At 43.1% G+C, this 115,343-nt stretch carries 97 protein-coding genes, 1 tRNA gene and 5 pseudogenes; 51 read left to right on the forward strand and 52 right to left on the reverse strand.

All coding sequences use genetic code 11. The annotated features are described in order from the left end of the window. Window positions 1-70 precede the first annotated feature (70 nt). Window positions 71-1,057 carry an ATP-grasp domain-containing protein gene (locus tag F6K64_RS22040; protein WP_287266307.1) on the reverse strand — a complete coding sequence of 329 codons (987 nt, stop codon included), beginning with the start codon at window positions 1,055-1,057 and terminating at the stop codon, window positions 71-73. Window positions 1,058-1,291: 234 nt separating this feature from the next. On the opposite strand from F6K64_RS22040, the pseudogene F6K64_RS39020 reads away from it, so the two are divergent. Beyond that, window positions 1,292-1,426 (forward strand): annotated as a pseudogene (locus tag F6K64_RS39020) (cyclase family protein); the annotation flags it as partial. Window positions 1,427-1,886: 460 nt separating this feature from the next. Here the strand turns inward: F6K64_RS39020 and F6K64_RS22045 are convergent. Further along, a complete protein-coding gene (locus tag F6K64_RS22045; protein WP_502708058.1) occupies window positions 1,887-3,305 on the reverse strand; it encodes an RNA-guided endonuclease InsQ/TnpB family protein in 1,419 nt (472 codons plus the stop codon). A 335-nt stretch (window positions 3,306-3,640) separates the two neighbouring features. Then, on the reverse strand, window positions 3,641-7,411 hold the full coding sequence (locus F6K64_RS22050) for a hydantoinase B/oxoprolinase family protein (protein WP_287266310.1): 3,771 nt from the start codon (window positions 7,409-7,411) through the stop codon (window positions 3,641-3,643). Between the two features lie 41 nt (window positions 7,412-7,452). On the opposite strand from F6K64_RS22050, the gene F6K64_RS22055 reads away from it, so the two are divergent. Beyond that, window positions 7,453-7,629 carry a hypothetical protein gene (locus F6K64_RS22055; RefSeq protein WP_287266311.1) on the forward strand — a complete coding sequence of 59 codons (177 nt, stop codon included), beginning with the start codon at window positions 7,453-7,455 and terminating at the stop codon, window positions 7,627-7,629. A gap of 170 nt (window positions 7,630-7,799) precedes the next feature. Here F6K64_RS22055 and F6K64_RS22060 read toward each other — a convergent pair whose 3' ends face one another. Then, window positions 7,800-8,390: a hypothetical protein gene (locus F6K64_RS22060; protein ID WP_287266312.1), complete on the reverse strand. Its 591-nt coding sequence runs from the start codon at window positions 8,388-8,390 to the stop codon at window positions 7,800-7,802. A 668-nt stretch (window positions 8,391-9,058) separates the two neighbouring features. On the opposite strand from F6K64_RS22060, the gene F6K64_RS22065 reads away from it, so the two are divergent. From F6K64_RS22065 to F6K64_RS22075, 3 genes are all read left to right on the forward strand, one after another. Beyond that, window positions 9,059-9,649, forward strand: coding sequence for a hypothetical protein (locus F6K64_RS22065; RefSeq protein WP_287266314.1), 591 nt, complete (start codon window positions 9,059-9,061; stop codon window positions 9,647-9,649). Window positions 9,650-9,860: 211 nt separating this feature from the next. Beyond that, window positions 9,861-10,490 carry a Vps62-related protein gene (locus F6K64_RS22070; RefSeq protein WP_287266315.1) on the forward strand — a complete coding sequence of 210 codons (630 nt, stop codon included), beginning with the start codon at window positions 9,861-9,863 and terminating at the stop codon, window positions 10,488-10,490. A gap of 665 nt (window positions 10,491-11,155) precedes the next feature. Further along, the gene (locus F6K64_RS22075) at window positions 11,156-11,488 is read left to right on the forward strand and encodes a DUF433 domain-containing protein (RefSeq protein WP_008183096.1); all 333 of its coding nucleotides are present in this window, start codon (window positions 11,156-11,158) and stop codon (window positions 11,486-11,488) included. A 436-nt stretch (window positions 11,489-11,924) separates the two neighbouring features. Here F6K64_RS22075 and F6K64_RS22080 read toward each other — a convergent pair whose 3' ends face one another. Then, complete coding sequence (locus F6K64_RS22080) at window positions 11,925-12,185, reverse strand: hypothetical protein (protein WP_229414449.1); 261 nt, start codon at window positions 12,183-12,185, stop codon at window positions 11,925-11,927. Between the two features lie 25 nt (window positions 12,186-12,210). On the opposite strand from F6K64_RS22080, the gene F6K64_RS22085 reads away from it, so the two are divergent. Beyond that, window positions 12,211-14,568, forward strand: coding sequence for an alpha/beta fold hydrolase (locus F6K64_RS22085; protein ID WP_287266317.1), 2,358 nt, complete (start codon window positions 12,211-12,213; stop codon window positions 14,566-14,568). Between the two features lie 24 nt (window positions 14,569-14,592). Here F6K64_RS22085 and F6K64_RS22090 read toward each other — a convergent pair whose 3' ends face one another. Further along, a complete protein-coding gene (locus tag F6K64_RS22090; RefSeq protein WP_287266320.1) occupies window positions 14,593-15,459 on the reverse strand; it encodes an SAM-dependent methyltransferase in 867 nt (288 codons plus the stop codon). A gap of 29 nt (window positions 15,460-15,488) precedes the next feature. Continuing rightward, on the reverse strand, window positions 15,489-16,220 hold the full coding sequence (locus F6K64_RS22095) for a pentapeptide repeat-containing protein (RefSeq protein ID WP_287266322.1): 732 nt from the start codon (window positions 16,218-16,220) through the stop codon (window positions 15,489-15,491). A 346-nt stretch (window positions 16,221-16,566) separates the two neighbouring features. Here F6K64_RS22095 and F6K64_RS22100 point away from each other — a divergent pair, with 346 nt between their 5' ends. The 4 genes from F6K64_RS22100 to F6K64_RS22115 all read left to right on the forward strand — a co-directional run bounded on the left by F6K64_RS22100 (window position 16,567) and on the right by F6K64_RS22115 (window position 19,641). Continuing rightward, entirely contained in the window at window positions 16,567-17,163 is a 597-nt protein-coding gene (locus F6K64_RS22100; protein ID WP_287266324.1) for a thermonuclease family protein, read from the forward strand. A gap of 456 nt (window positions 17,164-17,619) precedes the next feature. Beyond that, window positions 17,620-18,267: a peptide-methionine (S)-S-oxide reductase MsrA gene (gene msrA / locus F6K64_RS22105; protein ID WP_008183085.1), complete on the forward strand. Its 648-nt coding sequence runs from the start codon at window positions 17,620-17,622 to the stop codon at window positions 18,265-18,267. A gap of 463 nt (window positions 18,268-18,730) precedes the next feature. Further along, window positions 18,731-19,393, forward strand: a complete 663-nt coding sequence (locus tag F6K64_RS22110) for a potassium channel family protein (RefSeq protein WP_008183083.1) — start codon at window positions 18,731-18,733, stop codon at window positions 19,391-19,393. 83 nt (window positions 19,394-19,476) lie between these two features. Further along, window positions 19,477-19,641, forward strand: a complete 165-nt coding sequence (locus F6K64_RS22115) for a hypothetical protein (protein WP_154659762.1) — start codon at window positions 19,477-19,479, stop codon at window positions 19,639-19,641. Between the two features lie 32 nt (window positions 19,642-19,673). Here F6K64_RS22115 and F6K64_RS22120 read toward each other — a convergent pair whose 3' ends face one another. Beyond that, window positions 19,674-20,165: an acyl-CoA thioesterase gene (locus F6K64_RS22120; protein WP_008183079.1), complete on the reverse strand. Its 492-nt coding sequence runs from the start codon at window positions 20,163-20,165 to the stop codon at window positions 19,674-19,676. Between the two features lie 14 nt (window positions 20,166-20,179). Between F6K64_RS22120 and F6K64_RS22125 the strand changes: the two genes are divergently transcribed. The 5 genes from F6K64_RS22125 (at window position 20,180) to F6K64_RS22140 (ending at window position 22,383) form a co-directional block, all read left to right on the forward strand. Next, window positions 20,180-20,353 carry a hypothetical protein gene (locus F6K64_RS22125; RefSeq protein WP_154659761.1) on the forward strand — a complete coding sequence of 58 codons (174 nt, stop codon included), beginning with the start codon at window positions 20,180-20,182 and terminating at the stop codon, window positions 20,351-20,353. Next, window positions 20,328-20,546, forward strand: coding sequence for a hypothetical protein (locus tag F6K64_RS39025; protein WP_502708059.1), 219 nt, complete (start codon window positions 20,328-20,330; stop codon window positions 20,544-20,546). Before F6K64_RS22125 ends, F6K64_RS39025 begins: the two co-directional genes overlap by 26 nt. After that, entirely contained in the window at window positions 20,531-20,701 is a 171-nt protein-coding gene (locus F6K64_RS22130) for a hypothetical protein (protein ID WP_154659760.1), read from the forward strand. The genes F6K64_RS39025 and F6K64_RS22130 overlap by 16 nt, the downstream gene beginning before the upstream one ends. A gap of 199 nt (window positions 20,702-20,900) precedes the next feature. Further along, window positions 20,901-21,353: a hypothetical protein gene (locus tag F6K64_RS22135; RefSeq protein ID WP_008183077.1), complete on the forward strand. Its 453-nt coding sequence runs from the start codon at window positions 20,901-20,903 to the stop codon at window positions 21,351-21,353. A 562-nt stretch (window positions 21,354-21,915) separates the two neighbouring features. Continuing rightward, the gene (locus tag F6K64_RS22140) at window positions 21,916-22,383 is read left to right on the forward strand and encodes an FxLYD domain-containing protein (RefSeq protein WP_008183073.1); all 468 of its coding nucleotides are present in this window, start codon (window positions 21,916-21,918) and stop codon (window positions 22,381-22,383) included. Window positions 22,384-22,982: 599 nt separating this feature from the next. On the opposite strand, the gene F6K64_RS22145 is transcribed toward F6K64_RS22140, so the two are convergent. Both F6K64_RS22145 and F6K64_RS22150 read right to left on the reverse strand, forming a co-directional pair. Further along, the gene (locus F6K64_RS22145) at window positions 22,983-24,302 is read right to left on the reverse strand and encodes a hypothetical protein (RefSeq protein ID WP_008183071.1); all 1,320 of its coding nucleotides are present in this window, start codon (window positions 24,300-24,302) and stop codon (window positions 22,983-22,985) included. Window positions 24,303-25,756: 1,454 nt separating this feature from the next. Next, window positions 25,757-27,082, reverse strand: coding sequence for a hypothetical protein (locus F6K64_RS22150; RefSeq protein WP_008183068.1), 1,326 nt, complete (start codon window positions 27,080-27,082; stop codon window positions 25,757-25,759). A gap of 1,322 nt (window positions 27,083-28,404) precedes the next feature. On the opposite strand from F6K64_RS22150, the gene F6K64_RS22155 reads away from it, so the two are divergent. Beyond that, entirely contained in the window at window positions 28,405-28,710 is a 306-nt protein-coding gene (locus tag F6K64_RS22155) for a hypothetical protein (RefSeq protein WP_131826939.1), read from the forward strand. On the opposite strand, the gene F6K64_RS22160 is transcribed toward F6K64_RS22155, so the two are convergent. After that, complete coding sequence (locus F6K64_RS22160) at window positions 28,707-30,341, reverse strand: alpha-D-glucose phosphate-specific phosphoglucomutase (RefSeq protein WP_008183066.1); 1,635 nt, start codon at window positions 30,339-30,341, stop codon at window positions 28,707-28,709. The two genes, F6K64_RS22155 and F6K64_RS22160, sit on opposite strands and share 4 nt — an antisense overlap. 304 nt (window positions 30,342-30,645) lie before the next feature. Then, on the reverse strand, window positions 30,646-31,827 hold the full coding sequence (locus tag F6K64_RS22165; RefSeq protein WP_008183065.1) for an RNA-guided endonuclease InsQ/TnpB family protein: 1,182 nt from the start codon (window positions 31,825-31,827) through the stop codon (window positions 30,646-30,648). Window positions 31,828-31,904: 77 nt separating this feature from the next. On the opposite strand from F6K64_RS22165, the gene F6K64_RS39030 reads away from it, so the two are divergent. Beyond that, on the forward strand, window positions 31,905-32,048 hold the full coding sequence (locus tag F6K64_RS39030; RefSeq protein WP_008183062.1) for a plasmid mobilization protein: 144 nt from the start codon (window positions 31,905-31,907) through the stop codon (window positions 32,046-32,048). A 246-nt stretch (window positions 32,049-32,294) separates the two neighbouring features. On the opposite strand, the gene lysS is transcribed toward F6K64_RS39030, so the two are convergent. Beyond that, entirely contained in the window at window positions 32,295-34,013 is a 1,719-nt protein-coding gene (lysS, locus tag F6K64_RS22170; protein WP_008183060.1) for a lysine--tRNA ligase, read from the reverse strand. Between the two features lie 509 nt (window positions 34,014-34,522). On the opposite strand from lysS, the gene F6K64_RS22175 reads away from it, so the two are divergent. The 6 genes from F6K64_RS22175 to atpC all read left to right on the forward strand — a co-directional run bounded on the left by F6K64_RS22175 (window position 34,523) and on the right by atpC (window position 40,338). Further along, window positions 34,523-35,845: a four-carbon acid sugar kinase family protein gene (locus F6K64_RS22175; RefSeq protein ID WP_008183058.1), complete on the forward strand. Its 1,323-nt coding sequence runs from the start codon at window positions 34,523-34,525 to the stop codon at window positions 35,843-35,845. 189 nt (window positions 35,846-36,034) lie between these two features. Then, window positions 36,035-36,829: a septum site-determining protein MinC gene (gene minC, locus F6K64_RS22180; RefSeq protein ID WP_044492862.1), complete on the forward strand. Its 795-nt coding sequence runs from the start codon at window positions 36,035-36,037 to the stop codon at window positions 36,827-36,829. Continuing rightward, on the forward strand, window positions 36,826-37,620 hold the full coding sequence (gene minD / locus F6K64_RS22185) for a septum site-determining protein MinD (RefSeq protein WP_008183054.1): 795 nt from the start codon (window positions 36,826-36,828) through the stop codon (window positions 37,618-37,620). Before minC ends, minD begins: the two co-directional genes overlap by 4 nt. Before the next feature lie 91 nt (window positions 37,621-37,711). Continuing rightward, the gene (gene minE, locus F6K64_RS22190; protein ID WP_008183051.1) at window positions 37,712-38,029 is read left to right on the forward strand and encodes a cell division topological specificity factor MinE; all 318 of its coding nucleotides are present in this window, start codon (window positions 37,712-37,714) and stop codon (window positions 38,027-38,029) included. A gap of 319 nt (window positions 38,030-38,348) precedes the next feature. Further along, entirely contained in the window at window positions 38,349-39,797 is a 1,449-nt protein-coding gene (gene atpD, locus F6K64_RS22195) for a F0F1 ATP synthase subunit beta (RefSeq protein ID WP_008183049.1), read from the forward strand. Between the two features lie 130 nt (window positions 39,798-39,927). Further along, window positions 39,928-40,338: an ATP synthase F1 subunit epsilon gene (gene atpC, locus F6K64_RS22200; RefSeq protein ID WP_008183048.1), complete on the forward strand. Its 411-nt coding sequence runs from the start codon at window positions 39,928-39,930 to the stop codon at window positions 40,336-40,338. Window positions 40,339-40,618: 280 nt separating this feature from the next. On the opposite strand, the gene F6K64_RS22205 is transcribed toward atpC, so the two are convergent. Beyond that, complete coding sequence (locus F6K64_RS22205) at window positions 40,619-40,918, reverse strand: 30S ribosomal protein PSRP-3 (RefSeq protein WP_008183046.1); 300 nt, start codon at window positions 40,916-40,918, stop codon at window positions 40,619-40,621. Window positions 40,919-41,092: 174 nt separating this feature from the next. Between F6K64_RS22205 and F6K64_RS22210 the strand changes: the two genes are divergently transcribed. Continuing rightward, window positions 41,093-41,935 (forward strand): TIGR01548 family HAD-type hydrolase, encoded by an 843-nt coding sequence (locus F6K64_RS22210; protein ID WP_008183045.1) that lies wholly within the window; start codon window positions 41,093-41,095, stop codon window positions 41,933-41,935. Window positions 41,936-42,119: 184 nt separating this feature from the next. On the opposite strand, the gene F6K64_RS22215 is transcribed toward F6K64_RS22210, so the two are convergent. Genes F6K64_RS22215 through F6K64_RS22225 form a run of 3 tightly spaced genes read right to left on the reverse strand, consistent with a single transcriptional unit; the run spans window position 42,120 to window position 45,178 of the window. Beyond that, window positions 42,120-42,947, reverse strand: coding sequence for a carbohydrate ABC transporter permease (locus F6K64_RS22215; RefSeq protein ID WP_008183042.1), 828 nt, complete (start codon window positions 42,945-42,947; stop codon window positions 42,120-42,122). 14 nt (window positions 42,948-42,961) lie between these two features. Beyond that, a complete protein-coding gene (locus F6K64_RS22220; protein ID WP_008183040.1) occupies window positions 42,962-43,918 on the reverse strand; it encodes a carbohydrate ABC transporter permease in 957 nt (318 codons plus the stop codon). Window positions 43,919-43,921: 3 nt separating this feature from the next. Beyond that, window positions 43,922-45,178, reverse strand: coding sequence for an ABC transporter substrate-binding protein (locus F6K64_RS22225; RefSeq protein WP_008183038.1), 1,257 nt, complete (start codon window positions 45,176-45,178; stop codon window positions 43,922-43,924). 1,580 nt (window positions 45,179-46,758) lie between these two features. On the opposite strand from F6K64_RS22225, the gene F6K64_RS22230 reads away from it, so the two are divergent. Further along, window positions 46,759-48,213: an MFS transporter gene (locus tag F6K64_RS22230; protein ID WP_044492840.1), complete on the forward strand. Its 1,455-nt coding sequence runs from the start codon at window positions 46,759-46,761 to the stop codon at window positions 48,211-48,213. 138 nt (window positions 48,214-48,351) lie between these two features. Here F6K64_RS22230 and F6K64_RS22235 read toward each other — a convergent pair whose 3' ends face one another. Together F6K64_RS22235 and ruvB are read right to left on the reverse strand one after the other, a co-directional pair. Then, the gene (locus F6K64_RS22235; RefSeq protein ID WP_008183034.1) at window positions 48,352-49,173 is read right to left on the reverse strand and encodes a tetratricopeptide repeat protein; all 822 of its coding nucleotides are present in this window, start codon (window positions 49,171-49,173) and stop codon (window positions 48,352-48,354) included. Window positions 49,174-49,250: 77 nt separating this feature from the next. Beyond that, window positions 49,251-50,342 (reverse strand): Holliday junction branch migration DNA helicase RuvB, encoded by a 1,092-nt coding sequence (gene ruvB, locus F6K64_RS22240; RefSeq protein ID WP_008183032.1) that lies wholly within the window; start codon window positions 50,340-50,342, stop codon window positions 49,251-49,253. Between the two features lie 41 nt (window positions 50,343-50,383). On the opposite strand from ruvB, the gene hisF reads away from it, so the two are divergent. The 3 genes from hisF to F6K64_RS22255 all read left to right on the forward strand — a co-directional run bounded on the left by hisF (window position 50,384) and on the right by F6K64_RS22255 (window position 51,643). After that, entirely contained in the window at window positions 50,384-51,154 is a 771-nt protein-coding gene (hisF, locus tag F6K64_RS22245; RefSeq protein ID WP_008183030.1) for an imidazole glycerol phosphate synthase subunit HisF, read from the forward strand. A gap of 126 nt (window positions 51,155-51,280) precedes the next feature. Continuing rightward, window positions 51,281-51,493 carry a hypothetical protein gene (locus tag F6K64_RS22250; RefSeq protein ID WP_008183028.1) on the forward strand — a complete coding sequence of 71 codons (213 nt, stop codon included), beginning with the start codon at window positions 51,281-51,283 and terminating at the stop codon, window positions 51,491-51,493. A gap of 77 nt (window positions 51,494-51,570) precedes the next feature. Next, window positions 51,571-51,643: transfer RNA gene (locus F6K64_RS22255), tRNA-Ala, on the forward strand. Between the two features lie 140 nt (window positions 51,644-51,783). Here the strand turns inward: F6K64_RS22255 and F6K64_RS22260 are convergent. The 6 genes from F6K64_RS22260 to F6K64_RS22285 all read right to left on the reverse strand — a co-directional run bounded on the left by F6K64_RS22260 (window position 51,784) and on the right by F6K64_RS22285 (window position 56,576). Next, on the reverse strand, window positions 51,784-51,978 hold the full coding sequence (locus F6K64_RS22260) for a hypothetical protein (protein ID WP_008183027.1): 195 nt from the start codon (window positions 51,976-51,978) through the stop codon (window positions 51,784-51,786). A gap of 458 nt (window positions 51,979-52,436) precedes the next feature. Beyond that, window positions 52,437-52,724 (reverse strand): hypothetical protein, encoded by a 288-nt coding sequence (locus tag F6K64_RS22265; RefSeq protein WP_075873702.1) that lies wholly within the window; start codon window positions 52,722-52,724, stop codon window positions 52,437-52,439. Window positions 52,725-52,893: 169 nt separating this feature from the next. Continuing rightward, the gene (locus F6K64_RS22270) at window positions 52,894-53,694 is read right to left on the reverse strand and encodes an MOSC domain-containing protein (protein WP_008183023.1); all 801 of its coding nucleotides are present in this window, start codon (window positions 53,692-53,694) and stop codon (window positions 52,894-52,896) included. A gap of 647 nt (window positions 53,695-54,341) precedes the next feature. After that, window positions 54,342-54,722, reverse strand: coding sequence for a hypothetical protein (locus F6K64_RS22275; protein ID WP_008183020.1), 381 nt, complete (start codon window positions 54,720-54,722; stop codon window positions 54,342-54,344). Window positions 54,723-54,753: 31 nt separating this feature from the next. Then, complete coding sequence (locus F6K64_RS22280) at window positions 54,754-55,521, reverse strand: hypothetical protein (RefSeq protein WP_008183019.1); 768 nt, start codon at window positions 55,519-55,521, stop codon at window positions 54,754-54,756. Window positions 55,522-55,724: 203 nt separating this feature from the next. Continuing rightward, window positions 55,725-56,576 (reverse strand): DUF4058 family protein, encoded by an 852-nt coding sequence (locus tag F6K64_RS22285; protein ID WP_287262801.1) that lies wholly within the window; start codon window positions 56,574-56,576, stop codon window positions 55,725-55,727. A 399-nt stretch (window positions 56,577-56,975) separates the two neighbouring features. Here F6K64_RS22285 and F6K64_RS22290 point away from each other — a divergent pair, with 399 nt between their 5' ends. Next, window positions 56,976-58,388: an amidase gene (locus F6K64_RS22290; protein ID WP_008183013.1), complete on the forward strand. Its 1,413-nt coding sequence runs from the start codon at window positions 56,976-56,978 to the stop codon at window positions 58,386-58,388. Between the two features lie 331 nt (window positions 58,389-58,719). Here F6K64_RS22290 and ilvC read toward each other — a convergent pair whose 3' ends face one another. Beyond that, the gene (gene ilvC / locus F6K64_RS22295) at window positions 58,720-59,715 is read right to left on the reverse strand and encodes a ketol-acid reductoisomerase (RefSeq protein ID WP_287262800.1); all 996 of its coding nucleotides are present in this window, start codon (window positions 59,713-59,715) and stop codon (window positions 58,720-58,722) included. After that, on the reverse strand, window positions 59,684-59,824 hold the full coding sequence (locus F6K64_RS22300) for a hypothetical protein (protein WP_287262799.1): 141 nt from the start codon (window positions 59,822-59,824) through the stop codon (window positions 59,684-59,686). The genes ilvC and F6K64_RS22300 overlap by 32 nt, the downstream gene beginning before the upstream one ends. 477 nt (window positions 59,825-60,301) lie before the next feature. Between F6K64_RS22300 and F6K64_RS22305 the strand changes: the two genes are divergently transcribed. Together F6K64_RS22305 and F6K64_RS22310 are read left to right on the forward strand one after the other, a co-directional pair. Next, complete coding sequence (locus F6K64_RS22305; RefSeq protein WP_287262798.1) at window positions 60,302-60,595, forward strand: 2Fe-2S iron-sulfur cluster-binding protein; 294 nt, start codon at window positions 60,302-60,304, stop codon at window positions 60,593-60,595. 41 nt (window positions 60,596-60,636) lie between these two features. Next, window positions 60,637-60,936: a ferredoxin gene (locus F6K64_RS22310; protein WP_008188179.1), complete on the forward strand. Its 300-nt coding sequence runs from the start codon at window positions 60,637-60,639 to the stop codon at window positions 60,934-60,936. A gap of 457 nt (window positions 60,937-61,393) precedes the next feature. On the opposite strand, the gene F6K64_RS22315 is transcribed toward F6K64_RS22310, so the two are convergent. Further along, complete coding sequence (locus tag F6K64_RS22315; RefSeq protein ID WP_131827322.1) at window positions 61,394-62,980, reverse strand: SpoIID/LytB domain-containing protein; 1,587 nt, start codon at window positions 62,978-62,980, stop codon at window positions 61,394-61,396. Window positions 62,981-64,567: 1,587 nt separating this feature from the next. Between F6K64_RS22315 and F6K64_RS22320 the strand changes: the two genes are divergently transcribed. Then, a complete protein-coding gene (locus F6K64_RS22320; RefSeq protein ID WP_008188182.1) occupies window positions 64,568-64,942 on the forward strand; it encodes a tRNA-binding protein in 375 nt (124 codons plus the stop codon). Window positions 64,943-65,342: 400 nt separating this feature from the next. Here the strand turns inward: F6K64_RS22320 and F6K64_RS22325 are convergent, their stop codons facing one another. Beyond that, window positions 65,343-66,191 carry a zinc ribbon domain-containing protein gene (locus tag F6K64_RS22325; RefSeq protein ID WP_287266327.1) on the reverse strand — a complete coding sequence of 283 codons (849 nt, stop codon included), beginning with the start codon at window positions 66,189-66,191 and terminating at the stop codon, window positions 65,343-65,345. 117 nt (window positions 66,192-66,308) lie between these two features. Here F6K64_RS22325 and tnpC point away from each other — a divergent pair. Next, window positions 66,309-67,814 (forward strand): annotated as a pseudogene (gene tnpC, locus F6K64_RS22330) (IS66 family transposase). Window positions 67,815-68,733: 919 nt separating this feature from the next. Here tnpC and F6K64_RS22340 read toward each other — a convergent pair. Next, window positions 68,734-68,976 carry a hypothetical protein gene (locus F6K64_RS22340; RefSeq protein ID WP_008188185.1) on the reverse strand — a complete coding sequence of 81 codons (243 nt, stop codon included), beginning with the start codon at window positions 68,974-68,976 and terminating at the stop codon, window positions 68,734-68,736. A 578-nt stretch (window positions 68,977-69,554) separates the two neighbouring features. Between F6K64_RS22340 and F6K64_RS22345 the strand changes: the two genes are divergently transcribed. The 8 genes from F6K64_RS22345 to F6K64_RS22380 all read left to right on the forward strand — a co-directional run bounded on the left by F6K64_RS22345 (window position 69,555) and on the right by F6K64_RS22380 (window position 78,233). Continuing rightward, window positions 69,555-69,680: a hypothetical protein gene (locus tag F6K64_RS22345; RefSeq protein WP_287266328.1), complete on the forward strand. Its 126-nt coding sequence runs from the start codon at window positions 69,555-69,557 to the stop codon at window positions 69,678-69,680. Window positions 69,681-69,802: 122 nt separating this feature from the next. Further along, on the forward strand, window positions 69,803-70,729 hold the full coding sequence (gene argF, locus F6K64_RS22350) for an ornithine carbamoyltransferase (protein ID WP_008188186.1): 927 nt from the start codon (window positions 69,803-69,805) through the stop codon (window positions 70,727-70,729). Window positions 70,730-71,069: 340 nt separating this feature from the next. Next, the gene (ectB, locus tag F6K64_RS22355) at window positions 71,070-72,398 is read left to right on the forward strand and encodes a diaminobutyrate--2-oxoglutarate transaminase (protein ID WP_008188187.1); all 1,329 of its coding nucleotides are present in this window, start codon (window positions 71,070-71,072) and stop codon (window positions 72,396-72,398) included. A 261-nt stretch (window positions 72,399-72,659) separates the two neighbouring features. Continuing rightward, on the forward strand, window positions 72,660-73,919 hold the full coding sequence (gene argG / locus F6K64_RS22360; RefSeq protein WP_287249771.1) for an argininosuccinate synthase: 1,260 nt from the start codon (window positions 72,660-72,662) through the stop codon (window positions 73,917-73,919). A 55-nt stretch (window positions 73,920-73,974) separates the two neighbouring features. Further along, entirely contained in the window at window positions 73,975-75,021 is a 1,047-nt protein-coding gene (locus F6K64_RS22365; protein WP_287266330.1) for an FAD-dependent oxidoreductase, read from the forward strand. A gap of 58 nt (window positions 75,022-75,079) precedes the next feature. After that, a complete protein-coding gene (locus F6K64_RS22370) occupies window positions 75,080-75,496 on the forward strand; it encodes a cupin domain-containing protein (protein ID WP_287249777.1) in 417 nt (138 codons plus the stop codon). Then, window positions 75,493-76,977, forward strand: coding sequence for a class I tRNA ligase family protein (locus tag F6K64_RS22375; protein ID WP_287249779.1), 1,485 nt, complete (start codon window positions 75,493-75,495; stop codon window positions 76,975-76,977). The genes F6K64_RS22370 and F6K64_RS22375 overlap by 4 nt, the downstream gene beginning before the upstream one ends. Continuing rightward, window positions 76,929-78,233: a SidA/IucD/PvdA family monooxygenase gene (locus F6K64_RS22380; RefSeq protein WP_008178307.1), complete on the forward strand. Its 1,305-nt coding sequence runs from the start codon at window positions 76,929-76,931 to the stop codon at window positions 78,231-78,233. The genes F6K64_RS22375 and F6K64_RS22380 overlap by 49 nt, the downstream gene beginning before the upstream one ends. 477 nt (window positions 78,234-78,710) lie before the next feature. On the opposite strand, the gene F6K64_RS22385 is transcribed toward F6K64_RS22380, so the two are convergent. Further along, window positions 78,711-79,517 (reverse strand): cyclase family protein, encoded by an 807-nt coding sequence (locus F6K64_RS22385; RefSeq protein ID WP_081431845.1) that lies wholly within the window; start codon window positions 79,515-79,517, stop codon window positions 78,711-78,713. A 358-nt stretch (window positions 79,518-79,875) separates the two neighbouring features. Here F6K64_RS22385 and F6K64_RS22390 point away from each other — a divergent pair, with 358 nt between their 5' ends. Then, window positions 79,876-80,970 (forward strand): SIS domain-containing protein, encoded by a 1,095-nt coding sequence (locus F6K64_RS22390; protein ID WP_008178302.1) that lies wholly within the window; start codon window positions 79,876-79,878, stop codon window positions 80,968-80,970. Window positions 80,971-81,290: 320 nt separating this feature from the next. Here the strand turns inward: F6K64_RS22390 and F6K64_RS22395 are convergent, their stop codons facing one another. The 8 genes and pseudogenes from F6K64_RS22395 to F6K64_RS22430 form a co-directional block, all read right to left on the reverse strand. Then, window positions 81,291-81,932, reverse strand: coding sequence for a LysE/ArgO family amino acid transporter (locus tag F6K64_RS22395; protein WP_008178299.1), 642 nt, complete (start codon window positions 81,930-81,932; stop codon window positions 81,291-81,293). Window positions 81,933-82,116: 184 nt separating this feature from the next. Next, window positions 82,117-83,227: pseudogene (locus tag F6K64_RS39035) on the reverse strand (ISAs1 family transposase); the annotation flags it as partial. 6 nt (window positions 83,228-83,233) lie between these two features. Further along, the gene (locus F6K64_RS22405; RefSeq protein ID WP_131826941.1) at window positions 83,234-83,428 is read right to left on the reverse strand and encodes a hypothetical protein; all 195 of its coding nucleotides are present in this window, start codon (window positions 83,426-83,428) and stop codon (window positions 83,234-83,236) included. Next, a pseudogene (locus tag F6K64_RS39040) lies at window positions 83,370-83,801 on the reverse strand (hypothetical protein); the annotation flags it as partial. The pseudogene F6K64_RS39040 and the gene F6K64_RS22405, both read right to left, overlap by 59 nt. A gap of 155 nt (window positions 83,802-83,956) precedes the next feature. Next, entirely contained in the window at window positions 83,957-87,235 is a 3,279-nt protein-coding gene (locus F6K64_RS22415) for a hybrid sensor histidine kinase/response regulator (RefSeq protein WP_287266333.1), read from the reverse strand. A 470-nt stretch (window positions 87,236-87,705) separates the two neighbouring features. Beyond that, a complete protein-coding gene (locus F6K64_RS22420) occupies window positions 87,706-88,461 on the reverse strand; it encodes a DUF1995 family protein (protein WP_008178282.1) in 756 nt (251 codons plus the stop codon). 134 nt (window positions 88,462-88,595) lie between these two features. After that, entirely contained in the window at window positions 88,596-89,759 is a 1,164-nt protein-coding gene (locus F6K64_RS22425; RefSeq protein ID WP_008178280.1) for a cysteine desulfurase family protein, read from the reverse strand. A gap of 104 nt (window positions 89,760-89,863) precedes the next feature. After that, window positions 89,864-90,244 (reverse strand): DUF7682 family zinc-binding protein, encoded by a 381-nt coding sequence (locus F6K64_RS22430; RefSeq protein ID WP_008178278.1) that lies wholly within the window; start codon window positions 90,242-90,244, stop codon window positions 89,864-89,866. A 252-nt stretch (window positions 90,245-90,496) separates the two neighbouring features. Here F6K64_RS22430 and F6K64_RS22435 point away from each other — a divergent pair, with 252 nt between their 5' ends. Continuing rightward, the gene (locus F6K64_RS22435; RefSeq protein WP_353737201.1) at window positions 90,497-91,912 is read left to right on the forward strand and encodes a phospholipase D-like domain-containing protein; all 1,416 of its coding nucleotides are present in this window, start codon (window positions 90,497-90,499) and stop codon (window positions 91,910-91,912) included. 444 nt (window positions 91,913-92,356) lie between these two features. After that, window positions 92,357-93,508, forward strand: a complete 1,152-nt coding sequence (locus tag F6K64_RS22440) for an aspartate carbamoyltransferase catalytic subunit (protein ID WP_287266334.1) — start codon at window positions 92,357-92,359, stop codon at window positions 93,506-93,508. Between the two features lie 20 nt (window positions 93,509-93,528). On the opposite strand, the gene F6K64_RS22445 is transcribed toward F6K64_RS22440, so the two are convergent. The 6 genes from F6K64_RS22445 to psbP all read right to left on the reverse strand — a co-directional run bounded on the left by F6K64_RS22445 (window position 93,529) and on the right by psbP (window position 99,869). Then, entirely contained in the window at window positions 93,529-94,419 is an 891-nt protein-coding gene (locus F6K64_RS22445) for a DUF8581 family protein (RefSeq protein ID WP_287266336.1), read from the reverse strand. Between the two features lie 90 nt (window positions 94,420-94,509). Next, window positions 94,510-94,752, reverse strand: a complete 243-nt coding sequence (locus tag F6K64_RS22450; protein WP_287266338.1) for a hypothetical protein — start codon at window positions 94,750-94,752, stop codon at window positions 94,510-94,512. 103 nt (window positions 94,753-94,855) lie between these two features. Continuing rightward, window positions 94,856-96,952, reverse strand: a complete 2,097-nt coding sequence (locus tag F6K64_RS22455) for a hypothetical protein (protein WP_287266339.1) — start codon at window positions 96,950-96,952, stop codon at window positions 94,856-94,858. Window positions 96,953-97,663: 711 nt separating this feature from the next. Then, window positions 97,664-98,098 (reverse strand): hypothetical protein, encoded by a 435-nt coding sequence (locus F6K64_RS22460; protein WP_287266341.1) that lies wholly within the window; start codon window positions 98,096-98,098, stop codon window positions 97,664-97,666. 402 nt (window positions 98,099-98,500) lie between these two features. After that, window positions 98,501-99,094 carry a Maf family protein gene (locus tag F6K64_RS22465; RefSeq protein WP_287253366.1) on the reverse strand — a complete coding sequence of 198 codons (594 nt, stop codon included), beginning with the start codon at window positions 99,092-99,094 and terminating at the stop codon, window positions 98,501-98,503. 232 nt (window positions 99,095-99,326) lie between these two features. Beyond that, window positions 99,327-99,869, reverse strand: a complete 543-nt coding sequence (gene psbP, locus F6K64_RS22470; RefSeq protein ID WP_044491972.1) for a photosystem II reaction center PsbP — start codon at window positions 99,867-99,869, stop codon at window positions 99,327-99,329. A gap of 204 nt (window positions 99,870-100,073) precedes the next feature. On the opposite strand from psbP, the gene F6K64_RS22475 reads away from it, so the two are divergent. Continuing rightward, on the forward strand, window positions 100,074-101,114 hold the full coding sequence (locus F6K64_RS22475) for a tetratricopeptide repeat protein (protein WP_287253363.1): 1,041 nt from the start codon (window positions 100,074-100,076) through the stop codon (window positions 101,112-101,114). Between the two features lie 57 nt (window positions 101,115-101,171). Here F6K64_RS22475 and psb34 read toward each other — a convergent pair whose 3' ends face one another. The 3 genes from psb34 to F6K64_RS22490 form a co-directional block, all read right to left on the reverse strand. Then, the gene (psb34, locus tag F6K64_RS22480; protein WP_008178251.1) at window positions 101,172-101,351 is read right to left on the reverse strand and encodes a photosystem II assembly protein Psb34; all 180 of its coding nucleotides are present in this window, start codon (window positions 101,349-101,351) and stop codon (window positions 101,172-101,174) included. Between the two features lie 162 nt (window positions 101,352-101,513). Next, entirely contained in the window at window positions 101,514-103,529 is a 2,016-nt protein-coding gene (gene thiO / locus F6K64_RS39045; RefSeq protein ID WP_287266342.1) for a glycine oxidase ThiO, read from the reverse strand. Window positions 103,530-103,855: 326 nt separating this feature from the next. Beyond that, window positions 103,856-104,350, reverse strand: a complete 495-nt coding sequence (locus F6K64_RS22490; protein ID WP_075873601.1) for a RodZ family helix-turn-helix domain-containing protein — start codon at window positions 104,348-104,350, stop codon at window positions 103,856-103,858. Window positions 104,351-105,477: 1,127 nt separating this feature from the next. Between F6K64_RS22490 and F6K64_RS22495 the strand changes: the two genes are divergently transcribed. After that, complete coding sequence (locus F6K64_RS22495; RefSeq protein ID WP_287266344.1) at window positions 105,478-106,347, forward strand: EamA family transporter; 870 nt, start codon at window positions 105,478-105,480, stop codon at window positions 106,345-106,347. A 1,000-nt stretch (window positions 106,348-107,347) separates the two neighbouring features. Further along, window positions 107,348-107,602: a hypothetical protein gene (locus F6K64_RS22500; protein ID WP_287266346.1), complete on the forward strand. Its 255-nt coding sequence runs from the start codon at window positions 107,348-107,350 to the stop codon at window positions 107,600-107,602. Between the two features lie 314 nt (window positions 107,603-107,916). Here F6K64_RS22500 and F6K64_RS22505 read toward each other — a convergent pair whose 3' ends face one another. Next, window positions 107,917-108,246 carry a helix-turn-helix domain-containing protein gene (locus F6K64_RS22505; protein WP_008182726.1) on the reverse strand — a complete coding sequence of 110 codons (330 nt, stop codon included), beginning with the start codon at window positions 108,244-108,246 and terminating at the stop codon, window positions 107,917-107,919. Between the two features lie 19 nt (window positions 108,247-108,265). Then, a pseudogene (locus tag F6K64_RS39050) lies at window positions 108,266-108,622 on the reverse strand (type II toxin-antitoxin system RelE/ParE family toxin). A 199-nt stretch (window positions 108,623-108,821) separates the two neighbouring features. Here F6K64_RS39050 and F6K64_RS22520 point away from each other — a divergent pair. From F6K64_RS22520 to F6K64_RS22530, 3 genes are all read left to right on the forward strand, one after another. Further along, window positions 108,822-109,025: a hypothetical protein gene (locus F6K64_RS22520; RefSeq protein WP_287266348.1), complete on the forward strand. Its 204-nt coding sequence runs from the start codon at window positions 108,822-108,824 to the stop codon at window positions 109,023-109,025. Window positions 109,026-109,185: 160 nt separating this feature from the next. Continuing rightward, a complete protein-coding gene (locus F6K64_RS22525) occupies window positions 109,186-109,596 on the forward strand; it encodes an element excision factor XisH family protein (RefSeq protein ID WP_287266350.1) in 411 nt (136 codons plus the stop codon). Next, window positions 109,587-109,943 (forward strand): XisI protein, encoded by a 357-nt coding sequence (locus tag F6K64_RS22530; protein WP_008182715.1) that lies wholly within the window; start codon window positions 109,587-109,589, stop codon window positions 109,941-109,943. Before F6K64_RS22525 ends, F6K64_RS22530 begins: the two co-directional genes overlap by 10 nt. 560 nt (window positions 109,944-110,503) lie before the next feature. Here the strand turns inward: F6K64_RS22530 and F6K64_RS22535 are convergent. Continuing rightward, window positions 110,504-113,335: a WD40 repeat domain-containing protein gene (locus F6K64_RS22535; RefSeq protein ID WP_287266351.1), complete on the reverse strand. Its 2,832-nt coding sequence runs from the start codon at window positions 113,333-113,335 to the stop codon at window positions 110,504-110,506. A 141-nt stretch (window positions 113,336-113,476) separates the two neighbouring features. Further along, window positions 113,477-114,853, reverse strand: a complete 1,377-nt coding sequence (locus F6K64_RS22540; RefSeq protein ID WP_287266354.1) for an AAA family ATPase — start codon at window positions 114,851-114,853, stop codon at window positions 113,477-113,479. Between F6K64_RS22540 and F6K64_RS22545 the strand changes: the two genes are divergently transcribed. Beyond that, a complete protein-coding gene (locus F6K64_RS22545; RefSeq protein ID WP_154659751.1) occupies window positions 114,837-114,974 on the forward strand; it encodes a hypothetical protein in 138 nt (45 codons plus the stop codon). The genes F6K64_RS22540 and F6K64_RS22545 overlap by 17 nt on opposite strands. The last annotated feature ends 369 nt before the right edge of the window (window positions 114,975-115,343 follow it).

A 115,343-nucleotide genomic window follows, 5' to 3' on the forward strand; every position in this document is an offset into this window, starting at 1 on the left:
TTAGTGCTAAATTAACATCAATAGCTTCTTAAGCTTATTATAGCGTTAATTCAACGTAAAATTGACTTGGTCAATTTGATCGCTGAAAAGCAGTGCCTGAGAAAGTTTCAAGTTTTTGGAGAGGTCTTTTTCCTTTAATAATCTCATTCCAATCTGGTTTTTTTTGTAAGTAATAGTATAGGTAAGGATTAAATCCATAGGCAAAGAAAGACATATCTGGGGTAGTACACCAACCCCCAAACCGCATCGGATTGACTTCGATCGGTAATAAATTACCTTGATTGTCTCGTCTAAGCTCAATATGTACTGGAAAATTTTTTACTCCAGCAAATTTACCAATTTTATCTAAAAAATCGGTAAATTCTTCAAGATTACTTTCGATGATTGCTTTTGAAGAAATATAAAGCCGATCACTAACATCAGCATCTGAGGAAAATATGTGTTTAAGGATATTTAGAATAACCGGCTCACCAGTTGAATTATAATAGGCATCAACAGCGAATTCTTCACCAGTAATATATTGTTCAATTATAAATGAACTAGTGTCCAATACCTCCTTAGGGTATAAATCTTTCATTGGAGCAGTGTCTGCAATTATTGAATCAATGGTTTTAAACCACTGCTCCTGACTTGAAATCTGATAAACTCCCATGCTAAAAAAACCAACCTTTGGCTTGATGATACATGGGAGTGGAATTTCCTTAACCTGAATCTTTTTTAAATCGTCGGTGCGAACCTCTTTGAAGTAGAAGTTTGGATCTATTGTTTGGATTAGTTCTCGAAATTTAACCTTATTTTTAAATAACTGTATTTTTCGAGGAAGATTGCTAAAAGCTAAATATTTCGATATCCAACCAATCGCATTTTCAGATGTGGTATATATGATCGGATTATCTAACTCTCGAACCATTTCAATGGCTCGCTCTTCACTAATTAGGTTTGTCCCACTATAAAGCCCTAACTTCTTGGCTATATCTGTACCTACTACAGGGATACCATTGTCTTTGACAGTTCTTTTTAAAAATTCAGAGACATATGGCTTGTCTACAAAAAACATTTTATTCTCTCCGTAGTTAAATCTCAAGTGCATAACTGGAGGTTTCACCGGCACGCCCTTGCCCAAAATTTGAGGATGGCGAGAGGTTTCTCGGACCGTCTGCTCCAAACAGCTGTTAGACAACTGGCTAACATCGGAAGGATATCACGACTTTGCTAATTTCTTGCTCAACTTGATTACTGGACTTCAGGGTAATGGCATTTTCCAGCAACGCTCCAGAATTATACTATAAGTCAAGACAAGTATCAGATCGAGTTGCTGACTAACTTGAATCAGGTGCCGGAGTATGGTGCGATCGCAATAGTAACCTTTCCTAAGCCCCTTAAAGGTTCTGGTTTTCCAGCAAGGGTGTTCGCAATTATTCCCTAGTGCTGGAATTTACTGCTGGAATTTTAGTTAGCGAACGGCTATGGCGCGGCTATGCCGAACCCCTTTGGCTGCGCATACGCATCGCATTTATCGATTCATGATTATCTCTAGCAGCAATAAATCACAAATCAATCGAATTGCTATATAGGGCTTAGTGCTATATATATTTAGGAACCTTGGGCAGATTAACTGTCTTGATCGAGCACAGTCAAATAATTCTAATGGAAGAGGTTATCTACCGAGAGGCAGATCTAATCTAAGAACAGTAGCTCAATTTCTCAATTTAGAGGACACAAAGATGAAAGGGATTTTCGGTGCTCTACTGCCAGGACTGATCACAACCGGTTTTGTAGGCGCAACACTACTACCCGCTGCACCGGCAGCTGCTGGTGATTTATTAAGAGATATCGGTATTGGTGCCGCTGCTGGTGCGGTAGTTGGAGAATTAACTGACAACGGCTCATTGATTGGTAATAGTGCCAATGGCGCTGCCGCTGGCGCTGCTGTCAATACTACTAAGCGCAATAGAACTAGAGCTCGGCTTGACTACTCCCCCGCATAAATGACGGGGGATTCTAATAAGGATGTTTCGCCTCGGGGATGAATCCGCATCACGAAACACTGTTTTCTTATTAACTGACCACAGGAATACCCTGTGGGGACGAGTCAAAACGCCCCTACCCAGTTCGTCTAGGTTAATACCTAGCGTTCTGCTTACTTTGCGTATTATATTGGCAGCACCATTACAATCCGCATTGACATACCAATTCATTGCTGTTCGGTATAAACCGCGTTTCGTTCTTCTCCCTGATGGCTTCCAATCCTTGGGTTTTTCACCATATTTAGGCAGATAGTCACCATCTAAGAACGATGCTTTACTGGTATAGCTTTCCTCTGTTTCTATGAACTCGATTCCATACTGTTGACAAAGCCCGGCTATTCTCTCTTTCAGTCTAGCTGTAGGTATTGGCACAAATTCTGAGTTAGTCTTTTTACCTAGACCTATCTCATTCTTGCCTCCTTTATTCCAACCAAAAATAACTCGACCAATTTTATTTTTTAAGCAATGATTGATAACTATTCTTGCGGCTTTGTTAATTCCATCACGCATTTGACGGTTACGTTTTTCAGTTATCGCCCCTAGGTGCTTAGACCAAAATCCTTGTGGTTTGCCTTGTTTAATTGTTGATATCTGTTTGTTATACCAACGATTCATTGATTTGATCTGCTTACCATCAATAATAAAGCTCGTTCCTACATTAGAAACACAGGTTAGCCAATTATCCAATCCTGGGTCAATCCCAAGTACATTATCTGGTTCTACAATTGGTGTTTCTATTTCTTTTTTATAAACCAACTCAACATAGAAACATCTATTCTTTGGCAGTATTCTTAATTCTCTGATGTCATCAAATTCAATATTGCTAGGAAGAGGCAACCTAAAACTATCAAGCCCAAACCAGCACTTTACTTGTCTGCCCAATGGTATTCTTATGTTTCCATCTATTAATCTTAAAGCTTGCTTGGGATAACTGACCAATGCCAAACCTCCCTTTTTTCTATACTTGGGCAGTCTCGGTCTATGCTCAATCTTCCCTTTTCGGTATGCTTTAATCAATTCTTTGTAGGATTTAAAAGACTCGTAGACCGAACGAAGTATTTGTTGTGCTGCTTGGGAGTGAATTGCCTTATAGTGACGATTGAGCTTGTATTCTTTTTCTAGCTCAAACTTGCTGATGTAGCGATTGGCTTTAAAGTAGATTTGACGAGCAAAGTAGATTCCCATATTTGTCAATCTATGGGATTGTATGCATAAAAAGTTGAGAATTGCCGACAATTCTCGATCTGGATTTAATAAAACCTGCTGACAGCCGTACACTTGAATCACCTCCCTTGCATTTCCCATTTTACCATAAACAGGACACATAAATGTGTCTGCTGTGACGGCTCGCTCGGTTTCATCCCCTGCTTAAAAGACAGGGGCTTTCACCATCGCTTTTCGGTAACAGTGCCGGGAGTCTAGTTCAAGATGTCGGGTTTGGCGCTGCTGCTAGTGTTGTCACTGGCGTGATCATTGACAATGGCTCGGTGGTAGATAATGCGGTTAAAGGTGCTGCTACTGGTCTGACCATTAACCTCCTAGACCGTTAAGACTTTTAACCCAAAGGAAAAACCAATGGGATGGGCAGAGCCGATCCCATTCGCCCCCACCAATTAGGATGCGCTATCACCACTATCGAAACCAAATCCCCCACCTCCAGGGGTCTCAATTACAAACACATCACCTGTATTCATTTCCACTACCCCAGTACTACCCAACTCCTCAACCGTTCCATCCTTCCGTTCCACATAATTTTTTCCCAAAGCACCCGCTTCACCACCATTTAACCCAAAAGGCTTCACCACTCGACGTCCAGATAGAATGCCTGCGGTCATAGGTTCTAGGAAACGAATCTGGCGAATTACGCCATTACCCCCACAATGAACGCCCTTACCGCCACTATCAGGGCGAATCCCAAACCTTTCCAAAAGTACTGGAAATCGCCATTCCAACACTTCTGGGTCAGTTAAGCGAGAATTGGTCATGTGAGTATGTACCGCATCTGTTCCATCAAAATCAACCCCTGCCCCAGAGCCTCCACAAATAGTTTCATAGTATTGATAGCGCTCATTGCCAAAGGTAAAATTATTCATAGTACCCTGAGAAGCCGCCATCACTCCTAAAGCACCATAGAGGGCATCGGTTATTGCTTGGGATGTTTCCACATTCCCCGCTACCACTGCTGCTGGATAACGGGGATTGAGCATAGAACCTTCCGGAATAATCACCTCCAAAGGCTTCAGACAACCAGCATTCAGGGGAATATCATCATCCACTAGGGTGCGGAAAACGTATAGCACTGCTGCTTTGCATACCGCTGACGGTGCATTAAAATTACTATCTAACTGAGCAGACGTACCCGTAAAATCAATTTTGGCACTACGGTTGTCCCGGTCAATAGTAATCGTGACCTGAATCTTAGCACCCCCATCTAACTGATAGCTGAAACTGCCATCTGTCAGCACATCAATCACTCGGCGCACCGACTCCTCAGCATTATCTTGGACATAACCCATATAGGCTTGCACTGTCTCTAATCCATAGTGGGCTACCATCTGCCGTAACTCTTGGACACCCTTTTCATTGGCAGCAATCTGTGCCTGTAAATCAGCTATATTCTGAGTCAGATTCCGGACTGGGTATTGACCCCCTAACAGAAGTTGGGTTATTTCATTTTCTCGGAATTTACCATTCTCAACCAGCAGGAAATTATCAATTAATACCCCTTCTTCCTTCACGCTCGTACTATTAGGAGGCATGGAACCGGGAGTGATACCACCGATGTCAGCATGGTGTCCTCGGGAAGCGACAAAGAATAGAGGGGAGAGGGGAGAAGGTTCCTTTAGCCCTAGGGAAGAGTTGAGGAAAACTGGGGTAACAAGGGTGACATCTGGGAGATGAGTGCCACCGTTATAGGGATTGTTGAGAATATAGACATCTCCAGGTTTGAGAGTATCACCATGGGCATCAATCAAGCTGCGGACACTTTCACTCATTGACCCCAAATGCACTGGAATATGGGGCGCATTGGCCACCAATTGCCCTTGTTGGTCGAAAATCGCACAGGAAAAGTCTAGCCGTTCCTTGATATTGACTGAATAACTGGTATTTTGGAGAGTTGTCCCCATTTGCTCTGCTATGGAACGGAATAGATTGTTAAAGATTTCCAGCATGACAGGGTCAGGATGGGGTGAAGCTTCGACGGTATTTGCTTGCAGGTTATCTATAGTGCTATTTGTCAACATTTCCAGGTTATCTTCCTGCTCCCCCAAACCAGATTTAACTAAAATCAAATGATTCCGTTCAGTCACCTCTGCTTTCCAACCAGGCTCAATCACATTGGTTCCGGTTGCCTCAATAATTAATGCCGGACCAAACACCGAATCCCCTGGCTGCCAATCCTCTCGCCTAAACACAGGGGTATCCCACCACCGATTAGCCGTATACATCTGCACTGTGGCAACGGGAGCACACATTTCCCCACTCTGACGAGACCGTATGGGTTCTGTTGGGATAGCCATCCGCTGAACTAACTCTACCGACACCGCTTCGACCATCAACTTTTTCCCTGGCACGATAAATCCATAGCGCTGTTGATGCAATCCCTCAAACTCTTCCGTGATCTGATCAATCCCACCAAACCCAACAACCAAGGCTGAATCGGTGCCTTCATAGCGCAAATGGACTCGCCGAATGACTTCAACCTCATTACTATTCCGATCCTGGGTATGGTTGTGGTTCAACTCTTCTATTCCCTGAGCCACCAACTTGGCCAAAATTCCCTCTAACTCCAACCCCTCTACTAACTCAGCTTCAACTGACTGTTCTTTCAATACCCTGATATCGGCTAAACCCATGCCATAAGCGGACAATACTCCAGCAAAGGGATGAATGAACACTCGCTTGATCCCTAAGGCTTCGGCAATTAAACACCCATGCTGGCCACCAGCACCCCCAAAGCAACATAGGGTATACTCGGAAACGTCATAGCCCCGTTGTAGAGAAATCTGTTTAATGGCATTGGCCATCTTCTCGACTGCGATCGCTAAAAATCCTGCTGCTACTTCCTCTGGTTTGCGGTTATCCCCAATCTCTTCTACCAATCCTTCAAACCTCTGGCTGACCACCTCAGCATCCAACGGCAAGTTACCATCCGCTCCAAACACCTTGGGAAAAAATCCTGGCTGCAACTTCCCTACCATCACATTGCAATCGGTCACCGTCAACGGACCCCCCTTACCGTAGGAAGCAGGACCTGGATTTGCCCCAGCCGACTCTGGTCCTACCCGATAACGGGCACCATCAAACTGGACAATGGAGCCACCACCGGCAGCTACTGTATTAATTGCCATCATTGGCGTGCGCAGCCGCACCCCAGCAATCTTAGTTTCAAAGGTACGCTCATATTCCCCGTTGTAATGGGCCACATCTGTAGAGGTGCCACCCATATCAAAGGTAATGATCTTTTCAAAACCAGCAATTCGACTAGTCTGTACTGCTCCGACAATACCCCCAGCAGGTCCTGATAAAATACTATCCTTCCCTTGAAACTGTTGCGCGTCCGCCAGTCCTCCGTTTGACTGCATGAACATCAATAGTCCAGAAGTTTTTCCCTGTAAGCCTTCAGACCGGGTAGCTTCAAGGTTATTTTCCAAAGCTTCATTGGTCAAGCCGCCAAGCTGCAACTGTTGTTCTACCTGATCTACATAGCGACGCAGAATCGGTGATAAATAAGCATCAACCACTGTGGTATCCCCCCGACTGACTAATTTCATCAAAGGGGTGACTTGATGAGATACTGATATTTGGGTAAAACCAATCTCTAATGCGATAGTGGCTATCTCTTGTTCATGAGTGGGATAGCGATAGCCGTGCATCAAGACAATGGCGCAGCTACGAATACCTTCATCATAAGCAGCTTGCAAGGATTGGCGGGTTTCAAGCAGATTGATGGGGATTAGCTCTTCACCCAGGGCACTGTACCGTTCTTCTATCTCAATCACCCGTTCATAGAGCATTTCAGGGAGCACAATTTCACGGGCAAAGATATTGGGGCGATTTTGATAACCAATGCGCAAGGCATCTTGGAAGCCCTTGGTAATCACTAGGACAGTGCGATCGCCTTTCCGTTCCAATAAGGCATTGGTGGCTACTGTGGTTCCCATCTTGATCGCTTCAATGGCATCACTTGGTATCGGCCTATCAACAGGAATCTCTAAAATCTCTCGAATTCCCTGTACTCCAGCATCTTGGTACCGTTCAGGATTTTCCGAAAGCAGCTTATGAATTATCAACTGGCCATCCGGGCGTTTTGCCACAATATCCGTAAAGGTACCACCTCGATCAATCCAGAATTGCCAGCGTCCAGTGGAAGTAGTAGTCATATTTGCCCGATTTTTAATAAAACATTAAACAGATGGGGAAGATGGCGGAGAATTTCCCAATAGTTTCCTGTCTCCATCAGCAACGTCCCAGCAAACTATATTTTCCCTTAAGACAGAGTAACTTAGGATTCCATGGCCACCAAGTCGAGGTCTCACCCGATCGGGGAGTGGTCATTCAATCGGAGCCAGGAATTATTTCTGAGATTGAGCAAACATAGCCCAAGTTGACTCTACAAGTTGACTCCAATTTAGACTAAAATTAGCGGCGTTGCTGAATCAACGAATGAATAGAAGTAGGGTGGGCATCCTGCCCGCCCGAAAAAATAAGGAATGGGCATCTAGCCCATTCCACAAAACTCTTAAAATTATTCCATTATTAAGCAACGCCCTAAAATAAGCCATTCAGAGCAGACGATATTTCATTTGATAATTCTTGTGCTGATTTAATTAGACGAAAACGATTTTCCGGATGTTGATATCCTTGTTTTTTAATATTTGCGTATGTATTCATTATACTTCCTTTGGCATTATTGATATCCCTTTCAGCCATATTAAATAACGTCGCATTCCACTCTGCATCTCCAATTTTAGGTAGTAGCAGGTAGAGAGTCCAATCATTGGGGGGTGATTCACAGCCATAGGGATAGTCTCCAATCAGGATGTAGCCGGACTTAAGTGCAGCATTATAGGTGAATCCATTGGCATTGTCTTCATTAGCCAATTTTATCATATCTTTTTTACTGACTCCGGACTGTAGCCTACCCCACTCGACATTACATTCGTTGAATCCAAATTCCATCTTTTTATATAATTCAAGGATAATTCCAGGAATTTTATTTTGATATGACAGGGAATTGTTGTCATCATTTATCCTAAAAAAAATATAATCTAAAGATTTTAAATTTTCACCATTACTTTGGTCGGTAGCACCTGCTAACTCTAGGTTGTTCCTTGGATTATCTAAAAATTGATTTGCCATCGCGGGTTGTATAACGATAGCGAACATCAACACCTGTGTAATTATAAAAACCTGAAAGCTTATCAGTAGTATTTTTTTCACAAAGTTATCCTTATTAAATAATTGGACGTTATTGCTGGGGCGCAACAGGCAAGCTGAAATCCTTATTGGCTAATAATTTCAGCCATAATTTACAAAAAGATACATGCTGTTTTGGGATGACATTGGACTATGTTATAAGGGTTTGAGCTTCCAGAAAATGAAAGGAAGGTCAATTTGGGTCTGTATCTTACCTAAGATCTTTGATCTCAAAGCCTTATATAGTAAGTTTTTCAAGGCTCATGTCACCCCATCAGCGTTTTTGCTTCCAGCTATTATCTTCTTAATTTTATGGGAGAGGCAGAACAAAATTATCAAATTACCCCAAAATCAAAAATCTAAATTCCTATTTTTATAGACTAGGGGACGTGATTTAGATTTAACAGTACCTTTTAGGGTACCTTTTAGGGTACCTTTTAGGGTACCTTGAGCTGAAAATATTACCCAGTAAGGATTTCAGCTTGCCTGTCACACCCCCAGCCGTTTAGATGTTTTTACCCAGATTTTAAAAGGTACCCATAAGGGTACTATCAAACCCGAGTCAGATTCAATATGATTTGAATAGTTGAATTAACTCTAGTGAGAAAAAAATGACTAAACTACACACCTCGGAAAACTTGACAATAGAGGCGGATGAATTTGAAAAAGTATTGAAAGATATGGAAACCCATTCTATATCAACAATTAAAGGCGAGACTACAAGTCCTATTCCACGGTACATATCTGTATATTTAGTACAACCAGAAATACCACAAGCTATCCCGAACGATTTTCAGGACAACCTTAAAAGTTCTTACCAACAAGACGTGCTTTCATGGAATGATACCCGTCAAAATGAACTAACCATGGTCACCGATCAGAAATTAAATAACAATATTAGTGATTCTGATTGGACTCAGACATTAAAAACTATGGAAGAAACTGATATCGCTAATGCGACAGCACGGATACAAAATTCATACGCTCAGATTCGTGAACAGGGTAATAAAAATCCGGAACAACGTTCAAGTTTGATTAAATTTGCCCAAACACTATCTAATTTCCAATCAACGATATTGAATTACATGGTAGATTTTATGCGAACAATAGCCCTTAAGATATTTGAGTGGGCTTCAAAAGCTTTTACGTTTATCAAAAATGCGGCAAACAGTGTCGTTAATTTTGTAAAAAGCTGGTTTTAACTTATTTTTCCAAGGTAAACACCAGCATCCAAGGTAAACCCCTATAATTTTTTATTCATACCTATAGTGTTAATTTAATTCAATGAACACTATATCTAGAAAATCCCTTGTTAATAAGCACAATAAGCTCTGGTTTATTGAGGACTACCCCTAGTTTATTGACAAGATGGGTTTACCCTTCACAACAATCAATAAAGGAAACTTAAAAACAATGAAACGTTTTTTGGCAATTTTTGTGCTTCTTTTGGCTTTCGCAACGGTTAACGTACAGTCAGCTAAGGCTTTATCTTTATTTGACGTAAACATTCAAAAATGTGATAAATTTGATCTTGTCTGGTATGATCGTGGTTCTGGAGCTGACCGAGATGGTGCATTTTACAGGCCAGTCCCCACCCCTGGTTTCTTCGTTGTTGGAGATTATGGACAAGGTAACTATGGTCAGCCTAATGGTGATGTATTGTGTTTCAAACCATTAAAAAATAGCGCATTAGCTAATCCTATAGACTTTGCGCTAATATGGAAAGATACAGGGAGTGGAGCACATCGTGATGGCTCTTTTTGGCGACCAATTCCACCACAAGGTTATAGTTGTATTGGAGATGTTGTTCAAGAAGGTTATGCAAAGCCATACCGTCCTGATTACAAATGTCTACATAATGATTTAATATCAGTAAGGCCTCCTGCTGAAAATACTCCATTTGTTTGGAATGATCGTGGCTCTGGGGCAGATGCGGATGTATCTGTTTACTCTGTTCCCGTTACTAGCGTTATACATGTTCAGGGTAACTATTCTTATCCCCCACATGGGCCAATCTATGATCTTAATTTAACAAGCTTCTGATTTATATAGCGGTTTTTCTCCTAATGAGGTACACATAATTTTTTACCTCTTCCCTCTTCTGACTTTACTGGTTACTGCTCCTTAAAAAATGTACCTCACCTAATTAAAAACCGCTATAAATTTTTACTTAGGAAGAAAACGAAGGACAGCAGATCCAATCGAAAAAAAAAGCGATCGCCCCTTTATAGGCGATCGCTTTTTTACTATTTAGTTGGTTGAAACTATTGTGGCTCTACCGTACTTGTTTCGAAAATAAAGCTGGAAGCGTGTATTCAAGGGGTTTTCAGCATTTTTAATCTCAATCGCTACCATTTCGCTATTCAGCAACGCCAAATAAATTAGTTACCCTATGGCAATCCAAAACCTGCCCTCTTAGTCGCCATATCGGTTTCATTATGATCAACTATAGATGATAATATGGATATACGGCGGTTTGCATAACTATCAGGTACACAGGATTGTTTTCCGACTTCCGACTTCCGACTTCCGACTTCTGACTTACCTGTTCCCTATTCCCTGTTCCCTGTTCCCTAAAATCCATAAATTTGTACCTAACTAAATGGCAAACCGCTGTAATTATCGACAATAGATGCATCGCTAGTTACTGTTGCAATCAATCTTATGTGTAAATCTAATTTAAACACGCGATTGCCATTACAATTATTATGCAAATAGAAGACTATTTCAACTTTCTGGCTCCTGATGACATTCGGATTAAAGGTCATCGAATTGGCATTGAAACAGTATTGTATGAGTATCTCTTTAAAGAGCGTACTGCTGAAGAAATTGCCAAAATTTACTCAACTCTCACCTTAGAAGAGGTCTATGCCACAATCCTATATTATCTACAGAACAAAGACACAGTCAGTAAATACATTGCTGACTGGCTAGATTGGGGACATCAACAGCGTAAAGCTCAAGCCTTGAATCCTCATCCGGCAGTGGCTCGACTCCGGAAAATCAAAGCAGAAAGACAAGCCCAGTTGAAAGCCAATTGAAAAGTTAATTATAATTGCACAATGTTCTTATGATCAGGAATATCAAGACCAAATTATGTAAGCATTCAGCGTTCAGCCTTCAGTGGTCAGTAGTAAGCGGTCAGCTTATTTTATTCAAAAGCACATCAAGTAGGGTTCATATAGCGCATCAACTGATGACTGATGACTGATAGCTGATAGCTGATAGCTGATAGCTGATAGCTGATAGCTGATAACTGATAGCTAACCAAATTATTCACTTGCCGATGACTTGAATTAATGAATTATTATAACTAGAAGTCTCAACAATACATTGCTGTTTGTTTGTATTATAATGCTCCTCATCGTAAGCATTCAGCCGTCAGCTATCAGCTATAAGCTTAAGCGGATCACAGGCTAGAAGCCTGTGCCACGGTACTTGAGGTGCTAGCAGGCGCTTTAACTGTACGGGGTCGGATCAGTAAAACGAGCAGGGATTTTCAACCAGCCGTTCCAGCACCTTAAACTTGTTTACTACCTCCCGTTGATTAGCTGACGGCTGACGGCTGATAGCTGAATGCTTACTCCTCAACAAGCCTAAGACTGAGAAGACTAGACTCGTGAAAGCAAAAGCCAAACCCAAGAAACTACTAGGTTTTTTATATACTTGCTTATTCCTTGGTTTAGGAATACTCCCCACAGTAGTCAAACCAAAGCCAGCCCTTAGTGCAGAATACATTTATTTTAACTATGGTCCATTAAAATTGTCCCTTTCCCGGGAATCTCTGGAAATTTTCGCCAATGAGGGCAGAATTACTAAAGAATTTGAGTTCTACGCCCAAATGCTGAACCCAGAAACCTTGGAACAGTTTCGGATGCTACTCCAAAAGCGGATTAAAATCAGTCCTGTGGCCATCTCCCGCTTAGGTAAATCCCCCATGGGAGAAGCCTTTCTAGAAGGTTTGGGAAAGATGATCAAAACCCACCCTGGTCGCAATGGTTTACATAGTCTTAGGGGGGCGCTGGTTTTGGCAGCAGCTGACTCCGAGGGTCTAACTATAATTAATATAGTGCGCCAGTTTCCCACCGAGGGGATGTTGATTGATACTGACTATATCTTCGATGTCCAAAAAGAGCTAGCTACCCTATTTCGATATCGAGATGCAGCGGTGAATGCGATCGCAAACCAAGCCACCCGAGAAGCGGCTGCTGAGAATACCATTGATGTCTCCCAGTTAACAGACTTACAACAACCAGGTTCTTATCAATACACAGAGCAAATCATCACCCTTTCCGGTCGCCGCCGTCAATCCCCTCTAGGGTTATCCGGAGAAACCAAGTTTGAGGTTGCTTTGTACTTACCCCAAGGCAATCGAAAACCAGCCCCCTTAGTAGTCATGTCCCATGGCTTTGCCTCAGATCGCAACCATTTCACCTATTTAGCAGAACACTTAGCATCCCATGGCATTGCGGTAGCGGTTCCTGAACACGTCGGGAGTAATGTTGAATACTCTCAAGCTATACTACAGGGACTAGCCAATGGAATCAATCCCGTAGAGTTTATTGAACGACCCTTAGATATTAGATATGTGCTCGATGAGCTGGAAGACCTCTCTAAATCTGACCCTAATTTTGCTAATCAGCTGAATCTGGAACAGGTAGGTGTGATTGGTCATTCCTTCGGGGGTTACACAGCTTTAGCCGTAGCAGGTGCAGAAATTAATGATTTAAGACTGCGCCAAGTGTGTCCTGATCAAGACCCAACCTTCAATCTATCTGTACTGCTCCAATGTCTTGCCAATCGCTTACCCCCGTTTAATTATGACTTGCAGGATCCACGGGTCAAAGCTGTAATCGCTGTTAATCCTATTACCAGCACAGCCCTTGGTCCAGCTAGCTTGGGTAAAATTAAAGTGCCAGTCATGATTATGGCAGGTAGCCACGACATCGTAGCACCAACTGTCCCAGAACAGATTCACCCCTTTATCTGGCTCAATACCCCAGAAAAATATCTGGCAATGATTGTTGATGGCAACCACTTCTCCACTAGTGGTGCATCGGGCGACGATTTTGCCCTGTTTCCTAAAGAATTACTTGGTTCCAATCCTCAGGTCGGACTTTCTTACCTAAAAGCCTTAAGCTTAGCTTTTGTTAATACTCATATTCGGGATTTATCAGACTATCGACCTTACCTTAGTGTCAACTATGCCCAAGTCCTCTCTGAGAATTCTCTAGAGCTACATTTAGTCAAATCTTTAACTCCAGAACAACTAGAGGAATCCTTTGGCAGTCAACCTCCCGAAACTATAATACCACAAATCGCAATTGAGCCAATACCGAAGCGTTCAGAAACAGTTTTAGAGCAAATTAAACGAACTGGCACCATAAAAGTTGGTATTAGAAAAGATGCTGCTCCCTTTGGCTACATTGATCCCAACGGAGAGTGGAAAGGGTATTGCTTTGAGCTACTCAATTCCTTAAAAGACAAAGTTGCCCAACAACTCAATAAACCCATAGAACTAAAAGTTGTTGCAATTCAATCAACCTTGGAAAATCGCTTTGCTATTGTCCGAGATGAAGCCGTACATTTGGAGTGTGGACCTAATACGATTAGGAGTGATATTGAAGCGATAAAATTCTCAACACCATTTTTTATTACTGGTACACACTTTTTAGTAGATTCTCAACAACCGAGAGTCTTCAATCGTTACCAAAGCCTTGACAGTTTAAAAATTGGAGTACTTCCCAGTAGCCTCACAGAAAAATTTATTGACCAAACCTATCCTAATGCTCATAAAATAGTTTTTCCTGGAGACATAGGTAGGTCTCAAGGAGTCACAGCATTAGTCAATAGCGATATTGATGCCTTTGCCAGCGATGGCATTTTATTAATTGGAGAAGTCACCAGACAAGGACTTTCCTCATCCCAGTACACCTTATCTCCAGATCAGCCACTGACCTGTGATTTCTATGGCATGATTCTCCCTAAGAGTGATCCGCAATGGCAACGTATTGTCAACTCCTTTATTGAAGGCGAAAAAGCTAAAGAAATATGGGGGGGATGGTTTACAAATTTGTTTCCCTATGTCTTATTAAATCTAGAGTATTGTATTGATAAGTAATATGTAAGTCAGTCTAGGAATTCATCATTCTTTTTTAGCGGTCACCATAAAAGAACGTCGCCTTCCAGGTACTGAACGGGGTGCGATTTGGACAGAGTAACGTCCATAATTTGCTCTTATTTCGACCGGTTGGATAACTGACGCATTCCACCCATGAGCAGCAAATAATTCTTCTGGTTGGTCTGTGCCAAAACGCCAATTTTTACTAATTAATCCTTTCTGAGTTTTGGAGCCTATTTGCCACGACTTTACACTTATTAAATCTGCAACCAAATAACTCCCTTTGACACTGACATCAGAAATTGTTTGCAGTAATGTATTTATCTCTTTTTTATCCAGATACATCAATAAACCTTCCATCAACCAAACTGTAGGTTCATTAGATTTATATCCATGATTTTTTAATAAATGCACCCACGGTTTTTGCAAATCTGTAGCGATGGACTGGCGATGACATTTAGATGGAATATCCTTAAGAATTGCTTCTTTCCGAGACATGATTTCTGGTAAATCAATCTCGTATATACATAGTTCAGGTGGTAAGGGTAGGCGATATGCCCTAGTATCGTACCCAACCCCTAAAATTACAATTTGACGTACCTCTGGTATTACAGATATCAGAAAATCATCAAAAAATTTAGTTCGGACTGCCACAAACTGGATGCGAAGGGTATTTGATTTCGGGTCTTTACCGTCTTGTTTTTCCCAAGAATCCATCAAAGACTGTATTTCCTTAGACCCAACTAACTGAGCAGCAAAAGGATCGTCAAAAAGTCGGTCTGCCCTTTTCGACTCAATAGCGCGTTTGGCCGCCATTACTACTGCGGTACGACAGACATGATTTTTGATTTCTGGGATTTTTTCGCCTTTTGCTGCCAGTTCGTTTTCCATAATTTACAATTTAGTGCTTGATCATGAAATTAAGGACAACCTTGCTGAGATACTGTACCATCGGGCATCGTGGCATTACACAAATTAGCCCCAGTCAAATTAGCCCCAGTCAAATTAGCCCCGGTTAAGTTAGCCTCTGTTAAATTAGCCTCTGTTAAATTAGCCCCACTTAGATTAGCATTTTGTAAGTCAGCATAACTTAATTTAGTTCTATACAGATAGGTATTACTTAAATCAGAGCTAGCCAAGCTCGCACCGGTTAAATCCCCTAAACTTAATGTGGCTCCTTTTAAATTAGCCTCATACAAGATTACCACAGGAGCAAAAACCTTATCTAATTTAGCATTTTCCAATGTAGCCGATGTTAAGTCAGCATCAAATAAACGAGCATCTACTAAATTAGCATTTGTCAGGATGGCTCGTTCTAAATTAGCGAGAGTTAAATCTGCTCCCTGGAGATTAGCATTGGTCAGATCTGAACTTACTTCTTCCGTGGCTCGTCGTTGGTAAGATTGAAGTTTAGGGTTCAGTAGAATACTATTGAGATAAGCCCCTGATAAATTAGCCCCTCTTAAATTAATACTTCTCCAATTACAGTTACTAAAATTACCAAAGCTCAAATCACGACCACTTAAATCATTGCCTAGATCGCAATTAGCAAAAGTGTTAGATTGGGCTTGAGCGGGCAACCCTATAAAACTGAGACATAAGATAGAATAAACTAGAGTTGAAGACACTAGAGTTATCGTTTTAAGCACCATAGTCATATTGAATAGTTAGGATTGAATCTTGAGAGCGTGAATTAATACCGAGTCAAATCTATAGCCATCCCTGTCGGAGTTGTGAGAGTAGTCAGTTGGAGCAACGGATGGTTAAGGAATGTAACCAATGGAAGTATGGAAAAACATAGAAGTCTCGCAAGATGGCTAAGAGGTTACCCAGAGTAACACGGATTTCTCTGAGGTTTGACTTCGGATTGATATAATAGTATATAGTATTTTACTGTCAGATGTGACAGTAGGATTGATCGGAACGTCGAACCAGGGAATAGGGCACAAATAGAGTTTTTTAGCTAAACTGTTGTACACTCGTCAACAGTAATTGACCATGAAGCCAACTCGCCAACTAATCCAAAACATTTTCAAATCGATAGTAGCCTCTGTCCTAATCCTGAGTCTCTTTGGATGTGCCGCCCTTCTAGACCAGTTAGGAATCGGGAATTACACTGTCAAACGGGTATCTGACGGGGATACCATTCTCGTCGCTGACAGGTTTGGCAAGGATGTCAAAGTTCGGTTTGCCTGTATCGACGCTCCAGAAATTGCCCATTCCAAAAAAGAGAAGCAAAGCCGCAAATTGGTAGACAAAAGTCAATTCAAATGGGGAAATAAAGCCAAGGAGCGACTTCAGGAACTAGTCAAGCAAAGCGATAATCAGGTGGTTTTGACCGTAACTGATACTGACCGCTATGGGCGCAGCGTCAGTGAAGTACGCTTAACCGATGGCACCTTTGTCCAGGAAGTGCTAGTAAAAGAAGGGCTAGCACAGGTATATCGCCCCTATCTGAAAGATTGCCCCAGTGCGGAAATGGTCGATAGTGCTGAAGCCAATGCCAAACGATATCGGCGAGGGTTGTGGCGAGACCCTAAGTTTGTTCCAGCTTGGGAATACCGTAGTTTAGCAAAAACTAAATCCTCCTCCTGAGTCGGAGAGTGTTTAGTCCTCTGAGTCTTTAGTCCTTAGAGAATGTTTGTTAAACTTTGCTTAAATCCTTGCCTAGGGTGGGTTAGGCGGCGATATCTGTCAAAGCTCACCTTTTAAGAGAGCTGTCCGCCGTAACCCACCAATATTCAAGACTATAGCTGTCTTAAGATTTACTTTATAAACCGTCTCTTAGTAGCTAGCCAATAGCCAGCCAAAAGTCTATTGGTAGTTACCACTAATGAATGAGTAATTTACTCATATAGGGTTTGTAAATCAGATGTAAACCTAAGAGGTATTTTTTTCTTATCCAATAAAACTCCGGAGCTCTTTCCCCTCTTGCCTTTTGCCTCTTGCATGCATGCCTTTTCCTGCAATTGGTGTGTTTACAACCCATATACAAACGCTATAAATGTTGCAAAATGTTAAGTAAGTGATCAAAACTAAGATTCAAAACTGATGGTACTCTTCGGATTTAAGAAAAAGCTGACCGTGCCTACTCCTGAGGAAGCCTTACCCGGACGCTCAGAACTCATGCCAGTACCCGAGCGTCACTACGTCAACGGCAATCCTCTCAAACCCCCTTATCCTGATGGATTGGAAATGGCGATGTTTGGCATGGGATGTTTTTGGGGAGCAGAACGCCGATTCTGGCAACAAGAGGGAGTGTTCACTACCGCAGTAGGTTACGCTGCTGGCATTACCCCTAACCCTACTTATCAAGAGGTCTGTACAGCCATGACCGGTCACAATGAAGTGGTGCTGGTGGTATTTGATCCAAAGGTAATCAGTTACGAAGCACTATTGAAAGTCTTCTGGGAAAGCCACAATCCCACCCAAGGCATGCGCCAAGGCAATGATACTGGTACTCAGTACCGTTCAGGAATTTATACCTATTCCGAAGACCAAAAGAAGCTAGCGGAAGCCTCACAAAACGCTTATCAGCAAGCTCTGAAGGTCGCCGGTTATGGTAATATTACCACAGAGATTCTAGATGCTCCTGAGTTTTATTACGCAGAGGGCTATCACCAGCAGTACCTGGCTAAAAATCCTAATGGGTATTGTGGTTTAGGTGGGACGAATGTGAATTGCCCTGCAATTTCATAAGTCATCACTTCTGTGGTTAACACTCATCAGTAATTAGTCATTTGTAAGTACCAAGAGACTTTGGTGGATTACAAATGACTAATGACTAAATGCAGCAATTCAGTTGACTAGGAAAGGGTGGGTTTTGTAACGTTTGTAACAAGGTTGTTTGTCTTGGGCTGATACATAAGCTAAACCCACCCCTACAGAGTGAGTGGAGTTTACACTAGTTCCTGGTGCGAAACTAAAGTTGCTAAACCGACATAATTACTGTCAATAGCGCTAAGTTTCTGGGAATCTTCTTAAATTGATATAACAGCTCTAAATTGCTTTAAGTACTTTCGTCCTGGGTTTTAATGATCTTCGGACCAGAGAACAGCTAGTGGGGTGCTCCGGCGCGGGGAGGGGGGAGTTGGAAAAAATCCTGTGTACCTAACTTGTGATGAGAATTGCTATATATCCTTTTTCAAGGAGCAAGAGAGTGATGAGACTCAAACAGTTACAGAGTTCAGCCAAGAATAAATATACTCAGCTTTTGTTAGTGCTGCTTTTGGCTTTTGTCGCCTATGCTTTTTTCTCGCAAGCAATAATTGCCGACTTAATTCTATCCCTAATTTTATTAGGAGCAATAGTTGTAATAATTACAACATTTTATTTACATAAAAGGTTTTTTTATTGTTATCTGTTCATTTCATTGCTCGCTTTTGTAGTCGATTTTATCGAGTTTATTTATCAATACTCTAACTTAAAGCTAGCTGTGGCTACAAATATTATTTATGGTGGTTTTTTTCTCTTAGCTATTGTGTTGATGATTGAGAAGATTTTTAGCGGTCACAAAGTCACGATCGATACCATAGTTGGCGGTATTAACGTCTTTCTTTTAATTGGTACTCTGTGGGTTTTGTTTTTTGAAACTATCTATTTATTAAACCCAAAATCTTTTACTTATTCAGCAGAAACAATTAATTCTTTTGACCTGCTTTATTTCAGTTTTACCACCTTAACTACCGTTGGCTATGGGGATATTACTCCTGTCAGTCCTCTAGCGAAAGCTCTGACTAATTTAGAAGGAATTTGTGGGGTGATGTATCCCGCCGTATTAATTGGCAGATTGGTCGGAATTTATAACCCAGAAGCAGAGCATTAGAGGGAGCAGGGGAAGCAGATAAGTCAGAGGGAGGAGACTTTCAAGGGTATGTTTTTAAGATTGTGAAGTTAGGACAGGTACAATTGCTGTATAGGGTTTATCATAATGATTTAGATATTTATCCGGAAAATGGTTGGTCATTACATGGTTTAGCACAAAGCTTGCAAGCACAAGGAAAAACAGCAGAAGCAGAAACTGTACAACAGCAATATCAACAAGCGTGGCAATATGCTGATATTGCTTTGTGAAATAACCGTAAAATAACCTCAGTTCGATTGGCTCAACTAGAAAGCTTATCTAATAAATCCTTTAGCACTGGTGGTAATTTGCGCATAATCTTACCCTGCTCTCGGTCAACGGCTACTAGAATCACACGACCGGTTAGGTAAAGTTCTTTGCCATCATGGGATTGAATTTTATAATCCCACTTCATACGGAAACCTTTCATTTCGGCGATGGCTGTCTTGACAACTGCTGCTGTGCCCATTGGCATTGCCCGGTGATAGCGTAAAGAAAGTTCTACTACTGGTAAATCGCATCCTAGCCTGACAAAATCACTATAATCCATACCCATTGAGCGCAAGTACTCCACCCTCGCTTCCTCCATCCAGCCAATGTAGGTACCATGCCAGACTATACCAGCATAGTCAGTGTGGTGGGGATGGACTCGCACTGGATAGTCAAACCATTTGGCTGTGGTGGCAGTTAGCTCATGACTTGCCATGGTACTGTCCAGCTGTCCTTGAGTTGAGGTTTGGGGTGTTTCTGACATGGATCAACTTAATCGTGACTGGTATGATGATCGTATATGGTGATCGTATTCTGTTAGAGCTAGATCAGATCAGCGCTAAGTTTTTGCTGATTTGGGATCTAGTTCGGGCAAGTCTAATCCTGACAGATCAAAGTAAGCGATCGCGTCCGTCTCAAAAAGTCAATCACTGTTTACCATCATCCTACTGATCGTAATCAGAACCTATCCTTATATCATGTCGGGATAATTACCCTTAATCAAAATCTCCCCCATCTCCCCATCTCCCCATCTCCCCATCTCCCCACACTTCCCACACTTCCCACACTTCCCACCCTCCCCACTCTCTCCTTAATTATGGGTATTCAACCAGACTTGATATTAGCCCTGTGTTGGGAGGGTTAGGAGTAATCTGGTCACGATTTGGTAACCAAGCTGATCACCTGCTGAAAGCGATCGCATGCGATCGCTTTCAGGGTATCTGCTCACAGGTCGCCATGGTTTCTTCTAATGGGTTTCTTCTGATGCTACCAGTAGGGTGCGTTACTGAAGCATCCTAGGTTTTAGGGAATTTTCCGGCTTTTTATGCCAGGTTTGACCAGAGCTTTTTTTTAAGTTTTGTAAAGATTAAACAATCCACTGCGTAAATCCTGGATCGGCTTCAGAAATGTAAGTAGAGGTTGAATTCGAGTCAGCCAATGACCGAAACACCTCAGTATTAACATTACAAACTTCAAGGTTCAAACCAGGAAATTTATCATGTTTCGTAGTAAAGTAGCCATTGCGTCTGTAGTTCTATCTTTGGGTGTAATCAGCCTCGGTATTCCTCAAGGCAAAGCCTTAGCACAAGATACTAACGCGCCTCGTCCCACCCCTCCGAGCAACCAACAATTTACTTTAACCACTACCCCCACCCCCAGTGCAAAAACCGTATTTGCTGTAGTCACCAGGAACGGCGCACTCAGTCGCGGATTCGGTGCCAGCCGAGCCCGAAAAGTTCTGAACGGTCGGTACGAAGTCTTTTTCAACCGGGATGTCCGTCGGTGTGCTTACACTGCTACTTTAGGTACTACAGGCTTTGGCACTGAACGATCTGGTGAAGTTACTGTAGCCACACGCGCTGGCACCACCAATGGGGTTTGGGTTGCTACTAACAATTCTAGTGGAAATGCCGTAGATCGTAACTTCCACCTTGCTGTACATTGCCCGTAGGCTGCTTAGAAGCTATCCAAAAATTTGTCTTGGGGGGTTGTGGAGCCTACTTTAGACCACAAGCCGTCTAAAGGATTACTGAAGTGAGTTACCAGTAATTTCTCCACTCTCACCCAACCATTAAATAATTTTTCGGATAACTTCTGAGTAGTTTCTACAATATGCTAGTCTATTAGGCCTTTTTTGCCCCACTGTGTCAACCGTGGGGCTACACAAACCCAGCCGAACTAGAGTTCATGTAGGGTGGGCAGTGCACCAGACAGATAATCAAGCTTGCAAAGGGCGTTGGTAGGCACTGCCCACCCTAGGATTAATCACTGGATTTACGATCCGTATCAACCTAGGTTGATGTAGGGTGGGCAGTGCACCAGACAGATAATCAAGCTTGCAAACCGCGTTGGTAGGCACTGCCCACGCTACGATTAATAACTGGATTTACGATCCGTATCAACCTAGCTGAACTAGTAATCACCCTCAACCACCAAGGTTCCCCACTTGGAGAACTTGGGCTGAGGGCTCCCACCCTGACCATTTATCCTGTAATCAGTTTGAGAAGGTGACCATGATGGTGAAATTTTGGTCTTTGTCCCTTGCTTTAGAAGCTGCCTCAATCCTGCTAATTGTTCCCAAGGCGTTTAGCCTGCCACTGACGCTTGCCTCTGGCTTCTCCCCTGTACCGAGCACAGAGATTGAGCTACCAGTGTGCTACATGCAAACCGATAATGGCACCCTTGTAGATCTTAGTAGTCTATGTGGCATCTCAGACTCCAAAGTAGTCATTAGCGAAGTGAGTTTCCAAAATGACCGTCTTATCGGTCGTGTAGTCAACAAAACCGACAAAACTGTCTACTCGACCCGAGTAAACTATGAAATTCTCGATGATGACGGCAGTGTAATTGGCACCAGTTCCATGTACACCAATCCCCCTAACCTCAGTGCTGGAGAAAGTGCTACTTTCGAGACGGAAATGTGGGGTGGTCGGGAATTAAAAACCACATCCGTTGACTGGGATCGTAAACCGACTCCATGATTTCGATATCAATTCACGCTTTTGAGGCATAAATTGCTGAGCAACTGAACCTAAGTATTTGGTCTTTAGGTGAATGCTTACCACTGAATCCCACATAATAATGTCATCAATAAATTTAAAATTGACAGTTTTCAATTAATAACTAATAATTCACTATAACGGTTCTCATATTAATCAGGTACACAGGATTTTTTTATTGTTTCCTACTCCCTACTCCCTGTGCCCTGTGCCCTGTGCCCTGTTTCCTGTGCCCTGTGCCCTGTTCCATAAAAACCCAGAACTATGTACTTAAAAAATCGCAAACCGCTATAACAATTAACGTACCTGACTACGAAGTGATTAACAGTCGGAGATATTAGATTCAGATTTGAGTGAACAATCAACCCACCCCTTGAGCTTAAGCAGAAGGGGTGGGTTTTCATTCACTCTAATGACAAGAGTAAGGGAGTAGCCAAAAAATCAAATACCAGTTTTTAGCTTGTAGGGTGGGCAAAAACAGTTTGTTTCTTTTGATTATTCTAAATTATATTACTTTGCCCACCCTACTTTAATTGGTATTTTTTTTACACGCAAGTCCCTAAAGCTAGCTGCTGACTATCCTAAACGTAGAAGGAGAAGTTGAGATCCTCAACCGTATCGATAACGACAATATTACTAAGTGAGTTATTCTCGATTATCCACATGCCATTCTGTCCAGTAACGGAATTACGGAAGAAGAAATCATTAATACCATCTCGGTTAGCGTCATAGGCCCCACGGAATTCCCAAGGACCGTCTGCTGGTCGGGAATCGATCAGCACTGCCTCCTGGAAAACAGTACCATCGAGCTTCCAGTAGGCAAACTCTTGGGTATTCATATTTTCCCAGATAGCATCTGCGTCACCATCGTCATCCATGTCTCCAGCCGCAACTAACTGCCAGGGATCATTAGGTGATATGGTCAACCTGTCACCATTGGTATTCGTAATAAACGTAGCATTCTGAAACCCGTTTTCATCTATTTCCCAAACAGCAATTTCTCCGCTGGATGTGTTGTACCAGAAAATTTCTTCTGCACTATCACCGTTAACATCTCCCGTGCCACGGATTTCCCAGTTGAGGTCTGATCCCGGTTGACCTGCTGGTGCCTGAGTAATTATTGCTTCCTGGAACTCGGAGCGTTCCATCTTCCAAACCGCAACACCGCCGGTTAGGGTATCACGCCACAGAGGATTCCTGATACCATCGCCTAAATCCACAACACCACGAGCTTCAAATCCAGTGTTGTCTGGTACCGACACCTCCTGACCACTTTGATCGGTAATAAACGCTGTCGTCTCGACGCTAGTCCCCTGGCCATTTAGAGTCCACAAACCAACTTTTGCACTGACAGGATTATGCCAGAACAGATCCACACTGGGGATTCGGGTAATTTCAATGGCATCAAGTCGCCCTCGCTCGAAATTCAAATCAGAATTATTGCTATCTGCCAGTACCGAGATTTCTATTTCATCCCCTGGAGCAAGGTCTATGTTTTGAAAAAGGGGTTTATTTGGATTAGCCTCAGCACTTAGGGTGCCACTTGAATTGCCACCCCTCAGAGGGACATAATTCCTTGGCTCAGCTGTTGGCCGAGGTCTATTAGCAGGTAAGTTTAGATTATAAACATAGGTACCAACTACCTCTCCATTGACACTAAATGTCAGGGGAGATTCCCCATCCTCTTCGTCAAAGTAGGCAATACGAATATCGTACTTACCAGCTGGTCCATCCTGTGCTGTCCATTGAAAGGTAAGCACACCGGGAACTGGAACCGGGTTATCAAAGTCTGTGATCTCGACGGCTCGACCCCCTGAAGCAACGAGATTAATATTGTTGAAACCGGTTATGCCGTAGTTTACTCGCGTTACGCGAGTACCTTCTGCTTCAATCAGAACCATAAGATAGTTTTTTCCCAAAAGTTATCTGTGTTTACATTGGTTGGCTTTTCTTTTCCGTCCTGATGCACCAAAAAATTTCTAATTACTCCATCCCAATTCAGTCCCAACTCACTAATTGACGGGATGTGTAACTTACAAAAGCGATGCAGCTTCGGAACAGGGGAGGCAGTGCGGTCTTGGGGGTTCCCACGGGGCAAACAGCGGTGCGGACGCAGGTTCCGCACACAGCCCCTCCCCACTCGCGGTCTGCCGTGGTTTCCCCCACTCGCGCTTTGCATCAATACACTGGCATTACTCAAGGTCCCTTGCCTGAAATGGGATAAGAGTCTGTGAACTTTGTCTGTGAACTTTTGGGGAAAATTTAATTATGCTTATCGATGTATCTAGGGTACAATACCTTTCTAGATACCTATTTCTAGATATATCGATAAGGGTAAAACACCCCCTTTAATAGTTCAAAGATGCCCTGCTGAAATTTATCCAGTGAAACTGGATAAATTTTTTGAAGCCTTTTATATTATTTTACTGGCTAACGATACCCTGATAAAATTCCACCCCTAACAGATGATCTACTCAAAAAAATATTTTTGTTCCAGGCTTCAGATTTTTTTGGCGTTTTGACTGAAAAAAAACCTACCACTAGTATAAATGCCATAAAAATCCGTAAATGTCACTATCAAATTAGGTATATTCATTAAATTTTCATAAAAATTTATAAAATTTTTACTGAGTTGGCACTGAGCAAAAACTAATTATTATATAACATCAAGTCAGCTAATAATTATGAATGATAAATTTTCCCCTGCCTCAGGGCAGTTAGTGGGTAAGCTATCAGCTATCAGCTAATGCCCTACAGAGGGTGCTACTTGAGGTGCTTTTGAATAAAAGAGGTAAGCATTCGTTTAATCTTTTTTGGATCACAGCGTCGAAGCCTGTGCCACAAAGGACTTCAAGTAGCGTGGCCATAGGCCAAGGACTTTTCTGTTGACTTTCAATTCTCATTAATCTATCAATATTAAATTATCCCGTTTGCCCATTGCACATTGCGCATCGGCGCACGCTACGAAAACGGCGCACGCTACGGGAACGGCGCACGCTACGCTGGGTTTATTTTAAGCATGATAGCTGACAGCATTAGCCTGAATGCTGACAGTTTTATATCCTGGTGGTCGTACCTATTAATTAGTGAAAATCATAGTGGCGCTAAAGATAAGCCAAATAAATAATATACCAGTTTAATTCATCCCCGTCAAAATTTTTGGGTCAGCAATAAATTTTTGGGTCAGCCAAATGCCAATAAGATCTGGTTTGTGACGATTAGATGCGTTTGCCCTAAAACTCGGAGATATTAGATTCAGATTTAAGTGAACAATCAACCCACCCCTTGAGCGTAAGCAGAAGGGGTGGGTTTTTCTCAACTTTAATTACAACAGAAAAGCTAGCTGCTGACTATCCTAGACGTAGAAGGAGAAGTTGAGATCCTCAACCCTATCGATCTCGACAATCTGACCCAGTGAGTTATTGTGGATCATCCACATGCCATTCTGTCCAGTAACGGAATTACGGAAGAAGAAATCATCAGTACCATCGTTGTTAGCGTCATAGGAACCACGGAATTCCCAAGCACCGTTTGCTGGTCGGGAATCGATCAGCACTGCGTTTTGGAAAACAGTACCATCAAGCTTCCAGTAGGCAAACTCTTGGGTATTCATATTTTCCCAGATAGCATCTGCGTTACCATCGCCATCCATGTCTCCAGCCGCAACTAACTGCCAGGGATCATTAGGTGATATGGTCAACCTGTCACCATTGGTATCCGTAATAAACGTAGCATTCTGAAACCCGGTTTGATCTATCTCCCAAACAGCAATTTCTCCAGTAGATGTGTTGTACCAGAAGATTTCTTCTGCACCACCACCGTTAACATCTCCGGTGCCACGGATTTCCCAGTTGAGGTCTGATCCTGGTTGACCTGCTGGTGCCTGAGTAGTTATTGCCTCCTGGAACTCGGAGCCTTCCATCTTCCAAATCGCAACACCCCCGGTTTCGGTATTACGCCACAGAGGACTCCTGTTACCATCGCCTAAATCCACAACACCACGGGCGTCAAATGGACTGTCGTCTGGTACCAATACCTCCTTACCACTTTGATCTTTAATGAACGCTGCCGTCTCGACGCTAGTGCCTTCGTCATTTAGAGTCCACACACCAAGTTGTCCAGTGACAGGATTACGCCAGAACAGATCCAAACTGGGGATAATATCTTCAGCTGGGGTAATTTCAATGGCATCAAGTCGCCCTAGCTCGAAATTAGCATCATTATTAATGCTATCTGCCAGTACCGAGATTTCTATTTCATCCCCTGGAGCAAGGTCTACGCCCTGAAAAATGGCATTTGGATTATCCTCAGCACTTAGAGGGCGAGGGCCACGTGGATTGCCACCGCTCAGAGGGACATAATTCCTTGGCTCAGCTGTAATCCCAGGTAAGTTTAGATTATAAACATATGTACCAACTACATTGTCGTTGACACTAAATGTCAGTGGAGATTCCCCATCCTCTTCGTCAAAGTAGGCAATACTAATATCGTACTTACCAGCCGGTCCATCATCTGCTGTCCATTGAAATCTAAGCACACCAGGGTTTTCTTCAACCGGGTCATTAAAGCTTGAGATCTGGACGGCTCGACCGCCTGAAGCAACGGTATCAATATTGTTTGCACTGGTTGTCTCATAGTTGACTCGCGTTACGCGATCGCTTTCTGCTTCAATCAGAACCATAAGATGGTTTTCTCCCAAAAGTTATCTGTGTTTACACTGGTGGGCTTTTCTTTTCAGTCCTGATGCACCAAAAAATTTCTAATTACTCCATCCCAATTCAGTAACTCACGGGATGTGTAACTTACAAAACTGGCATTACTCAACGTCCCTGGCCTGAAATGGGATAAGAGTCTGTGAACTTTTTATGTGAACTTTGTATGTGAACTTTTGGGGCAAATTTAATCATGCTTATCGATGTATCTAGGGTACAGTACCTTTCTAGATACATGTTTCTAGAAACATCGGTAAGGGTAAAACACCCCCTTTAATAGTTCAAAGATGCCCTCCTCAAATCTATCCAGTGAAACTGGATAGATTTTTTGAAGCCTTTTCTATAGTTTGACTCCCTAACGATTCCCTGATCAAATTCCACCCCTAACAGATGACCTAGTCAAAAAAGTAGTTTGGTTCTAGGCTTCATATTTTTTTTTTGCGTTTTGACTGACAAAAAAAAATCCTACCATTAGTATAAATGGCATAAATTTCAGTAAATGTCACTATCAAAATAGGGATTTTCATCAAAAATTCATAAAAATTTATGAAAAATTTACTGAGTTAGTCCTGAGCAAAAACTAATTATTATATAACATCATTCAGCTAAGAATTATGAATGAGTAATTTTACCCTCCCTCAGAGCAGTTAGGGGTTATACCAAATCTGGGTTAAAGAATAATCTTTTTCATTCAGTCCCTCTTTGATTCAGTCATTGAGGTGTGCAAGCAAGCTTTTGCCCCAATCAATTTACTGTGTGGCAAAAAGGGTTAACAGCAGGTGATTTGAGATTATTCATAAAATTAACTAATTGACAATAAATAATGTTGAAATGTAGCCAGATATCTCTTGACTTGACGAAATATCCAAGAACCATCTATGGAGATGAGCTAAATTAAACAATGATGAAAATTTTTATAGGTGCGCGCCTCCTAGGGCGAGTAAATCGCCCTTGGGTCGCACCTCTAGGAATAAAAATCTGTTGCTATTGAAATCTAGGCTATCCACTATTACCGAGACAGTTACTCATTTTGGTAACGGCTAATGGGTAATAGGTAACTGGTCGGGGTTGTATAGCGCTACGGGCAAGTCAGAAGTGAGAAGTCAGAAGTCAAAAGTAAGCTAGGACTAGGTTTCGGAGTTTAGAAGCGATGCAGAGGTGCGACCCGTGGCGAATTTAATTCGACGACTGTAAGCGCACCATTACGGTCTTGGGGAGGCAGCGCGGTCTTGGGGGTCCCCCCCATGAGCGACTGCCGTGGTTTCCCCCACTCGCGCTTTGCATCAAGACAATGTCAAACATCTTAATGGGTAGTGCTATACCAAGTAAGCATATGCGCTACAGATGGTGCTACTTGAGGTGCCGTCAGCCGTCAGCCGTCAGCCGTCAGCCTTGGCCGTTGGCCACGCTACGGGAATGGCTGGCTGATACGCGACACGCTGATACGCGACACGCTGAATGCTTACCTAATTACCTATTACCTATTACCTATTACCTATTACCTATTACCTATTACCTATTACCTATTACCTATTACCTATTACCTATTACCCATGTTCCTTTCATTAACAGGGAAACTAACCCATCAAAACCTTAGGTAATTACAGTGGGAACCTCCCGCTCTGTAAACTTGCGAATCTGGGCAATCTCATGGGCAAGGGAAATCAGTGGTTCCAATGCTTGTTGAGTATCCACGTCATGCTTAGTGGAATCTGGCTCATAGCTCTCTAAATAGAGGCGTAGGGTTGCCCCTTTTGTGCCAGTACCAGATAGGCGGAATACAATCCGAGAGCCATCAGTAAAGCCAATCCGAATCCCCTGCTTCTGGCTGACGCTCCCATCTACTGGGTCTGTGTAACTAAAGTCATCACCATACTCTACCTGGTAAGAGCCAAATTGCTGTCCTTTCAGGTCTGGCACACTTGAACGCAGACGCTCCATCAGTTCCTGAGCTCGTGCCCCATCTACCTCTTCATAGTCATGGCGGGAATAGAAATTACGACCATAGGTTTGCCAGTGGCTACGGACAATCTGCTCCACTGATTCACCCCGCACTGCCAGGATATTGAGCCAGAATAGCACTGCCCAAAGTCCATCTTTTTCCCGTACATGGTTAGAACCAGTGCCGAAACTTTCTTCACCGCACAAAGTGGCTTTACCTGCATCCAATAAATTGCCAAAAAACTTCCAACCTGTTGGGGTCTCATAGCAATCAATACCCAACTGAGCCGCCACTCGGTCTACAGCAGCACTGGTTGGCATGGAACGAGCGACCCCTGCTAAACCTTGACTATAACCAGGTACCAGATGGGCATTGGCGGTTAACACAGCGATGCTATCACTGGGGGTAACGAAGAACGAGCTTCCCAGGATCATATTGCGATCGCCATCCCCATCGGAAGCAGCCCCAAAGTCCGGTGCATTATCACCATAGAGAATATCCACCAAGTCCTTAGCATAGACTAAATTGGGGTCAGGATGACCACCACCAAAATCTTCTAACGGTATACCATTAAGTACTGTACCTTCTGGTGCCCCTAGGCGTTGTTCAAAAATAGCATGGGCATAGGGACCAGTTACCGCATGTAATGAGTCCATACACATGCGGAATTTCCCAGAGGTTAGTAGCTGGTGAATGCGGTCAAAATCAAACAGGGACTCCATCAATTGAGTATAAGGCTCAACTGGGTCAATCACCTCAACGCTCAAGGTTCCCAGGGTAAATGCACCTGGTCGGTCTAGATTCACATCCGCAGCCTCCAGGATTTTGTAACTATCAATGACTTTACTCCGAGCATAGATAGCTTCCGTCACCTTTTCCGGTGCTGGTCCACCATTACTGGTGTTATACTTGACACCGAAGTCACCCTTTGGACCCCCAGGATTGTGGCTAGCCGAGAGGATAATGCCACCTAATGCCTTATGCTTGCGAATAACACAAGATGCTGCTGGGGTAGACAGAATACCACCACAACCGACTAACAACCGACCTAACCCATTGGCGGCTGCCATTTTGAGAATGGTCTGAATTGCTTGCCGATTGTAGTAGCGACCATCACCCCCTACAACTAGGGTTTGACCTTCACAGCCTTCTAGGGAGTCAAAGATAGACTGGATAAAGTTTTCCAGGTAATGGGGCTCTTGAAAAACGGTGACCGACTTACGGAGTCCGGAAGTACCGGGCTTTTGGTCTGTAAAGGGCTTAGTAGAGACAGTGCGTATGTTCATTACAAGCTAGCTACAGGTTTTACTGCTAATTCTTTATTGTTAACTGTTACCTGTTAATTGTTAATGAAAAATTCAAAAGTCTTTGATAAATGACTGATGACTTTAGTGAGCCCTGGTCTAGAAAAGCGCGAACGCACGATCAATCCTTACCTACGCATATTTTTGTTTATTTGTCAATGCTTCACTTTAATCTATCTAAGCTACAAGCGATTAGCTTTGCACAAGGTTAGCTAATCGCTCATTAAGAAGTGACAGCTCCTACACTGACCCGTTGGGTTCAGTGTAGGCTTCCCAGCCAATCCGGCTATTGCGCGCGGAGGCGCTGGGCTTTAAGAACGGACTGCCCTTCCGCTCTGTTTTTGATGTTTATAGCTGCATTGTGATCGCGATCTAGACTACATCCACAATGGGGACAGTCATGCCATCTTACATGCAGCTTCTTTGGGACTTTTTTTCCGCAATTGGAGCAATTCTGTGAAGTGTTTTGAGCGCTTACTGGGACAGCCAACAAACCAGCATTTTCGGCTTTGTTCGTCAGTATCGTCAGAAAGCTTGACCACCCAGCATCTAGCACAGATTTAGCCAATCGGGATTTAGCCATCCCTTTGACGTTTAACTTTTCGTGAGCAACTACGTCGTAGTTTGACAATAAGTAATTAGCGGTCTTGAAATGAAAGTCTTTCCGTTTATCCGCTACTTTTTTATGCTGTTTCCCGAGCTGTTTGATAGCCTTAAGTCTATTACTTCCTCCCTTCTTCCTTCTAGATACCCGCTTTTGGACAACCTTTAAGCGCTTTTGAGCTTTCCGATAGTATTGAGGAATCTCTATGGCTTCCCCTTCGGAGGTTGTCAAAAAATCCTTTAGACCAACATCAATCCCAATTATTGAATCTGGATTTATGTCTGGCTTAACTTCGGGAACTGTCTTGTCTTCCAGGGACAAGACCAGATAGTATCCATCGCACTTTTTTGTAATGGAAGCTGTCTTAATCTTGAAGCCGGAAGGAATGGGGCGATGAAGTACTACCTTTACTCTGCCTATTTTTGGGAGATTTATTAAGTCTCCATCTAGGCACCCTTCCTTTACTTGAGGGTAAGTAAAAGTGCGATAACGGTGTGGTTTTTTGAACCTAGGCCGACCACTTCGTCTTCCATTACTATCCCCTTTAATGAACCTATCAAAAGCTAACTTTACCCTCTTGACAACATCCTGAAGTACCTGAGAGTGAACCTGCTTGTACCAAGGATGGGTTTTCTTTAGTCCTGGTAATCTTTTCTTTTGACTGTAGTAGTCAGGATTAACTCTTAATTTTGGAAGATGACAGACAAGTGGGCAGGCATTAATGGGACAGCGGTTAGCTTCGTACCAGTTAAATCGATCAGCCAACAAGTAATTGTATTGAGCACAAAGCATTGACAACCAATTGTCTATTACAACTTTCTGCTCTCTCGTTGGACGTAATCGGTACTGGTAAGCTAGTCTCATTTTTTGTATCCTGTTTTTCGACCTATAACTAGGTTAGCATGTGGGTAGCCAAATAACAACCCACAACATCAAAAAAAATGAAAGATAAAAAATTGATAGTTAGAGTAACTGAGTTTGAGAAAAAGCAGTTAAAGCAGGAGGCTGACAGGAGGGGTATGACTCCATCTGAGTTGGTCAGAAGTTTTATAGCTCGTCTCCCAATCCCAGGAGACTCTGTGTAAAATTCATCCCTGGAAACGAAACCTTAGAATAAGGCAGTCTTAATCATACAGTTTTAACCTTTGTCTCATAGCCGACCAACCATAAAGACTGCCTTATTCTTACGGTAACTTTGAACACTCATCCTTGCGGATTGAGATGTGGGGCTTCTTTTACCGGACAGCTAAATTTTCATCTGACCTCTCAACTTATAATCCAACAGCAAGTTACTAGATTATGGCTGATGATCCTTGGGCTGAATCCTTACACTAAATTTCTCGGTCGAAGCCATATTTTTCGCGGATATGGGTATTAAAATACTGACCGATAGAAGGATTATCTTTTAAACCCTTGTAGATCTCCTCTGGTACATCCCGATACTTGTAGATACTACCATTATTGAATTGAACCCGAAGAATTTTTTTTTCTACATCGTAGTCGAAGGATTTAATCACAGCGCTGGTACTTTTCAGCAATGGGAAAGCAATCACATCTCGAATACTAGCTGAATCAGTGAGTAGCATCACTAAACGGTCAATACCAATACCTAAACCACCAGTGGGAGGCATACCGTACTCCAGAGCAGCGAGAAAGTCTTCATCAACATCTTGAGCTTCCAAATCTCCTGCTGCTTTCCTGGCTGCTTGAGCTTCTAGTCGTTGCCGTTGATCTATAGGATCAGTTAACTCAGAATAACTGTTTGCTGTTTCTCTTCCCACTATAAACAATTCAAACCGTTCTACTAAACCAGATTTTGAGCGATGGGGCTTAGTGAGGGGAGAGATTTCCACAGGATAATCCAGAACGAAAGTCGGTTGGATTAACGTTTCTTCTACCTTCTGCTCAAAAGCTTCATTGAGCAATTTACCAATAGAATAGCAATCATTGGGAACCTCCACACCAGCATCTTTTGCTGCTGCTTTTGCCTGCTCAATGTTGGTAAACTTATCAAAATCTAAACCAATTTGGTCTTTGACTAACTCTTGCATCGTTACTTTACGCCAAGGGGGAGTTAGATCAATTACTTCACCTTGGTAGTTAATGGTTAGTGTACCTAACACTTCCTTAGCAGCATTACTAATCAGATTTTCCGTCAACACCATCATCTGATTATAATCGGCGTAAGCCTGATAGATTTCAATCATGGTGAATTCCGGATTGTGACGAGTCGAAATTCCTTCATTGCGGAAAACACGCCCCAACTCATACACCTTTTCAAAACCACCAACAATTAGTCGCTTCAGATGTAACTCGGTAGCAATACGCAGATACAAGTCCATTTGTAAGGTATTGTGGTAGGTGATAAAAGGACGCGCATCTGCACCACCAGCCTCACTCTGAAGTACCGGAGTTTCAATTTCAATAAAATCCTGTTGGTTTAAATAGTGCCGAATAGAAGCAGTTATTTTGGCACGACGACGAAAGGTTTCCCGGACATCAGGATTAACAATTAGGTCAACATAACGTTGACGATAGCGCTTTTCTGTATCCGTCAAACCATGCCATTTATCTGGTAAAGGCAACAAAGATTTAGTCAGGATATCATACTCCTTGACATAGATCGATAGTTCCCCTTTCTCCGTGCGCTTGATGGTTCCTTTTGCCCCAATAATATCTCCAGTATCAGTGAGTTTTTTGAGAATATTGAAAGCATTGGGAAGGTCTGCCATTTTAGCAGTGATTCTCTTTTTATCCAGGTAAAGCTGAATTGTACCAGTCTCATCCTGAATGTTGAAGAAAGCTAATTTACCAAAGACACGACGAGCTATAATCCGACCAGCAACAGCCACTTCCACATCTACTTCTTCGCCATTGCCTAGGTCAGCATAGTTTTGCTGCAATTCGGCAGCCTGAGCTGTAGATTCCCAATTATAGGCATAGGGAATTAATCCTTCTGCTTTCAGTTGTTCAACTTTTTCAAGCCGTGTGGTGCGAATTTCTTCTAGAGTTGAAGTGCTTTGTGCTTCTGGACGGGATTGGTCTGACATAATTTATAGCGACAATCTAGTGGACACATAGTGGATCAACTGTGAGTTAGTGCTGCCTGGTGATCCCTTAGTATATAGCAATTATAAGTTAAACGTTAACATCCTGGTTAAAATAGGTAACGGGTAACATAAGGGAAGTATAACTTCTTATTAATAATCAGTTAGCACTGCTCTATAACTATAATTATAGCTGATTTTTAAAAGCTTATCAACTATAACTAAGTTTATAGATATTTTTAATAATTGCTAATTCGTGGTAAGGGATGTTCAGTAATTTATTACAAATATTATTACAGTATTTTTACGTAGTAAATGCTCGAAATTGACCTTTTTTTTTGTTTAATTGTTGATGTAATTGTGCTAGATTATCTGCTATATTTTTATCGATAATTTTAGCTTTATGTCCTAATCATTATAACCATTACTATCACAATCAGCAATTACCCATTCCCGATTACCCATTCCCGATTACCATGGTAAATAACTGACTTTAATGACAGGCTTGGGAAATGAGCAAAAAACCAAAAATTATTGTACTTGATGATGACCCGACTGGCTCCCAGACAGTTCACAGCTGCTTGTTGCTGATGCACTGGGATGTGGATACATTGCGGCTGGGACTAAGGGATAACTCCCCAATCTTTTTTATTCTTACTAATACCAGAGCTCTTAACCCAGAGCAAGCAGCAACTGTGACTCGGGAAGTTTGCCATAACCTCAAAATGGCCATAGACGCTGAAGGAATTAAAGATTTTATGGTAGTCAGTCGCTCTGACTCCACCTTGCGGGGGCATTATCCTGTCGAAATTGATGTAATCGCCCAAGAAGTCGGACCATTTGATGCCCATTTCTTAGTCCCCGCATTCTTTGAGGGCGGACGAGTCACTCTCGATAGTGTCCATTACCTAATCATTGATGGTATTAGAACGCCAGTGCATGAAACCGAGTTTGCCCGTGACTCGGTATTTGGATATCGCCATAGTTATTTACCCGATTATGTCCAAGAAAAGACCAAAGGTCAGATCAAGGCTGATGCAGTAGAGCGGTTTTTACTAGCAGATATTCGTAACAGTAGCTTGGAGCGTCTTCTCAAACTTACCAATAACCAGTGTGGCGTTGTGGATGGGGAAACCCAAGGGGATTTAGATCAATTTGCGGCAGATGTCCTAAGGGCTGCTGCCCAAGGGAAACGCTTTCTGTTTCGTTCTGCTGCTAGTATTTTAACCTCCCTTGCTAGTCTTGGCTTCCAACCGGTAGCCCCTATGAATATGGCTCAGTATGTCCGACAGGGGAAACCAGGAGTTGTGATTGTGGGTTCCCACGTTAAAAAGACTACTCAACAGCTGGAGCAGCTATTGGGAGCATCTGGGATTGAGGGGATTGAGGTAAATGTAGCCAATTTACTGGATGAATCCGAACAGCAACGGGCAAAACTTTTGGCAAGTATTCTCGAGCGCGTTCAGGAAATTCACAGTACTGGTAAAACACCGGTGGTTTATACCTCTCGTCAGGAATTGGTTTTTGAGGATGTGCAGAAACGGCTGGCGTTTGGAGCAGTAGTTTCAGGCTTATTGATGGATATCGTGAGGGGATTGCCTAAAGATATGGGGTTTTTAATCAGTAAAGGGGGTATTACCTCCAATGATGTCTTAAGTACTGGCCTGGCTTTGAGGTCAGCACGACTATTGGGTCAGATCCTTCCTGGATGCTCAATGGTACTAACCTCTGCTGACCATCCCCAGTTTCATAATTTACCTGTAGTGCTATTTCCTGGCAATGTGGGAGATGTGAATGGCTTGGTGACCGTTTACCGTCGATTGAGTGCAGAGTAAGAATGTTTGACAGGATATCGGTTGTGGGTGTGGGGTAACAGAGCAATAGTATTCTTAAGTATCTTGCCCTTTTGCTCCCTACCACCATTAGCTACAATTCTCAACAGTTATCCACCAGAACTTGCTGAAGAAGGTATGATCACGGAAGAATCTATCTTCGGTGCGTTAACCAATCTGGCTCCTTGTTGCATGACTTCTGATTCTGCCCAACCATCACCAGTTTCAACGGTTTCCAACGACCGCAACTCGGTAGTTAACTGCCTTGGGCAAGTTCGCTTAAAAAGTGAGGGGAAACGGCTGTTGTTGATCTTGCCACCAGCCACTAAAAACCCTAGTACTGTCAATTGGTCGGACCTATGGGAACAATTCAAGCATCGCCTCAATGCTGGAGAGCGCTTTTGGCAGCCTGAATCCAGTGTCCATCTGATGGCTGGGGATCAATTGCTGGATGGGATGAAGCTACAAGCGATCGCTGATGCCCTTGGGGCAGTCCAGTTAAGGCTAAAGCGAGTTTACACCACGCGCCGACAAACCGCTGTGGCTGCAGCAGCTGCTGGGTACTCAGTAGAACAAGAAACTCCTAAGTACTCTTTGAATCAAAAGATTGATCAACCTACTGAATTACTCGCAGAACCTCTGTACTTACAAATGACAGTACGTTCGGGTATAGAGATTCGTCACCCTGGCACTATTGTTATAATAGGGGACTTGAACCCTGGTGGTGCATTGATTGCAGCTGGGGATATCTTCGTTTGGGGGCATCTACGAGGCATTGCCCACGCCGGTGCGAATGGTAATCGAAAATGTCGGATTATGGCATTAAAAATGGAACCCACCCAGTTGCGGATTGCTGATGCTGTAGCTAGGGCACCGGAGACACCGCCACTTCAGTACTATCCTGAAGTAGCTTACGTGACATCCGTTGGGATTCGTATTGCTAGAGCTGCTGATGTTGCTAAAACCCACTTGTCGTTGAATTCATGAGTCGAATTATTGTTGTCACCTCTGGCAAAGGAGGGGTGGGGAAAACTACCATTACCGCCAATCTAGGTTTAGCCCTAGCTCGTTTGGGTCGTCGAGTTGCTTTAGTGGATGCAGATTTTGGTTTGAGAAACTTAGACCTGCTGTTGGGACTAGAAAATCGGGTAGTCTACACGGCTATTGAAGTCTTAACAGGTCAGTGCCGCTTAGACCAGGCTTTGGTCAAAGACAAACGGCAGGAAGGACTAGTCCTGTTACCTGCAGCCCAAAGTCGTAACAAAGAAGCCGTTAACCCCAACCAAATGAAAAAGTTGTTGGGGGTGTTAGCCAAGAATTACGAGTACATCTTGGTGGACTCTCCAGCAGGAATCGAAAGCGGGTTTAAAAATGCGGTTACGGCAGCTACTGAAGCCCTAATCGTTGCTACACCAGAGATTACCTCAGTGCGGGATGCTGACCGAGTTATTGGCTTACTGGAAGCGGAAGGAATCAAGCAGACCCGCCTAATTGTCAACCGCCTGAAAGCGACAATGGTAAAAGCGGATCAGATGATGTCAGTTCAAGATGTCCAAGAAATTCTTGCTATTCCCCTAATTGGTGTTATCCCCGAAGACGAACGGGTGATTGTCTCCAGTAATCAGGGTGAACCCTTGATCTTATCAGAAAAGAAAACTCTGCCTGGAATTGCCATTGAAAACATTGCTGCACGCTTAGAAGGTGCAAATATTTCCTTCCTCGACCTGATGGCAGAACACGACAACCTAATCAGCCGCTTACGCCGCCTGTTCCAATAAGGTTTTACATTGTGAATTGCCAACAACTAGTCTTGCCAAAGAGCCTCTTCCTTCTCCCCCTGTGTGATTATTCACTACTCCAAAAAGCCCCATGATTATCGAAATTCTAGAACAACTTTTTTCCTGGAGGAGTGTTCAAAGCAGCCGTGAGGAGGCTAAGCGCCGCCTCCAACTGGTAATTGCCCACGATCGCTCTGACCTGAGTCCTAAAATGGTGGAGTCGATGCGGCAAGACATCCTGGAGGTGGTCTCTCGCTACGTTGAGATTGATTCGGAAGGGTCAGAGTTTTCCTTAGAAAGCAACCAACGGACAACAGCACTAATTGCTAATCTACCCATCCGACGAGTTAAGGAAAAGCTACGAGAGGAAGAATACCAACGCTTCACTCAAGACGAAGAAGAAGAGTAAGTGTCTAGTAGCTGAAGGGGTGACAAGCTACGTGAAACGTAGGTCAGTTGACGGGGCGAACGGGTGTGGGGTGTATAGCTAAATTGAGCCTATTACTTGGCTGAACAATTATCGGATCACCTTTGAAGGTGATTATGAACCAAGGGATGCTTGCCTGGTCACCCCTAAGGGATGGGACCTATAGTCCTGTTTATATTTAATTTGGGATCAAGTTCTGATACGGTTGAACCCTAACAATGGTAATCTTGAGAGTGGCATTACTAAATGTTAAGACTGTTTTCCAAAATCTGTAACAATAGCTTGACTAAATAAGCGCAATATGGTAGGCACCGCAGAACAAACAAACACGGGCGCTATTGCCCAAATTATCGGTCCGGTTGTTGACGTAGAGTTTCCCAGCGGCAAAATGCCGCAGATTTACAATGCCTTGAGAATTGAAGGCAAAAATGAAGCTGGACAAGATGTTGCTGTGACCTGCGAAGTGCAGCAGCTTCTCGGGGATAACCAAGTGCGCTCTGTTGCCATGAGTGGTACAGACGGTCTGGTGCGGGGTATGGAAGTTATTGATACTGGTGCCCCCATTAGTGTACCCGTCGGCAAGGCTACCTTAGGACGGATTTTCAATGTCTTGGGTGAACCAGTAGATAACAGAGGACCGGCAGAATCTGAGGAGCGCTTCCCAATTCACCGCCCTGCTCCCAAGTTAACTGAGCTGGAAACCAAGCCCTCAGTATTCGAGACCGGTATTAAAGTAATCGACCTGCTGACTCCCTATCGACGTGGTGGTAAGATTGGTCTTTTTGGCGGCGCTGGAGTCGGCAAAACTGTGATCATGATGGAGTTGATCAACAACATCGCCACGAAACACGGTGGAGTATCAGTATTTGGCGGTGTGGGAGAGCGTACCCGTGAAGGGAACGACCTCTACAACGAAATGATGGAATCCAAGGTGATCAACCCGGATGATCTAAACGAGTCGAAAATTGCCCTAGTTTATGGTCAGATGAATGAACCCCCCGGTGCGAGGATGCGGGTGGGTCTGTCAGCGTTGACCATGGCTGAGTACTTCCGGGATGTGAACAAGCAGGACGTGTTGCTGTTTATCGATAACATCTTCCGATTTGTACAAGCCGGTTCGGAAGTGTCTGCTCTTTTGGGAAGAATGCCTTCTGCGGTAGGATATCAACCTACTTTGGGAACAGATGTAGGTGCTCTGCAAGAACGGATTACCTCCACTAACGAGGGTTCAATTACCTCCATTCAGGCAGTCTATGTGCCAGCTGACGACTTGACTGACCCAGCCCCAGCAACTACATTTGCTCACCTAGATGGTACAACGGTGTTGTCCCGTGGCCTAGCATCTAAGGGAATTTACCCGGCTGTTGACCCCCTCGATTCTAATTCAACCATGCTGCAACCGAGCATTGTGGGGGAAGACCACTACGGAACAGCTCGTGCTGTGCAGGCAACTCTACAGCGTTACAAGGAACTCCAAGACATTATCGCGATTTTAGGCTTGGATGAATTGTCCGAGGATGACAGACTAACAGTGGCTCGCGCCCGCAAGATTGAGCGCTTCTTGTCTCAGCCGTTTTTTGTAGCGGAGGTCTTCACTGGTTCTCCTGGTCAGTATGTTAGCTTGGACGATACTATCAAAGGCTTCCAAATGATTCTGAAGGGGGAATTGGATGACCTTCCTGAGCAAGCCTTCTACATGGTGGGCAGTATTGATCAAGCGATGGCTAAAGCTGAAAAACTAAAGAGTTAAGTCAGGTTTGATGCTAATAAGGTTATCAAGGTTGAAGGTTAACCTAGTTAACCTGTAACCTTCAACCTGTAACCTTCAACTTTCAAGCTGCTAAACTGCCAACGTCCAACAAACACAATTCATTCTGCTGATGGCTTTAACTGTTCGTATTATTGCTCCCGACAAAACCGTCTGGGATGACCAAGCACAAGAAATAATTTTACCCAGCACTACCGGTCAGCTAGGTATATTGAGTGATCATGCTCCTCTGTTATCAGCGCTGGATACTGGTGTGATGCGAATTCGTTCAGAAAAAGAGTGGATACCAATTGCTCTTATGGGTGGATTTGTGGAAGTTGAAGATAATGAAGTGACGATTCTTGTCAATGGTGCTGAGTCCGCAGATGAAATTGACAAGGATGCTGCAGGTGTTGACTTCAACGAAGCAAAAGCTCGTCTAGAAGAACTTCAAAGCGACGAGAATACCCAAGAAAAAATCCAAGCAACTCAAGCCTATAAGAAAGCCCGTGCTCGCTTTCAAGCTGCTGGTGGCATGGTTTAGTCACGCAACGGTAAATTCCAACCCCATAAACGAAGTAAGGAGGGGATGTAAACCCTATAAGCTCAGCGCTCTCCACACCCCCCGAAACAGGGGGGTAGGGGAACGTCTGGAGTTGGTTACCGTCAGTCTTTTACTTGGATTAAGGTAATTTGATTAAGGGCGTTGGATTAAGGGCGTTGTTGAACTAAGGAATCATCTCAAGTATGGTCGGATGATTGGTCAGTTACCAATTCCCAATTCCCAATTACCCTCAATCATTAGATTAATCAGCAAGGCTGGATTAAGCACTACCAGTAAAAGCGACTTCCGGGAACTTAGCCTGAGCCTCAGACATAGGTCTACGCCTACCTTCCTCTTGCCAGTAGTTAATCACTTCAGTGGCTTTGTTGAGGATTTCAATGCGATCAGCTTCAGTAATCCAGTGTTTGGCTTCCATCTCATCCTTGAGCTGTTCCCAGGCATCGTTCCGGGGCCAGAAAAAGTAACAAGTTAATGGGCTGGTGCCTTTGCCGACAATTTGATCAACTGCCAGGGCTACATTCTCATCTAGCCAGAGAACTTTTAATAGAAATTTTGACAATCAGGCCTCCCTCAGATATCCCACGTTATCTATAACTATAATCTATTGTACAATTGATGATTCTAGCGCAATAAGACTGTTCCTGATCAAGATTCAGGGATAGGTTTTTGGTTAAATTGTTGGTACTATTGGTGTTTATCGGCAATATTGGCGAGCCTAGCCCAAGCGTGCATGATGCCTAGTTCAGAAACATTCATTCCTAACTTGAATGCCATAGTGGTGTTCGACATTGACGGCGTGGTGCGTGACGTTAGTGGTTCTTACCGTAGAGCGATCGCAGATACAGTAGACCATTACACTGGTGGTGCCTATCGACCCACTATGGTAGAGATTGACCAACTTAAATCAGAAGGGCTATGGAATAACGACTGGGATGCATCGCAAGAATTAGTTTATCGATACTTTGAGGCTCAAGGGAAAACGCGTTCGCGTAGCGGCTCTTCCAGAGCATCGCATTTTTCTCTCGACTATGAAGCCCTTGTTGATTTTTTCAATTCTCGCTACCGAGGAAAAGATCCCAACCATTGGACTGGATACATTTGCGACGAACCGTTATTGTTACAACCGAGTTATTTAGAGAGTTTGACAACAGCAGGGATTCCTTGGGGGTTTTTCAGTGGGGCAACACGACAGGAAGCGAACTATGCCCTAGAAGGACGACTCGGTCTCGAACGGCCTGTTTTAATTGCGATGGAGGATGCTCCTGGTAAGCCTGACCCGACAGGACTGTTTGCCGTAGTTCTACAGCTAGAACAGGAGCATCAAGTTAAGGTGAAATTGCCAGTTATCTACGTTGGTGACACAGTTGCTGACATGTACACTGTTGAAAAAGCCAGAGACTCTCATCCAGAACGAGTTTGGGTTGGGGTAGGGATTTTACCCCCTCATGTGCAGCAGATACCAGAACAGCGGGAGGCTTATGGAGATAGGCTAAAAGCTGCTGGTGCAACAGTGGTTTTTGATAATGTTGAGCAGCTGACTCCTGAACAGATTGAGAAAATCGTACATCAGGGTTAGTGGACAGTTAATACTTGAAGCTTTAGATTCCTTGAGGTTAAAGCTCAATAGTCAATAGTTAAACAATTCACAGGTTCACGAAAACAAAAAGGACAAGGTCAAGAGCTTCCCTGTCTTGACCTTGTCCTTTTTGTATTTATTTCTGTGTGTGTAGTGGGACTTGACCCTTTACCGTTTCAACAGCTCATCCTTTAGAGCCAGTAAATGTTACCCCAGAGATAAAGTAACGATTGAAGAAGGCGTAAATCCCCAAAGCCGGTATAGTAAAGACCATTGAGGCTGCCATGATGTAGTTCCAATAACTAATGTATTGCCCCTTAAAGGTATTTAAACCTAAGGGAAGGGTAAACATTCCTGGATCTGAGGTAATCATTAGGGGCATTAAGAAATTATTCCAAGACCCCATAAAAATAAAGATAGCTTGTGCTGCCAAAGCTGGCTTGGCTAAAGGCAGGACAACCTGCCAAAAGGTTTCCCAGCGACTTAATCCATCCAAGGCAGCAGCTTCTTCAAGTTCCTTAGGAAAATTGATAAAGAACTGCCGCATCATAAAAATAAAGGTGGCATTCACTGCACTCGGTACAATCAATCCTTGGTAGGTATTGAGCCATCCCAAAGACTTTAAGATTAAATAACCAGGAATTAGGGTGACTTGTCCAGGAATCATCAAAACTGCCAAGATTATTCCCAACAATAATGAATTACCTGGAAACTTAACTCTGGCTAAGGCATAACCTGCCATTGAGTTAAATATAATATTCAACCCTGTTACACAAACACCAACCAAGACACTGTTTAAAAACCAGCGCCCAAACAAAGGGGATTCAATGAAAATATTGCGGTAGTTATCGACGGTAAAATCATGGGGGATAAAATTCAAACCGCCAGCGATAATTTCCTCAAGGGGTTTAAATGAGGCTGATAAAGCCCAAGCAAAAGGTAAAAAAGTAATAATGGCATAGAGGATAAGAATGCTATAAAATATCCCTCTGAACCAACGAAAATTATTCACTCTTATTTGATCTCCTAATTCACTTTTTCTTCTCTAAAGAAGCCGCGTTGAATCAGTGTTGTTACTAGAATTACACCAGCTAACATTAATGCCAGTGCAGCGGCATAACCCATATCCAGACTTCTAAACGCATACTGGTAGATCAGAAGCACAACCGTCAGGGTTGAGTTGTTTGGACCACCGGTGCCACCCGAGAAGATGTAAGACTGGTCGAATAACTGAAATGTACCGATGACACCCATAACCATAACGAAAAATGTAACTGGCTTGAGTAAAGGCACAGTAATATTTATGAATTGATCGAACTCATTGGCACCATCAAGTTTTGCCGCCTCATAAACGGACCTAGGTATATCTTGCAGCGCTGCCAGGTAAATCACCATGAAAAACGGTGCTGTAGACCAAATATTCATAATCATAATGGATTTGAGCGCCACACTTGGGTCTCCTAGCCAGTTATAGGTCGGTAAACCGAAGAAGTCTAGTAATCCATTAAGTAGACCATTAGAATTATAAATCCAGATAAATATCAGGGTTAAAACCGCTGAGGAAGTGACAGTCGGTAGAAAGAAAATAATCCTGAACCATTTTTTTCCTTTAATTTCTTTATTGAGGACTAGAGCTAAAACCAGAGCCAGGATTGTTTGACAAGGAACAACAATAATGACATACTCAATTGTATTTTTGAGCGCAATCCAAACTCGCTCATCCTCAAAGGTACGAAGGAAATTTTTTAACTCAACAAATCGGTAACTCAGCCCTCCTAAAATCTCAACTTTATGGAAGGAAAGGAAGATTGCATAGATAATTGGTGCAATCAAAAAGGTTCCTAAAACTAGAATAGTAGGAGCCATGAAGAGGTAGCCAGATATAGCTTCCCTAACTTTGGCTTTCTGCCAAAATCCCTTCAATTTGACATCCCTCGATTTGACGTTTTGGTCAACTCCAAGTTTAGCTTTAGCTAGTGACATTTTTTAGTAGTTACTCGCTTGAATTTCTTTGTTAGCAGTTTGTTGTGCTTTTTTCATGGCTGACTTCAAGGATTGCTCACCCAGTAAAGCACTAAGAAACTGATTGTCGAAATGGGTCATAAATATTGGCAATTTTTCATCCCCTTGCCAAATCGTGGCGTACTCAGCACCCTTGATAAAGGGGGTGTACAGAGGATTCTGTTCATAGCCAAGTTCTGATATGACCGATTTCCGAGCCGGGATTGCCAGTCCTCCCTTCGCCCAAGCTTTCATCCCTTCCTTGCCAGTCAAATAGGAAATCAGTTCCCAGGCAGCCTCTTTATTTTTAGCTTGCTTGTTCATGACATAAGCAACGGTATAAACCATGCTTCCTTTGTGGTTACCGATACTGGGAACTTCCGCAGTGGCAAACTCAATCTTGGGAAATGTCTGTTGTAGGTAAGGAATCGCATAGCTACCTTCAATAACCATTGCTGCCTTCCCTTGGCCAAACATTTCGCTCCCAGAACTAGCTCCAACGTCTGAGGCTAGGGCAGCAGAGTGGTTTTGTCGATACATATCCATCAAAGGCGTTAGACCTGATAGGCTTTGGCGAGTCGCGAAGACAGCCTTGCCCTTCTGGTCAACTAACTCACCACCAAAGGCTTTGATCATGAAGTAGTGACGAGAGAGTTCTGGGGTGATGCCCAACCCATATAGGTCAACCCTGCCATTGTGAGTTCTATCCCTGGTCAATTTATTGGCATAGTCCTCTAACTCTTCCCAGGTTTGGGGAGGGTCGGTTATACTGAGTTGAGCGAAATATTTTTTATTGTAGAAAAGGGCAAGGGTTGTAAAATCCTTAGGCAATCCGTAGGTTTTGCCTAAGGATTGGAAGGCTTCCGAGAGATGGGGAGCAAAGTCATCTAAATCTAGGTCCTCGGTGATGTAATCATCAAGAGGCTCCAAGACTCCATGAGTCATGAGTAAGGGAGCATCTAGGGCGTCTACATAGAAGACATCAGGAGCAGCATCACCAATCAACCGAGTCTTAATGACATCCATATATTGGTCAGTGATGACTTCAAACTTGACTTTTATGCCAGGATGTGATGCTTCAAACTCCCTCAGTACCTGCTCAAGGAGCTGTTTTTCCTCCGGGCTGCTCTGCCAGCCGCTGAGGGTCACAGTGGAAATGTCACTGGCGATACTGCGGCTACAGCCAGTTAGGAACAGAATTAGAGATACTAAAATTAGACATCTCGAAAGGATTTGCTTCATGATGATAAGTAAGGACGGCAAGCACACCTCCCCTGGAAAACTTGTTTCCCGTCTGAGGAGGTGGCTATGCACCTAGAAATAATTAGTCAATACAGATGATATGGTTCTTGAGATAACTCGACATCCAAGATGGCTTTCTACAGCTTATTTCTTAAGGTATCCAAGATGGCTTTCTACAGCTTATTTCTTAAGGTGTCCGATCCTTTTTAGCTACCAAAATCTACCAAGGTAGACTTTAGCCCGCCAAGGCAAGATGCTTTCGCATCCAGGGGGTATCTCCGCGCTTCTCTGACGGAATATCCCGCGAGCGCCATAAAAATGTCAAAAAAGTTCGTTCCACCGGGATTTAAGCGCAACTATTTTTACCTTGGTTTTCGGCTTTAATTTAAGTTACATAATAATCCCTGTCGGTGTTCCCCTAATTTAAGTCTAACAAATAATCAGAGTTTTTGGTAGACTCTGGGACATTTTATCTAGCTGTTTACTCACCTTATTTCTTAAGGTGTAAAGCTGTTAGTAGCCATATTTATTCGGGTAAAGCTAGCTGTTAGTAGCCAACTTTAATTATTGCTTATCTTTATTATACCACCACTTATCTTTAGCTTTAATTATGATTAACCATGCTCCCCATCGTGGCTACGCTCTTAACTGACTCAACTACGTAAGCCGGAGATCAAGACTATGAAGGCGATCCCGCCTTTTTTTTTCGGTAGCCAGGTAGTGGGAGCTCTTGCGCAGGATCGGTCAGATGAAAGATTTCAGTGAATATACTTAAGTGTATTTTTGTTGCAATATTTTACTTTTTTTGAGATAGTATTTTTAAGGTACCCTGTTGCCCCACGGATAAAAAAGGCAACAGCTGTACTTAGGTCAGTATTGATATGTAGATATTGATATGTAGATATTGATATGTAGATATCGACTCTGACTACATCGGGATTCCTAAACAAGGGAATAGGGCATTGGCGTGATTTTTCCTCATGATCCATGTCTAGCCCCCTTGCTCCCCCGTTAATTGAATAGCGTAGCCTCCGCTGCTATACCCCGTCATGACCATAGCTCTCCCCGTAGGGCATAGCCCTTAGGAAGTAACCCTTAGGGATTATAGAAAAGTACTACTTTTCGTATTTCTAAGGGGTTGGGTGAAGGCTAGAGAATAAGTGTTATTGAAAAGTAGCCCTTCTCGAAAAGTAAGGGTTACCGGAGTGTATAGCAGATGTCGCAGGAGCTAGACCTTACCGGACTCTACCAGGAGTACGGAAGCCTATGGTAGGTCTTCTGCGAGAGTAAGCAAGTCTTACTTCCCTAGTGATGTAAATGGCATAGACTCCTCTTGTAAAACCCCTTTTAGCCGAAGGAGGTTTTACAAGAGGGTATAGGGGGGATTTAAGAGCAAGCCAAGAGGGTTACGCTATGGGCACGCTACGCCCATCAAGAAGGGGGATGCTATAGGGAGGATATGGCATAGGAGTTTCGACCTGCCTGCCGATCCAGTACAGGTGCTACCTGAACCAATACGATTTACTCGTCTCCATCAAATTCGCCATTTAAGTCCTCTCTATCTAGCTACCTGAACCGCTATGCTCAGACTCATATCCGATGTCGCCCCAGAAGCTCCGTCTTTGCCGCGATTGCCAAAGTTGCTCAAGCCCCTAAACAAGGAAGCACGACCGCCGCTTAGCCCTACTGAAAAAATTCCCAAGGGAGAGATTCGCTCTAGCCTGAGGGCTGCCACCCTTGACGGCGTGTTTTCCACCTTCTTCTCCTGTATCACAGCTGAGGTTTTCCTCACTAACTTCTTGCTGCAACTGGGTGCTAGCAACTTTGAAATCGGTATTCTTTCAGGGATACCTCTACTGGCGAATTTTCTACAGCCTATTGGTGCTTATTTATCTGACCGATCCTACAGTCGCCACTGGTTTATCATCAAAACCTTCATTCCTTCGCGACTACTATGGTTATTTGTCCTAGTAGGCATTGGGATGTTCTGCACTGGTCTGGCTCCAGCTCATCATCTAGTGTTGTGCACACTGGCGATTAACCTGATCACTCACATTTTTGGAGCTTTGGGTAGTCCCTCTTGGTCTAGCTGGATGGCGGTGTTAGTTCCTGTTCGCCTGCGAGGGCGCTATTTTGGACTGCGCAATAGCTTTACTAATTTAACCAACCTACTTTGTGTTCCCCTACTGGGATACATTGTTTCTAGCTGGGACGGTGGGCAAGTTCAAGGCTATGGCGTAATCTTGATTTTGGCTATCGTAGCTGGAATACTCAGTCTACTCTTTCAGTTCTTCATGGTAGATATCACTCCTCAGATACCCTCAAAGAAGACTGCCAAGACTGATGAGACTACTGATGAGACTACTGATGAAACCTTAGAGTCTGAGGAGCCGACGCCCTCTGATTATGCTGCCCTATTGAAAGACTCAAACTTCCTAATCTTTGTACTCTACTTTGGATTGTGGATGTTTGCCTTCACCCTCAGCAATCCGTTTTTCAATGTTTATCTGCTCGACAATTTGGGCTTAGATGTGGGTTGGGTAACTCTCTATACTAGTCTGATGGCTGGGGCAAGTTTATTGACGCTGATCTACTGGGGTAAGTTGTCTGACCTGATCGGAAATCGTCCAGTACTAGTGATGGTTGGGATTCTCCTATCCGTGATTCCCTTACTTTGGCTTGGGATCGGCAGTCCAACAACTCTCGCTCTTTGGGTTTGGCTACCCCTTTTATTCTTCGGGACAGGTTCAGCTGCAGCAGCCATTGACCTGTGTGCCAATAACATCCAAATCGAGATATCACCAGCTCATAAACCCTCCACCTATTTTGCAGCAGCTGCAGCATCAGCCGGATTAGGGGGTGCTATAGGTAGTATGTTTGGTGGCTTTTTAGCCGAGTTGCCTCACTTCGGTGGTTTGCCAACATTATTTGCCCTATCAGCAGTGGTGCGATTGGCTACCCTTTTACCTTTGGCATTTGTCCGGGAGCCACGGGGTCGGAACCTCAAACAACTGCTGCTTCGCAAGGGTGCTTGATAATCAATAGTTTAGTCAAGAGTTATGAGTTTAGGGTGCGTTAATAACACACCCTAAAATTATCCTTAAGACCTAAAATTATTGCGTAAGTCCTGAAGTAATGACTCTTGAGAAAAGCTAAGGTGGATCAGGTTAATTTCATTTGAGGTTGAAGAAATTTGCTAACGCCTCAACCATCATTGGTGGCCAACGGCGGACATGCTCTACCCAGTCCAAGTCTTGGTAGCGCTTGTCGAGACCAACGGCTGCCACCCAATTACTCTCAGCTTCCCCCCGTTTTCCGTCAGCCCACAACACAGCTGTTAAAGCAGCTCGCAGATCGGCAAATTGGGGGTATTTTCTGATAGTATTGCGCATAATGCCCATGGCTTCTTTGGTTTCACCAATTTGATAGAGAGCCAGAGCATAGTTAGCATAGGCAAAGGCAAAATTGGGCGCTAGCTCGATGGATTTTTGGTAATTTGCGATCGCTTCTGTCCATTGGCCTAGTCCTGCCTTCCCATTCCCCAAGTTGTTGTAAGCCATGGCATCATTGGGATCAAGTTTTAGCAATCGCTCATAGTCAGCAATGGCATCTTGCCATCGCCCTTGTGCTTCATAGGCGGCACCGCGATTTAGATAAGGGTCAGTGGCTTCTGGTGCTAACTCAATGGCGTGAGTAAAGTCTGCGATCGCATCCTCTAATTTATATTGGCTGACTCTAAGGTTACCCCGATTACTCCAACCGACGGGATTATCTGGTAACAGCTCAATTAGCTGAGTCCAGTAATTTTCAGCAGTTGGGAATTTCCCCTGATTCGTAGCAGCAAATGCCTTTTTCCTTAACTGGTTAATTTGTTTTATCTGAGCCTTAGTCAATTCTGGGAATTGGGTTTGCGCCATTGCTGGGGGTGTGATTATCGTAGCAGCCGATAAAACGACAAGCAGTAAAATCAGTAAAATCCTAATCAAGCGTTTCATATATTATTTCAAGTGAGACCGCAATCTTGATATTCCTTACTACTGACCATTAACTACTAATTACTAACTACTAACTACTACTCATAACCCAAATGTTTCCGAGCTGCTGAGGTGGCGACGCGACCCCGAGGTGTGCGGTGCAGGAAACCAATTTGTAACAGATAGGGTTCATAAACTTCTTCAATGGTTTGAGCATCTTCTCCAGTAGAGGCTGCCACTGCTTCTAAACCAACTGGTCCGCCATTAAATTGTTCAATCATTACCTTGAGTACCAGTCGGTCTGTCCAATCTAACCCCATCGGGTCTACATTAAAGATTTCCATGGCTTGAGCTGCTACATCCTGGTTAATTTGCTCAATGCCTTTGACTTGAGCATAGTCTCGCACTCGCCTCAGAAGTCGGTTAGCAATTCGAGGTGTGCCACGAGACCGACGGGCAATTTCTTCAGCACCGTCTTCCGTTACTGCTGCCTTTAGCAGTTGGGCTGTCCTTGTTACAATTAAACTCAATTCATCGATCTCATAGAAGCGTAAGCGTTGGATCATACCAAAGCGATCGCGTAGGGGTGAGGTTAAGGAACCTACTCGTGTGGTTGCCCCCACTAAGGTAAACTGCGGCAGAGGAATACTGCGGGTCTTGGCACTCTGACCCTTACCAATAGTGATATCCAATCGATAGTCTTCCATGGCTGGATATAGCAATTCCTCTGTCATGCGTGACAAACGATGGATTTCGTCTATAAATAAGATATCCCCAGGTTTGAGATTAACCAGAAGCCCCACAATATCTCGTGGACGCTCTAAGGCAGGTGCAGCAGTAATTTTACAATTCACCTCCATCTCAGTTGCCAAAATTAGGGACATGGTTGTCTTCCCTAATCCTGGTGGTCCATACAACAGCAGGTGATCCATGGCCTCATTTCTGGCTTTGGCGGCTTGAATGCCAATTTCCAAAACTCCTTTGAGTTCTTTTTGTCCGATGTAGTCGGCTAAGCGCTGTGGTCTAATACTCTCTTCCTGATGACCAATTTCCTCAGCGGTAGCCGTTGCTAGTAGTAGGTCACCATCGCTTTGCCTCTGACGGGGTAACCCGCGACCTTTTCGTTTCTTGCTAGATTTGGGTTCTCTATCTGGGTTTTGGTACTTTTGTCTAAAAGACGTTATGGCCATGGGTCATACTTCATCCTTCATACTTCATACTTAGTTTACTTATGCTGGCTAAGAGAATCTTACCGTGCCTGGATGTAAAAGCTGGGCGAGTTGTTAAAGGGGTCAACTTTGTTAATCTTAAGGACGCTGGTGATCCAGTGGAATTAGCACAAGTTTACAATGATGCTGGTGCAGATGAGCTGGTGTTTTTGGATATAACTGCTACCCATGAAGACCGAGACATTATTATTGATGTAGTCTACCGTACAGCCGAACAAGTGTTTATTCCCTTGACCGTGGGGGGTGGCATCCAGTCTTTGGAAAATATTAAATTATTATTAAGAGCAGGAGCCGATAAAGTTAGTATAAATTCGGCTGCTGTACGCAATCCAGACTTTATTAATCAAGCCAGCGATCGCTTTGGTAATCAGTGCATTGTAGTTGCTATTGATGCTCGTCGTCGGGAAGATCCCGATAATCCTGGTTGGAATGTTTATGTGCGAGGAGGACGTGAGAACACTGGTATTGATGCGATCGCATGGGCAAAAGAGGTGGCACAACGGGGAGCTGGGGAACTTCTGGTTACTAGTATGGATGCGGATGGAACCCAGGCTGGGTATGACTTAGAGCTAACGCGCACTATGGCTGAACAGGTGGAAATTCCAGTGATTGCCTCCGGTGGTGCTGGCAACTGCGATCATATTTATCAGGCCCTGACTGAGGGCAAAGCCGAAGCCGCGTTACTAGCTTCCCTGTTGCATTACGGGCAACTGAGTGTATCTGAAATTAAAACCTATTTGAACCAACACCAAATTCCGGTGCGATTGCCATAGTAAACTAATGGATTATTCTTCCGAAAGATTTAAGTTTTGTTGTGTAGTATTAAGTAGTTTAATGGTTTGCAGTGATTTTTATAGCTGCTAAACTAAATATGGATCCAATATTAATTTTTGTAAAAAATGCTGGTGATAATTCTAATATTTGATGTCGCCTTGGTGGCTTGGTCACTGCACCTGATGCAGGAAGCCTTTGATACCCAAGAGTTCTCTCTGATGCTGGCTGGTACCTTAGTAGCCATGTCAGCGGCAGCTATGTTAGTGGTTTATTTTCTGATGAACAGCTGCATGGGGTATATTACCCAAATGGCTCAGTCTCCCAGCGTATTCTACTGATCGAGATAATTTCATTCTGAAACTACTTGACTTAGCTGAGCTATCAAGGTATACTAGGTAATGGAGTATAAAATTACGGGGTTATAGCTCAGTTGGTAGAGCACCTCAATGGCATTGAGGGGGTCAGCGGTTCGAATCCGCTTAGCTCCATATTGATTAAATATTGATTAAAGGCTGAAGTCTTTTAGCCTGAGGGGTTGCTGTAGGGTAGCTTGGCTATCAGTCTTCAGTAATAAGGTTAGAATTTTTTGACGGTTGACGGTTGACGGTTGACGGTTGGCGGGAAACTCTTAAAACAAGTTTTGGGAGTGCCGAGGGGGGAAAATCCGTGAGACTTGATGGTGAGATGTTGAGATTAAAACCTCTTTATCGAAGACGAATTCGCCGTAATCGGCGAGGTTATCTAGACCAATCAAATTTAGGATGATCTCAGCCACTAGCCAGGTGCTGACTTTCAGAAATACATTGTTCCACTGATGATTCATTGCTCTGAGGTTTAAACATTTGGTAGGTAGAGGTTTTGTCTGGCTTCTGTTTGTTCAGATGTACCTAAATCTCTACTTCAATTCCAGAGCGACGAATCCGCAAAAAAGTCAAAAATTTTTATTTAATAAAATTTCCGATATTGATTGGTGTTGAGGGTTCACGGTTTAGGGTTGACAGTTGAGATCACTTTAGCTTCCGGCAAAATTCATCCCACACTCACGTTTCACGCTTGTTGTGGGATGAATTTTGCACAGGGTCTTTAACAAAAGACCTAAGGCGCACGTTCCAATGGGCAGGTAAACTGCTCTTGGATCGCGCCTTTTGATGTGTTATAGTATGTATACTAACAAGCAAAGCCGTTCGCGTAGCGTGGCCTACGGCCTTAAATGCTGGTTTGTTGGTAAAAGATTATTCAAAAAAAAGTCAAACAAAAACAGAGCGGCAGGGCAGTCCGTTCTTAAAGCCCAGCGCCTCCTAAGCAATAGCTGGATTGGCTGGGAAGCCTAAACTGATTCAATAGAATCAGTTTAGGAGCTGTCACGTTAATCACTTTGTTTATAAGCGATCGCTTTTGAGGATTTGAACCCAATTTGGGATTATAGCGCTGCATCGCTTTTATGATAGCGATGCAGCTCAGTCTTAGGGAGGCAGTGCGGTCTTGGGGAGGCAGTGCCGCCAAAGGGGGTTCCCCCATGAGCAACTGCCGTTGTTTCCACGGGGCTGGAGAGCGATGCAGCGCGGTCATGGGGGAAAGCTCCATGACCGCGCTGCATCAAGACAGGTGCGGAAGCAAGTTCCGCACACAGACCCATGCGCCATGAGCGACTGCATCAAGACACTGTTTCCGTCAATTCTTCTCAGTTCCCTGTGCCCCATTCCCTGTTCCCGACTTCTGCAAAAAGTCTAGTCAACCTTCACGCTCCTTTAAGGATTTGGATGGGATCCCCTTGGTGCAAGACTTTACCAGCTTCAGAAGCAGGCACGTTTGTATTCACACTTAATTTGTAGAAATGATTGAAACGAGCGCTGGTTGTCCAGGATGGTAGGGTTTCCTTGCGCCTCGCCATGAAAGTCTTTTGGAAATTATCAGTAGCCTCTCCTGTCTGAGAGTCTCGTGCTAAAACAATACAACGTTGACAGGGATTAATTCCTTCTATCAAAGCTTCCCCTACTTGAAACTGAATAGATTGCCCTGATTCGGTAAACAATTGGTCTTCCCAGAAAGCAGGAACTCCTCCAATTTCTAGATTGGCTCGAACCCGACGTCGTATGTCTTCAACAGTTATTTCAGGGAACCAAGAAGCAATGGTTTCAATGGTAGCGCTACTAATAATAGTAGGACCAAGAGCATTGGTATCGTCTGGAAAACCAGTGCTGGTGTTCTGCACTACTTTAACTGGAAAATCGAAGTAATCCTTTAACCAAGCTTCCAGAGCAGTTCGCCCGTGATCAATATGAAAGGTAATGTTTTGGTTTGTGCCCTGAATCTGTAGGGATAGCAATTGGGATTGGATATGGAAGACCGACCGCAGCAAGTGAACTTTGGCATGGCGCTTACCATTGACAAATTTACCTTGCTGATCTAATAGGGCAAATTCCCGGTCATGCTTTAGGGCACCACTTTTGAGGAGAGTTGCGGTTTGGAGTTCAATCCGATCAAGGGATTTAATCGGGTAGATATAGATAGCTTTAAGGTAAGGTAAGCTGTTCAGCATTTAGATTGAGATACCTAAATTCCTCAAAGGGAACAGGGAACAGGGAACAGGGAACAGGTAATAACCAATTTTAATGCACATCAGTTTAGTGTCATTAGTCAGTCTACCACTTTTTTAAAGTAATGCGATAGTTCTAATCTATTAGAAATAAGAGATAAAGAATGATATACCAAGAATAATCAAGACTCCATCAGCTTTATCCTAGTTGTCACTATTTCGATCAAGTAAAGCATTTTTTTATAAACTTGGTAGGTGTCACAGGGCAAATTCATCTTATCAGAGTTAATAAATTAATTAATTTCTAATAATACCGGGCAGATCAAGGAAAGCGATCGCTAATCCGAGCAAGCGATCGCTAATGTTGGTTTTGTTACTTACCTTAAACAAACGTAATAAACTTTCAGTTTTAGTAGAAGAAAGTAGTTAAGCGATCGCTAAGTTATAATAGCAGCTAATTTATGCTATTAAGCCAAATATAGAGGGTTTGCCCCGAGTGGGCGCATCTCATCTTTGTAAAAACATCATTGATCCAGTCTACTTTCTCTAGTATTAATTGAAATAAAGGAGAATTATTCAGGCGATCGCTACCCTATCCTAATTCCCCCCTAAGGTCTACTATGGTAAAGTGTTGCAACGATCCTAAGCAATTACTCTACCTCCTGCCACCCTTCAATAGTTGCCATCAGAATATTCACTAGCGGATGGTCAATCGATTCCTTGAATGCCTCTACTCGTCCAGATTTCAGGGAATTGATTACCTTAACTTTTAGTGTTGGGTTATTCTCAATTTTGTCAACAACTTCACCTACAACTATCATCTTCTCTTTGTTTGTTGTAGTGGGATTAGTCTGGGAGACTTGGTCTAGAAGTTGTTGGATTTCTTCTGCTGCTTCAACTAGGGTTTGCTTATGCTCGTTGGCTATTGATAGATCAGCAGTTACAGAATTTCCAGCTATGCCTCCTGTATTGTTAGCGTAATAAACGCTTTGACTAATATTGAAATTGGATGTATTGCTATCTCCAGGCATAATAAAATCTTCTCCTTAATCAATGAGACACTTACTTTTTAGAGTAAAGCACACCAATCGTGTTTCTAGACACAAACTGATTGGGTTTTTCGTTTTCGTCTAGGGACACCCAGATCGATGCAGTCAGGTTAGCAGCTATGTTGTCTTTATATTTTTGATAATGTTGCTCCTTAAGGCTAAAAGAAGCAATGTACTTCAAGTCAGGTTTTTGTGTATTCTGTGTCCATCCATAAATCCTCAACTCGTAGTTGCCAACTTGTAAATCAAATTCTTTTCCTCCTAATTCAGGACTCCAATCGAACCGAACAATTTTATTGACTGAAGAACGTGCTTGTACTGGAATCGGTTGAGCTAGATTTTCATCTTGAAAATTTCCTCCACTCTCGATTTTAACAAAAGTAGTCCATGCCATGTCATAAAAATTGTCATTATCTTTTCTTCCAACAACTAAACGAATTCGTTTAATGGTTCCTCCTTGAGGACTCCAATTGTAGAAAGTTATGGGAAGATTGAAGCCTAATCCGACAATCTTTTGATCACCAGTTGGGTCAGTAAGGTATGTAGGAAAAAATATAATATTTCTTCCCAAAGACAGCTTAAGATTAGCTTTTCTAAAATTTGATGTATAAGCTACAGCTATAGATACAAGTAAACTAAATAAAGCAATGATGATGGTAATAGGATCCTCTGACTGCACGTTTGTTCTGGTGCTTTTATTTATTTGCGGTGCAGGTGACGACGAAGGTTGTTGAGCTATTAGCTCAGTAATTTCATAGTTGTTATGAGTCCGAAACTGCATAATTATTAGTGTCTATTGCCAAGAATAATATATAACTCACGTGGCATGATAATATTATATCATGTCTGGTTGAAGAATTATTATATACCTTGCCTACTAATTGGTACTATGTAATTATTAATTTGTAGTTTAAGATTAGGGATTATTTCGTAAGGGATTAACCGAACTTGATATTACTCCAATATAGAACCAGCTGCAGGCTACTATTCAATCAAGACTTGCTTTACCCAACTTGCATCTGCGGTCGATAAAGGTGGTGGAGGGTCTTGACTATAATCAATCGCTAAATCATAACTCCCTTGGTCGTAAAGCTGATGTAATAATTGTTGTAAATTAACCGTAGGTTCTGTATCCTCTGGTTGGAGAGGTAAAGGAAAGGAAGGGATTGCTTGGGGGAGATTGAAAGCATATAAATCGGCTTGGGGACGTTCTTGAGAACGGCTGATTACGATGCGATAGTGGCTTTGGAAGGCTTGATTATTCATAGCCATTGGTTTTCCTTGACGCAGTAAATCAATTTCCACTAAATGGGTTAAGCTATCTAATATTTTTTGCCGTTTGGTTTCATAATTGCTGCGCCCTTCTGATCGCGTAGCGTGGCCTACGGCCTTAGACCGTTTGTTTTTGGGAGAAAGAATTTCGATGACAGTAATTACTTTGCCAGTTTCTAGCTTTCGCACTTCTAAATACCACTTCTTGATGCAGTCGCTCATGGGGGGAACCCCCAAGACCGCGCTGCATCGCTCTTTAACCATTTCAGTCATCGGTAGAGCAATCTTCATCGGTTTAACACTAGGAGCAGCAACGGTAACCAGGGGTGACGGATCTTGGTGGTTGCTTTGAGAACTTTGAACCACTACATCATCAGGAATTCCTACTAGCATCGAATCATCACCAGTAGCGTTGTAGACTCTTTCCTCAATTGCTACCCGATACTTAGGACGTAGCTGGGGGTTAAGGCTTTGGGCAATCAGGACAATGAGCCATTTGTGAACTTGTGACCAATATTCAGGTTTCTCCAGGTAGGGATTCATCCCAGGAAAAGGTGAAGGCATCTGGTGTATTGAGGCTGTGAAGTGGTATAGTACCTAAGTTAGCGAAAAATTTTGGCTCTTCGGTACCTGCAACCTGGCCAGTAATTTTGGGAAACTTCTGGAAAATCACCAGAATTTAACGATGTGTTATACCAATTTATAAAATTCAATGGTATAATAGATTCTAAATAAAATTAATCTTAAGACAGCTATGGTCTGGGCTGACCCCCTAACCTGCTGTAGCCTTCGATTTAAGCAACGTTTAACAAACAGTCTCTCAAACTCCTACTCTGTATAGCTTTGAGATTTTAAGAATTCAGTTTTACTAACTAGCATCTCAATGCCTAAAAGTATTGGTAAGTAATACTCTTAGGCATTTTTTTTTGGCAAATTAGCATCCGTTTATGGGAAACAAGCATTATGAATCAAGTTGACCTAGCGTTTACTCCAGCTCTAGACCAAGCCCAACTGATCCGCAAGGGTGAGATATCACCCCTGGAATTAGTCCAACTCTACCTTGAACGGATCGAAGGATTAAATCCTCAACTAGGGAGTTACTTCACTGTGGCTTCTGACATGGCACTTGTGGATGCTAAAGCTAAAACCGAACAACTTGCCGAAACTACCGATACCTCTAAACTCCCTCCATTTTTTGGTGTCCCGATTGCGATTAAAGACCTCAGGGCTGTAGAAGGACTCCCTTGTACTTTTGGTGTTGCTGCCTTCAAAGACAATATTGCTGAGTATGATGATGGGGTAATCACGCGGATCAAGCAAGCTGGATTCATTATTTTAGGTAAGACTGCTACCTCTGAACTGGGTTCGTTACCCTATACCGAACCCCCAGGATTTCCAGCGGCTCGCAATCCCTGGAATCTGGACTACACACCAGGGGGATCCAGTGGCGGTTCAGCTGCAGCAGTAGCAGCTGGCTTATCTCCCATTGCCCAAGGTTCCGATGGTGGCGGTTCCCTGCGCGGTCCAGCCTTTTGCTGTGGTTTGGTGGCGATTAAACCGACACGAGGTCGTATTTCTTGCGCTCCAGTAGGGGACTTTCAAAGTGGTATTGCCAGTATTGGTCCGATGGCACGGACGGTTGCTGATGCAGCCGCCTTACTGGATGTGATGTCTGGCTATATTACTGGAGACCCTTACTGGTTACCTGACCCAGAGATATCGTTTCTAGAGGCTACCCATCAACAACTGGATAATTTGCGGATTAGTTTTGCCACATCGATTAAACCGATGGGAGCAGCGTCAGCTGTATGTGAAAAGATTGTGGTGGAAACCATGCAGCGACTGGAAGGGATGGGACATTTGGTTGAACCGGGTTGTCCAGATTTCAGTGACATAGTCGAACCGTTTAAGACAGTATGGCAAGCTGGGGTAACCTCAGCAGGAATTCCCTTAGAAGCCTTAAGTCCGATGAATCGCTGGATTGCTGAACAATCCGGTTCTGCTGGGGAATATTTACAAGCGGTGACTAAGCTACAAATTATAGCGCGTCAAATTGTGGGATTCTTTAACAACTATGATGTGCTAGTGTTACCTACTTATTTACATCCACCGATTCGGGTCGGAGAGTGGGACGATTTGAGTTATGAAGAAACCTTGGAGAATATTATTAATTGGATTGGACCGTGTCCACCATTTAATGCTACTGGACTTCCTGCGATCGCAATTCCTGCTGGTTTTGATGAGAAGGGCTTACCTCTCGGAATTCAGTTAGTGGGACCTCCAGCATCAGAAGCAACACTATTGGCATTAGCGGCTCAGTTGGAAGCTGCAAACCCTTGGAGTGATTATCGTCCCACTATCGCAACGGAAGTATAGTTTAGGACATAATATTTGGCTTTAAAGGGAACAGGGAATAGGGAACAGGGAACAGAAATATGTATTAACCTTGACTTCGACTGCTATAAAATCTAAAATTTACAGGACTTACGCCACATATGAGTTATTTCCCCATCCAACAAGTTATAGTTATGGCGTAAGTCCTGATTATATTTATAGCGTTTCTCGCAGTTATGAGGTACGCTCGTCAACCTCAAAGTCCCCCTTAATAAGGGGGATTTAGGGGGATAATAGGTACCTTATGGGATATAGAATTGCTATAAGTGCTGATTTAAAAGGTTAATCGTAAACCGTCAACAGTCAACAATGCTTAAGCTTTTTTCAACCAGCTGAACATAGCCCGTAAGTCTTTACCAACTTCCTCGACGGGATGTTCTTTATTCTGACGGCGCATAGCAGTGAAGACGGGTTTACCTCCCTGATTTTCCAAGACAAATTCACGGGCGAATTGACCTGATTGAATTTCTTTGAGAATTTTACGCATCTCGGCGCGAGTTTCATCAGTAACAATCCTTGGCCCACGGGTATAGTCACCATATTCAGCAGTGTTGGAGATGCTATCGCGCATGTTAGCTAAACCACCTTCTACGACTAGGTCAACAATCAGTTTCACTTCATGAAGGCATTCAAAATAGGCCAATTCTGGTTGATAACCAGCAGCGACTAGGGTCTCAAATCCGGATTTAATCAATTCACTCAAGCCGCCACACAATACGACTTGCTCACCAAATAGGTCAGTTTCTGTTTCTTCCCGGAAGGTAGTTTCAAGAACCCCGGCACGGGTACCACCAATTCCTTTGGCGTAAGCCATGGCGCGATCGCGTGCTTGGCCTGTGGCATCCTGGTAAACAGCAAATAGACAAGGTACCCCTTCTCCCTGTTCATAGGTGCGCCGCACCAAATGTCCTGGACCTTTGGGAGCAACCATGATCACATCTATGAATTCTGGGGGAACAATTTGACCAAAATGAATATTGAAGCCGTGGGCAAAGGCAATAACATTACCCTCGGTCAGATTTGGCTCAATTTCTGCCTGATAAATGGTTTTTTGCACTTCATCCGGCAGCAAGATCATCACCAAGTCAGCTGCTTTAGCAGCATCAGCCACTGTGTGGACGGTTAAGCCTGCTTCTTCAGCTTTGCCCTTAGACTTACTACCTGGATACAGTCCCACGATCACATTCATGCCACTCTCTTTAAGATTAAGGGCGTGGGCGTGACCTTGAGAACCATAGCCGATGATAGCAATAGTTTTATCCGCCAGTAGGTCTAGGTTAGCGTCGGTATCGTAATACATCTGAGCCATTGTAATTTCTGTTCCTTTTTTGCTGGTCATTGTCTTGATGCAGTCGCTCATGGGGGAAACTCCCAAGACCGCTTAGGTGCGCTTTCCGTTGGCGAATTAAATTCGCCACGGGTCGCACCTCTGCATCGCTGCAAACTTACCATGATACCGCAAAACCGATCTCAATCCTGGCAGGTGATATACCTTTTTATCGATCAATCCATCACCACATTACCCCATGTGTGAATACAGGTCTTGGATGGTAATTATAAGTATTCCTAATTATAAATCTCTAAGGATTTTGCCAAAGTTATCTGAGGGAGATAGGATCTGTAAAAATCATGTTAAACCTAGACCTTAGAGTATTTTCATGGAGGTTTTACAGCTAAATCTGTGGTGTAGATACTTGCAGTAAAAATATAAGTAAAACTTATCAAATTGGGGATTCAGCCTTTCATTCTTAATCGGTCTTAATCTGCTGAGTGTTTTCCCGTAGTATCAGAGATGGAGTAAAAATAAGCATGCCAAGCTCCTTGAACTAAAGGATAGGCTTTTGCCGTATACTCACAAAGTCTCTACTATTGTTTTACGAGAGGATTACTAGAACATGGCAACTTACAAAGTCACCTTGAAAACGCCAGAAGGGGATCAAACCATTGACGCTCCTGATGACGAATACATTCTCGACACTGCCGAGGAGCTAGGTGTAGAACTGCCTTATTCCTGCCGTGCAGGTGCCTGCTCTACCTGTGCTGGCAAACTAGAGAGTGGTACTATTGACCAGTCAGACCAATCCTTCCTCGATGATGACCAAATCGAGAAGGGCTACATTCTGACCTGTGTCGCCTACCCCCAATCTGATTGCGTGATCACCACTCATCAAGAGGAAGCTCTGTACTAAATACTAATATAAGTACTAGTAACAAAGAGGATTACTAAAACATGGCAACTTACAAAGTCACCTTGAAAAGTGAAGCGGAAGGTATAAATACAACCATTGACGTTCCCGATGACGAAATCATTCTCGACGTTGCCGAGGAGCAAGGTTTAGATCTGCCTTATTCCTGCCGTGCGGGTGCCTGCTCTACCTGTGCTGGCAAAGTAGTCAGTGGTACTGTTGACCAGGACGACCAATCTTTCCTGGATGATGACCAAATAGAAGCTGGCTTCGTTCTAACCTGTGTCGCAAAGCCCACCTCTGATTGCGTGATCGAAACTCATCAAGAGGAAGCTCTGTACTAAGTACTAGTATATGTACTAATAACAGAGGGGAAGTAAGAGAGCTTAGAATTTGGATGTTTTATCCTTGAAGCTCTTTACTTCCCCTTTGCCGCAGATCGGGTGATGATATCCTTAGCTAATGGGGTGATGGCGAAATCACGCTCAATCCAAGCTAAATCAAGGAGGAGAAGGAGGTAATTTTCCTGAAATTATCTAAAGGGAGAGTTTGAGAGGGAAAAGAATACCCCATCCTTTTTTAAGGTGGGGATGAATTTTCCCTCTCAAATAGTGTTAAAATGAAAGGAAACGGTCTCAAAAAAACTGGGTATTGACCCTACTCAGCTACCCCCGGTGCGGGGGAAAGTTACGCCCATGGAGAGAACAATCTATTTGGTTGTGCCTGGGAATCCCCATCGAAGACGGTTGGGGAAGTTCAATCCATATATTCCCCTTCTCCCCCCTTTTACCCTTGATTAGACTAGGGCTTAACTAGTGCGCTGGCATTTTGCCAGAAGATAATAGAATTGTTCAAAGGCTGAATTTGAGTACCAGGATAATAGAAGCTGAGAATTTTTTCTGCGGACCAACCGAGTTTAGCTAAATTTTGGGAACCGTGTTGGCTAAAGCCAACCCCATGTCCAAAGCCGCCACCCACGAACACGTAGCCTTTGAGGGTTTGATTACCTTTGTCATAAATCGGGTCTACGTAGAAGAGGGTGCTGCGGGGAGGACCAAAGGCGCTGCGGGCTTCATTTTTACTCAGCTCCAGGATACCCCGATCCGTTGTTACCGCCATTTTCAGCACTCGTCCTGCTGGTGAACGCTCTACCACTTCCATATGCTCAATGGTCGTGAAGTTGGCAAGGGGGTGTTTGGTTTTTTTGAGATAGCGTTGTAAATGGCTGGTGACTTGTTTCAAGCTATTGTTGTACTTCCAGCGGAATAAGTAACTATTGTCAGTCTCATTAAATCCTTGCTTCAAGTTCATGAACTCACGGAAATTTTGTTCGTCTGCTAAGGATTTTTGTGACAAATTCCAGAGGGAGTATGGGGAGTCTACCACTGCTCTTAAGTAGGGACGTTCTGACCCATTCCAAACATCACTGAAGGGCGCACTGACTCCACCAGTTGCTGCTGAATACAGAGCATCTACTAACTCATTGTTGTAGGTCAGCACTAGACCTTTAGTAGCTGCGATCGCACGGTCAGCCACTGGATTGGTTTGATTTATTCCGAAATAAACCTGGCAGTGAGTATCGGCACAGAGTTCGTAACCGTCAACATTAAATCGGCGTCGGTTCCGCAAGGCGTAGGTGCGAGCAATAATGCTCTGAGCAGCTACGGTTGAATAGCGTGCTCCAGCTCCAATTTCATGAGGTACCACACCCCGCAAGTAGCTTTCTAGAGGTACCTGATTTACTAAGGTATAGTCACCATAGGCATTGGGCTGGATCCGTAGACTACCAGGATAAAGTCTTGTCCTACGGTTATTTTCTCCTTTGCTAACCCAGATCAGATTTTTGCCAGCAGTAATATCAATTTCCCGTCGATGGTAGCGATAGTTACCAATCACAAAGGAAGCATGGGGCACCTCGGTGACAACATTAGTATCAATATAGGCAGTAGTATCACCTTTGGCTTTGATACTTGCTAGCAGTAGACGTCGCAATAAAGGGGTTTGATAAACACTCCGTTTTGCCCACACCTGCCAGCGGTCAGGCTTGGCAACTTCCACCTCAATCCCCTTTTCCCGCCATTTATTGGCACTATCTTCTGCAGTTTCAAAGGTTCCATGGTTACTCAATACCACGTACTCTTCGATCTGGGGCTGCTGTAACGGTTTATTGACTATTTCCAGCTTGAGGCTGCTAAGCTGCTTGGTTTTCGGTTGCATATCACCGCCTAAAAATTTGACGGTTAGCTGATCGTCCGGGGCAGCTTTCAGAGTGAGCTTGTCCGTTGGTTCATCTCCAAAGCGCTGCACTACTCCCACTTTTAGTGGGATATCTGAGGCTTTGGCGGCTAACCCTGATAGGATTGGTAGTCCCCACAACGATAGTGTCATCAATGGTATTAGGAAATGGGGATTGGAAGCTGGGGAATTGAGAGAGACCGGTTTTTTCGTGAACCCCACTATCCAATTGCGAAACCGACCTGTCTTACCCGATGCCGTATTTTGATGCGAATTCAAGTCAAACGCTTTTATTGTCATTAGCTTAGTTTTTAAAGTACCCAATCCATAATTCCCATTCCCCGATTCTAGATCCCGAAAAGTACGATCCTCCACAGGTATTGTTACCCTGACCGGGTCTTTTCAGAGTTTTTGCTTTGGCATTGGAGGGTCTTTGCTTTGGCATAGGGATGATTTATTGGAATTTAAAGCATCAGGAGGAGGAGGAATATTGGAAAGATCGGGGGCGAGATAGTATAGTGCTACGCCGAAGGCAACAGGCCACAGGCCACAGGCCACAGGCAAAAGTTTACTCAAACAGCTTAGGTGCGCTTTCCGCTCTTTGTGCGCTTGACCCATTAAGAATTAAATTCGCGCTTAGGTGGGCTTTCCAATGGGCGAGTAAATCGCCCTTGGGTCGCACCTCAAGGTGGGCTTTCCAATGGGTGAGTAAATCGCCCTTGGGTCGCGCCTATCGGCAAAGCCGACGCGGGGCGCGTTCGGGTCGCACCTTTTTCAGCTTTTATCAATGTCAAACACCTTAATGCGTAGTTCCTTATATTATGAATTCAAATCTGTCAAGACTAATCAGCAATGACCAGCAATTCTCAGTATGAAATATTAACTAGTTTTGGGAGGGAGTTATAACTCCAATCCCTGGAGGATGAAAGTGAGCAGATCTTCCCAGCTATCGAAATACATGTAACGGGTCAAGGCTCGCAAATCCTCAAAAAAGGTTTTCCGAGTTGGTATAGCAGAAGTCAGAAGTCAGAAGTCAGAAGTCAGAAGTCAAACTCTTGCGCTTCTTGATGCAATAGCGAGTGGGGGAAACCCCCAAGACCGCTTAGGTGCGCTTTCCGTTGGCGAATTAAATTCGCCACGGGTCGCACCTCTGCATCGCTTACAAAGGGTGTGAGACTTTTGTCATGTCCTAACTGCCCTGGCGACTGCTATATACCAGTCGAAGCAAAGCTTAGGACATATTTCTTTTCCCTGCTCCCAGCTGTTGAAGCTGGTAGAGTCGATGCACTGTATTACCCGGGGCACCTCTCCTGTCATACCATACGTGAAAGTGGCGGGTAACAGAGCATACGTCACCGTATCTCCCTCCCCTAAGAACCGGACTTGACACTCCTCGCATCATCCGGCTCAAGCCTTTGCTTTCACAAAACATCTACCACTGTGTATTGTCTTATGGCAAATTTTGTGTAGGTGTTGAACACCTATTTCCTAAAATGAGAATTGCTGATTTCCAGCAAACTCCCTTGACAACTGGTATACAGCCTTAACTTGTCACCGATGACTATGAATTGAATTATGGACTCCTGTATAATTAGGTCTGTTGCTCCTAGGACACACTTTGTATTGTATTATTCCGATGCAGCTCAAAGTAAAGTAACTGCACAGGATAAAAAATACTGAAGCTTCATCTGGCACGCATCTTATTATAATATATGAACTCTACTAGTGAGGAATCCATAAATGAGTAGCTCTAACCCTTTTAAGGTTGCTCCAATTAAAGAAATTGTTTCTTATGAAGACTTTGAAAAAATTGATATACGTGTTGGCACAATCGAGCTAGTAGAAGATTTGCCAAAGTCAGATAAGTTGATCAGATTAACGGTTGACTTTGGTGATTTCAAACGCAAGATCCTAGTAGGTATGAAAAAAGAGAGAGAAAACCCTAAAGCAGAGATTGAGGGTAAGCAGGCTTTATTTATAGTTAATTTGAAGCCTAGGAAGATGATGGGAGAACAATCAGAGGGCATGCTTTTTGATATTGGCTATGCAGATGGTATAACCCCAGTTTTAGCTATGCCTGAAAAGATCATTCCGAATGGTACTCGTGCAGGATAAAGCAAGGGCATCTATCTAGTGTGGGGGGATATACGAACGCTACCCCACTATGCCCAAACGAATCAGCGTTGCTTAATAATGAAATGATTTTAAGAGTGAGGTGGAATGGGCATTTTGCTGTGGAATGGGCATTTTGCCGGTTATCAATATTCCCATTCCACAGCAGGATGCCCACTCTACTCCTATTGAACGTCAGTAAGGGATCATAAAAAAGCTGAAGTCCTTGCCTAATGAAGCTTGAACCCGATTAACTTCCCCCACGAATAGGAAAAGGAGGGGGGATACTCTTAAACCGTAATTAATCGGGATAATCCCGGATAAGACGGTCAAGGTGCATTTTATTGTGGTCTAAGTGAGGGGTGGTCATCGGCAATTGGAGTTAAGCCTGCCACCCATCTATTTAGACGTTCCTGGCATCCCGACCAGGAGTTCCTTGAAAGCCCGAGCAAAGCTCATGTTTACAATCAAGCAATCCAAGCTCAATTGCATCAAGCAAACTCAGTCCCATCCCTTCCAAGAAACGCGCGGTACGACGCAACAACACTGCCTGCACCTCGGTCTTACTCATGTACCGAGTAATGTCCTGATCCGTACCTCTGCTAAGGACATTTTTGGCAGCATTGTGGTCAGCCTGTAACACGACCCCATTAAACCTGGTGAAACTGTCCCCGCTCCTTTTCCCTAATAGGGTTCCAGTCACGGAGTCAATTTGCGACGTGTAACTAGGTTGAACTTCTGTAACAACCGACCCAGTCCAATTAGCCCACTTCTGTAAGGAGTCCCGCATTTGACCCTTCATCCAACTATTAAGCTTACGGGACATGGCCTTGGACTGACGTTTATTTTTTATTGGTTGTGTTAAATCTTCCGCAAAAACTTTCAACGATTCACCATTAAAAAGAGATTTAGAAGCGGCTCCTATAATGGCTGTAAGTTCCGATTGATTTTGTCTGTAGCGTTTATTTTCTGTCTTTCGACTAAGATTGTTTTTCAGTATTCGAGCAGATCTAGATGGATTTAGTTCCTCTAGCTTTCTATGAAGTGCCCATAGTTTCCCTCTATTGCGATTCTTGGCACATATTCTATCTGATTTCTTGGTAGTTTCTTTCCCTAGTCCCTTCCCATGCGCGTGACCATCCGAATCATAGAAAGCTTCGGTGTATCCCTTGTCTACTCCTACACTCTTGAGTTCAGATGGTATTTCTACGGTTCCATGGTCTACTAGAAAATGAATCTCAAATCTTGGCAAAACGTGATTATGTATCAACCGAATCTGTCCTTTCAGTTTTCGGTTAGATCTAACGATTACCGTAAGAATTCAGGTGAGAGGGGTTGACAAAATCAAGAAATCCGGTATGGTGACGGCATGAGCGAAAAACCGAAACCCGAAAAACTAGCTCCCCCCCAACTCAAGCAACTGACAACGGAGCAGTTGGTGGTCATGATACTAGAGCAGCAAAAGCTGATTGACCAACTGTTAGAGGAAGTAGCCCAGCTCAAGCTCAGACTCAGACCCAACAGCCAAATTACCTCACAACCGCCATCAGCGGACTTAATTCAGAAATCGGAAAAACCCAAACCGCCAGAGTCAATCGCCCCTCAAGCCAAAAGAAAACCTGGAGGGCAGCCGGGACATCAAGGAAAAACCAGAAAAGGTATGGCGCGAGTAGACCGCTACCAAATTGTCAGACCATCAGTGTGTCCCAACTGTGGCTCAGAAGAATTCCTTGACGCACCTGTATCTGTAAGCTGTAAACAAGTCGCCCAACTCGTAGAGCGTCCCGTAGAAATAGTCGAATATCAGTATCACACTTGCAAATGTGTCCATTGCCACAGGCAAGTCAAAGAAGCCAAAGCCCCTGGAGTCATCCCCGGACAAGACTTGGGCATCTCCAACAGCGCGATGCTGGCTTGGATGGGAAATCACGGAAACCTATCCGAAGAAAAACAACAAGAATGGCTACTAGAGTTGACGGGACTCAAAATCGGAGTGGGAACTCTAGCCGCCACCAATCGACGACTGGCGCAGTCGGTAGCTATACCTATTCAAGAACTTTGGCAGTGGGCGCAACAACAGCAACACCTGCACGTTGATGAAACCCCGTGGGGGGTGGCTGGAGTAAAAGAATGGTTGTGGACTGTTGCCGGAGCCAAATTTTCTCTGTTCCATGCCGCAGATACCCGAGGGCGGGTGGAACTCGAACAAATTGTGGGTTCCGAATTTGCTGGAGTCCTCAGTTCCGACGGCAGAGCGTGTCTATAACGGTTACAAAGTCGCTCACCAGCAGAAGTGTTTAGCTCATCTGAGACGGCACTTCAAAAAAGTGATCCGCTTGGGTCATGGCAATAACCCGAAATTGGGACAACGGTTCCTGGATTTAATTGATGAGGCCTTCGATGAGCATCAAAAATGGCGAGAGACTCAAGATGGAGCTGCTTATCGAGGGTGGGTAGCTCAGTGTCTTGATGCAGTCGCTCATGGGGGAAACCCCCAAGACCGCGCTGCATCGCTTCAAACCCAAGTTGGAGAAAGCTTTGGAGCAATGGAGTTCTCAAGCCGGAGCTGCAGCTGGGCTACTGCTGCGTTCTCTTAGAAACAAAGCTGCCCAATGGTGGTATTTCCGTATAGCACCCAGAAGTTCCACCTGATAATAATCGAGCGGAAAGAGCATTGCGTCCAGCAGTGACCAAACGTAAGGTCTGTGGCGGTTCCCGTTCCATGGAACGGTTTCGGGAAACAGCGGATTTACTCAGCGTCATCCAAACCTGCCGTGTCCAGGGTCGTTCGGCTGTGGAATTTTTCCGACAAGCTCTTGAGGCTACCGTTTCCCCAACAACGGTTTCTTATCCTTCCCTGATTCCAATGACCTGAATTCTTACCGATTACCTTGTTCCTTTTTCCTCTTCTCAACCCAGCTAACTCTAACTGATAAGTGTTGCGAGAAAGTTGCTTACAGGTATAACCTCCCTGTTGATAGACTATTTGGTTCTTAACCCAAGAATGCCCACGTTGGTATTCCTTCCTGACAAACCTGTGTAGTAAAGGATTTTCTAGGAAAGCTAAAGTTTTGAGCTGTCTACAAAGCTCTTTTCTTCTCTTTTGGTTGTATGTACCAGAGAACCTTTTGTAAATCCTTTTGACAACGGCCTCAGTGCAAGCTGCTTGTTGGGCTGTGATTGCTTTCGCTACATCACTGACCGTCCATTCCATTAGTTTTGAAGGTAGTCCCAGGGATTCGGGAGTCCTAAAACTCCTTACTTCTGGGTACGCCTTTTTCCAATCTAGTCCCCAATGGTTAATACTTCCCAGCTTGTTGTAGGACTCAGCCCTGACGATACCCAGCTTTTTCATTACCTGCAGCAATTCAAGTTCAACCGACTTTGTCATCCCTGCCACAGGGACGACTTGAGTCGATATCCTTTTTGTTACTCCTTCTTTTCTTGGCATCGTTAGAGCTGGATTCTACACTTCAATTATACTCTAGCGCTAAGTAAATGTCAATGTCCATTTTGTGGTATTAAATACCGATTTATCCCTATTTTTAAGGGTTTAATTGCGAGGCTGTTTCAATATTCTGCACACTGGCATTATGAATCATTTGTCCTTTTTGAGAAGCTGCCCTAACCAAACTGACTACTGTATTATAGCTGAGGGGGTGACAAAAAGGCTAAAAAGTAAACGGGGTGTGGGGTGTAGGGTGTGGGGTGTGGGGAAAATAGAAGGGAATTTCGAGTTACCCGGTGCAATTTCATTCCGTCCCCAACCTGATTCAAGCGTCCCTACCAACGTTTCAAGCTCCTGATCTAAACCCGACACCCTTGCACCCGGTCACCCCACACCCAGTAAGGCTTTTAAGGCTGTTTGTCACCCCGTCAGCATTGAGACCCATCCCTTCACTTCTGGCTTTGAGAATCTCGATCATGCGACTTAAGGGGGTGCGCAGTCCTGCTATGGGGGTGGCGAAGGTCTCACGCTCAGTACGTATCGCACTCAAAGCAATGGTAGATGGTTCCTGTGCCGTTTTGGGTCTCATAGCGGTCGTGGGGTTTAACTTGTGGACTACCACACAACGGACAATTTTGGGATAATAACTCCATTGCTCACCTCTAAGTCGTGACAGGTCAAATCTTACCTATTATCCCTCCTAATTCAGATATAGCAAGACTTTCAACCACCCGCTTAACGGAACCAGTGCCTATATTTCACGAATCATTTAAAACTCCTATATCTACTGGTCTGACAAACCTGCGTAATGGCTTAAATATCACATTTTTGATCAATTTTTATGGCCTTTATTTTTAATTAAGATTATTGATAACTTTTATTAACTGTGCATAATACTGTGCATAATTATGTGATATTCTTCTCTAAGAGTTAATACAACTACGAAATCACTAAGTCGATGTAATCAACAGTAAAGTGGGATACACTGTAATCCCTCAATATTCCTAATGCACAGCAGACAAGCATATCGGCTAGTCAAATTTATCTCGAATTAGTGGAGGATATCCATGGCATAGCAAACTATGTAGTTATTTAAACTACAATCAGCAAATTATGAGTATTAGTGATCAGTTCACCAAAACCTACAGTAACAATACTTAAAAGTATGTGATCACCGTTACTCAAAAGGCAGTAGTTATTTCCTTTGGCATGGACGACCAGCAGCGTAGTTACTATGCTGCGCTTAACCTCAATCATCAAGACGACTCCAAAAGATCTTTTAATGGTAATTAATGGCCTGGAAGTCTTTCCCTGTTACCGTGATCAAAAAATAGTTTTTAATTTTGCTAGAAGCTATATAATCATAAAGGTCAAATACTGCAAAAATTCAATTCAGTGAACGGAAAGCGATAATAATGGAAATAGGTTTTTTAAAAGGGCGAGACTTACTTAGTCTGTCAGATCTAAAAGCTGAAGAAATTCTTCAGCTTTTAGATCTAGCAAGGAAAATGAAAAGTGGTCAAGTTAACATTCAATCGAATAAACTTTTGGGCTTGTTGTTTTACAAGCCTTCTACGCGAACTCGGGTTAGTTTCTGGGCAGCAATGTCTCGACTTGGAGGGAAGGTTCTAGATCTTAATCCTGCACTAACCCAAGAGTCTCGAGGAGAACCTTTATCAGATATGGCAAGAGTTTTGAGCAAGTACCTTGACGTGCTAGCAATTCGTACATTTGGCCAGGAGCACTTAGAAGAGTACGCCCGCTATGCCAACATTCCAGTTATTAATGCTTTGAGTGATTTTGAACACCCTTGTCAAGTACTGGCTGATCTCCTCACAATTCAAGAATGCTTCGGGTCTTTTTCTGATCTCACACTAACTTACTTAGGCGATGGCAACAATATCTCCCATTCACTTTTGCTTGCCTGTGCCCTAGTAGGCATGAATGTTAGAGTTGCTACGCCTCAAGAGTATCAACCAAATCTTACAGTTCTAGAGAAAGCTAAGGCAATTGCTCAAGGCCGAACTGAAGTGCAGCTTCTCCACGATCCCAAATTAGCAATACAAGATGCACAGATCATCTATACAGATATGTGGGCTAGTATGGGTCAAGACGACTCTGGAGACATGCGTCTTCCATTATTTGAGCCTTATCAAGTAAATGATGAATTATTGAGCAATGTAGGGTCAGAAACTATTGTGATGCACTGCTTACCAGCTCGGCGAGGGGAGGAAATTACGGAAGAGGTTATTGAAGGCTCTAGATCTCGAGTTTGGCAAGAAGCAGAAAACCGAATGCATATTCAACAGGCTTTATTAGCAAGCCTTCTAGGGGATGATTAGTTTTAAGTTGCTAATCCAGACTAGCTAATTGGTTAACTGTAAGAAGCTGTTTGAAAAGTCTGAAAGGTTACGCTGATTCACTCTTAGAGCCAAGTGAAAAATAGGGACTTTGATGGATAAGTCTAGGTAATCTAGACCACTTTGAGGTGATCATCTTTGAGGTGATAATCCATACTTTTCAAACAGTCTCTAAGTTTGCTAAATCAATAAAATTCATTTTTATAAATTAAACCTTTAATTTTTGTAAATTAAAAGAATCTAGAAACTAATTTAGTTTTATGATATGAATGTAGACCTAAAATTTCTGTATCCAATACTACTATTACGGATATAATTAGCCATGAATTCACAGAAAGCAATTCAAGATCCAGAGAGAAAATCAATATTAACGGACTATTTAAGCCCTGATCATCCTATTGATGAAATATTTAATCGTTACGAGTCTAACGTTAGATCGTACTGTAGAAGTTTCCCTGCTGTTTTTAGTCGCTCTAAGGGCTCAAAACTTTATCTTGAGTCTGGAGAAGAATTAATTGATTTCTTCGCAGGTGCAGGAACTCTTAATTATGGGCATAACAATCCTTTTATTAAGGATAAAATATCTCAATATATATCCCAGGATGGTCTTATCCATGGCCTAGATATGTATTCTAGTGCAAAAAAAGAATTTCTCCATAAGTTTTCAAATATTCTGAATGTAAGGGAGTTGGACTACAAGATCCAATTTCCTGGTCCAACAGGAACTAACGCCATTGAAGCTGCTCTTAAGTTAGCTCGAAAAGTTACAGGTCGGGAAGGTATTTTCTCCTTCATGGGAGGCTTTCATGGTGTATCTTTAGGAAGCCTTGCTGTGACAGGGAATCAAAAATTTAGGAAAGCAGCTGGCTTGCCTTTGACTAATGTTACATTTATTCCTTATGAAAGTAGTCCATATGGGAATTTTGATTCCCTTGGCTATATAGATCGAATCTTAACAGATCCTTCTTCAGGCATTGAACTGCCAGCAGCAATAATTGTTGAAACAGTTCAGGCAGAGGGAGGTGTCTATGTAGCTTCTATTGATTGGCTAGAGAGCTTGAAGAGTTTGTGTGAGCGACATGATATTCTGCTGATTTGCGATGATATACAAGCAGGTTGTGGTCGCACAGGCTATTTCTTTTCCTTTGAAAGAGCTAATATTACACCAGATATTGTTACGCTCTCTAAATCCTTAAGTGGGTATGGTTTACCGTTATCAGTAGTCCTAATGAGGAGGGATATCGATATTTGGGAGCCTGGCGAACACAATGGAACATTTAGAGGAAACCAGCTCGCTTTTGTTGGGGCAAGTGCCGCTTTCGACCACTATTGGGGAGGAAAGAGTTTAGAAATTAAGTTAAGAGAAAAAGAATCTTTTCTATCCAATTTTATGCAATCTGAAATTTTAGAAAAGTTTGAAGGAGTTGAAGTGCGTGGAGCTGGTATGATTTGGGGAATTGATATGTCAAGTCACAGTAGTCCTGAAGTATCTAAAAGAGTTTCACAGCTTTGCTTTGAAAATGGTTTAGTTGTTGAGGTCTGCGGAAGGAACAGTAGTGTTATAAAATTGTTACCGCCATTAACTATTGATATCCATGACCTCCGCCAAGGTTGTGAGATAATAGTTAAAGCAATGAGCAGATTGTGGTAATTAACTGATAGGAATCAAATATGATTGTTTCCTAAAATCAAATTATCTGCATAAATACCTTTGTAATAAACTATTTGGAAAGTCATAAATGTTACTTTACTATTTTTTTAGTATGGCCTGATCATAGGGGCTATAGAGACATATCCTAGAGATAGCTTGATTAGTTTAAGGTAATAACTTTGGCTTTCCAATGATCCTCTGAGAAATTGGATTAATTGCATCCTCTTATAAAGGAAGTAAAAACAGGAATAAAAAACTAAAATGAAAGATATTAATACAGTACTGGAAATTGCTGAAATTGGAGAACCAATTGCCTTTGCTGTATCAGGTGGGCTCGATAGTTGTACGATTACTCGTTGGCTTACTGATAGAGGAGTGAAAGCTATTTGTTTTACAGCCGATCTTGGCCAACCAGATGAGAAAGATATTTCTCATATTGGAGATCGCATAAGAAAATCCGGTGCATATAGCCATCATTTCCTTCATTTACAAGACCACTTTGCTGAAGCAGGGCTGAAACTCATTCAAGCTCAAGCCTTTTATGAAGGTGGATATTGGAATATAACAGGAATTGCACGCCACATCATTGTTAAGGGTATCCTTGAAGCAATGACTCAACATAAACTCTCAATTCTTGCCCATGGATCTACAGGGCGTGGCAATGATCAAATTCGTTTCCAAGTTATGGCTCACATGCTCAATCCAGAAGTGAAGTTATATGCTCCTTGGCGCGATCCGATCTATTTGGATAAATTTCAAGGTCGTGCCGAAATGATTGACTTCTGCCAGGCTCATGGGCTTCCAATTCGAGCAACTAAAGATACTCCGTACTCAACAGACGCAAATTTATTGGGTATCACCTATGAAGGAGGTAAGCTTGAAGACTTAAAGACACCTTCAGATTTTGTTACTCCTACTATGGGAGTTTATCCAAAAAATGCACCTGATAAGGTTGAAAGGTTTGTTGTTCGTTTTGAGCAAGGAAGGCCAGTCGCAATTAACGAAAATCAAGTGTCTTTACTTGATGGGTTTAAGTTGGCTAATCAAATAGGAGGTCGAAACGGGGTTGGAATTGGAGTTCACGTTGTTGAGAATCGAATTGTAGGGCTAAAATCTAGAGGAGTTTATGAACAGCCTGGTATAGATATTCTTAGCAAATGTTACAGATTTCTCCTCCAACTAATTCTTGATCGAGCATCCCAAAAGATGTTCGATCAGATGGCTTCACAACTTGGAGAAAACATTTACTATGGTTTAGGTTTTGACCTCCCTTCGCAAATGGGTTTTCGAGCTATTGAGCCCGTAACAAATTTAGCTACAGGTACGATTACAGTAGATATTTACAAAGGACATGTAACATTTGTCTCTGCTGAAGATGTACCACACAGTATTTATACAAAAGAAACAACTTCTATGGAGAACATTGGAAGTTTTAGCCATCTTGACTCAGAAGGTCTGCTTCGCATTCTTAGTTTAAGTGCTCGGGCAAAAGCTCATAGCCGCTTAACTCATAGTTGGTAAATCAAGATTTGTATTCATGGAGGCTAATTTTTAGGGCAATATATGGATAGATGATATGCATTTTAACTTTGCGGTTATTGGGAATGGCTTGCTAGGATCTGCTATTTTAGACGAGATTTCAAAAGATCATTCTAGTGTTGTGGGATATGGCGCAAACTATGGTACAGCAGGTCGCTATTTCTCAAGCCATGAGGATGATTCAAGGCTTGTTAGAACTTATCATGATGACCACTACTGGGAAGATCTGGCAATCCGTAATCTTCAGGAAATTAGAGCTTTGGAAAAGGAAGTAGAAATGAAAGTCTTCTACGACCTTCCTGTATATTATAATCGTAAAGATAACCAAGATGCCTTGTTGTATGCCAGCCTTCAGCCTATTGATGAGCAACATTCAGCAAGGGTACGACCACTCTTCAATGCTGAAGATATAGAAGGAGGCTTCCTTGACCCAAAGAGATATATTAAAGCCATGAATAGGCGTTCAATAAGGCGTAGCATAAATATTTATCCAACGGCAGTAACCTCTGTTACACAGGATAGAGAGGTATATCAGCTTATTCCATTAACTGGTCAAAGCGCTAGCACAGACATTGTTATTGACACCCGGGGAGCGTTTTCGGAAGAAGCTTTCAAACAAGGTAAAATCACCATTGTAGGAAAAGTTCTTATTTACACCACTGCTCCATTAGATGTAGAAGAAGGTAGCTTTTGCTTTATCGATTCATCCCCAAAGCAAAATGTCTTTCAGAATGCCTACGGCTTTTTCCAGTATCAAAAATTAGAGAATACAGCTATCTCAAAGTTCGGATTTACAGAATTACATTATGAAGAGTTAGCTAGCATAGATAAGTTGATATGGTGGTTCCAAGGGGGATATACTGAGTACAGTTATTTACAGGAAGCATTGCTGTATATAGAGGAATTTATGGGTGGATCCCACAAACTTTTGTCAGTCAAGCCATGTGCCCTTTCACTTACGAGTAATGGTAAGCCATTTGTAGAGCGAAAAGGGAATTATATAACAATCACAGGAGGAAATGGAAACCTCGCAAAGTGTAGCCAAGCTTTTGCACAGGAAGCATTACATCTTGTCGGTTTATGATAATCCGTTTTGTACAGAAGTCACTAACAAGTTTTTTTTTAAAGGAGTCAGATAGCTTATGTATATTCAACGTAAGATCGAAGCCTTAAGTAAGTATGAATATGGTTGCGATTTACGGCGACTTTATCCTTCCCAGGATTTATCTAACCCTCTCTACTGGGGATCCGCAATTGCTTCTGTGCGACCCGGTGAGTGTACAACCCCCCATAAGCATGATGAGCTAGAAACTTTTATCGTATTGGCAGGGAAGGGAAGGATGTACATTGAGGCAGAAGAAGAAGATCTTGAAGCTGGGGATGTTGTTTTCATTCCCAGAGAACAAACCCATAGGTTTCAGAACCTGTCAAATCAGGATCCACTAACTTTTATTACCATCTTCTGGGACTCGCCAGAGGCGCGAGAACAAATTAAAACCTATATAGATAATCAGACTAATGCTATAAATTCCCAGCAAGGAGACCTATCTCAGAAATGATTCTTATTATTGCACCACCACCTACTCCCAATGGGGATCTACATGTTGGCCACCTGTCTGGTCCGTATCTAGCTGCAGATATCTTCAAACGGTATATCAGACAACATGGACAGCAAGCGCACTATGTTGTCAGCACTGATGACAACCAATCCTATGTGGATACGACAGCTAGGCGATTGGGAATAGAGGTTACATCTTTGATCAACCAGTCTCGTACTGAAATCCGTGATTCACTCTCAAGTTATGATATTGCTATCGATCACTTTGGGAATCAGGATGCGAGCTATCGCGAATTTGTTCAGGCTTTCTTTGAACGGTTATACTCATCTGGCCTTGTTGAAGTAGCTGAAATGCAGGTCTTCTATGATAAGAAGACGGATACTTACCCGATCGAATCATTTATCTCTGGTTTCTGTCCCAATTGCTTGAGTTATACATGTAGTGGTATTTGTGAATCCTGTGGACATCCTAACTCTGCAATTGATCTTCTTGAAGTGCAATATCCTGGCTTAGAGATTTTGAAGGAACCAAGGCTTGTCCTCAAACTTGAGGAATTCCGTTCTGAGCTAGAACAATATTTGCTTGGGATGGAAACACACCGCCCCGCGCTAAAGCACCTCATTTCTTCTCTTCTAGATCAACCTATGACCCCTTTTCCACTATCCTATAAAATGAATCGGGGGATTAGTATAGATTTTGCTCTTTCTGATCAGAAACTAAATGTTTGGGCAGAGATGTATCCTGGTCACATTTACTTTCTCAAAAAATCAGCAGGTCAACTAAGTAACAAAGATGAATATGTCCAGTTTCTTGGTTTCGATAATTCTTATTTTTATGTTTTCGTCCATTTCGCCTTAGGGATAGCCGCACAAAAATGTGGGTTCGATTGGCCTTTGCCACGTGGATTTATCACTAACCAATTTTATTATCTTGGCTCTTCTAAATTCTCAACCAGTAAAGGTAATCTCATTTGGGCACGAGATTTGGTGAAGGATTACGAGGCAGATATTATTCGCTTGTTCCTTGCGTTGCATGGCCCTGAATTTCAAGAAGCAAACTTTTCCCTTATAGCCTTTGAAAAGACAGTATCTGAAATTGCCCGAAAAATTAATGATATTGTAGAAGTTTTCAATGCTAAATTAACTAGTATGGAAAATGGAGATGACTACAAGAATAATAAGACTATAGAGAAAATAATCTCTATCTTGTCGAAGCCTCTAGATCTCAAGGATTATTCGTCAAGTATTTTAGCCCAACGCGCTCTGAATATTATTGATTTTTTACGAGAATCCCTCCAACATGGCAATCATTCTTTACTTCCCTTCGTACCTGTTTTACTAGTAATGGGACTTGACCCTTTTTGCCCTAAGTATACACAATCTATTCGTGATAAGTTTGAATTATCTAACTATAATTGGGAGGAATTGGTACCATGTTGTCATATACAACACGAACTTCCAAAATTGCTGGTGAAGAGATAATATACGATGTTATTGGAGTCGGCTTTGGGCCATCTAATATTGCTCTTGCCATTGCTATGGAGGAAGGCAATTATCCAGGCAAAGTGCTCTTTATAGAGCGTAATACACAAGTATCTTGGCATGAGGGAATGTTACTAAATGGTAGTAATATCCAAAACAACCCTTTGAGGGATTTGGTTACTCCAGTCAACCCTAGAAGCAAGTATACTTTTGTCAATTATCTCCATCAGAGTGGTCGGTTGTTCGATTTCCTTAACCTTGGAGTTACGCATCCCCTTAGACAAGATTACTACGATTATATTGTCTGGGCAGGAAGTCAATTTCAGAACGTGGTGTATGGAAGTTCTGTGACCAAAATTGAACTCGCTTATATAAGTGGTCAATACCTATGGCGACTTACAAATAACCAAGGTACTAACTTCTTAACTCGGTGTTTAGTAGTGGGAACGGGTAGGAATCTTAATATTCCTAAAATCAAGGGAGTAAATAGTCCAAACGTTATTCATTTTGTTAATTACCTCCATCATATTAAAAAATATGATAAAGACTCACCTATTGTTGTGCTTGGAGCTTCACAGAGTGCTGTGGAGATTATCTTGGATCTAATTAACAAAGGCTATCAGCAGATCTATTCGGTTCATCGTTCTTTTTCATATTGCCTCAAGGATACTAGCTGTTTCAGTGATGAAGTATACTTTCCTGAGTTTGTAGATTACTACCATGGGCTACCACCTCAAATGAGAGCAGAGTTGGATAAACAGCTTCGCCGTACTAACTACTCCTCAGTAGATAAGGATATTCTTGATGCCTTGTATTTAATACGGTATGAGGACAAAATAAACCATCGCGAACGTTTGAAGATTTATCGCAATTGTGTGGTTGACGAGATCAACCCGAATGGAAAAAAATCTATCCTTATCCGACAGCTTTATAAGGGCAATATAGATGAACTCCCGTGTGATTTAATGATATTGGCAACTGGGTTCTTAGATATCGGTCGTAATGGCCAGGAAGGATTGCCAAAACTACTCCGTGATGTAGCAGATAATTTTGTTTGGACAGACGATTATCTCAAGGTGGAGCGGGACTACCGTATTGCCATGAAAGAAGGAGTTTCTTTACCAGATATATACTTGAATGGGTTATGTGAGTCTTCACATGGTTTGGGGGATGCCGGTTCGATCAGCCTTGTGTCACTGCGAGCACAAGATATTCTGGGTGGTATTCTGAAGCGGCTTAGTCCTGTAGTTGTCTGAACGTGAGAGGGGCACTCACGTCATAAAAGTGGAACTGTTACCAAAAAGTTTGGGTCATTAGCCCCGTCCTTCTAGGACGGCTTTTCATGATTATGTGATAGAATAAAAGCATAAGCAATAAACTTTTTGTCAGATAGGTACTATCTAATCATAAATAGACAACGTAAAAAATATGTATGAGATACGTATTCCGTAATTTGGTCTAACGACTACAACGTCTATGAAAAACTTAGATAAAAAAGTATAAAGGTGCGCTTACAGTCGTCGAATTAAATTCGCCGACGGAAAGCGCACCTTTGGTTAAAACTTTTTTATTAAGGCTCCAATCTTCTAAGGTTTCGTCTCCGGCACACCGAAACCTAGATCTATGATCTAAACGCTTGGGGAAATTTGTCCTCTACTTTTTCTGACTCCGGTTTGAAAGAGCCACGACGAGTAGTAGAGCCAAGAATCCCCGTTCTTTTAGGACGGAGATTGTCAAATGACTGCTATTAAGCGCACTGGGCTTCCAGTTCCACCATAAACTTTAGATGCCCCAACAAAAAGGAATGCTCCTGAAGGGGGAATGTTGTCAAGGTTAGCCACATTTTCTAATCCCCAAAGCCCATTCGACAACCAAGTATTATGAACTGGGAAATCCTCCGAAGCCCCTTGATCAAGGCTAAGAGTATCAACACCGATGCCAAGCACAGATCTTGCTTCCAACAGAAACTCTACAGCCGTTTTACTCCAACCAGGGAAATGAGGAATTCCTTGTTTATCCATGTTTACAAAAGCATTATTATCTCCGAAGTACTTTCCCCAGCCACTATTCATAATAATGATGGCATTGCTAGGGATCTTTCCATACTTCTTTTCCCAACGCAAGATATCGTCCGGAATCACTGTAGCATCATGATTATGTAGCACACGGTCTCGAATATCTAACACCACCAAGGGTCCACACAGACAATGAACTGGAATCTCGTGCACAGCAATGCCATCTTTGATAAAATGAATGGGAGCGTCTAAGTGCGTTCCAGTATGCTCATTCAGATGTAATTCATAATCTTGATAGCCATTCTCACTATATGTTGATGCTATCTCTAGTCTCATAGGTTTATCCCCTGGGAATACGGGCGTTTGTGGTCCTAATGTATGAGTTAGATCAACAATATGCCCTCTAAGTTTCGGTGGTTTTATATAGTTATTGTACGCTGCCATATACTTATCTGAAACAACCGGGGTATAATTGTTGTCTAAGCTTCTTTGGTAAAGATCTTTCAAAGTTCTGCATAAACACATAGAAACTCAACCTTAGTATGATTTGAATATAGGAATACAACCACTATTAATTTTTACAGCAGTGATTGGGTCGCGAGAGTTGAAGCGACCTCTTTAATTTGGACACCATATCAAACAGAATAGTCCTTTCTGTTTTACCATGTTTTTCCCATTGTCAGACTTCCTCGGTTTTTGAGGGTTGCGTTGTACTCACTCCAATTCCTAATCTTATATTGGGTCTTGGCCGTTGCTTCTATCATGGCTGGGGGGAGTTTTATTTTTCTATCTACAGATTATCCCACTCAACTCATACTCTTTATGCAACGAAGCCCAGTTGTATTAATGCAAAACTTGCACGATAGAGAGGACAACTATTAATATGTCTACTGAACAAAGAGTGAAACATCCCTTTCATATATATGAGGCAATTCTTGAGCAACCTCAAGCATTTGCCCATGCTGCTAGGTGCAATGAAAGATTAATTGATGAGTGTGCTGCCCGTATAGCCTCTTGCGAGCGGCTATTTACAGTTGGGATTGGCACTTCACATTATGCTGCTCAGGTGGGTGAACACCTAATGCGTTTGTATGGAGGAGAGCTGTTCACACAGGCAGTTCACTCATTTGACTTTGCGCTTTATGGACTTCGCATTACACCAAGGGATTGCGTCATTGGTATTAGTCATCGTGGGAATAAACTCTATACAGTTGAGTCGCTCAAACATGCCCGTGAAGCAGGTTGTTACACAGTGTTTATTACAGGTGAGGGTGGAGCTAATGAGGCTGTGCAAACCGACATTACCCTTACTACTGTTGCACAAGATAAGTCATCAGCTCATACTGTCAGTTACATTGGTGCGATTTCAGTCCTATCTGCTCTTGCGGAACGTATCGGCTATCATCGCACTGGGGCAAGTTTTCTAACGAAAAACTTCCTGCACCATGAACTCCCTGAGGCACTACTCACAGCACTGGAAACAGAGAATGAGATAGCACTACTTGCCCACGAATACGTTAATCGACGGCGTATTTGGTTAGTTGGTGGTGGTCCGAATGCTGTCACGGCTCATGAGATCGCACTAAAAATTAAGGAAACTTCCTACTTGCAAGCTGAGGGTATGTCAATCGAGACAATTCTGCATGGACCATTTCAATGCGCTGAAGCAGAAGATCTCTTCGTTTTGATTGCGCCAGCAGGGGCGGCACAGGGGCGCGTTATCGAGCTAGTGGGACTCATCCAAGAAATTGGTGCTGCCTCCTTGGTCATCAGCGACGGAACGGCGGAATCACTGCAAACTGACGCAACCAGTTGGGTTGCTGTACCTAAAGTTCCAGAACCCTTCTGCTCTATAACTTGCCTTGTGCCATTGCAACTATTTACCTACTACTTAGCATTGGAACGTGGAACAAACCCTGATGGATTTCGCCTTGAAGATCCACGTTTTGCCCGTGCACGCTCATTAATACGTTTGTAGTAAGCACCTACACAGAATTAATGGGAGCAGGTCCAAGTTGCAGAAGAAATAAACTATGTATCATCAGAGCAAGCTTAAACCCATGAAGGGGCTAGAGATTTAGTACTAATGTTGCTGCATAAGTGACATGCTCCCCAATTAATTACCTGAGTAAGGTCTGCTGAATAAGTCGGATAAAAACAACTGAAGATCGATACGGCGGTTTGCATAACTATCAGCTACACAGAATTGTTTTAATGCTCCGAAATCCCTGCTCCCTGCTCCCTAAAAATCCAGAACTTTGTACCTAACTGAATTGCCAAGCGCTGTAAGCTTATTCCTCACAAAAACAAACTTATTGCAATCATAAACATAATAGCTCCGATTACTATGTCTAAAATTTTCCATGATCTTGGATTGCTGAAAATTGGTGACAGCATCCTTGACCCATAACCCAAGGTGAAAAAGAATATGAACGATGCCGATATAGCTCCCAGTGCAAATTGAATTCTTGCAGTAGAATAATGGGTGGATATTGATCCCACAAGCACAACTGTATCTAAGTACACATGAGGGTTAAGCCATGTGAAAGCAAGGCAAGTTGTAATAGCAATGGCAAGAGATGTTGAATCGTCAGTAGATGGAATTAAAGAATCAGATGATTTAGCAGCTAACCAGAAACTACGTATACCATAGCCTGTAAGGAAGATGGCTCCAAAATCTCTGGCAATCTCTTCTATCCAAGGTATTTCTTCTATGATTACATGAAATTCAGAAACACCAAAAGCTATCAAAATAGCATCTGATAAAGCACAAATTAAACAAATGATAAAAACATGCTCCTGCTTTAAGCCCTGTTTTAATATGAAAGCATTTTGTCCTCCAATTGCTACTAGTAAAGAAAAACCAAGCCATGTACCAGAAAGGAAAGCGGTGAGCATCTGTGATATTTTTTTGATATTTACAACCGTTGGAATAAACATAAAATGCTAGGAAAACTTCAACAATTTTCATCAGAGAAAGATTCTCTAGCATTTATCTCTCAAAACATCCTAACTTAGAGTAGACCTCTTGCAAAAGTATTTTTCTGCTGGGAGGGTGACACAGGGTACAGCGGCGAAAAATTATGACTCGGATAAGGCACGACTGTAAGGGAATCGAAGCTTTCAAAACCTTCAGCATATACCTTGTATCCATGCTGGCTCGCAACGCTAATTGACGAGTGCTACGTTTATAGCTTGTTTCAAGATTGAGTAAATTGAGACCCTTGCGCGCTTGAGTAAAGCCATATTCTGTGGGGTATGCCCTGTACCAATTCGGCTCCCATCCTCCCCAAAAGTCACATCTAATACCCAATGAAGTTGATTTTCAATGGACCAGTGTTTTCGGATAGCTTTGCCTAACTTTTGAGCATGGGGTGGTAGAGAAGTCAGGTAAAACATCACCTCACGAGTAGTCTTGTTCCACAGATCGCGGGTGCGAATAACCATCACAATAGTCTGTAATCCAGACCAGTGGGACTGCTTATATAAATCTTGGTCTAACGAGGCAAGAGTTACCGCCCACACAATCGCGCTTTTCAGTACGATTGTGTGCTGATTCTACCCTAATATCATAGCTATACTCAATATCCTCTTGCCTGATTAGCAACAGCAGCTTCTTTCCCATTGCTTCACCTGCGTGAAACTTAGTGGGATGATTTTTTTTGAGCGCCAAAACATAATCTCCACCCAAAGCACGGATATCATGGGTTATTTCATACTGAGTTCCCATGGCATCAATGGTAATTATGCATCCAGAGATATCCAATAATTCTAGTAAGGCGCTTGATGGCTGTAATCTCATTGCTTTTATCGTCCACTTTAACAAGCCCTAGAAATAACCGATGCTCACTCGCGATCGCACTAACCACATGCAAAGCTGATTGTGCGAGGGTTAGATCATAGGAACCCTTGATTTGTTTGCCATCAATCGGAATCACCTGTGCCCCATTATCTGTCACTAAACTAGTTAACCAGCTCTGGAAGCTATCATCAAACACACTGGGGGATATTTGTTCAAACACTCGCCTGTAGGTATCTGCCGAGGGAATTCCATTGGGCAATGGTAAAAAGGTAGACAACCAATGGTAATGGCTGATTCCATAGGTTTCAATATCTTCCCATCCCCTCGCACCGACCATGGTAGCTAATAGTGAAATCGTGATAATACTGATAAATGGATGAAGCAGCCCTTGTTTACCTATTGGGTCTGACAGCTTCTCAAAATGTTCGAGCATTTGCGGCTATTGCTGTTGACTATCTCCGGCGGGCTTTAGTGGTAAGGATAATGGACTGGTTGCGGCGGTTTTAGTGGGTTTATTGAAGCCAATGACCATTGGATACCTTGATTGTGACATCGGTTCCCATAGCATATTATGAGTTCGTTTTTCCTGACTTGCTCTTTCCGGTTGAACATTGGGCACAGTGGATTTTCTCACAGCTGAAATATTCCTTGCCATCAAGTGGCATCAACAGCGTGTCAGCAAATCCTGGAAACTTCCTCAAATGCCCCTCGTTTTCCAGCATTTGCACAATTTACTCAAACACTGGTGACACACACTCAGGTAAGACTTGGTGGAGTAAACTTCGAATTTGGTTGTCGAGAGGCATGTGATGCACTCCAAACAGGCTTTGGGCGTTGCTGCACCCTTTGCTTTTTTCCATCTGGCGCTGGTAAGCTAGAAATGATGGGGTGTGGGTCAAGAACACACCAAAGGCACTTAAACCGGCATCTTCCATTCCATAGCGAGTGTTTTTGCCCGTGGGCAAGTCTTGCAGAGATTTCAGACAGGAGCGAAAAGAACTGACTATTGTGTTAAACAACTCTGGTGCTTTGGCTCGCTTCAACTCTCTTGAGTGATCTAGATGATATTAATACACTATCGGCATTTCCACAATTTGAACACCTATTTCCCAAAATGAGAATTGCTGAGCAATGACTAATGCCAACGGGTAGCTGGCATTATCTATTCTTGATTACTTCCAGCTAACAACACTTCCCCTTGCCTGATTCGTTGGGCAGCATCTAGTAACACGTCTTCTAGATAGGGTTTGGTAAAATAGCCTCTAGCACCGAGATCAGCAGCTACTTTCCGGTGTCGATCAGCACCACGAGAGGTGAGCATGGCCAGGGGTATTTCACACAAATCTGGGTCTTTTTGAAGGCGAGATAGCAGTTCTAAACCATCCATTCTGGGCATTTCAATGTCACAGAATACGATCTCGCAAGGCAAACCAGACCGGAGTTTATCCCAGGCTTCTTGACCATCACGGGCTTGTTCTACCCGATAACCAGCTTTACTGAAGGTCATAGAAAGCAGTTCTCGGACTGTGATTGAATCATCCACAATCAACACCATGGGATCAGATTTGATGAGATTGACCTCGGCTCCGCTGGCAGTCGGAGTTTCCATCCTTTGCCAGATCGCAACACCACCATCTTTACGAATCCGACCCATAGCAAGGTCAATCAGTTCTAGGACGTCAGCAATGGGCATTACTCGACCATCCCCTAAGACGGTCGCCCCGGTAATGCCTACTGGCTTGGGTGCAGGGCCTTCGATTTGCTTAATAACAATTTCTTGCTCCCCCAATACCTGATCAACCTCTACGGCGAGCATGTTACCTGTACTGCGCAGTACCACCACAGAAATCAGGTTGTCTTCCCTTTGGCTGCCATAGACGCTCGCCCGGCTGAGTTGGCTATGGTAGGTCAGCAATTCTGAGAGGGGTTTGAATGGGATCTGGCTGTCCCGCCATTGAAGAAAGGCTTGACCTTGAGAATTGGTCTGAATGCAGTCAGGGGAGACATCCTGCATGTCTTCGACCCCATCCATGGGAAAAGCAATTCTGGCGCGATCGCTTACACAGCAGAGGGCTTTACAAATACTCAGGGTCAGGGGTAAGCGAATGGTAAAGGTGGTTCCTTCCCCGAGAGTAGAGTCGATAGTAATGGTTCCCCGAATTTCACTTAAGCAGGTGCGCACCACATCCATGCCTACCCCTCGACCTTTGGTGTCAGTCACTTTCTCAGCAGTGGTGAACCCAGGGTGGAAGATAAAATTGAACAACTCCAAGTCGCTCAGGGTTTTTGCCTCAGTTGGGGAAATGAGATTCTTTTCAAGGGCTTTAGCTCTAATTCGATCTGGATCAATGCCCCCCCCATTATCCGAGATGGAAATCACCGTCTGATTTCCCTGGTAGAATGCCCCGAGGGTGATTTTACCCGCCCTAGGCTTCCCTGCAGCCAGCCGTTCCTCTGGTAGCTCAATTCCATGGGTAATGGCATTGTTGACCAGGTGGGTCATAGGATCATAGAGGTGTTCCAAGATCATTTTATCAATCAAGGTTTCCCGCCCCTCAACGTGTAGCTCGGCTTCCTTGCCTTCCTGCAAGGAAATTTCCCTGACTGCACGGGGCATTCGGTCTGCTGCTTGGGCAAAGGGCACCATACGCGATCGCGTCAGTCCTTCTTGGAGTTGATTGGTTACCTGTCTGAGGGTACGAGTTACTTGGTCGGTTTCATCCACCAAAAACTCAATGTCAGACGCCGACTCCTTAACCCGGACAATCAGCTCAATGATCTCTTGGGATAGCAAATGGAAGCCTGTAAAGCGGTCCATTTCCAGGGGGTGATACTCTTCTAAGGTCGAGGAATTCTGGTTTCCTTGTTCCCGTTCTTGGATACTTGTAGTTCGGTAAATCTTACTACTAGACAATAGGGAATTTTCCAGCAGGGTTCGCTCATACAAATCCCGCATTTTCAAACCCACATCGTTGAGGCTCGATACCTGATGGGATAAATTATCTAAGAATTGCCGCAGCCGTTCTTGATCTTGCTCTAAGGTATTGCGACCAACCACCAGTTCTCCCACTAAATTGCTCAGGGTGTCCAGTTGTTTAACCGGTACCCGCATGGTTTGTTCAAATAGCTTAGACCTCGGACGCCTTGTTTGGCGAGACAGCTCCTGATTCATCCCTCCTGGAATAGCAGAGATGCTTTGATTTGCCTGCTGTAGCAAGTCCTCGAGGTCTTTAAAGTCATCCTCTACTGAATCCGCCTGATTGGTTTTCGGGGTTTCTTGGTCTAGGGAGTGGTTAGGTTCAGGGCTACTAGTTTCATTTAATAGGAGTTCTAGTTCATCAAATATTCTTTTCTGCTCTGATACCACCTCAGCAGTGGGTAAGGTCACATCCAGAGGTTTTATACTGTCAAAATCAACGTTTTGGTAATGTGCGGTAGCTTCTGCCAACAGCTGCTCTAATTGCTGCCATTGATCTTGGGTTGTTGGTAATGGTTTTGGTGATGAATCTGGTAATTTGTTTGATTTTATGGGATGGGATTTTCTATTTTTTCCTTTGACAGTTGGACTACGAGTGGGTGTAGACGCCTCACTGGGTCGAGCTGAAGTCGAGGTGGGCTTTGGAGACCCTGTGGTTGATGGGGAATTAATTGCTGGCTGTTCATGGTTTGCAGGGGGGTGATTTGGAATCAGCTCCAAGTCATTGACCAGATTTAAATCTTCATTCAGGTCGGTGTGGGTGGGGTCCGGGTGTGGGGTGCTTGGTGGGATAGGCTGCTGTTTGCCCATCCCATAACTATCTAATTTGGTGGGAGGAGTACTTTCCGAGCTTGAGCTATTTTCTTCAAAAAAGGTATCATCAAATAAACTACTTAATTCGTCCGCTGGGTTAGTTTTTTGAGTTAGGCTCCCCTCACTACTCCCAAAAGAAAGTAATTCTTCAAGGTCTTTATCTGTCAGGCTTGGAGTAAGGTTAGGTTGACTATCCTTTCGAGTTGACTCCCTTGACTGTAGTAACTCAAAGGCTGCTTCTTCTGGAAATTCCTCATCGAACAAACTGAGTAAATCTTCCTCGGTAGATTCTGCTGCCTCCGGAATGTCCAACTCATCAAGTTCTTTAATCAGGTCAGATAAATCCTGTGGTTCGTCTGTAGTGATAGAATTGTCTGATTGGCTAGACAACTGCTGGTTATCTGGAGCGATAATTTCTTCTTCTTGCCAGGTTTGATCCAAATCAGGGGTCTGACCTTCAAATATATCAGCTAAGCTATTTAGTTCTTCCATGCCAACTTTCGGTTCTCCAGCATCATCGGTCTGGTATGGGATGATATCAGTAGTTGGTTTTTCCACTTCCTCTATATCAGGTATATCTTCTAGGAAGTTATCTAGGTTAAATTCGTCTTTGATTACTGCTGGTGGCTGAGCATCTAGGTTGTTAGACATTCGGAAAGCATTAATTCCACATTACGCGCACATTTTTCACCTTTTGCCTTGGCAAGTTCGCCGCTTCCCTCTATGATAGTTGTGACATAATCCTACACTGACTCTGCTCTTACACAGCCGCTCCGCGAACGATTTCAGTGTAGGCTTCTTGCCAACTCCACCCAACGGTAACGGATACTCGGCAAGCTTTATTGACGACACGAGATGCCCCTCCGCGCCGGAAAAATACCAAAAAATTTTATCTATTTTAGCTAGTAGGTGGCGGTTAGCTCTTAATTTGATTACCCTACTATATTCATTATAGACGATAACAACAGACGATAACAAAGTATCAAAGTTCCTGTCCGCCATTCATCCAACTAACTAGCCAAGACGTAGCTTAACACGCGCCGCTCTATACAGACGAGGTTTTTTTGCCTCGCTAGGTAGATTTTTGATAACGTTTTTCTGACCTGAGCTCAACTGTGAGTTCAACGACTCAGAGCATTTAAGAATTTCTGGATACCTGAGAATAACGACTGTTTTTTTTGGGCAGATGGTATATTTTGAGCATCTTCTGGGCTAGTCGTGTTAACTAGACTTGCCTTAAGTATAATTTGATCAAGAGCCTCTGCTGTCGGTTTGCTAGGTTCTTCAGTCACCAACTGATACTCATCATCTATTTCTAGCCATACTTGCCACATAGAAGGATAACAACGCCATAGAGCACCCCCTGGAAAGGGTCGCAGATAATAACAAGACTCTAGGGTTTTCAGAAAGCGATCGCGTAACTGACGTGCGGCATAGCCAATCCCTACAATAGAGACATCTTCCAGTTGAGGATTTAGGATCACACAGGGGCGATCCCCCGCCAAATTGCAAATCTTTTCCACTTGGGCTACTTCCACGGCAGACGGGCCCACTAGCAAGAAAACCTGGTCATCATCTTCAATTCTAGTTTCTGCTGGGGAGCGACTGGTACCAACATCAGTAATTTTAAACGGTACCTCTCCCCAGTCACGAAGGGCAAGGGCTGAAGCACCGGTATCAGGAAAGAAGATTTTCAGTCCGGGGCCATACTGCTCAAAGATAGGAATAAATTCCTGGGCAATTGACTGGGCTTGGAGGGCAATTTCTGGAAAGACCAACTCCACTTGTACCCTGGTTTGACCGTCATCTAGGGCGGCTTTGGTCGCTTGTTTAGCTTGAGCGATCGCATCTTCTAAGCTCAAAGGAAGTTCATTCATGAGTCTGTCTGTGTGTTAATCAAAAACTCTAATATTAATGGCTTAAAAGAAAAAGGAAAACTAATGTCTCGCCACATTAATCGAGCGCCAATCCACCCTACCCATAGGAGCAATTGAGCCTTTTTTGAGCAAAGTTAGACCTTAGATAATTCTGGTTGTGGCATCAGTCGTTCCCAAATTTGCTTGAGTACCATCACCGTCCAATCTACATCAGCTTCTGTGGTATCTCGCCCCAGGGTCAACCGAATTCCAGCCAAAGCAGCTGGCTCGTTGTAACCCATTGCTAACAATATCGGACTTGGACTCAGTTTACCACTGTGGCAAGCTGAACCTGCACTAATACCAATACCAGCCTGATTAAACTGGCGCACTATAGTTTTGCCAGTCACCCCCCCAGTAGGGGAAGTCAAACAGAAACTAACGTGATGGGGTAAGCGATAGTCTCTAGAACCAGTGGCAATGAGATAGGGAGTATCAGCGAGTTGGTCAAACATGCGATCGCGTAATCGAATTAACCGAGGTGTCTCTGTTAGCATTTGCGCTGCTGCTAGTTCTGCCGCGATTCCAAACCCAGCAATTACTGGCAACGCCTGGGTTCCAGACCGCAATCGGGATTCTTGTCCACCACCGGAGATCAGGGGCACTAACTCTACACCAGGGCGGATATACAGTGCCCCTGCTCCCATCGGACCATAAATTTTGTGACTGGAAATCGACAGCAAATCCACCGGTAGTCGTTGAACATCGATAGATAGCCGTCCGGCTACTTGAACTGCATCGGTATGAAACAGCACACCCTGTTCACGAGCAATTTGTCCTAGTTGATCAATAGGTTGGAGTGTACCTACTTCACTTTGACCGTAGATGACGGAGACTAAAACCGTATTTGCCTGTAGGGCAGCTTTTAAATCACTGGGATTGACCCGTCCCAGAGAATCCACTGGTAGCCTGGTCACTTGCCAACCCCACTGCTCCAACATGGCCACTGGTTGAGCGATCGCAGAATGCTCTACACTAGAAATAATGATATGCTGGGGTTTTTTGTAGCCTTGGGCAACCCCCATCACTGCCAAATTATCCGCTTCAGTACCGCCAGAGGTAAATGTAATCGATTCCGCTGGTGCATTGATTAACCTAGCTACCTGTATTCTAGCTCGTTCCAGTACAATGGCCGCTCGCTGACCCCACTGGTGTAAGCTAGAAGGATTACCCCACTGCTGGGTAAGCACATCTTGCATAGTTTTAATGACTTCTGGGCGTGGTGGTGTGTTGGCGCTATAGTCCAGATAAATTTGCATGGGTTTTCAGGCAACCAGCTATCTCTATCTTAAGCATATAACCTTTCCAGGTCTCTCTCCAACTGATGACTAATAACTGAAAACTAATAAGTAATGACTAATAACTAACCACCTGGTTTACCAACATTATAGTCCTCGTGGGACAAAACCGCGTGAGGAACCAATAAGCTACCCTGGTCGTGACAAATCATTCGGTAGTTGCGCGTTACAGGAATACTGATGATCCAGCGGTTGTGGCGCAGCCGCTTGCCACCAAATTCTCTGTAATCCTGGTGATTTTCCAAACCAGCGATTATCCCACGGGCTTTGACCACCACATGGGTAGGAAGGTTTTTTAAGTCAATGGGATCATCTTCAAAACTAGACTCCCACTGCCGTTTTTGCTGTTTTTTCTCTTCCCGTGCTCGGTTTTTTTGATCACATCGGTGGCATGTTTTACCATACCCCTTGTGGCCACACGGGAATGTTTTCTTTCGTCTTGGCATAAGACACTAGTTCGGGTTAAAGTCCCTAACCCGCTAATTAGGCTTTGGTGTAAACCATTCCATAAAAAAAGGCAATTAGGGGAGGGAGTTGAACTTGATGGCAACTGATATCCCCTGGTATTTTATGTTAATTCAACAACTGCATCTATTTGAAGATTGTGCTGTTAGCATGGGGAAATCAGCTATCCAATCGGGTTTTTTGATGCCTTGAGTTCCCAACCAGCGTGCATTTACTGGAATTTGTATTATCTTTTGCTGATACTATTGATTTTGTGTGGCTGTCAACAAGCTCAGCCACAGGTGTCTCTTGAACCCCCTCTGCCCCAAGACCCTTGGGTTCAGGCTTACTTTAATCATAGTAGGTCAGCCCAATACACCGATCCTTACCGGGGAGTAACTCGGGAGGGAGATAACTTGGAGCAAGTGATTGTGGATGCGATCGCATCAGCAAAGTCCACAGTAGATGTGGCGGTTCAGGAGTTGCGTATGCCCAGAATTGCCCAAGCTTTAGTAGAACGTCAGCAAGCTGGTGTCAAGGTCAGAGTCATTTTAGACAATAACTACAGCCTTCCGGTAAGTCAACTGACCGCTGAGTCAGTGGCAAAACTCCGCCAAAGAGAACGCTCACGCTACAATGAGTCCCTAATATTGATCGACCGTGACGGAGATGGTCAGCTCAGTGCAACGGAAATTTCAGAAGGAGACGCTTTAATCATCTTAGGAAATCGTGGTGTACCTATGATTGATGACACAGCGGATGGTTCTCGGGGCAGTGGCTTAATGCATCATAAGTTTATAGTTATTGATAACAAAGTTTCTATTATTACCTCAGCCAACTTCACTCTTAGTGATCTACATGGTGACTTTCAGTTTCGAGAGAGTCGTGGCAATGCCAACAATCTACTCAAGATTGACAGTGTAGAGTTAGCTAAGCAATTCACTCAGGAATTTAACCTGATGTGGGGAGATGGTGCTGGCGGTAAACCAGACAGTAAGTTTGGTCTCAAGAAGCCATCGCGACCAGTAGAGCAGGTCACACTGGGGGATACAACTCTGGGGGATACGACTGTGGGGGATACAACTATCGCTATACAATTCTCCCCAACCTCCACTACCAAACCTTGGCATCAGAGTAGCAATGGTCTGATCGCTCAAATCCTTCCTCAGGCTAGGGAAACCATTCACATAGCTTTGTTTGTCTTTTCCGAGCAACGGCTAACTAATGTTTTAGAGCAATCCCATCAACAGGGTGTTAAGGTCAAAGCGCTAATTGAGCCAAGTTTTGCCTTTCGCTATTACAGTGAGGGTTTGGACATGATGGGAGTAGCTGTTACTCACAAGTGTCAATATGAGAGTGGTAACCGTCCTTGGCGTCAACCGATTGCTACCGTCGGTGTGCCTCAGTTGCCAGAAGGAGATGTCTTACATCACAAATTTGCCATTCTCGATGGAAAGACAGTGATTACAGGCTCTCACAACTGGTCAAAAGCAGCAAATACCAGGAACGATGAGACGGTGTTAGTTATTCATAGCCCTATGGTTGCTGCCCATTTTGAACGGGAGTTTCAACGCCTCTATGGTAAAGCAGTGAAGGGAGTACCAGTTAGAGTTCAGCGAAAGATTAAAGCACAGCAACAAAAATGTGTGCCTCTTGATCCACATTCTTGAGTAGAGCATACTATTTAATAGTTGGAATGATAGGTTATACCCCTCAATTAAATAGATGTGTTAGATCAAGTCCGGTTAATCACTTTTAAAATGGTCTGTTGCGTTTTGTTGTTAGTGATCAGTTATTGATAAAACTTCCACCAATCTGTCATGGCCTTTTCATAAATCGGTGTTGTCTGAGCAATAACTAGTGATCAATTATCAAGGAATTATAAGTATTCAACCGGACAGGATATCATCAGTTGACCGAACACTAAACCAGCTTTCTTGGTTAACACAGGTGTGCGCTGAGGTTATCTTAGGTTTTGGGGCTCAAGAATACAAAGTAGGTAAACCTGCTCGACCTGCTAACCTTAATCGATATCTAGGGTTTCCTGGGTGTCAGAAATTCTTAAAGCTGTCACGAGCAGCAAAACTAAGTTATTGAATTGCTTGACGACTTATATGGCAAATGCCACCTGGACTCGCCGCCATATTCTTGCCCTGGCTGATTTTACGCCAGATGAATACAATACAGTTTTACAAACTGCCTCTAGTTTTCGGGAAGTACTGTCCCGACGCACCAAAAAGGTACCTGCACTACAGGGTCACGTGGTTGCGAATTTGTTTTTTGAACCATCAACCCGTACTCGTAGCAGTTTTGAACTAGCGGCTAAGCGTCTTTCTGCTGATATCCTAAACTTTGCACCAGGAACGTCTTCCTTAAGCAAGGGCGAAACGATTCTTGATACAGCAAAGACTTACCTGGCAATGGGAACTAATATGATGGTGATTCGCCATCGGCAGGCGGGAGTTCCTCAAATTATTGCTACTGAGATGAATCGACTCGGTGTCCAGGTAAGTGTACTTAACGCTGGTGACGGTCAACATGAACATCCTTCTCAAGGATTGCTGGATTTGTTTACAATTTGTTCTTGCTTAGACTGGGATAATCCCCGCATAGAACTGCTTGCTGGAAAAAAAGTTACCATTGTTGGAGATATTTTGCACTCACGAGTTGCCCGTTCCAATATCTGGAGTCTCCTGGCGACAGGTGCAGAGGTTCATCTGGCTGGAGCACCTACCCTACTTCCGCAATTATTTGCTGAATACAGTAGTACTCGTCTCCAACAACCTAGGGTAAAGCAACAGCAAGAGTTATGGGCTAAGTCTAGCCTTGCTCAACAGCAGCAGTACACCGAAACCCCTGTGATTTTAAAAACAACGGTACCGATCACAAGTCAAGCCAGCCATTCCCTTACGTCTACGCAACAGTTACCAATTAGTCATCCTAAGCTCTATATTCACTGGGAGATTGAACCAGCACTAAAAGATGCTGACTTTGTCATGACCTTGCGGCTGCAAAAAGAACGTATGACGAGTCATTTGTTGCCTAGTTTGAGAGAATATCATCAGCGTTATGGGATTACCCGGGAGCGCCTCCAACTTTGCCAACCCAATGTTCACATTCTCCACCCTGGTCCAGTTAACCGAGGGGTTGAAATTAGTTCTGAGCTGATAGATGATCCCGAGATTAGCTTAATTCCTCAACAGGTGACTAGTGGAGTTGCGGTTAGGATGGCGCTGCTTTACTTAATCGGTAGTGGTAAGTTGTGACAGCTCATACCCTGAGTACATCAATTGCGCCAAGGTAAACCGTCACCATTACCCCATCTCACTGACCCCTGTACCAAACCCAAAATAAACTCTAGCAATCCTCTCCACTGCTGTTGACTAGCAGTGACTCCTTGCTTATGGATGTGTAGAATCAAATCTCGATCAGGATGGTTAACAATTTCCTGAGCATAGCGGTTGATCACATCACCATCTAGTTGAATCACAGTTTGGGCGCAAATTAAATCATTGATTGACTTGACATTTGCCCGTTGCTGTGAATTAGTTTTTAGCAATGCCTGATTCCGACTATCCAGTGCTGCTTTTAGTTCACTGAGCTTACGCAAACAACGCAAGAAACGATTGTTCTTAAGAATCTGTTGCGCTTGAAGCATTTCTTCTGAACTGCTGGTTTTAGTAGGGTTTGGTAGTCGGGTGTTAATTTGGTGCAATTCTAAGGTCGGGTCGGTGAGGATTTCTTGGCCTCCTCTAGCCTGCTCTAGAACAGTGGGATCATACAAGGGTGAATCGGGATCACTCAGAAGCACGGTGTACTCTAGTTCCAAGGTTTTACGTAACTCAAGGTAGCGATCGCGTAAAGACTGATGAATTCCCTGTTGCTCTAGATAGTCTGCTGAGATCGGGTAAATATCCCGGTAAGTTTCCCAGGGGATGAACTTATCTCCCTTAATTTCCTCCACTACCATGGTGTTAACTTCTAAAGCTGTGATGTCAATCAAGACATCCCCCAAAGAGCCATAAAATTCATCAAGGGTTTGACCTAATCTAGAGGTAACATCAGGTGCGACCCGTGGCGAATTTAATTCGCCAAGGTCAAGGGCACCTCGTTTGAAAGGTGATGTTGCATCAGTAGTTGCTGGTTGCTTACGGTTTCTGGTCTTGGTCACGGCCATCGTAATTGTATAGTAACTACCCTAATATAAGTGGATATAAGTGGAAGAATTATCGTAAGCATTCAGCAGTCAGCAGTCAGCCGTCAGCCGTCAGCCATTCGCTACGCGAACAGTAGTGTGGCCATAAGCCATAAGCCATAAGCCATAAGCCATAAGCCATAAGCCATAAGCCATAAGCCATAAGCCATAAGCTGATAGCTGATAGCTGATAGCTGATAGCTGATAGCTGATAGCTGATAGCTGATAGCTGATAGCTGATAGCTGATAGCTGATAGCTGATAGCTGATAGCTGATAGCTGAATGCTTACGAATTATCGATTTCGACTCCTCCATGGAATCAAAATCGACCTAGGGCAGTCTGTAGATCACACTTAAGAGTATGATGTAAAGCTTACTGCTTATCCTTTAGCGCCAGAAAAAGCTAATTACCCCCAGATTAATCCTCTTTTTTACGTGGTTTTTTAATAAATAGTGACTCTTCTAGGCTAGGCCAATTATCATCATCAAGTTTTATGGGCTCAGATTCAGTCTGTTGTGCCACAGGAAAGTCAAACAAATCTTCCATGAGGTCCTCAGATGCTTTCTCTGATTGATCGGTGATCTCAGAGATTTCTAGAAACGGATCTAACTCTTGAGATTCATCCTGATTAACTTTATGGTTATCAGTTAGGTCATCAGTTAGGTCATTGGTCAGTTCTGAAGTATCTGGATCTTCCGAAGGTGCCGATAGATCCAAGCTATTTCCTAGAGATGGATAAGATTCCAGTTCATCAGTTGGGAAATCATCCCAGTCTTCATCAAGTTCTAAATCTGTTGCTGATCCATTGAGATTGCTTGGTGCAGTGAACGGATTAGCGTTTTTCGTTAATGTATCCCACTCATTATCCTCAGAGACATCCAATGAATCTATCTCAGGAGTGGTCAATTCTAGTGATGACTCCTGCGGTTGTTCCAACATCCAATCATCCCAATCCTCATTTTCTTCTAGCTCCAATGATTCTAGGCTAAGGATGTTAGTTTCTGCATCAATCTGTTGTGTGTCTTCTTCAAACAAATCACCCCATTCCTCTTCTAATTCATGGTTTGAAGCCTCAGTTGTGGGTTCTGGTGATAATGGTGTTGACTCCAAATCTTCTAATGTCAGGAGTTCCCAATTTTGATTATCCACTGCATCGGATGGCTTTAAATCAGCAGGTTCCGATTGTTCTTCAACGAATTCCTGCCATTGTTGATCAATTTCTGCATCTGAAACGTCTTGGTCACTTAGCTCCTGATCAGGCACAGATTCCAGTAATTCCCACATCGAGTCATCCCAATCGTCCTGTTCAGTTTCCGCTTCTAATGCCTGGGTGCTATCTGTGGATGGCATCAGTGAGGATTCCAGTTCGGCTGAGGGGACTTCTAGCAATTCCGGCTCAGTTTCTAGGAAAGAGTCGGGACTAGCCTGGGTTTCTTCTGGAACTGGGGGTGGAGGTACCAAGATTGACTCCAGTTCTGGTGCCGTATCCGGTAGGAAGTCAGGAATAATCTCTGTTTCTTCGTCAATGGGGGGTGGAGTTACCAAGACTGACTCCACTTCTGGAGCCGTATCTGGTAGCAAGTCAGGACTAATGTCTGTTTCCTCTTCAATGGGGGGTGGAGGTACCAAGACTGACTCACTTTCTGACCACCTATCCTGTAGGAAGTTTGCTATTGCTTCTTCCTCCTCCAATTCAGTAGTTTCTGGCAATTCATTACTCTCAGTAATCTCTGGAAACAAACCAGCGTCAGAAACTACTTCATCGACTACTTCATCCACCAATCCAGGTTTTATGATTGGCTCAGTTACGGTGTAGGGATTAATCAATGAATCATCAAGGTTCCCTGGGGTAGGAGCTGTTACTGACTCAAGGTCAGCAGAGATGGTTGGGGGTGTTTCTGGTGCTGCCTGAGTCGGTTTGACTTCGGCTGGGGGAGGTTCTGCTACTAACTCCGAGGCAGACGCAACTGCTGCTGCTGCCAATCCAGTCCCCAAAACCGCTTTAGTAACTGTATCGACACGATGCTCTGTCTGTGACTCGACTGACTCGACTGACTCGACTGACTCTATGGCTACTCTAGTTTCAGTTACCGGTTCTATGCTTGGTAATAAATGGGTTTCACCCCTAGGGGATTCAGGCTCTATAACCCCAGTAGTGCTAGTTGGGTAACCTAGAGTGAGTAGAACCTCAAAGAGCTTATGCAGACTCTTGAGGTTGCTCTGAATAATTTGATTGCCTTGAGCCACCTGATCATTGTGAAATTGCCGCAGTTCTCTATAGCGACCATTGCCGATAAACTGGTCTCCTACTTCATTATCGATGGCACCGTTAATAGTATCAATGCGGGTACACATACGATGACCAGGTTTTGCCTGGGCTGCATCTAAATCCGTATTGGTGTCAGCTACCCAGGTGGTAATTTTCAAATCAACTGCTTCGCTCAGGGCTAGGACAAGAGCCTCTTTAATATTCCCTGTCTTAAGGTATTGTCTGAAGTCATCGCTAGGAGCCATAATAATATACTCGCGCTTATTAGGGTAGTTTTGTAATTTAGTTTAGATTGATTAATAATAAATAGTTTTTGATATTCCCACGTCCACCCTTGGGTTATAGTGGTAGGATTCTTTAAAGGATATAGCTTTTGTTGAAAGTTTCTCAGTGACTGTGAAGACCCAACCGTCAACCGTCAACAAACACTTGGTTATTTCAATTCTTTAGGTTAAATTTATATCAGACCACAACCAGTTAAGCAACCTAGCAGTGGCCATTACTGCTGAACACTTTGCCTGTCGCCGAAGTAGCAGATCACCTCAATACATTGATTCAATCTTAGGCTTACTGGGTTAGGCTTGCTGGTATGTTTGTGGTATAATTAATAGGTTTTGCGTGGCATGCCAAGCCAAAGCAATGCGCGCCTTTGAATCAATTACCTTTAGCAGTTGTTATTCCCTGACGATAGTAGGTCTGTTTAACAGTAATAATAACTAAATTATGCCTGAATTTCTGCATTTATGACCGTGGCTAAAGGGTTGGCCTCATTACTACCCAGGCTTAAACTGTGGTATTGGTAGTCACTTGGCTTGTTACGGTGGTTACGAGGTTTTGCGATCGCATCCAAGGCATTCTATAGGCTATCTGTAGGGTGCGTTATTAACGCACCGTAATAGTTATAGCTGTTCTCATAGCAATGAGGTACACAGGATTTTTTTCCTATTCCCTATTCCCTATTCCCTATTCCCTTTTTTGGAAGATAGACTAGAGCTACTATCAGTACCTAGGTCAGACCCTTGGGGTAGCCGACCCATGGTAGTACTCAGAACAGTAAACAGTTGTTGCAAATTTTCCAAATTTTGCTGAATAGTCTGGCGTCCTTGTTGTACCTGCTGTAGGTGAAATTGCTTCAGTTCAGTGTAAGGTCCATTGCCCATAAACTCTGAACCAACTTCGTTGTTGATTTCACCATCAACAATATTCATGCGAGTACGCATTTGACAATCAGAGGTTGGCTGGTCTAGCTCAGCTGAGGAATGAGGAGCTGGGGTAGATGAGGATACCCAAGTTGTAATTTCTAACTCCACTGCTTCACCTAGGGATAGGGTCAGGGCATCCCTAATGTTACCTGCCTTGATTTGTTGTTTAAAGTCGTCTTTAGTGGTCATGGATTTTTTTGTTGCCCTAGTCCTTCGTTCTTAGTTATTAGTAGTCAGCTCACAGTCTGCTGGTAATTACAAGCGATGCAGCGCGGTCTTGGGGAGGCAGCGCGGTCTTGGGGGTTCCCCCGGAGACGAAACCTTAGACAGGCTCGCCTTTATGGTTGGTAGGTTATGCAAAAAAGGGTTAAAACTTATTGATTAAGGCGAGCCTGTCTTACGGTAACTTCAAACCACTCGCGCTTTGCCGTGGTTTCCCCGGAGACGAAACCTTAGAGAGGGTCGCCTTTAATGTCGGCAGGTTATGCAGAAAAGGGTTAAATATTTTTTAATAAGGCTCCACTCTCTTACGGTAACTTCAAACCACTCGCGCTTTGCATCAAGACAATGACTAATCACCAATTACTATACCTATTGCCAAAAATCAGTAACTTCATATCCTAGTTCCTGTAACATTCGATGGAGTAGGGGTAAGCTAAGACCAATAACATTACTATGACAGCCTTCGATTTTGTCAACAAAGATTCCCCCTCTACCTTCCAAAGCAAAGGCACCAGCACATTTAAGGGGTTCACCAGTAGCAACATAGGCTTCTATAGCGCGATCGCTTACATTGGCAAAATAAACTCGCGTTACACCACAGCGCACTATGGTTTTGTTCCGAGATAAGTCAATTAAAGCATGACCTGTATAGAGTTCCCCAGTCGTCCCTCGCATCTGTTGCCAACGAGCGATTGCTTCAGAGGGGTTAGGGGGTTTCCCATAAATCTTACCTTCGATACTCAATAGGGAATCACAGCCTAATACCAGAGCGTCGCTAAATTGATCAGCAACAGTTTTTGCTTTTTGTTCAGCTAGAATCTGCACTAACGTTGCTGGTTCTGGATGCTGCACTTGAGATTCGTCAAAATTGCTTTGGCAGACCACCGGTTCAATACCAGCAGTTTGCAACAATCGTCTGCGAGCATTAGAAGCTGAAGCTAATACAAAAGTCGGCACATCCATATAGCAATTTTCAGAAACGTTTGAGCGACATTGCTTATTTTTTTAAGGCAATAGGCAAGAGGGTTTTAAGGAAATCAGCGTCAAAAAAGACTGTACCTGATTAGCACGCCTTTGGCGAACAACTAAACAACCAAACAACCAAACAACCTGTAACCTTCAACCAAACAACCTGTAACCTTCAACCAAACAACCTGCTACCTTGGCCTTTAGGCCACCCTACGCGAACAACTGTTTAATAGTTCACTGAAAAGGACTTAACCACTGCCTCCAATAAATTTTTGGTCTTACCCCAGCGTCGTTCGGTGGTGGAAGCATTGAAGGTGTAGAGCTTGCCACGGTTGACCACCACACTGGCGAGGTTGTGCCGTTCTTGGTTGGGAAGTTGGACGTTGTATTCTAAAAGGTAATACGTCTTTTCTGCTACCTCACGAGCTTCAGCATTAACCAACTCGGCTGTGCGACCAGAATCGGGAGGAGCAATGGCATTTTTTTGCAGCTGATACCCCACTTCTGAGGGTGTACCTAAATCAGCAAGGCTCTTGCCTTCCGGCACTGGGCTAATCACCACACTAACATTTTCGGTGGTTTCTATAATATCGTGGAACACTACATCGGGTCCATCAGTCACCTTGATCGGGACCCAACCGTTGGGATACAAAAACTGATAACCGTTAAGGCTGTCTACATAGCTTTGTAGACCACTGGCACCAGTTGTGCAGCCATGTATAGCCAGACTCAACACTAGCAGCAGTAGTGGTGCAATTTTCTTGAGCATCTCTTTGAGCATCTCTATTAAACGTCAACTCAGCTGCTTAATTGTCTCATCTTTAACTAATCGTACTTGCCCCTATGTATTTTCTGTTACCGGTTGGACACTCACCAGATGTGTGATAGATAGTTAAGTCAAGTTAATAGAGCGATTTTAGACAACTGCACACGGTAACAATTCTGGAAATCATCAGGCTTTGTAAGGAATACCATGAAACCAACTTATTTAACTATCTCTAGTCTAGGACTTGCCACAATACTGACTGGATTTACCGCAACTGTCTATGCTCAGCAGGAGCCACTTCCAGTTCCAGTCATTATCCGATCTGAGCCAGATAATCAAAAGCCTACGTCAAAGCAAGAGCCAACTAATACTGAAGCCCAACCTGTGGAGGAGAAACCAGCTACTACTCAAGCCCAACCTGTGGAGGAGAAACCAGCTACTACTCAAGCCCAACCTGTGGAGGAGAAACCAGCTACTACTCAAGCCCAACCTGTGGAGGAGAAACCAGCTACTACTGAAAAACCCTCTGTTGAGAAAGACCCTTTTAATACGGAATTGCCAGTGAGAACTATACCCCGGATGAGTGCTGTTGAATTCTACAACCGGGGCGTGGATCAACTAGATAATGGTAATTATCCAGAGGCAATGGCAAATTTCAAACAGGCTTTGCAGCTGGAACCCTATGACCCTGATATAAACTACAATCTCGGCTACGTCCACCACATTCAGGGGAATTATCAAGAAGCGATTGATAATTACACTGCTGCTATCAAGATTAAAACCGACTATGGTGAAGCCTATAGCAACCGTGGTTATGCCTATTTTGTGCAAAAGAAGTTCATCGAAGCGATCGCTGATTTTTCCAAGGCTATTGCTCTGACACCCGATAATGATACGGTTTATCTCAGTCGAGGTAATGCCTACAGTGAAGTAGAGAACTATTTCCAAGCAATTGCGGATTACGATCGAGCTCTCTCGATTAACCCTAAAAATGCTATGGCTTACTACCAACGCGGTTTAACTCGCAGTAAGCTCAAACAGTATCAAGCTGCTGTAGCTGATTACACAGAAACTCTAAAAATTGAACCCACTTTTGCCGATGCGTTTTATAAACGGGGTCTAGCCAGACTTGACCTCAATAAGGTTGAGGAAGCGATTCAGGATTTCAAAAAAGCGGCTGATTTATTCCAAGAACAAGGCAGAACTGAAAATTATCAAGAAGCGATGGAAGCCATCAAAAAGCTTTAATGGCAACCAGACCCTTGAACTGAAGTGGCTTTTCAACAGCTTTCTTCTGTGCAGTACCTAGCTCACACCAGAGGCTGAGAAAGCCACAAAGATCAAGCCACTTACTAAAATCAGGGCTGTTAGACCCAAGATCAGGTAGTTGCGCTTTTCTGCTGCAGTGGGTGGCTCTGCCTGGTAAACTTTTGGCTCTTTAGCAAAATTGTTTAAACGCCCGCCCTCTTCTACTGTATATGGCATGGATTACAACCTTTTTTTACTTTATTTATATAAATGTAACAAAGAATGTAACAAAAATTGGCATAACTACTCTTCAGTTTTCCTGATTAGCTTGATTTGTTACGTTAAAGTATTAATCCAGTCCTAGACCTTGACAAGTTCTTTGATCTATGAATTTGTAAGCTAGCTAATGGTACCAGTCAAGGGTGAGCTAGCGCTAGCATAGTTTTTAATTGGAATACGACCAGCTAGGTAAGCCAGACGACCAGCTTCGGTGGCCATTCCCATCGCTTTTCCCATCATGATCGGATTACCTGCTAATGCGATCGCACTATTAATCAATAACGCATCTGCCCCTAACTCCATCCCATAGGTGGCTTCACTGGGGCTACCTATGCCAGCATCTACCACCACCGGCACTCCAGCTTCCTCAATGATGATTTCAATATTGGCAGCATTCTTGATGCCCTGTCCCGAACCAATGGGTGAACCCAAAGGCATCACCGTAGCACATCCTATCTCTTCTAGGCGTTTGGCTAATAACGGATCCGCATTAATATAGGGTAAAACCGCAAACCCTTCTTTTACCAGTTGCTCTGCTGCCTGTAGAGTACCAATGGGGTCAGGGAGTAAATACTTAGGATCAGGAATCACTTCCAGTTTCACAAAATTATTGTCTTCTTGACCCAATAGCTTCGCCATTTCCCGACCAAGCCGTGCCACTCGCACCGCTTCTTCCGCCGTTTTACAGCCTGCGGTGTTGGGTAACATCCACAGTTTCCTCCAATCCAGGGATTCCGCTAGCCCTTCGTGTCCTGGTGCTTTAGTTTGTACCCGACGCACAGCCACCGTTACAATTTCACTGCCACTAGCGGCAATACTTTCAGCCATTACCTGTTGAGAGTCATACTTACCTGTGCCAGTCATCAGACGAGACCGAAAGGTTTTTCCCGCAATGGTGAGTAAATCAGCTGGGGATGGTTCCTTCCCATTGTCAGAGTGAGAGTCCCGGACCGTACCAGAATTATAGTGCAGCACTGGTGTTGAGGAGGAGTTACTAGATAATCTTATTAGATTAGGACTGCTTTGACTTGAGGCTGGTTGATGGTAAAGTCGGTCGTATCGAAATTGATCTAACAATGGGTCAGACTTTTGCTTCTCAATCAGGTCAGCCAGCAACAAAGCTGTTACCGGAGCCAGCAAAATACCGTTGCGGTAGTGACCCGTAGCCAGGCTCAGGTTTTGGCAAGGACCAGTGCCAAGAATTGGTAATTCGTCAGGTGTTGCTGGTCGAAATCCCCACCAACACTCATGAATCGAGCAGTGTTGGATTTCCGGATATAGCCGGATAGCTGATTCTAACAAACGGTTAATTCCAGCAGTAGTGTTGTCAGGCTGCCAACCCACATCCTCTACTGTTGCACCAATCAGAATTCGTCCATCTCGACGGGGGACTAGATAAACCTCAGAGCCATGTAACACTCGCTGTAGTGGCAAGGGGTGTTGATAATTTTTAGTGGCTTTTACTGACAGCATCTGACCTTTTTTTGGAGCCACTGGCAAGGGCAACAGTTGATTAGACCAGGCTCCAGTTGCCAGGACATAATGGTCTGCATGGAGTTCCCCTGCGGAGGTTCTAATCCCAGAGACTAAGCGATTGCGCTGCTGAATTGCCTCCACAGCTATCCCTTCACGCAGCTCTACTCCCCATTCTTGGGCAGCCAGTCCCAGGGCTTTACTGAGTGCTTGGGGAACCACCTGAGCATCTTCTGGGTACCACCAACCACCAACCACTTCTGAGCTTAAACCGGATTGATAGCAATGAATTGTATCTTTGTCTAACCAGTCAGCAACTCCGGTTTGGTTGCTGAGCTGGTGTTGCTGATTTCCTGCTGCCCCTTCATAGACCGGTGCTAAAAAGCCACAGGGCCAATAGCCCGTTGCCACACCAGTCATCTGTTCCAGTTTGGTACACCATTGAGGATACAGTGAGTGGGACCACAAGCCTAAATCTAGCATCGGACCAATGGGGAGCGCTTCTGAGAATGGTGCTAACATTCCCGCTGCAGCTAGGGTGGCACCTTCTTGGAAATTGCGGGTGACAACAGTTACTGTTGCCCCACGCTGTTTCAGTTCTACAGCGATCGCTAAACCGATAATGCCACCGCCAATAATCAGAATGTCACTTGCTGCTTTCATAGGTTAAGGAGAGTGGAGACTAGGGATTGGGGAAAGTATCAAGGATGAACTATCAAGGATGAACTATTAAGTATGAAGTATCAAGGATGAACTATTAAGTATGAAGTGGGAAGTGGGAAGTGTAACTCGTAGGTTGTGGATAACGTTTTTAGTCAACCTTAAGTCCGATCAACCCATTTCCTCCTTCAACCTTTATTTTTTATCCTTTTTACTTCAAGCTTTATTCTTCAACCTTTATTTTTCATCCTTTCTGCTTTTGACCCATCCCCTAATCCCCAATCTCTAATCTCTTCCCCAACCTTTTAAACAACTACAGGTAGTGCCCTTTACCATAGGGCTGGTATGGGGTCATTATCTTCGTATACTACTGTACCAGAACTTCCTGTAGTTGCTGAGCTTGCTGTAGTCGCTGGAGCACTAGACTCACTGATGACGGTAGTTCCTTGAGCAACAGTATCCTCCTCTGGCTGTGCAAAGGGATCAGTTGTAGTCGGCTGTGCTTGTGCGATCGGTTGCTCTGGTTGAATACTCGGTGTTTCAGCTTCTGTAGTTGATGGGTCTTCTAACAGTGCTGTATCCGTTGGTTCTGCCTCCTCCTGGTTCCTACCCAGATTAAAGAAGGGAATGTTAAAGCGAGAAGCCTTTTCTTCCTCAGCTTCAGGAATTGGTTCTACTTGATTTGCACTCTGGGGAGCCTCTTCGATTTGGCGACCCTTACAAGCACTAACTGCTCCTAGGAGAGCAACCAGGACTAATAATTTGGTAGTTAACCTCATATATTTGTTCATACTCTGATTCGATATCAAGAATTGTGTTTCCATGACTTAATACCTGTGTGTCGAAGTAGGGAATTTACAGATGTGTCCCTTTTCGGTGAACACACCCGCCCATAATATACCAGTTGAGTTCTCCGGAGGTCACTAGAAAAGAAAATTGTTCATTTTCTTGATGCAAAGGGCGAGTAGGGGTTTCCCCCTTTGGCCGACTGCATCGGTTTGACCCTATCCCCTGCACCCATCTAGCGCACCGGTATGATTTTTACCCAAGGCGCGGAAATCGTCTTGTGAATTACCAGACTCCAAGCTGACGCTACGGTACTGGCTTGTCACTTGACCGGGGATTGCCTAAGTTGAGTTTTGCGACTAAGCTGAGGTTTTACATCCCCGACCTGTTGCAACAGTCCCACGCCCATCAGACCGATAGCATTTCGATTACGTGAACGTGGGATAGGTCAACAGGTTTTTTTTGACTTGGTTATTGTCAATCTAATTTACTGTCAACATAAGCATTCAGCCGTCAGCTGTCAGCCGTCACGTTATTTTATTCAAAAGCACCAATCAGTAGGTTGGCCTTTGGCTGATAGCTGATAGCTGATAGCTGATAGCTGATAGCTGATAGCTGATAGATTAACTTTCAACATTATCATGTTTCTAGTAAATTTTTGATCATTTTGTTGATCAATTTGGATTTTTTCCCGGGATTGACCAGATCAAAATTACTTGGAGGATGTCCAGGTATCCCGAGACCAAAATTGCCTATGATGGCACGAGACTTATGGCATCCCCCAACTCTCAACCATTAGTTAACCATTAGTTAACCATTGCTAAATGTGCCTTAGCTTACATTCTGTTAGCACTGATGGGGAGATCGGGTAACAGAGGATGATTCAAAAGCTAACTGTGTCAGTGCGATCGCTAACTGCTTCTGCTAATACACAGTTAACTGTTTTAGTCAACTGTTCTAGTTAACTGTTTTAGTTAACTTATCTACTTTTATAGGGTTGCTTAGTGACGGGTAACAGTCAACAGTCAACAGTCAACAGTTAACCATAAATCCTCAATTTAACTATGTCTTAACTTATGCCTTAACTTATGCTTTAAGCTAGGCTAGTTAAGTCTGCTATTCACTCATTATCCCTATTCTGACTAAACTACAGGTTAGCACTACTATGCTTTGGTTAATATTCGCTAGTCTAACAGCTCTTTTTGCCTCTGGCAAGGATTTGACGAGTAAGCGAGGGCTCAAAAATGTTGATGCTTACATTATTTCTTGGGCAGTATTATTTTTTTCTTTACCTGTTTTACTGCCCCTCCTTTTTGTGATTGAAATTCCGGAATTAGGCCGAAATTTTGGCTTAGCATTAATGGTCGGAGGGTCTCTGAATGTGGTAGCCATGAGCTTGTATATCCAAGCCTTGAGTCGGTCTGACTTATCCATTACCGTTCCCTTTATGACCTTCACCCCGTTATTTTTATTAGTGACATCCCCAATCATTGTTGGAGAATATCCCACCCCCTTAGATATGGTAGGGATTATCATGATTGTGGTTGGGTCTTATAGCTTGAATTTGAAAGAGAAAAGAAACGGTTACCTCGCCCCTTTTAAAGGGCTACTCAAGCAACGAGGCCCTCAGCTAATGTTAACCGTAGCTTTAATTTTTAGTATTACCTCAAACGTTGATAAGGTGGGGGTACAAAATTCATCTCCAATATTTTGGGCAATTGCGATGCATACCTTTATTGCCACAGGTATGGGAGTGATAATGCTGTATAAATCAAGAAGTAAATTAAACCAAATTCCAAAATATTTACTATCTATAGTTCCTATTGGTTTCTTTCAGGCCGGAGTAATTTTGTGCCAAATGACAGCTCTGGAAATGACCTTTGTTAGCCACGTGATCGCTGTTAAACGCATGAGTGTTTTAATTAGTGTAATCTTAGGATGTCTAATTTTTAAAGAACCGGGAATTCAGGAAAGAGCAGTTGGCGCAGCAATTATGGTATTGGGAGTTTTACTGATTACTCTATCGGGACATTAGGATTGGGTTTTGGGTAGGGAGCAGGGAATAGGCAAAAGATGTAGGGTGGGCAGTGCTTAGCAAACCAATTGTCAGCGTTTAAATTAGTATGATGCACTGCCCACCAGACCAGCAAAAGATGTAGGGTGGGTAGTGCTTATTAAGGCAAAAGTAATAGATGTAGGGTGGGCAGTGCTTAGCAAAGGGATTGTCAGCGTTTAAATTGGTATGATGCACTGCCCACCAGACCAGCAAAAGATGTAGGGTGGGTAGTGCTTATTAAGGCAAAAGTAATAGATGTAGGGTGGGCAGTGCTTAGCAAACCAATTGTCAGCGTTTAAATTGGTATGATGCACTGCCCACCAGACCAGCAAAAGATGTAGGGTGGGTAGTGCTTATTAAGGCAAAAGTAATAGATGTAGGGTGGGCAGTGCTTAGCAAACCAATTGTCAGCGTTTAAATTGGTATGATGCACTGCCCACCAGACCAGCAAAAGATGTAGGGTGGGCAGTGGTTATTAAGGCAAAAGTAATAGATGTAGGGTGGGCAGTGCTTATCAAACCAATTGTCAGCGTTTAAATTGGTATGATGCACTGCCCACCAGACCAGCAAAAGATGTAGGGTGGGTAGTGGTTATTAAGGCAAAAGTAATAGATGTAGGGTGGGCAGTGCTTAGCAAACCAATTGTCAGCGTTTAAATTGGTATGATGCACTGCCCACCAGACCATTAATTTTATTAAAAAGCTAAACAAATAACTCCTATTTTCTAGTTAATTTTATGTCGGTGGGCAGTGCCGATAAAACCGATTACAAGTTGATAGTATCCGTCTGCTCCACTGCCCACCCTACGATTAATCTATTCCCAATTCTAAATTCTAAATTCTAAATTCTAAATTCTAAATTCTAAATTCTAAATTCTAAATTCCCCATTTCCTAATAAAAAAAAATTCCTAAACCCCTTGACAATTAGTAAATAAATTAATATATTAATATTATACACAGTTCAAACATAAAACTCCAAATGACTAACAACATGAATCCCAACTCAGATCACAATCTCAACAATCCTAATTGCCCAGAAAATTCTGGTCACCAATGCCGTAAGTGCAAAAAAGCCAAGCACGTCTTGGTCGGTACTCCTGAACAGGTTCGCAACAGCATTAATGCCGTGTATGCCCTTAAGTATGCACACCCCGACGAATGGAGCACTCTGGAGCCTACCGGAAAGCCTGGTCAGGTGATGACCTTTTTGATTCGATATTTCCACGTAGACTAGGATAGGAATTTGCCAGGGATGAAAATCCCTGGCCAACAGGAATCGTGAAGGTTGTTTTGTGAAGCAGGATGAAGCAGTATGAGTTGGGATGTTGTTGGTTTCCAGCAGTTGCTGACTAATTCAACAACAACGTAATAGTCAATTTGGAGTTATTATGTCAGAAGTACAGCTTAGTTGTACTTCTGACATATTGAAAAATTCAATGCGGTCAAGAATTGGGCTTAACCAAACTTGACCGATTTTTTTTAGGGAATCGGGAATCGGGAGTCAGGAGTCGGTAGCCCAACAGTCACTTACCCCTTGAAGGGTTATATTCAAGCATAAGATTGACGGATTACTTGTATCTTCCCACTAGATACAGTTTCGGGTTTTGGACTGACGCTAATTTCAATAGTTTGACCTAATGCTACCAAAAAAAATAACAGTTTTTCCAAGGAAAACCCTTGCAAGCGACCATTTTTTAAATCCATGACTTGAAGAGGATCAATTTTAAAAATCATAGCCACATCTGAATCAGCCAACTGCCTTTCATCAATAATATCGAAAATGAGTGAAGCTAGTTTAACCTTAGCCAACTTTTCTTCAGCATTAATAAATCCTAAATCAGCAAAAATGTTACCTGAGCTTACAGTATAATCTGGCATTATTTTATCCTTGGTGCTATTAATCTTGTTGTTTGGCAATATCTTGTGCTTGTTTTAGGCGTTCTTTAATTAAATCCATAGTCTGCTTTGGAGTTTTAATACCTGTCTTTGACTTTTTTTTAAAGGCGTGGAGAACATAAATAGTATTCCCAAGTTTTACAGCATATACTGTTCTGTAAGTATCTGTTTTATAATCGCTGACAATTTCAAACACTCCATTTAATTATTTCAAAGGTTTAATATGAGGATTATTTTGGTTTTTTGAAACCCGATAGAGAATGTAACCAACTTCATCGATAACATCTTCAGGAAACCCTAAAAGTTCCTTTTTTGAAGGTCCAACCCAAATAACATTTTTCAGTAATTCATCTCCCATTTTTAAATTTGGCATCTAGATTGTAAAGTTGCTCTTGTTCACTTCCTTGTGGGTAAACCCTCTAGGCACAGAGGATCCTGGGATTAGCTTTATCTCCCTTAAGCAAAAGGAATTGACAGAGCACTTTTTTCCATAGTACCTAACAACATTCATCAGCGACTCCATCAATAAATAATCAAATATAGCGTTTATTGCAGTTGTGAGGTACACATTATTTTTTCCCACTTCCGATTTTCATCTTAGCTGCTCCCTGCTCCCTGCTCCCGTCTTGATGCAAAGCGCGAGTGGGGGAAACCACGGCAGTCGCTCATGGGGGAGACCGCCTTTGGCGGCGCTGCCTCCCCAAGACCGCGCTGCATTGCTGCTCCCTAAAAACCATAAATTTGTACCTCACAAGTTGTAGAATTGCTATAATCTACAATAGAATGTAGTGCCCTCTAAATAGTCTGATATGTCTGAAGGAGTGCAAGACAAATGCGAATCAGCAGGGAGAGACTGCAATATACCCAGATTTATTAAATTAAAGTAGACGGGGTTAAAGGATCTATGCTGAGAAGGTTGATATGGTCAAAGATCGGTTTCATTTTGTTGTTAGAACTGCTTTAGAAAAAGACAACTGGAAGATTACGGCAGACCCTTACGAAATTAGGATCGATGATGTATATTTTGAGATTGATTTAGGAGCGGAGCAACTATTAGCAGCAGAACGAAAAAATCAGAAAATTGCTGTTGAAGTCAAAAGTTTTATCAGCCCATCCAAGGTTTCCGACTTTCATATGGCATTGGGGCAATTCCTCAACTACCGAGATGCACTGGCAAAGATGGAAGCCGATCGCCAGCTTTATTTGGCTGTGCGAGAGCCAATTTATGAGAGTTTTTTCCAGCGACGCTTCATCATGGCAGCAGTTGATCGTTATCAGATTAGATTACTAATTTATGATGTGAAACAGGAGGTAATTGTTCAATGGCTGTAGAGCAATATCGCCAGTATATTCGAAATCTTCTTTCGGAACGTGCTCAACGGGCTTCACGGCAAACAATTGCACCAGAGTACGAGGTTCAGACTGTCTTTGATACAGAGCAGGATCACTACCAACTACTCTATGTTGGTTGGCGTGGGAATAAACGTGATTTTGGCTGTATTTTACATGTTGATATCAAGGGTGGAAAAATTTGGATTCAGCATGACGGCACAGAAGAAGGACTTGCTAACCGATTAGTGGAAATGGGAGTTCCAAAACAGGATATTGTTTTAGCTTTTCATGAACCTGAAGTACGCCAGTATACTGGTTTTGGTATAGGTGACGGGATTGTTAATTAATCTAAAGACTTCTTGCAGAAGTCGGGAACAGGGAATAGGGAACAGGGAACAGGGAAAAGTGGACAAGAATTGACCCAAACACGATCAGGCGTAGATGTAGGGTGGGCAGTGCTGATCAAACCAATGGTCAGCTTTGAAATTGCTCTGATGCACTGCCCACCTGACTAACGATTAATTTTATTAAAAAGCTAAACTCTTTATTGTCCGTGAGCAGTGCTGATAAAATCTATTAAAACCTATTATTATTCGTTTTATAAAATGCCCACCTACGATTAATAGTATTACTAGTTAATTTTAGGTTGGTGGGCAGTGCTGATCAAATCTATTAAACCCTAATATTATCCGTCTGAACCACTGCCCACCCTACGATGAATTTATGATTAATTTATTCTCTTAGATTGTCGCGCGGGCAGGATGCCAGTTTCATGCTTATTGTCGCGCGGGCAGGATGCCCACTCTACTTCTATGGATTTGAAGACTGAGGCAACAGGATCTCTTGTGCTTGTTTTATGAGCGACTGCATCAAGAAAGAATCAAATCTTATTACTACTCCCTACTCCCTACTCCCTACTCCCTACTCCCTCCAAGCGCAAAAAATGCATATTTCCCCCTTCATCCCCTGCGACAATGGTTACATCATCCGGTGCAACGGCACAACAGTTGATCGCACTTTCTCCAGTAAACGTAGCAATAACTTCCCTAGTCTCGAAATCCCACACTTGGAGTGTTTTATCGGAAGATGCAGAAATGACTAGCTTACCATTGGATGTTACTTTGATCCGATTTATGGAGTCGGTATGACCTGTAAAGGTAAATATTTCCTCTCGCTTTTCCAAATCCCAAATTTTGATGGTCTTATCCTTTGATCCAGAAACGACGTACTTACCATCAGGGGTTACGGATAGAGTATTGATTGAATCCCCATGACCTTTAAGGGTGAAACATTCCTTTCTAGTTTCTAGATTCCAAATTTTGATAGTTTTATCCTTGGAGCCAGAAACCAAATACTTACCATCTGGGGTGACAGCTAAACTAGTTATCTCCAGGTTATGACCTTTGAGGACAAAACGTAATTTTTTGGTTTCGAGATGCCACACTTTAATAGTGCTGTTAGTTGAACCAGAAATTACATGGTTACCATCTGGCGTGATTGATAGAGTTGTTGCGGAATCATTAAATATGAAGGTGATTAGAGAATACAATAGTTTATCCAATAAATATAATGTTAATGCAAAGAATGGTAATGCAATTGACAAAATTTCAATCCAATATTCAAATAAAAATTGAATATATAAAAAGAAAGATATAATACTTGATAGGTAAATAATAGATATTAATAAAATTGAATAATTATAGCAATATTGAGAGAGTGATAGTAAATTACAAATTCTCTTTATTGTACTGTAATTCCAGACAGTCAAAAAGTGATAAGATGAGGCAATAAAATTATTTATACAAATTAGCAAATTATTGGGCGCAATCGCTACTCCAATAATTTGCTTACTTACCATAATTTTATTTATTTCAAAGTCTTGTATTTTATCTATTAAATCCGAATATTTGCTATATATTGATAAGTTTAATTTTTGTTTAAAAAGTTGGTCATAAAAATGTTTAGGTATATTATTTATAGGTAGAATAACATGCCTAATATGTGTAAAAATATCTTTGATTATTTTTATTATAAAGAGCATCAAAGACCATGCTAATAAATAATTAACTATTATCATTATTAGATAAACCCTAGAATTCAATACTGTTATTAATAGTTTTGAAGTCCATAAATAAAAGAAAAACATATATTTGGTTAGATTATTTTTTATTATTAAAACTAGATTATTTTGATAGTTTTGAGTACTATCAAAACTATAATTTATGTTTTTTTTGCCTAAACCTAAACTAAAAATTTTTATGAAATTATCTTGTAAACCAAAAATTACTTGCTTACCATCGGTAGTAATGGTTACATCATTTACTGAAGTTTTGTTTTCTATTAATTCAACATGTTTTTCTTGTGATTCTAAATTCCAGACCTTGACTGTTTTATCTTTTGAAGCAGAAATAATCTTCTTACCATCTCGTGTTACTTTAATATCATAGATTGAGTAATCATGACCAATAAAACTCAAAATTTCTTTTCCAGACTCTCTATCCCAAACTTTAATAGTATTATCGAAGGAAGCAGAAATTACCTGTTTACCGTCAGGTGTAACAGCAAGAGCACTAATAGGATTGTTATGACCTTCAAGGATGAAAGCTTTTGTTCGCATTTCTAAATTCCAGATTATAATAATATTTTTGCCCTTATGACCAGAACCAGAAATTAGCCACTTACCGTTCAGAGTAACTGCAATTGCATATACTGCCTCCGATTGTGTAAATAAAACAGGATAACCAGCGTATCTTTTATCTCCATGTATATTCCTGAAAAGCATTTCCCCATTTGTTAAATCCCAAACCTTGATAGTCCCGTTGTCTGACCCAGAAATTACACGATTGCCAGAGGTGATCGCAACAGTTCTCACTATGTCTCTATGACCTTTTAGGGTTAACTCTTCTTGCCCAGTTTCCAAATCCCAGACTTTGATAGAGTTATAGTATGCAATTGATGCTGAAACCACTTTCTTGCCATCAGGAGTAACAGCTAAAGCAACTACAGGGAGACTATGACCATTAAATCTCTGTATTTCTTTACCTGTTGCTAAACTCCACACTCTAACTGTATTATCAGAGGCACCAGAAATGACCCTAGTTCCATCGGGAGTAACAGCTACAGCATTTACTGGAGAAGTATGACCTGTTAATGTTCTAATTTCTGCACCTGTATTCAAATCCCACACTTTAACCGTGTGATCCGATGAACCAGAGATTACCATGGTGCCATCTGGTGTGACAGCAACGGCATTTACTGAGTCACCATGACCACTTAGGGTAGATAGTAAGGGTCCAGTAGGGGGATTTAATGTAGCTGTCAAGGTACGCAAATAAGTGGTATTAGTTTGCTGTATCTGTTGTAATAATCGTTGAATGTCTGGGCTATCACAATCTAGTAAACGCCCTGACAGTTGCCCTGCTAATTGATTTGGGTCTTGAGTTAAGATATGTGTTGATAGTCGCAAGGCTCCCTGAATTAATTTCAGAGATGTTATCGTTTGCTCGCTGTAATCTGGATGAGATACGTCTATATCATCAATCAATTCATAATCTTCAATCAGTGCCTTGACTCCAAATTCAGGATGATTAATCTTGGCTTCGATAAACTCATAATTACTCAACAAACGAGATAATTTGTTAAGGTTCCCACCTTCTAACCACAAACGGGGAATTTCACCCAAGAAATGCTCTATTTCTTCTGGTGACTTTTGCCATAACCAACTGCGAAGATTACTCATAATTCAAGGGGTGTATCTCACTTTTGCTGTTTGATCCGGTGGTGCGTTACGGGGCTGGGGCTGGCTATCGAAACCAAGCACAAAGAGTCGGAAAATTAGGGTGACCGCCCCTAACGCACCCTAACCAACTGCGAAGATTACTCATAACTCCAGCCCTTCTGTCATATTATCGGCAATTTCAGCACTAATATTAGGTAACATCATACCCGCTGCTTGGACAATATCCTGTCGATGCAAAAAATCTCGGAAACTTTCGTGATAAAATCGATAACGTGGTGGTCTATAGCTTTCTTGCTTTTGTAAAAATTGCTGCCATCCATCAAGCACTTCCTGCACCGTGAATTCATCTTGCTTAGAATAGTTAGCAATTATTTTACGAGAAGCTGCACTACGTAAGGCACACATCACATAAACAATTTTGATTTTAGCCCTGGGTAAAGGCTTGGTTGTCATCCCCATCAGCTGCCAATGGTTTTCGTAATAGCCTTGTAACCCTACGGGTAATTCATCCAAGGGTTTATCATTATAAAAACCATCGGCTATGGCTGGCAACACACAGCGCAAATACATAAAGTTATTTTCGCTTTTTGCCGCAATCTCTTCCACAAACTGCTGATTAGAGAGGGCACGTTGCTTTTTAATCCACTGACTCAATCCCGGTTTATAGTCTGGATGATTCAGCAATTGCCCAATATATTCCTTTACATCTCCATTGCTTTGTTGAGCGTTTTCCCTTAAATCCAATTCTTGGGTTGGTGTAGCCGGGGATAACTGCAGCCTTTTCTGATTCTGATTATAGGGTCTTCTGGTCAGGATAAAATAAATACCGTCTGGCAAAATAGTCGGTAAATATAAAAGATTACCAGCTCCTTCTTGGTCAACTTCATCTAAAGCATCGACAACAATCACCAACCGTTCACCGGCAGATATTTTTTCCCTAACCTTAGCCAACAAGGTTGATAAATCAGCATTTTGAGCATCTGGCAACTGGTAACGAGTGATCAATTGTTGACGGATTTTCTTGAGGAATAATTCTGGACGATTCATGCCTTCAGCACGACTATTAAAAAAGCAAATTGCTTCTGGATTGTCTAATACATATTTAGCAGCAATGGCGCTTTTACCCATGCCAGCATCACCAATAACCGTAAAGTAGCCCTGAGCAGTGTTGCTGAAAAATTCTTCAATAGCCTTAAAGACAAACTCACGTCCGCAAAATAAGTGAGTTTTGTCTTGAATAAATTGTTTAAATTCTGGTGGTAACTGGTGTTGAGGCTCCCAGTCTTTTCTGTCAACGATATCAGTTGGTTTAATCTTTAGAACCTTACAAATATTTCTAACTGCCCATCTTTCCACTCCATGGGGACAATCTTTAGTACCAAGCAAGCGCTTAACGGTATCCACAGAGACATTGGCTTGCTGTGCTAGTTTCTCTTGAGTCAGTTTAGCGTCTTTGTAAGCTTGTTTGAGTCTGGCTTTACCTTGCTGACTCGATCGCACTTTGTCAGATTCACGCATTTTGATTTTAGGGAGTCGGGAGTCGGGAGTCGGGAGTCGGGAGTCGGGAGTCGGTAAGCATTCAGCGGTCAGCGGTCAGCGGTCAGCCGTTAGCTTTGTGGCACAGGCTTCGACGTTGTGACTTTACGCTTACCTGTTTTCTTCAAAAGTTCCGTAGCTTGCCCATAGCCCATAAGCTGATAGCTGATAGCTGATAGCTGATAGCTGATAGCTGATAGCTGAATGCTTAATTAGGGCAGATAGGTTTTCTTGATTTACCTATTTGCCCTAATCTATTTTACAGCATTTTTCATAGCTATGAGGTACAGAATATTTTTTCCCTCTTCCCTTTTCTTTCTTCTCTGCTCTTTCCCCCCCTTATTAAGGGGGGTTAGGGGGGATCGCTGCTCCCTGCTCCCTAAAAGCCAGTAGGGCAAAACCTAACATCAACTAAACCCATTTGCCCTTGCTGTAGATAGTTTCCTCTGAATAAGATACGAATATCAGCAGC

Source organism: Moorena sp. SIO3A2, assembly GCF_010672265.1.
Taxonomy (GTDB): domain Bacteria; phylum Cyanobacteriota; class Cyanobacteriia; order Cyanobacteriales; family Coleofasciculaceae; genus Moorena; species Moorena producens.

What these genes read in the sequence shown, in the direction of transcription:
- F6K64_RS22040 (WP_287266307.1), bottom strand. Translation starts at nt 1,057, where the DNA reads ATGTTTTTTGTAGACAAGCCATATGTCTCTGAATTTTTAAAAAGAACT.
- F6K64_RS22050 (WP_287266310.1), bottom strand. Translation starts at nt 7,411, where the DNA reads ATGACTACTACTTCCACTGGACGCTGGCAATTCTGGATTGATCGAGGT.
- F6K64_RS22055 (WP_287266311.1), top strand. Translation starts at nt 7,453, where the DNA reads ATGGCGGAGAATTTCCCAATAGTTTCCTGTCTCCATCAGCAACGTCCC.
- F6K64_RS22060 (WP_287266312.1), bottom strand. Translation starts at nt 8,390, where the DNA reads ATGGCAAATCAATTTTTAGATAATCCAAGGAACAACCTAGAGTTAGCA.
- F6K64_RS22065 (WP_287266314.1), top strand. Translation starts at nt 9,059, where the DNA reads ATGACTAAACTACACACCTCGGAAAACTTGACAATAGAGGCGGATGAA.
- F6K64_RS22070 (WP_287266315.1), top strand. Translation starts at nt 9,861, where the DNA reads ATGAAACGTTTTTTGGCAATTTTTGTGCTTCTTTTGGCTTTCGCAACG.
- F6K64_RS22075 (WP_008183096.1), top strand. Translation starts at nt 11,156, where the DNA reads ATGCAAATAGAAGACTATTTCAACTTTCTGGCTCCTGATGACATTCGG.
- F6K64_RS22080 (WP_229414449.1), bottom strand. Translation starts at nt 12,185, where the DNA reads ATGTATTCTGCACTAAGGGCTGGCTTTGGTTTGACTACTGTGGGGAGT.
- F6K64_RS22090 (WP_287266320.1), bottom strand. Translation starts at nt 15,459, where the DNA reads ATGGAAAACGAACTGGCAGCAAAAGGCGAAAAAATCCCAGAAATCAAA.
- F6K64_RS22095 (WP_287266322.1), bottom strand. Translation starts at nt 16,220, where the DNA reads ATGGTGCTTAAAACGATAACTCTAGTGTCTTCAACTCTAGTTTATTCT.
- F6K64_RS22100 (WP_287266324.1), top strand. Translation starts at nt 16,567, where the DNA reads ATGAAGCCAACTCGCCAACTAATCCAAAACATTTTCAAATCGATAGTA.
- msrA (WP_008183085.1), top strand. Translation starts at nt 17,620, where the DNA reads ATGGTACTCTTCGGATTTAAGAAAAAGCTGACCGTGCCTACTCCTGAG.
- F6K64_RS22110 (WP_008183083.1), top strand. Translation starts at nt 18,731, where the DNA reads ATGAGACTCAAACAGTTACAGAGTTCAGCCAAGAATAAATATACTCAG.
- F6K64_RS22120 (WP_008183079.1), bottom strand. Translation starts at nt 20,165, where the DNA reads ATGTCAGAAACACCCCAAACCTCAACTCAAGGACAGCTGGACAGTACC.
- F6K64_RS22135 (WP_008183077.1), top strand. Translation starts at nt 20,901, where the DNA reads ATGTTTCGTAGTAAAGTAGCCATTGCGTCTGTAGTTCTATCTTTGGGT.
- F6K64_RS22140 (WP_008183073.1), top strand. Translation starts at nt 21,916, where the DNA reads ATGATGGTGAAATTTTGGTCTTTGTCCCTTGCTTTAGAAGCTGCCTCA.
- F6K64_RS22145 (WP_008183071.1), bottom strand. Translation starts at nt 24,302, where the DNA reads ATGGTTCTGATTGAAGCAGAAGGTACTCGCGTAACGCGAGTAAACTAC.
- F6K64_RS22150 (WP_008183068.1), bottom strand. Translation starts at nt 27,082, where the DNA reads ATGGTTCTGATTGAAGCAGAAAGCGATCGCGTAACGCGAGTCAACTAT.
- F6K64_RS22155 (WP_131826939.1), top strand. Translation starts at nt 28,405, where the DNA reads ATGTCAAACATCTTAATGGGTAGTGCTATACCAAGTAAGCATATGCGC.
- F6K64_RS22160 (WP_008183066.1), bottom strand. Translation starts at nt 30,341, where the DNA reads ATGAACATACGCACTGTCTCTACTAAGCCCTTTACAGACCAAAAGCCC.
- F6K64_RS22165 (WP_008183065.1), bottom strand. Translation starts at nt 31,827, where the DNA reads ATGAGACTAGCTTACCAGTACCGATTACGTCCAACGAGAGAGCAGAAA.
- F6K64_RS39030 (WP_008183062.1), top strand. Translation starts at nt 31,905, where the DNA reads ATGAAAGATAAAAAATTGATAGTTAGAGTAACTGAGTTTGAGAAAAAG.
- lysS (WP_008183060.1), bottom strand. Translation starts at nt 34,013, where the DNA reads ATGTCAGACCAATCCCGTCCAGAAGCACAAAGCACTTCAACTCTAGAA.
- F6K64_RS22175 (WP_008183058.1), top strand. Translation starts at nt 34,523, where the DNA reads ATGAGCAAAAAACCAAAAATTATTGTACTTGATGATGACCCGACTGGC.
- minC (WP_044492862.1), top strand. Translation starts at nt 36,035, where the DNA reads ATGACTTCTGATTCTGCCCAACCATCACCAGTTTCAACGGTTTCCAAC.
- minD (WP_008183054.1), top strand. Translation starts at nt 36,826, where the DNA reads ATGAGTCGAATTATTGTTGTCACCTCTGGCAAAGGAGGGGTGGGGAAA.
- minE (WP_008183051.1), top strand. Translation starts at nt 37,712, where the DNA reads ATGATTATCGAAATTCTAGAACAACTTTTTTCCTGGAGGAGTGTTCAA.
- atpD (WP_008183049.1), top strand. Translation starts at nt 38,349, where the DNA reads ATGGTAGGCACCGCAGAACAAACAAACACGGGCGCTATTGCCCAAATT.
- atpC (WP_008183048.1), top strand. Translation starts at nt 39,928, where the DNA reads ATGGCTTTAACTGTTCGTATTATTGCTCCCGACAAAACCGTCTGGGAT.
- F6K64_RS22210 (WP_008183045.1), top strand. Translation starts at nt 41,093, where the DNA reads ATGCCTAGTTCAGAAACATTCATTCCTAACTTGAATGCCATAGTGGTG.
- F6K64_RS22220 (WP_008183040.1), bottom strand. Translation starts at nt 43,918, where the DNA reads ATGTCACTAGCTAAAGCTAAACTTGGAGTTGACCAAAACGTCAAATCG.
- F6K64_RS22225 (WP_008183038.1), bottom strand. Translation starts at nt 45,178, where the DNA reads ATGAAGCAAATCCTTTCGAGATGTCTAATTTTAGTATCTCTAATTCTG.
- F6K64_RS22230 (WP_044492840.1), top strand. Translation starts at nt 46,759, where the DNA reads ATGCTCAGACTCATATCCGATGTCGCCCCAGAAGCTCCGTCTTTGCCG.
- F6K64_RS22235 (WP_008183034.1), bottom strand. Translation starts at nt 49,173, where the DNA reads ATGAAACGCTTGATTAGGATTTTACTGATTTTACTGCTTGTCGTTTTA.
- ruvB (WP_008183032.1), bottom strand. Translation starts at nt 50,342, where the DNA reads ATGGCCATAACGTCTTTTAGACAAAAGTACCAAAACCCAGATAGAGAA.
- hisF (WP_008183030.1), top strand. Translation starts at nt 50,384, where the DNA reads ATGCTGGCTAAGAGAATCTTACCGTGCCTGGATGTAAAAGCTGGGCGA.
- F6K64_RS22250 (WP_008183028.1), top strand. Translation starts at nt 51,281, where the DNA reads ATGCTGGTGATAATTCTAATATTTGATGTCGCCTTGGTGGCTTGGTCA.
- F6K64_RS22260 (WP_008183027.1), bottom strand. Translation starts at nt 51,978, where the DNA reads ATGAATCATCAGTGGAACAATGTATTTCTGAAAGTCAGCACCTGGCTA.
- F6K64_RS22265 (WP_075873702.1), bottom strand. Translation starts at nt 52,724, where the DNA reads ATGACCGCGCTGCATCGCTCTCCAGCCCCGTGGAAACAACGGCAGTTG.
- F6K64_RS22270 (WP_008183023.1), bottom strand. Translation starts at nt 53,694, where the DNA reads ATGCTGAACAGCTTACCTTACCTTAAAGCTATCTATATCTACCCGATT.
- F6K64_RS22275 (WP_008183020.1), bottom strand. Translation starts at nt 54,722, where the DNA reads ATGCCTGGAGATAGCAATACATCCAATTTCAATATTAGTCAAAGCGTT.
- F6K64_RS22280 (WP_008183019.1), bottom strand. Translation starts at nt 55,521, where the DNA reads ATGCAGTTTCGGACTCATAACAACTATGAAATTACTGAGCTAATAGCT.
- F6K64_RS22285 (WP_287262801.1), bottom strand. Translation starts at nt 56,576, where the DNA reads ATGCCTTCACCTTTTCCTGGGATGAATCCCTACCTGGAGAAACCTGAA.
- F6K64_RS22290 (WP_008183013.1), top strand. Translation starts at nt 56,976, where the DNA reads ATGAATCAAGTTGACCTAGCGTTTACTCCAGCTCTAGACCAAGCCCAA.
- ilvC (WP_287262800.1), bottom strand. Translation starts at nt 59,715, where the DNA reads ATGGCTCAGATGTATTACGATACCGACGCTAACCTAGACCTACTGGCG.
- F6K64_RS22305 (WP_287262798.1), top strand. Translation starts at nt 60,302, where the DNA reads ATGGCAACTTACAAAGTCACCTTGAAAACGCCAGAAGGGGATCAAACC.
- F6K64_RS22310 (WP_008188179.1), top strand. Translation starts at nt 60,637, where the DNA reads ATGGCAACTTACAAAGTCACCTTGAAAAGTGAAGCGGAAGGTATAAAT.
- F6K64_RS22315 (WP_131827322.1), bottom strand. Translation starts at nt 62,980, where the DNA reads ATGACACTATCGTTGTGGGGACTACCAATCCTATCAGGGTTAGCCGCC.
- F6K64_RS22320 (WP_008188182.1), top strand. Translation starts at nt 64,568, where the DNA reads ATGAGTAGCTCTAACCCTTTTAAGGTTGCTCCAATTAAAGAAATTGTT.
- F6K64_RS22340 (WP_008188185.1), bottom strand. Translation starts at nt 68,976, where the DNA reads ATGAGACCCAAAACGGCACAGGAACCATCTACCATTGCTTTGAGTGCG.
- argF (WP_008188186.1), top strand. Translation starts at nt 69,803, where the DNA reads ATGGAAATAGGTTTTTTAAAAGGGCGAGACTTACTTAGTCTGTCAGAT.
- ectB (WP_008188187.1), top strand. Translation starts at nt 71,070, where the DNA reads ATGAATTCACAGAAAGCAATTCAAGATCCAGAGAGAAAATCAATATTA.
- argG (WP_287249771.1), top strand. Translation starts at nt 72,660, where the DNA reads ATGAAAGATATTAATACAGTACTGGAAATTGCTGAAATTGGAGAACCA.
- F6K64_RS22365 (WP_287266330.1), top strand. Translation starts at nt 73,975, where the DNA reads ATGCATTTTAACTTTGCGGTTATTGGGAATGGCTTGCTAGGATCTGCT.
- F6K64_RS22370 (WP_287249777.1), top strand. Translation starts at nt 75,080, where the DNA reads ATGTATATTCAACGTAAGATCGAAGCCTTAAGTAAGTATGAATATGGT.
- F6K64_RS22375 (WP_287249779.1), top strand. Translation starts at nt 75,493, where the DNA reads ATGATTCTTATTATTGCACCACCACCTACTCCCAATGGGGATCTACAT.
- F6K64_RS22380 (WP_008178307.1), top strand. Translation starts at nt 76,929, where the DNA reads ATGTTGTCATATACAACACGAACTTCCAAAATTGCTGGTGAAGAGATA.
- F6K64_RS22385 (WP_081431845.1), bottom strand. Translation starts at nt 79,517, where the DNA reads ATGTGTTTATGCAGAACTTTGAAAGATCTTTACCAAAGAAGCTTAGAC.
- F6K64_RS22390 (WP_008178302.1), top strand. Translation starts at nt 79,876, where the DNA reads ATGTCTACTGAACAAAGAGTGAAACATCCCTTTCATATATATGAGGCA.
- F6K64_RS22395 (WP_008178299.1), bottom strand. Translation starts at nt 81,932, where the DNA reads ATGTTTATTCCAACGGTTGTAAATATCAAAAAAATATCACAGATGCTC.
- F6K64_RS22415 (WP_287266333.1), bottom strand. Translation starts at nt 87,235, where the DNA reads ATGTCTAACAACCTAGATGCTCAGCCACCAGCAGTAATCAAAGACGAA.
- F6K64_RS22420 (WP_008178282.1), bottom strand. Translation starts at nt 88,461, where the DNA reads ATGAATGAACTTCCTTTGAGCTTAGAAGATGCGATCGCTCAAGCTAAA.
- F6K64_RS22425 (WP_008178280.1), bottom strand. Translation starts at nt 89,759, where the DNA reads ATGCAAATTTATCTGGACTATAGCGCCAACACACCACCACGCCCAGAA.
- F6K64_RS22430 (WP_008178278.1), bottom strand. Translation starts at nt 90,244, where the DNA reads ATGCCAAGACGAAAGAAAACATTCCCGTGTGGCCACAAGGGGTATGGT.
- F6K64_RS22440 (WP_287266334.1), top strand. Translation starts at nt 92,357, where the DNA reads ATGGCAAATGCCACCTGGACTCGCCGCCATATTCTTGCCCTGGCTGAT.
- F6K64_RS22445 (WP_287266336.1), bottom strand. Translation starts at nt 94,419, where the DNA reads ATGGCCGTGACCAAGACCAGAAACCGTAAGCAACCAGCAACTACTGAT.
- F6K64_RS22450 (WP_287266338.1), bottom strand. Translation starts at nt 94,752, where the DNA reads ATGGAGGAGTCGAAATCGATAATTCGTAAGCATTCAGCTATCAGCTAT.
- F6K64_RS22455 (WP_287266339.1), bottom strand. Translation starts at nt 96,952, where the DNA reads ATGGCTCCTAGCGATGACTTCAGACAATACCTTAAGACAGGGAATATT.
- F6K64_RS22460 (WP_287266341.1), bottom strand. Translation starts at nt 98,098, where the DNA reads ATGACCACTAAAGACGACTTTAAACAACAAATCAAGGCAGGTAACATT.
- F6K64_RS22465 (WP_287253366.1), bottom strand. Translation starts at nt 99,094, where the DNA reads ATGGATGTGCCGACTTTTGTATTAGCTTCAGCTTCTAATGCTCGCAGA.
- psbP (WP_044491972.1), bottom strand. Translation starts at nt 99,869, where the DNA reads ATGCTCAAGAAAATTGCACCACTACTGCTGCTAGTGTTGAGTCTGGCT.
- F6K64_RS22475 (WP_287253363.1), top strand. Translation starts at nt 100,074, where the DNA reads ATGAAACCAACTTATTTAACTATCTCTAGTCTAGGACTTGCCACAATA.
- psb34 (WP_008178251.1), bottom strand. Translation starts at nt 101,351, where the DNA reads ATGCCATATACAGTAGAAGAGGGCGGGCGTTTAAACAATTTTGCTAAA.
- thiO (WP_287266342.1), bottom strand. Translation starts at nt 103,529, where the DNA reads ATGAAAGCAGCAAGTGACATTCTGATTATTGGCGGTGGCATTATCGGT.
- F6K64_RS22490 (WP_075873601.1), bottom strand. Translation starts at nt 104,350, where the DNA reads ATGGAAACACAATTCTTGATATCGAATCAGAGTATGAACAAATATATG.
- F6K64_RS22495 (WP_287266344.1), top strand. Translation starts at nt 105,478, where the DNA reads ATGCTTTGGTTAATATTCGCTAGTCTAACAGCTCTTTTTGCCTCTGGC.
- F6K64_RS22500 (WP_287266346.1), top strand. Translation starts at nt 107,348, where the DNA reads ATGACTAACAACATGAATCCCAACTCAGATCACAATCTCAACAATCCT.
- F6K64_RS22505 (WP_008182726.1), bottom strand. Translation starts at nt 108,246, where the DNA reads ATGCCAGATTATACTGTAAGCTCAGGTAACATTTTTGCTGATTTAGGA.
- F6K64_RS22525 (WP_287266350.1), top strand. Translation starts at nt 109,186, where the DNA reads ATGGTCAAAGATCGGTTTCATTTTGTTGTTAGAACTGCTTTAGAAAAA.
- F6K64_RS22530 (WP_008182715.1), top strand. Translation starts at nt 109,587, where the DNA reads ATGGCTGTAGAGCAATATCGCCAGTATATTCGAAATCTTCTTTCGGAA.
- F6K64_RS22535 (WP_287266351.1), bottom strand. Translation starts at nt 113,335, where the DNA reads ATGAGTAATCTTCGCAGTTGGTTATGGCAAAAGTCACCAGAAGAAATA.
- F6K64_RS22540 (WP_287266354.1), bottom strand. Translation starts at nt 114,853, where the DNA reads ATGCGTGAATCTGACAAAGTGCGATCGAGTCAGCAAGGTAAAGCCAGA.